Here is a 115,343-nt window from a genome sequence, read left to right as displayed (position 1 = left end):
GAAGAAGGTCATGTCACAACGATTGATCGCTTTGATGTCATGATTAAAAAGGCGAAAGCAACTTATGAAAGATTGGGACTAACTGAAAAAGTCACTTTACTGGAAGGTCAGGCTGCCGATATTTTACCCGAACTTTCGGGACCTTATGATTTTATTTTTATGGATAGCGCCAAATCCAAATACATTGAATTTTTACCAGAATGCTTACGCTTATTAAAAAAAGGTGGCGTATTGATGGTTGATGATATTTTTCAAGGTGGTACGATCCTACTAGCCGATGAAGAAATACCAAGAGGTAAACGTGCGATTCATCGTAAACTAAATGAGTTTTTACAAGTCGTCATGTCTCACCCAGATTTGACATCTACTTTAGTGCCACTAGGTGATGGCGTGATTTTAATTACAAAAGAACAAGAACAGATAATTTTAGAATAATTTTGATCCTAGTGTTGCGACAAAAAGTTTCCTTTTTGTCGTGCACGCATAAAAAACATTCTTTTCGTACGAAAGTTAAAAGATAATCTCTTATCTATTGCAAATTTATCGATAAAATAACTATTTCATATTGACAGAAACAAAATGATTTTATATAATTATTTTTGTTCCGAAAAGCTTGTCATAGTAGCTCAGCTGGATAGAGCATCCGCCTTCTAAGCGGACGGTCGGGGGTTCGAATCCCTCCTGTGACGTAAATAAACCGTTAGAAACGTTTGTTTCTAACGGTTTTTCGTTTGTTTTGTGCCAAAATGTGGGGCAAGAACTTCTTTTTCGTGAGCACGTCAAAAATTATCTCTTCTTCGGACAGAATAAAAAATTTTTGATGCCCAGTGGTTAAAGCAACGATACTCTTTCTTTAGAAATGATAAAATCTACAGTGTCAAACAACTATTTATGTAGATGTTTGGTGGTTCGTTTAAAAAATTGCTCGAGCATTCACTTTAGCATTGTACTAGTCAAATAGAGCTATTTTTTATTTGACATATGGATGGGGACTCTTTAACTAAAAATGGGGCATTTTTCTTCTTGGTTGAATAAGTTCTTATAAAAGTTTAGTATGTTTGATTTTTTATTTTTGATGGATTCAGCTATACTTATTCCAACCGTTAATAGGTGAAAAGAGTAAAGGGGGAAAAAGGGTATGTCATTATTTTCACAATTGATTATTACGTTGGTGGCTGTTGAATTTTTCTACATTATGTATTTAGAGACATTTGCCACGGCATCAAAAACAACGGGGCGAGTATTTAAACTAAATAAACAAGAATTAAATCATCCAACCGTTCAAACTTTGCTTAAAAACCAAGGAGTCTACAATGGGTTACTTGGAGTTGCTCTGTTATATGGGGCTTATTTTTCATCTGCTCCAAAAGAAATTTCAGCTTTGTTATTGATTTATATTTTATTGGTAGCAGCTTACGGAAGTCTGACCAGTGATAAGATGATTTTGCTAAAGCAAGGCGGACTTGCGTTCGTCGGTCTAATTACTCTTTTATTATAAATTAGCCTTATTCTGCCGGAATTTTCATGAAAGATTCTGCAATTTTATAAAAACATGACATAGCTGAAAAAAATATGCTATCCTAGTACTCGTGTGCTTCATAAAAATGATAAAAAAGGAGTCTCTAGGTTGCTAAAAAAATATGTTTTATTATTAAAAGAAGAATTTGACGGATATAATCGTTTAAAATTCCAAAAAGATTTATTAGCAGGGATTACTGTTGCAGCAGTTGCCTTACCTTTAGCATTAGCTTTCGGAGTTTCTAGTGGAGCAGATGCTGCAGCTGGTTTGATTACCGCTGTTATTGCAGGACTGATTATCGGTGGGCTATCGGGTGGCTTTTATCAAATTTCAGGTCCGACTGGTGCAATGGCTGCCATCTTAATGTCCATTGCAGCTTCACAAGGGATGTCCGGTGTATTGCTGGCTACTTTTCTCGCAGGTTTTTTATTATTACTAGCTGGTATTTTTAAATTAGGAACACTTACTTCGTTTATCCCAGCACCTGTTATCACAGGTTTTACTTCAGGAATTGCTATTATTATTGCCTTAGGACAAGTGGATAATTTGTTTGGCGTGCACTCTCAAGGCGCAAACGTTATTGAAAAGTTAAGTAGCTACCAAGCTCTTGGTTTTCCAATCAATCTTTCAGCAATGATTATGGGAATAGTAGTGATTGTTGGTATGCTCTTTTATCCTAAAAAATGGGCGCAAAAAATGCCTAGTTCTTTATTGGCGATTATTCTTGCGACGATGGCGATGTTATTGTTTCAATTACCGATTGCAACAGTTGGAAAAATTCCTCAAACTTTGATTAGTAGCCACCATTTGACACTGGAAGCTTTCCACATGTCTGCTTTAAAAGAAGTTATGATACCAGCAGTGAGTATCGCACTACTTGGAATGGTGGAGAGTTTACTTTGCGGAGCTTCAGCTGGACGAATGGCAAACAAACCATTAGATAGTAACCAAGAACTAGTGGCTCAAGGAATTGGAAACTTAATTTTACCTTTTTTCGGTGGGATTCCAGCGACTGCGGCGATTGCTAGAACGAGCGTAGCAATTAAATCAGGAGCACAAACAAGATTAGCGGGTATGATCCACGCCTTTATTTTATTCTTATCTATGGTTGTTTTGGCTCCGATCATGTCAAGTATTCCTATGCCAGCTTTAGCTGGTGTGTTGATTGTCACCGCTTGGCGTATGAATGAATGGGAAACGATCAAAGAATTATTTACAAAGAAACATTGGTCTGCAATCTTCTTATTTTTGCTTACTATGGGATGTACAGTTGTTTTTGATCTAAGCATTGCTATCATAATCGGCATTATTGGCGGTTGCATTTTCTTTGTTATCAAAAGCGCCGTAATTACTATTGTTGCTGAGAGGATCGATTGGCAACGAATGAATTTACCAGAAACAAAGAAATTAGAAAATTGGACAGTTGTTTATATCAGCGGTCCCCTATTTTTTATGTCAGCAGAAAAGTTAAAGAATACTTTGGAACAGCTAAACCACAAAGATGGGATTATTTTTTCTATGCGTGGAGTGCCTAGTATTGATCTAACTGCTAAAGCAATTTTTGATGAATTTCAAGAAAAAGCGGAAAGTAGAGGGCAAGCAATTATTTATACTTCTATGCAACCAGAAGTTGAGAAGCAATTACAGCACTTATGGAAAAACGAAGGGTTTGAACAACATCCAACTGTGGCTCATGCGCTCTCAGCTTTGTATCAACAATATACTTAATAATAAAAAGCAGAAGACGTCAATTGTCTCTGCTTTTTTAGAATTTTAAAAAATTACCTCTTAAATTTCATCGCTTTTTTTTAACCATTTGGCTAATATTAGCCAATCGTTATGGATGGTTTCTGCTAAGGTCCGATTGTAAAAGATAGCTGCTGGGTGAAAAAGTGGTAAGACTTGATAATTTTTTTGACTCCATTCATAAGCATCCATTTGCTCGTTAAGCCTTAAAATAGGGCCGGTATACAATTGTCCATGATTTTTTGAAATGGTATAAGAATGACCTAATAAGCGTTGCAATCCAATATTCCCTAAAGTAGCGATCAGTTTTGGTTTTATACGTTCAATTTCGTAATCCAAGATAGGAGCGTGAGCGAATACTTCCGCTTTTGACGGCGTACGGTTGGGATAGACAATTTCCATTTGCTGTGTCCGTTTATTCACTCGTTGCACTGTACGATAGGGACGACTTCGAACAGCGCTGGTGATATAAACATCTTCACGAGATAGACCAGCCAGTGAAAGTGCGTGCATTAATTCTTTGCCCGCTTGACCACTAAAGGGAATATGGTTTTCAATTTCTGTTTTCCCAGGCGCTTCACCTACCAACATTAGCTTAGGTTGGCGTGGTCCTTGACCAGCAACAAAACCTTCTACTGGTCGATTTTTCATTCTGGCTGTGGCTTCTTGAACCAATTCCTCAGGGTAATTCATTACTTAACCTCCTTTGACTTTTCTATTCTTTATTATAAATAAGAAAAAAGAAAATGGCGATTGAATCACTTGTTAGAAAGAAGTTTACATTATTTAGAGTTGACGGATATGTTTGTTTTATGGTAATCTAGTACTGTTGTAATTGTGTACTCCACAGCTACAACCGCACAGAACGAGTTTAAGAAGTACAGGTAACTGTCACTCTGGATGGCGAGTCTAAGTCTATTATAAGGAGGTGCTTTATAGCATGTACGCAATTATTAAAACTGGTGGTAAACAAGTAAAAGTTGAAGTTGGACAAACAATCTATGTTGAAAAACTTGACGTTGAAGCAGGCGAAAAAGTTGTATTTGACGAAGTTATTTTAGTAGGTGGCGAATCTACAAAAGTAGGCGCTCCGACAATTTCTGGTGCAACTGTTGAAGGAACTGTTGAAAAACACGGCAAACAAAAGAAAGTCGTTACTTTCAAATACAAACCTAAAAAACATTCACACCGTAAACAAGGTCACCGTCAACCATACACAAAAGTGGTTATCGACGCAATCAACGCTTAATTAGCGCTTGAGAAAGAAGGCCTGAATAATGATCAAAGGAACATTTAAACGTAATGACGCTGGTCAGATCGTTTCATTTACTTTGACAGGGCATGCCGATGCTGGTCCTTATGGCAGTGATATTGTCTGTGCAGGAGTTTCTGCACTAGCAATCAGTACGGTCAATGGGATTGCCGCATTAGCTGGTTTTGAGCCAATTGTCGAAATGAATGAAGAAGAAGGCGGTTATTTATATACCGAAATCACTTCAGGAATGACACAAGAACAAAACAATATTGCCGAAATTCTATTAGAAAATCTCTTATTGGGATTACAATCAATAGAAACTGAAAATTCAGAATATATTCAAATTGAAACAATCAATGATAAATAGGAGGTGCAGACCATGTTGTTATCAATGAATCTACAATTATTTGCCCACAAAAAAGGTGGCGGTTCTACATCTAACGGACGCGATTCAGAATCAAAACGTCTAGGTGCGAAACGTGCGGACGGACAAACTGTTACAGGTGGATCAATTCTTTACCGTCAACGCGGTACAAAAATCTATCCAGGTGTAAACGTGGGTATTGGTGGAGACGACACTTTATTTGCTAAAGTTGATGGTGTAGTACGTTTTGAACGTAAAGGCCGTGACAAAAAGCAGGTATCTGTTTATCCAGTCGCTCAAGAAGCTTAATAAATAATTAGCCTTATTCCTTTTTAATTAAAGGAGTAAGGTTTTTTTGTGCCATTAAAATTGCATGCTATTTTTAAACAGTAGACAAACTTCATTTTCTTGTAAGGATTGTGTATTATTTTGGAGAAGGTGCTTTTAGTTCAACCTGTGTGATAGTTTTCTTTGCTTCCGTGTGTGCCTTTTAGAGAGGTACTCCTTTGTTTTGTTAAAATCAGTGGAAGCAGGTGAAACCTTAACCGTGGTTGAAGAGGAAGCCAAAGCTGTTTTAGTTATTGAAAAAAATACTTTAAAACGATTTTTTCAATAAACTTTTTTTCTGCTCCTAATCTTTTGTCGCAGGGAACTGATGAATCAAAACCCTCATTAATTTTATACAAACCATAATTTTTTGATAGAGGGTAGTGGCAAAATTGGGTATACTTAACCAAGAAAAGGACAAAAATTAGGATGCTAAAGGGGGATTTAAAGTGTTTGTTGAAACATTTTCTTTTGATAAAACTGCTCACGCAAGTTTGACCGTTTATTTGCATGAGGAAAAACCAGAATTTTCACGGGTGGGGAAACGACCGTTTGTATTGGTTATTCCTGGAGGCGGTTACAATTTTTGTAGTGAACGTGAAGGTGAGCCGATTGCGTTACAGTTTCTGGCTCATGGTTATCACGCAGGGGTGTTACGTTATCATGTTGGAGAGCATCGTCATTTTAAAAAAGCATTAGAAGATGGAGAAAAAGCACTAGCTAAAATTGACGCTTTAGCACAAGATTGGGCAATTGATACGGACAAGGTTGCTGTGCTTGGTTTTTCTGCTGGTGGACATTTAGCAGCAGCAATGTCCAATTTATTAGAAAGAAAACCGAGTTTGTGTTTATTGGGTTATCCTGCAATTTTAAAATCCTTTAGTGAGGTCATGCAAATAGATGCCCCTTCTTTGGAAACGACAGTGAGTCATAACACACCACCGACATTTTTGTTTTCTACCTTTGAAGATAATGTTGTTCCGATTGAAAATTCTTTGCGCTATTTAGTTGCATTGGAAGAAAATGAAGTGCCTTTTGAAACGATGATTTTTCAAAAAGGGAAACACGGTCTTTCCTTGGCATCTGAATGGTACGGAGCAAAAGAAGAAATGGTGGATCAGCGTTTTGCTCGGTGGTTCAACAGCTGTACGGAATGGATGGAACTAAATTGGAATCAACCGAAACAAGACAATGAAAATAGAAAGATTTCTGAACGACCGATTAAAGTTTTTTGGAGAAAAGCGACTAGCCGTGAATTAATTTTGGACTATTTTCCACATTGGAAAGACAAAAGTCGTTATAATTTAGTCAAAAATTTGAGTTTTACAGATTTGGCAAATATGTTTCCAGAACGTTTCCAAGAAAAAGAACTAGAACAACTTTTTAAAAAATTAGCCTTGATTAATAATGAGAATGTTTAAAATAAATTGAAATAAATAAACAATATTTGCGTAGCTATAATGTAAGAATAAAATTCTTAATTATAGCTATTTTTATTGTAGCTGGGAAAAAACGTTTAGGAATTAATATAAATAGTTGACGAAATGAATTTTAATAACTAATATTATAGATTAGAGTAAAAAGCTAGAAATGGGATTAGTATAGGGAAGGAGTGGACGTTTTGGCCAAACGAATTGATCGAATCTACGCATATGTCAAAGAAAAAACTGCCAGTTCACTTGAAGGGAATGGGAGTGACGGTGTCACTACTAAAGAAGTCGCTGATGCTCTAGGGATTCAACGTGCCAATGGGAGCAAAGATTTGAATCAGTTAGTGCGAGAAGGTAAGCTGGTAAAGACAGATAGTAGACCTGTTCGCTACACCTATAATTTACAGTCAACGACTTATAAGAAACCGTTATCAAAGCATGTTCCTAGTTATAAAGAAAAATATATAGAAGAAAATGAACAAGAGAGAATACGGTTAGACACGAAAGATATTTTTTCGAAGATTATCGGTGCCAATGGAAGCATGAAAAATTCTGTTGAACAAGCCAAAGCAGCCATTCTCTATCCACCTAAAGGATTGAACTGTTTAATCACAGGACCAACTGGTTCAGGAAAGACGTACTTTGCTCATGCCATGTTTCATTTTGCTAAAGCGAATCATGTTATTACTGATGAAAATGAGTTAATTGTTTTTAATTGTGCGGATTATGCGAATAATCCAGAATTATTGATGAGTCATTTGTTCGGACATGCAAAAGGGGCTTTTACGGGAGCGCTTGAAGAAAAAACTGGAATTATTGATGAAGCGGATGGCGGTATGTTGTTTTTGGACGAAATTCATCGTTTGCCACCGGAAGGACAAGAAATGGTCTTTTACTTTATGGATCATGGTACTTACAGCCGGTTAGGGGAAACATCTAAAACCCATCACGCCAATGTTCGAATTGTAGGAGCGACAACGGAAGATCCTGGTTCTTCTCTTTTGGAGACTTTCGTACGAAGAATCCCAATTAATATCCAACTACCTTCTTTTGAGAAACGTCCAGCAAATGAAAAAATTGATTTAGTTAAAATTATGATTGCTCATGAAGCCAATCGTATTCAGCGAAAAATTTCTCTGACCGAAGACGTAGTGAAAGCCTTGATTGGTAGCGTCACCTATGGAAATATTGGACAATTAAAATCAAATATCCAATTAGTGTGTGCTCGTGGCTTTTTAAATCATATCAATTCATCGAAAATTTCCATTACCGTTGATGATCTGACTGAAGGTATTAGAAGTGGTTTGATACAGTTAGCAAGTAACCGAGGAGAAATGTCAGAACTATCCAAGTTATTGGAACCAAAAATCACGGTTTACCCGAATGATACAATCATGAAAATTCAATCAGATTCCTACGAACTTCCCTATAATCTTTATGATATCATTGGAGATAAAGCGGCTTTGCTAAAGTCTGATGGTTTAGACCAAGAAGCGATCAATCACTTTATTTCAACAGACATTAATATTCATTTAAAGTCATTTTATAAAGATCATGGATTTTCATTTAATGCAGACAATAAACTAGCTGAATTTGTTGATCCGAAAATCATTGAAGTAACGAACCAAATTTATGTTATGGTAAAGGATACTTTGCCTTATGAATTTCAGCAAAATTTTATTTATGCCATGAGCCTTCACATTAGTTCTTTTTTAAAAAGGATTAATATCGGAGAAGAACGACATACCAATGATAATATACGCGAAATGGCGATTGATTTTCCCACAGAATACGAAGTCGCAAAAAAAGTTAGAAAATATATTGAGAACTATTTCCAAGTAACGATTCCTGAGAGTGAAGATTATTATTTAACTGTTTTAATTGTTTCTTTGAGAGCGAATCAAGCGAGTGGACGAATTGGTGTCGTTGTTGCAGCTCATGGAAATAGCACAGCAAGCAGTATGGTTCAAGTTGTTCAACAATTATTAGATGCAGATAATGTTCGGGCTGTTGATATGCCTTTAGATATGGATCCTAAAACAGCTCTTAGTCGAATTGAGCGCACCGTTCAAGAAGTCGATGAAGGCAGTGGAACGATGTTATTAGTAGATATGGGGTCACTTGCTTCATTTAATTCTCAAATTCAACGAGATACTGGGATTCCTGTGAGAACTGTTGACATGGTGACGACTTCTCTTGTGTTAGAAACGGTGCGAAAAGTTTCTGTATTAGGAACAGATTTAGATATGTTGTATGAATCTTTGAAAAATTTTCGCGGGTATGCAGAAATATCAATGGAAGAAAAAAATGAGCCTGTTTCATTTAGAAAAAAAGCAATTGTAGCAATTTGTGCATCAGGTGAAGGCACCGCACAAAGGATTAAAGAGTTAATCGAACGTGCTGTAAGTAAGCGACAAGAGATAGAGTTGACGGTTTTAGCACTTTCTGTGGTCGAATTGGAAAAAGAGTTGCCTAAAATAGAAGAGACTTATCAAATTATTGCTACAACTGGTATCACTGATCCGAATATTTCTGCTCCTTTTATTCCGTTGGAGCGCTTTATTGATCAAAGTATCGAGTTGATCTTGGATCAATTATTATTGGAAGCCGAATTAGATGAGACAGAAGAGGTTCCGTTAAATGAAGAGGCAGCTAAACAAACCTGTTTAAAATTTATCGACCAAAATTTTACATTCATCAATGGGGCTAAATTGATTGATCCGTTATGGACGTTTAGTAATGAAATAACGAAAACAATTGCAATTGAAAATTATGGTTATGGCTTTGAAATCAACTTAGTTTTGCATACAGTAGGTATGATTGAGCGTATTTTACTAAATGAACCACTTAGTGTAGAACAAAATGAATTAGAAGATGCGATGGCTGACCCACTTTTTCAAACGATTCAGCAAGTCTTATCAAAACTAGAAGAAACAATTCGCTTCAAAACGCCGGTTTCAGAAGTGTATTATCTATTAACGTTAATTCGTAATGAATTGTCAAAAAATGAATACACTAATTTATAAACACACAAAAAAGATACACTGTTTTAGTGTATCTTTTTTGTGTGTCGTCTAAAAAAGCTTTAAATTCCTTTAGTGTATCGCTAAAAAGTTGGCACGGTTCTTGCTTTTATATAAGTGTGCCAATAAGTGGTTCTATATACAGAAAATGAGAGGGTTTTCTGTGAAGTAGTTGAACAAAAGGAGATTTGCTAATGGATATTCGGTTAGCACGTATAGATGATCGTTTGATCCATGGACAAGTTGCAACTGTTTGGTCGAAGCTGACCGGAGTTGAACGAATCATTGTTATTAGTGATTTAGTAGCCCAAGATAAATTGAGAAAGTTTCTTTTAAAAGAAGCTGCTCCTCCTGGGATTACAGCAAATGTGATCACAGTGAACAAAATGATCCAAGTTTATCAAAGTGGTTTACTAGAGAAAACAAAAGTGATGCTATTGTTTACTAATCCTCAAGATGTTGAAAAACTTGTCTTAAGTGGTGTACAGTTGAATTCATTGAATATCGGTGGCATGAGTTTTTCAGAAGGAAAGACGATGATCACAAATTTTGTGTCGGTTGACCAAAATGATATCGATTCATTTCATTTCTTGAATCAACAAGGAGTAGAATTAGAAATTCGAAAAGTACCTGCTGATAGGAAAATCCTTTTGATGGAATTACTGGCAAAAACCAAAAAGGCATAACATTGTTGTTGGAAAATGGTCAAATTCATCTGTTGTAATGGTTAGCAATTATTTTTAATTTTTGATTTAGTTACAACAAAAAGAAATAGGAGGTATAAGTATGGTAGGGATTATCCTAGCAAGTCATGGACAGTTTGCTGAAGGAATCTTACAATCTGGTTCAATGATTTTTGGCGAACAAGAAAACGTCAAAGCAGTTATTTTGAAACCAAGTGAAGGTCCAGATGACTTGAGAGCCAAATTAGAAGAGGCTGTTGCTTCTTTTGATAATCAAGAGGAAGTATTGTTCTTAGTTGATTTATGGGGCGGAACGCCGTTTAATCAAGCAAACACATTGTTTGAAGAACACAAAGACAAATGGGCAATCGTTAGTGGTTTGAACTTGCCTATGTTGATAGAAGCTTACGCATCACGTTTTTCAATGGAATCAGCACAAGAAATTGCTGCGCATATCATTGAAACAGCAAAAGAGGGTGTAAAAGTCAAACCTGAAGAGTTGGAACCACAAGAAGCACCAAAAGCTGCAGTTTCTGATGGCCAACCAAAAGGTGCTTTACCTGAAGGAACAGTAGTGGGCGATGGCAAGATCAAATTTGTTTTAGCTCGTGTAGATTCACGTTTGTTGCATGGTCAAGTAGCTACAGCATGGACAAAAGCTGTTCAACCAAATCGAATCATTGTAGTATCTGATGCGGTATCAAAAGATGATTTACGTAAGAAATTGATTGAACAAGCAGCTCCTCCAGGCGTAAAAGCAAATGTTATTCCAATTTCTAAAATGATCGAAGTGGCAAAAGATCCAAGATTTGGGAATACTAAAGCATTACTATTGTTTGAAAATCCTGAAGATGTGCTAACAGTAGTTGAAGCTGGAGTTGATATTAAAGAATTAAATGTAGGCTCAATGGCCCATTCAGTTGGGAAAGTTGTCGTAAGTAAAGTTTTATCAATGGGACCTGAAGATGTAGAGGCCTTTGAAAAACTAGAAAGCAAAGGAGTTAAATTTGACGTACGTAAAGTACCAAATGATTCTCGAGACAATATGAACGAAATTCTTAAAAAAGCGAAGACTGAATTATCAAAAGCATAATTCAAAAATATTAATATTTATAGGAGGCTTATCATGTCTATTATTTCAATGATTTTAGTCGTATTTGTTGCCTTTCTAGCTGGAATGGAAGGGATTCTAGATGAGTTCCAATTCCATCAACCACTAGTGGCATGTACATTAATAGGTTTAGTAACCGGTAACCTTGAAGCAGGTATCGTATTAGGTGGTACACTTCAAATGATCGCTCTTGGTTGGGCAAATATCGGAGCTGCTGTAGCACCCGATGCTGCATTAGCGTCAGTTGCATCTGCAATTATTTTAGTTTTAGGTGGCCAAGGCGTGAAAGGTGTACCATCAGCTATCGCAATTGCTGTACCACTTGCTGTTGCTGGATTATTCTTAACAATGATCGTACGTACAATTGCTGTTCCTATCGTTCATTTAATGGATGCGGCAGCAGAAGAAGGAAATATTCGTAAAGTTGAAATGTGGCACATCATTGCTGTATGTTTACAAGGTATCCGTATTGCAATTCCTGCAGGGGCTCTACTATTTATCCCAGCTGAAACAGTTCGCTCTTTCTTAGAATCAATGCCTGCTTGGTTAACAGACGGTATGGCTATCGGTGGTGGAATGGTCGTTGCTGTAGGTTACGCATTAGTAATCAACATGATGGCAACAAAAGAAGTATGGCCATTCTTTGTTATCGGATTTGTTGTGGCTGCAATTTCTCAATTAACATTGATTGCCCTAGGTGCTCTAGGTGTTGCTTTAGCTCTTATCTACTTGAACCTTTCTAAAATGGGAGGATCTTCAAACGGTGGCGGAAGCAATTCAGGTGACCCTCTAGGCGACATTTTGAATGACTATTAATCTTGAAGGAGGAAAATAAAAATGGCAGAAGAAAAAATTACTTTATCTAAAAAAGACCGTTTAGCTGTTGCATGGCGTTCTACCTTCATTCAAGGTTCATGGAACTATGAACGTATGCAAAATGGTGGTTGGGCATTTTCTATGATCCCAGCAATCAAAAAATTATACAAAACGAAAGAAGAGCGTACCGCAGCTCTAAAACGTCATTTAGAATTTTTCAATACACATCCATATATTGCTTCACCAATCTTAGGTGTTACATTAGCACTAGAAGAAGAACGTGCAAATGGCGCACCAGTGGACGACGTTGCAATCCAAGGGGTTAAAGTTGGTATGATGGGACCTCTAGCCGGTGTCGGTGACCCAGTCTTTTGGTTTACTGTACGTCCAATGTTAGGAGCGCTTGGAGCTTCTCTAGCATTAGGTGGTAATATCCTTGGCCCAATCATTTTCTTCTTAGGTTGGAACATTATTCGTTGGTCATTTATGTGGTACACACAAGAATTTGGTTACAAAGCTGGTTCTAAAATCACTGATGACTTATCTGGTGGTTTACTACAAGACGTAACAAAAGGTGCATCTATTTTAGGGATGTTCGTATTAGCCGCCTTAGTACAACGATGGGTGTCAATCAAATTCTTACCTGTCGTGTCAACAGTTAAGTTGGATAAAGGTGCTTATATTGAGTGGGACAAATTACCTTCTGGTGGAGAAGGAATTAAGAGTGCTTTTGAACAAGTGAATAGTGGTTTGGCGCTTAGTCCTGAAAAAGTAACGACATTACAAGATAACTTGGATCAATTGATTCCAGGATTAGCTGCTCTAGCATTAACATTACTATGCATGTGGTTATTGAAGAAAAAAGTTTCTCCAATTGTCATCATCTTAGGTTTGTTCGTTGTTGGTGTAGTTGGTCACGTAATTGGACTTTTATAATAAAAATATGGCTCGGGCATAGTCCCGAGCCTTTTTTATCAATTAACTGAGAAGATTCGTATCTTTAGTCGTGAAAGGTTCAATAATTCATTGGTCCTACTTGAGATTTTGATATGGAGACGATAGTATACTAAGTAGATAAAATAATAGGAGTGATTAAATGGTTCAATCGATCAATACAAAAGTTGATTTGGTAATTGATGCCACAGCTTTTACTGGGTTGACCGACTACGGTAAAATTATGATTGGAGATCGAGGTTTTGAGTTTTATCATGCAAGAGATACACGTAAATTTATCCAAATCCCTTGGGAAGAGGTTGACTATGTCATTGCTTCAGTCATGTTAAAAGGAAAATGGATCCCACGTTATGCCATTCAAACCAAGAAAAATGGTACATATACATTTTCTTCCAAAGAACCAAAAAAGGTTCTTCGTGCCATTAAAAAATATGTGGAACCTAGTCATATGGTTCAATCATTGAGCTTTTTTGATGTAATAAAACGTGGCGTCAAAAGTATGTTCAAACGGAAATAAAAAAGAAGTTGTGAAAAGGCTGCCCTGCATCAAGCAATAAGCTCAAACAGAAGAAAAAACAGCATCTCGTGTTTTCCTCTGTTTGAGCTTATTGCCGTAAATGCAAGGATTTGAACACCGTTTATCGATTTTGAAATAGACACTTATACACCATCCATCTTTTGCTCTATGAATTATAACTGGTATTGAAGTGTCTTGAGTAGAATGATGAAGCTATCTCTTAAATAACCAAGTGCAGTTCAATCATTTGCTCCTGCTAATTTTCGTATGATAAAATTACAGAGTAAAGAAGGAGGTTATATTATGGGTTGGATATGGACTTTAATCGTTGGTGCAATCATTGGAGCGATTGCTGGAGCTATTACAAGTAAAGGAAACTCCATGGGATGTATCACCAATATTATTGCTGGATTGATTGGGGCAAGTATTGGTCAAGCAATTTTTGGCAATTGGGGACCACACGCAGCAGGTATGGCACTTATTCCATCGATCTTAGGTGCTGTCATTTTAGTAGCGGTTGTTTCATTCTTTTTTGGAAAACGTTCATAATTTAGGGTACTTATTGATCAAGTACACCATTGATTGTAATCATATGGTCAATAGTTAAGACAAATCTCAAACTGGTTTGTCTTAACTATTTTTTGTTTCTACTAAGTTTGTTGAGAAATTTTGTTTTATCTACTTTGAAGGAAAGAAAATTTGCTATAATAGAAAAAAGAGAGCAAAGAAAGAGGGAGTTTCATTTATGATGCTACGAGTAGAAAAATTGCGTAAAGAAATGCAAAAAGAAAATTTAGATTCATTCTTGATCACAAGTCCATACAATCTTCGCTATTTAACAAATTTTACTGGTACGACTGGATTAGCTGTTATTACATTAGAAAAAGCTTTTTTCATTACTGACTTTCGTTATACGGAGCAGGCTGCAGCTCAAGCACAGGGATTTGAAATTATCAAAAATGTCGGTCCGATTTTTGAAGAAGTGGCTGATTTAGTAAGTAAAGAAGGATTACGTGCGCTAGCTTTTGAAGAAACGACTGTCTCATTTTTAGAGTATTCTGTATTAGAAGAAATGATTGAGGCGCAATTGATTCCTGTATCTGGTATGGTTGAAGCACTTCGAGAGGTAAAAGATGAAGAAGAGATTTCAATTATTGAAAAAGCTTGTAACATCGCGGATATGGCTTATGATCATATCTTAAAAATGATTCAACCGGGAATGACCGAAATTGAAGTAGCTAATCAGTTGGATTTTTATATGCGTTCACTTGGCGCTTCTGGTGTCTCTTTTGAAACAATTGTGGCAAGTGGGATACGTTCTGCTATGCCGCATGGTGTGGCAAGTAAAAAAGTGATTGAACAAGGGGATTTAATTACATTGGACTTTGGTTGCTATTATGAAGGATATGTCTCTGATATGACACGGACATTTGCTATTGGCGATCCAGGAGAGCAATTAAAAGAAATTTATCAAATCGTCCTTGAGGCGCAATTAGCTGTTTTGGAAGTAGCTAAACCAGGTGTGACTGGGAAACAATTAGATGCTGTTGCCAGAGACTATATCACTAAGCATGGCTATGGTGAAGCATTTGGGCATTCGACCGGTCATGGCATTGGACTGGAAATTCACGAAGGGCCTAATGTCTCAATAAGAGCGGAGAAACAGTTTGTTCCTGGAAATATTATTACAGACGAACCTGGGATTTATTTGCCTGGAATTGGTGGCGTTCGGATTGAAGATGACTTACTGATCACATCAGAAGGCAACCGTGTTTTAACTCATTCACCCAAAGAATTGATTATTCTATAAAGAGTCTGACAGAAGCATCGAGCATATAGACTTTGTTATAGAAAATCACTTGATTTAATGATACACTATAAAAGAAATCAAGCTTTGAACACAAAGGACGATTGTTTGAGTGGGAAAATGCTCAAATGGATAAGTCAGGAGTTTACCTTTATACGTTTCGATTGAAAAAGTAAACGAAATTTGATCATTCGTAAGCAATACGTATACAGGCAAAAGGAGGAATAAATAAAATGGCAGAGGACAAAAATTTGATTTTGAATGCTACTCAAGATCTAGGTGAAATCGTCATTGCGCCAGAAGTTATTGAAGTAATCATCGGTATTGCTGCTTCAAAAGTAGAAGGTGTTTATGGAATGCGCGGAACATTTGCTAGCAATGTGACTGAGCTATTAGGACGAGCAGCCCATGGTAAAGGTGTCTATTTAGTCAATGATGAAGACGGATTAAAAGTAGATCTTTACTGCTATTTAGAATATGGCGTCTCTGTTCCTAAAGTAGCAATGCAAATGCAAGAACGTGTCAATCAACAAGTACTATTTATGACAGATATTGCCTTGGCAGAAGTAAATGTGCACGTCGTAGCAGTAGTACCTGAAAAATTGGAACAACCAGCGATCGAAGAACTTTTTGAAGACGAAGAGGAAGAAAATGAATAAAGAATTATCAAGACACGAAATCCGTGAAATGGCATTACAAGCATTATTTCCTTTAGATTTTAATGCTGATTTAACTAAAGAAGATGCCATTTATCATGCCATTGAGTTAGATCATAAAGAAATGATTAATGAAGAGGAATCAGAATTTGTTCCTGTTTATTTAGATACTTTAGTGGGTGGTGTTTGCGCGAAAAAAAGTGAATTAGACCAAACCATTGAAAAACATCTTAAAGGGAATTGGCGTATTAATCGTATTTCTAAGATGGATTTGATTATTTTACGTATTGCTATTTTTGAAATGAGATATATGGAAGATGTGCCTTCTGCAGTGGCGCTGAATGAAGCGATCGAATTAGCGAAAACGTTTAGTGATGATCAATCACGTAAATTTGTTAATGGCGTATTATCCAATGTTTTAAAAGAAATCGAAGCTGGGGCCTAGTCCCAGCTTTTTTCTATGAAAGAAATAAAAACAGGTTCTAAAAGATTGTTTATCTATGGTAGAATGAAAGCACAAAAAAATCTGGGAGTGATTGTATGGCGGAATTGATTAATGGAAAAGAATTAGCTGAAAAAATGCAGGCAGAGATTGCTATAAAAGTGAGAGAATTAAAAGAAAAAGCGATCCATCCCGGATTAGTGGTTTTATTAGTAGGCGAAAATCCAGCAAGCCAAGTTTATGTACGAAATAAAGAACGCTCAGCAAAATCAATTGGATTACATTCGAAAGTAGAACGCTACCCAAGTACGATAACTGAAAAAGATTTGTTGGCTGAAATCGAAAAATATAATCAAGATCCAGCATTTCATGGCATTCTCGTTCAATTACCTTTACCAAAGCATATTGATGAAGAGAAAGTTTTACTTGCTATTGATCCTAAAAAAGATGTGGATGGTTTTCATCCAATGAATTTAGGTCGTTTGTTAGCAGGTAATCCAGATAAAATTCCATGTACTCCTTATGGCATTATGAAAATGTTTGAAGCTTATAATATTGAGTTGACTGGGAAACGTGCATTAGTGATTGGACGTAGCAATATTGTTGGAAAACCAATGGCACAATTGATGTTAATGAAAGACGCAACTGTAACCATTGCGCATTCGAAAACAAAAAATCTTCCAGAATTAGCAAGAGAAGCAGATATATTAGTTGTTGCAATTGGGCGTGGTCATTTTGTGACAAAAGAATTTATTAAACCAGGAGCAGTGGTAATTGATGTTGGAATGAATCGTGACGAAAATGGAAAATTGATTGGTGATGTAAAATTCGATGAAGTAGCGCCTTTAGCTAGTTATATTACCCCTGTACCAAAAGGTGTTGGACCAATGACCATTACAATGTTAATGTACCAAACAGTTATGGCGGCTGAAGCAGGTGAATAGATGACACAAGAATATTTAACAGTTACCACTTTGACAAAGTATTTAAAAAGAAAATTTGATGTGGACCCTTATCTCGAAAGGGTCTATTTAACCGGTGAAATCTCTAATTTTCGTTTAAGGGCAAATGCTCATCAATATTTTAGTTTAAAAGACGATCATGCCAAGATATCGGCAATCATGTTCAAAGGTGCCTTTCAAAAATTGCGTTTTCAACCTAAAGAAGGAATGAAGGTTCTTGTAGTTGGGCGAATCTCTTTATATGAAGCTTCTGGCTCCTATCAAATTTACGTTGAACATATGGAACCAGATGGTGTAGGTGCTTTATATCAAGAGCTAGAAGAGCGTAAAGAAAAGTTGAGAAAAGAAGGTCTTTTTCATGCGCCTAAAAAAGTACTTCCTCGTTTTCCAAAAAGAATTGCTGTTTTAACTAGTCCAAGTGGAGCAGTTATCCGCGACATTATCACGACGGTTAAAAGGCGCTATCCGATTGTTCAACTCGTTTTATTTCCTACAGTTGTTCAAGGTAATCAAGCAGCAAATAATATTGTGCAAAACATACAACGAGTAGAAGAGTTGGGTAATTTTGATACAATGATTATTGGACGTGGGGGCGGCTCCATTGAAGATTTATGGCCATTTAATGAAGAGACAGTAGCAAGAGCGATCCACGAAGCAAAGACGCCAGTCATTTCTTCTGTTGGGCATGAAACAGACACAACAATCGCCGATTTAGTGGCTGATGTTCGTGCTGCAACGCCTACAGCAGCAGCAGAACTGGCTGTGCCAGTTTTATCAGAAGTGTTATTAAAAATGAAAGAGCGACAAACTCGACTAGAACAAGCATTTATGCGTCAAATCCAACGAAAACAAGAACGTTTTGAACGAGCAAAACAGTCCTATGTCTTTCGACAACCAGAACGTTTGTATGAAGGACAAACCATTAAATTAGATCAGCTAAAGCAACGTTTATTTCAATCAACACAACATATCTATCATTTAAAAGAAAAGCAAGCTTTACAGTTAAGTCATCAGCTTGAACAAGTAGCGCCGATTTATCGTGTAAAATCTGCCAAACAAGAAACCGACTATTTAGAAAAACGATTAGCAGAGAAGATGGAACAATACATGCAAGCACAACAGCAACGTTTCCAAAAAGCTGTGCAGTCGTTGGATCTACTTAGTCCATTAAAAATTATGGGACGTGGCTACAACTATACAACGTTAGAAGGACAAGTCGTTAAAAGTATAGCGGAGTTAAAACCGAATGACGCAATCAAAATCCATTATCAAGATGGACACGTGATGGCGAAAGTGCAAGAAGTAAAAGAAGGAGAATAATCAAAAATGGAAAATCCAACATTTGAAGAATCTTTACAGGAACTGGAAAAAATTGTTATGCAACTTGAACAAGGTGATGTTCCACTAGAGTCTGCCTTGGATGCTTTTAAACGTGGTATGGAATTAAGTAAACATTGTCAAGAGACACTGACAAAGGCAGAAGAAACATTGACGAAAATGATGACAGAAGCAAATGAAGAAGTTGCTTTTGAGGGGAATGAGGAAGCGTAATGAAATTAGCTGATTTTTCAACGATCCATCTCCCGGCTGTCGAGGAAGAAATGGTTTCTTTTTTAAACCAACATACCTCTGAAGAAAAGTTGAAAGAAAGTATGCTTTATTCGATCCATGCGGGAGGGAAGAGGATTCGTCCTTTACTTTTGCTAAGCACTGTAGCAGCTTTTAACGAATCAATTGATACGACGACTTACCAAGTTGCAGCGGCATTAGAAATGGTTCATACGTACTCGTTGATCCATGATGATCTACCAGCCATGGATGACGATGATTTAAGGCGTGGAAAACCTACGAATCATAAAGTGTACGGGGAAGCTTTGGCAATTTTAGCAGGCGATGGGTTATTAACGGCTGCGTTTCAATTACTAAGCATGACTCATTTAGCCAATTCGCCTAAGCTATTATTATTACAGCAATTAGCAATAAGCGCTGGAACTCAAGGTATGGTCGCAGGACAAGCAGCAGATATTGCAGGTGAATCTCAACAATTGTCGTTAGAAGAATTGAAGTTTATCCATGAAAGAAAAACTGGCCGATTGATACACTATGCTCTCTTAGCTGGAGGTGTATTAGCAAATCAACCTGAAGAAGTTTTAGCTTCATTGCAAAAACTAGCCAATCATTTAGGTTTAGCATTTCAAATTCGGGATGATCTATTAGATATGGTTAGCACAACAGAAGCATTAGGTAAAACAGCGGGGAAAGATGAGAAAATGGAAAAAACGACTTACCCTCGTTTATTAGGAATTGAGGAAACAAAAGAAGCGCTTAAGAAGGAAATGGATGTGGCCAATCGTCTCATTGATCAACTAGAAAAAAATGTTTGTTTATTTAACGGACAACTTCTTCGTCAGTTCATTCAACAATTTAGTGTATAGAAATGGAGAAAACAATGGAAAAAGAACGTGTAGACGTTTTAGCAGTCAAACAAGGGTTATTTGAAACCAGGGAGCAAGCCAAACGTTCTGTAATGGCAGGCCTCATCTATAATGAAAAAAATGAACGTTTTGATAAACCAGGAGAAAAAATTCCAGTCAGCAGTGAGTTGCAAATTAAAGGAAAAAAATTACCATATGTTTCTCGTGGAGGATTGAAATTAGAAAAAGCGCTAAAAGTATTTAATTTATCAGTAACGGATAAAATCTTATTGGATATTGGTGCCTCAACAGGTGGATTTACTGATGCTGCTTTACAAAAAGGAGCGAAGATGAGTTATGCTCTAGATGTTGGCTACAATCAATTGGCTTGGAAAATCAGACAAGATGAACGAGTAGTTGTCATGGAAAGAATGAATTTTCGCTACGCAAAACCTGAAGATTTTAACGAGGGAATACCAGAAATCGCCGTCATTGATGTTTCCTTTATTTCTTTAAGATTGATGTTAGTACCGCTACATGAAATTTTGGTAGAAGGTGGCGAAGTCATTGCATTGATCAAACCACAGTTTGAAGCGGGAAAAGAAGCAGTCGGAAAGAACGGCATTGTCCGCGATCCAAAAACACACATACAAGTGATTGAAGATATCTTACGTTTTTCTACCTCTCACGGTTACGATGTGTTAGACCTAAATTATTCACCAATTACTGGTGGAGAAGGTAACATTGAATTTTTAGCGCATTTGAAAAAAGTTTCTGGTGAAGGATCATTATCTCCTGTCGTTGATCCAGAAATGGTCGTCAACCAAGCCCACAAGCAATTTAACGATAAATAAAGTGTGGATTAGCCGATAAAGAAGAGAGCGGATTCTTCTTTATTAAGTGCATGAAATAAGCTATCATAGTAAAGAAGAATACGCAAAAGGAGCGAAGAACGCATGAGAAAAAAAGATCGTCATCGTTTGATCACCCGGCTAATAAACGAAAATGATATCAGAAAACAAGAAGAGTTCGTCGAAATTTTAAAAAATAAAGGGATCTCAGTCACTCAAGCAACAATTTCAAGAGATATTAAAGAACTGAAACTCATCAAAGTTCCTGCAACAGATGGCGGTTATCGTTATAGTCTGCCTGCACAAACCACTGAAGATGTCAGTACAAAATTAGAAAAATTGCTAAAAGATGCCTTTGTTGCTGTTGATCAAATGGAAAAATTCGTCATTTTAAAAACCTTGCCGGGAAATGCTTCAGCAGCAGCTAATTTAATTGACAAACGTTATAAAAAAGAATTGTTTTCAATCATTAATGATGATGATAATGTATTAATGATCACACGCCTAGAAGAGGATGCAGTGAGATTAAAGATGGATTTTCTACATTACCTTTGAGTTGAGGAGTGGTTGCGTTGCTACAAGAAATCAGTATTACTAATTTTGCGATTATTCCTAAATTGCATTTGTCCTTTTATAAAGGAATGACGGCTCTCACTGGTGAGACAGGGGCAGGAAAATCGATTATTATTGATGCACTTGGTTTGCTAGCTGGTGGAAGAGGTTCAAGTGATTATATCCGACAAGGTGCGGATAAGTGTATTTTAGAAAGCTTATTTGAATGGCCAAGCCAAGAGGGTTTTTCTGAATTGATGGCAGAACTTGGAATCGAATCAGATGGAGATAACCTCATTGTTCGTCGTGACATGGCGCTGACAGGAAAGAATGTTTGCCGGGTAAACGGGCACATCGTCACATTAGCGAATCTTAGAAGAATAGGCAATTACTTGGTCGACATTCAGGGGCAAAACGAACATCAAGAACTTTTACAACCTGAAGCACATCTTACCTTGTTAGATCGTTTTGGGGATACTAATTTTCAAAAGAAGAAGAAGGATTATCAAAAGGCGTATACCGTTTATCGAGAACTAGAAAGAAAAGTTCGGAAAGTTCAAGAAAATGAAAAGTCATATGTTCAGCGAATCGATATGCTTCATTTCCAACAAGAAGAAATCGCTGCTGCTGCATTACAGGTCGGAGAAGAAGAGCAATTAAGTGAAGAACGTGAAAAATTAAGCAATTATCAGAAAATCGTTGATAGTTTTGCAAGTGGCTATAGCGCATTAAGTAATGGGGAACCAAGTAGCATCGACAACGTTGGCTTTGCAGTCTCTGAGCTACAAAGCATCGCACATTTGGACAATGAATACGAGGCAATATTTGAAAATATACAAAGTGCCTATTATTTGTTGCAAGATGCAATTGGTGATATGAGTCGACAAATTGATCTACTAGAGCTAGATGAAAATCGATTAGAAGAAGTCAACCAACGGCTTGAATTGATCCGTCAGTTGAAACGTAAATATGGTGAATCAGTCGAAACGATCATCGAATATTACGAAGAGATCACAAAAGAGTTGGATTCTTCTGATTTTTCAGAAGGGCAACTTGAGAAAATGAAAAATGAATTAGCAGAGCAAGAAGTATCGCTCCAAAATCAGGCTTTAGCATTGCATGAAACACGTAAAAAAATTGCCAAAGAATTAGAAAAATCAATTTTGAACGAACTAAAAAGCTTGTATATGGAAAACACTGAATTTGAAGTACGTTTTTCTACCAAATCATCAGGATACTTAGACGCTAATGGATTTGATCAAGTGGAATTTTACATAACCACCAATCCTGGCGAGCCCTTAAAACCACTAGTAAAAGTTGCTTCCGGTGGAGAACTTTCACGCATGCTACTTGCACTAAAAACGATTTTTTCATCGGAACAAGGAGTGACAAGTATTATTTTTGACGAAGTCGATACCGGTGTAAGTGGAAGAGTCGCACAAGCTATTGCTGATAAAATATCGCAAATATCTCATTATTCTCAGGTGTTATGTATTACCCATCTACCACAAGTAGCAGCAGTAGCGGACTATCAATATTACATCAAAAAAGAAATCATAGATGGAAGGACACAAACATCTGTGACAAAACTGAAACCGACACAAAGAGAAACAGAAATTGCACGAATGTTAGCAGGGAGTGAAATCACCCCTTTAACACTTGAACATGCCAAGGAATTGTTGCGATTAGCAAATAAAAATAGCGTGTAGGGTTAACCCAATTCGTTTATCTTATTCTAAATGAGAAAGCTGTTCTAATGGATGGCTATAACAAAACCACCCGCTTCCAAATTGGGAGCGGGTGGTTTTGTTATTTGTTCTTCAAAATCACTTTTACATGACACTCATAACTGCAGTTAAGATAACTGAGCCAATTGTTAGAATCAACATAGTCCAAACAACGAATTTAGTGATTTTTGAAAAAGTACTTGTTTGCTTATTCTCACGCATCATTTTTACCTCGAAGTTTTATTATTATCTTTAGTTTAACTCCTTTTGTTTTTATTCACAAGAGGGTCTTATAAAAACTTTCCCTTTTTTAAATAATAGGTAGTAACAATACTAATAAAAATCATCAAGATACTCAACCATAAAAATGCGTCATCCCTACCAGCAATAGGAAGTTTAATATTCATTCCATACAAACTGCCAATAATTGTGGGAATCGTTAAAATGATTGTTAGAGAAGTTAAAATTTTCATAATATTATTGAGGTTATTGGAAATGATTGCTGAAAAAGTTTGATTCATCTGTTCAACTAATTTCAATTGAATATGTGCAGTGGTACGGGATTGTTCTGTTTCAATAATCACATCATGAAGATGGTTTTTTAGCGCATGGTTTTCTTGGATTGTTTTATTCTTTATTAAGGTTTTCAACGTCGCTAAGTTAGCGGTGGTGGCTTCTTTAAAGTAAACTAAACTTTTTTGAATATCCATAATTTGATACAATTGACTGTTTTCTGTAGAAACATGGAGTTGCTTTTCCAACACATCACATTGAGATTTTAAAGTGCTTAAATAAGTATTGTAAGAAAAAGTGATCTGCCAAAGTAACTGCATGAAAATATTTAAATTGACGGATAAGTCGTTTTCAGAAAAAGTTTGACTAAATACTTTTTTTAAAAAAAGTGGTTCATGATTGGTAATTGTGATAAGCTTCTTTTTAGGCGTCACGATAATGGAAAAAGGATACGTATCTACTTGAAAATAGCCACTCGGACTTGTTTTCGGAAATGGATATTGTAACAATAATAACGCTGGTTTTGTTAACTTTGTTTGATTAAATTCTTCTTCTCTTGAATTTTCTGCATCATCTAAGATAGAAGTGATATAATCGGATGGAATTTGAAATTGATGGGTAATCTGTTGAATTTCTTCTTCGCTTGGACGTTCCACGCAATACCAGATTGTATCATCTGTTTCTTTTTGTGTATTGATCAATTGACGATCTTCTACAGAAAAATACTTAATCATAATTAGACCTCCTATACGCTCTATTTCTTCTATTATAACGAATATTACGATAGAGCACAGTGATAATGTTTGGCTAAGTTTGATAGAGTGGGATGAAAAACAAATGAAGACTTGAAGAAGATCAGGGATCCAAATAAAGTAGAATAAAACTTTACAAATTTAAAATAAATGAAATAGTTGTGTAAAATACATAAGGTATACTTGAAACAACTATAAAAAGGAGTTTTTGTCAGATGGGCACTTTTACGCCACTTATTTTATTTTGGTACATTTTTCCTGCAATCGTACTATTTGGTTGCAATTTTTTAGTTAAACTGTTTTCTTTGGATCGTCGTTTTAAACTCAAAGCCCCCGATCTTGCAGTTCCCTTTTTGTGGGGAGGAATGCATATTTTATCACGTAATTCGGCAACCCTTTCTTTCTTGCCTTTTTTTATGATTTCTATTTTATTGATGGCGATTTGTATCGCAGTATTCCAAGCTTATTACTATGATGAAATTATTTATTCGCGTTATTTGAAAATGACGTGGCGACTCACGTTTTTACTGACAAGTGCTTTTTATCTTTTATTGATCGTTTTAAATATCCTTGCCTATCTTTGATAAAAAAGAATCGAGCTGTAAAAAGATTTTTTAAAGTTTTTTTACAGCTCGATTCTTAAAAAAGTTTTTACTAACAAAAAAGTTATTCTCGGATTTTCTATAAAAGGTGGTAGAAAGTGGGGGATTGTGGTAGACTAATTTTAGTTAGTGGAGAAACGGGGGTAGTTTCAATGTTCATGGGCGAATATCGGCATAATATTGATACAAAAGGTCGCATGATCGTACCTTCGAAACTTCGTGAAGATTTAGGGGAACAATTCGTTCTTACTCGTGGACTAGATGGCTGTCTTTTTGGTTATCCGATGAGTGAATGGGCGAACTTAGAAACTAAACTAAACGAAATGCCTTTAGCTAAAAAAGATGCTCGGACTTTTGTGCGTTTTTTTTACTCGGCAGCCACTGAATGCGAATTAGACAAACAAGGACGAATCAACATTCCTAGCACATTAAGAAACTATGCTGCTTTAACAAAAGAATGTGTAGTCATCGGTGTGGCAAATCGTATTGAGATTTGGGATGAAACACGTTGGCATGAATTTTCTGAAGTAGCAGAAGAAAACTTTGATGAAATTGCTGAAAATATGATTGATTTTGGACTATAAGAATAGGAAGAGGCTGACTAATGACTGAAACATTTCAACACTATACAGTCATGTTGAAAGAAACGGTGGATGGATTGAACATCAAACCGGATGGCGTTTATGTAGACTGTACACTGGGTGGTGCCGGACATAGTGAATATTTATTGAGCCAGTTAAATTCAAAAGGGCACCTCTATGCATTTGATCAAGATCAAAAGGCGATTGATCATGCAAAAGTACGGTTAGCCCCATACATTGAAAAAGGCATGGTTACTTTTATCAAAGCGAATTTTCGTGAATTAGAAGAAAAAATAAAAGAATATGTTTCCCACGTAGATGGAATTTTATATGATTTAGGGGTGTCTTCACCACAATTGGATGAAGCAGAAAGAGGTTTTAGTTACCATCAAAATGCCCCTTTAGACATGCGTATGGATCAAACAGTCCCTTTGTCAGCTTTTCATGTGATCAATGAATATTCTTATAATGAATTAGTAAAGATTTTCTTTCGTTATGGTGAAGAAAAATTTTCCAAGCAAATTGCTCGAGAAATTGAACGAGTAAGAAAAATTCATCCGATTGAAACGACAGGAGAACTGGTAGAGATCATTAAAGATGTAATTCCTGCGCCTGCTAGAAGAAAAGGTGGACATCCGGCTAAACGAATTTTCCAAGCTGTCAGAATTGCAGTAAACGATGAATTAGGAGCTGAAGAAGCTTCTTTAGAACAAGCGATTCGTCTTTTAAAAATCAATGGAAGAATCAGCGTGATTACTTTCCATTCACTAGAAGATCGTATTGTGAAAAATATGTTCAAAGAATATAGTACAGTTCAAGACTTACCACCAGGCCTTCCGATTGTTCCTGAGGAGTTTCAACCAGAACTTAAATTGATTAATAAAAAACCAATTCTTCCATCTGAAGAAGAATTAGCTGAAAACAACCGATCACGTAGTGCGAAATTACGGATTGCTGAAAAAATACGAGTGAAAGAGGAGTAGAGTAATGGCAGAATTAAGAAAAGTACAAGAATATCCATATGATTTACCAGATTTGGTCGATCAACCTGAACAACAATTGCCAGAACCAGAGCAAGAGGTTCATCTCCCTCAATCGCCTGCAAAACGTTTAAAGCACATTTCTAACTTAGAAAAAATAGCAGTTGTAAGTATTATTTTTTCCGTAGTCGCATTATGTGTGTTAACCGTGATGTTACGAACAAATATAAGCGGTGTAGAAAAATCAATCACAACGATTCAAACAGAAATCAATAATAAAACAAAAGATAAAACAAGTTTAGTACAAGAAAAAAATGAATTATCGCGTACTGAGCGAATCAAAAAAATCGCAGAAGAAAAAGGGTTGTCAATCAATGACGACAATTTAAGGAAAGTGAAGTAAATGAGTCTTAAAAATAAATTCCGGCGGTTTATGGAAAAGAAAAATCTAAATCCGATGAACAATCGCAAAAAAGTAGGTATCATTTTATTTGCTACGAGTATTGGATTGTTCTTTTTATTTGCCGTCCGTTTTTCTTATATCGTAATTGGAGGTCATGTTGCAGGAACCTCTTTGGCAGAAAAGACAGAACAACTATATAAAGGTAGTGAAGTTGTAAAAGCAAAGCGTGGGACGATTTATGATCGTAACGGGGTGGCTTTGGCAGAAGACGCTACTTCCTATTCAATCAAAGCGATTCTTTCAAAAACTTATACATCAGGTGATAAGAAATTGTATGCACAAGAGAAGGACTTTGATAAGCTTGCTGAAATTTTAAATAAAAATCTTTCCATTGAAAAAAGCGAAGCTTTAAAGATTTTGCAAGATGGAATAAAGAATGATTTATACCAAGTAGAATTTGGTAGTTATGGAAAAAATATTAGCCAAGAAACCAAGCAAAATATCGAAAATGATATGAAACATGCAGGTGTCGTTGGTTTGTATTTTGAAAATCATTCTTCTCGTATGTATCCTAACGGGGTGTTTTCTTCTCACTTTATCGGTTATGCCGTACCAGATAAGAGTGAAAATGGCTTAGTGGGTAAACTTGGTTTAGAAGCTGCCTACAATGATGTATTGAGTGGGAAAGATGGAAAAATTGTTTACCAAAAAGACAATTATCAAAATCCTTTACCTGGGACAGTTGCCGAAGAAGAAAAAGCGGTTGACGGACAAGATATCTATACCACTTTAGATAGTCGCTTGCAAAGTTACTTAGAAACTTTGATGGATCAAGTCAATGAAGAATATCAACCAGAAGATTTGACGGCTGTTTTAATGAAAGCCAAAACTGGCGAAATTCTGGCAATGGGTCAACGTCCAACGTTTAATCCAGAAACAATGGAAGGATTAACGGGGAAAGATGCTGTTTGGCGAAATCTCTTAGTTCAAGATAGCTATGAGCCTGGTTCAACGATGAAAGTGTTTACGACAGCAGCAGCCATTGAAGAAGGGAAATTCGATGAAAATGAAACGTACCAATCTGGAAAAATAAAGGTCGCTGATGCTACGATCAATGACCACGACTATGGCGAAAAAGGTGTGCTTACGATGCGTCAAGCTCTTTCATGGTCAAGTAACGTTGGAATGGTTATGTTAGAGCAACGACTAGGTAATACTTGGTATAATTACCTGCAAAAACTAGGATTTGGGCAAAGCACGCATTCAGGATTAGATGATGAAGTAAATGGCGCTTTACCAACTGAAAATATTGTCGATCGTGCTATGAGTTCGTATGGACAAGCAGTCGGTGTAACAAATTTCCAAATGATGAAAGCTTTCACTTCAGTCGCTAATAACGGCACAATGATCCAACCACGTTATATAAGTAAAGTGGTGGACCCAGCAACTGGTGAAGAACGCACGACTCAAACTGAAGTATTAGGACAGCCATTTTCTAAAGAAACGACCGAAAAAGTACGAGAATACATGCGTGACGTTGTTGAAAGCGAAAATTACGGGAGTGCGTATGGCGTTTATAGCGTACCCGGTTATAATGTTTCGGCCAAAACTGGAACGGCACAAATTGCTTCTGATAAAGGTGGATATCAAACTGGTGATACAGCCTATTTATACTCGATCGTAGAGATGGTTCCATCAGAAAATCCAGACTATGTATTATACATTACGATGAAACATCCAAAAACTTATGATCGAACAGCCTTAGCTAAAATAGCTAATCCATTAATGAAACGTGCGATGGATTTCAAAGAAAGTGAAGAAGATACTTCCACAGAAGAAAAAACAGAAAAAGTCACGGTTGCTGATTATCGCAATTTAAGTACTGATGTTGCTGCAGCAGATGCACAAAAAAGTGGTTTACAGCCCATCGTCATTGGTGATGGAAAGAAAGTAAAAAAACAATCTACAGCAAATGGCGATCAATTGATTTCTGGTGAAAAAATTATACTATATACCGGTGGCGAAAAATTGATGCCTGATGTTACAGGTTGGTCTAAAGCTGATATCATGAAGTTAGGGAAAATATTAGGTATTGAAGTCACTTTCCATGGTGATGGCTACTGTAAAGAACAAAGTTTAGCACCATATGAAAAAATCACCGAGGATAAGTTAAGTTTTATCTTAGAAGAATAAAGAAAAGAATTGGGAGAGAAAAGAGCATGGAATGGACACAAGCATTAATTCCTATCGTTAGTAGCTGTGCAATGACTGTTGCAGCAATGCCACTATTTATTGGATATTTTCAAATGAAGAAACAGGGGCAGGCGATTCGTGAAGAAGGACCGCAATGGCATAATGTAAAAGCAGGGACACCTACGATGGGTGGGTTGGTGTTCTTAGTCGCAGCAATCTTAACAGGAATCTGGGTTGGCGCTTGGCAGAAGCAATTAACGCCTACTCTTTTCATCCTATTATTTGTCTTAGCTTTATATGGGGCTATCGGTTTCTTAGATGACTTCATTAAAATCTTTAAAAAACGCAACATGGGATTAAATTCTAAGCAGAAATTAATTGGTCAAATCATCGGTGGAGTTATTTTTTATATCGTTTATCATTTAGAAAGTTCACCTGGTAATTTCCTCTTTGGCCTTCTTTATGGAGGATTTGTTCTTTTTTGGTTAGTTGGTTTTTCAAATGCAGTAAATCTAACAGATGGTATAGATGGTTTGGTTGCAGGGTTAGGAAGTATCTCCTTTTTAACTTATGCGATTATTGCGTGGCATCAGCAACAATATGACGTGTTGATTGTTTGTTTGAGTGTGCTGGGAGGACTAATTGGATTTTTTGCTTATAACCGCAAACCAGCAAAAATTTTCATGGGAGATATTGGTTCGTTAGCCTTAGGTGGTCTATTAGCAGCAATTTCCATTATGCTAAATCAAGAATGGACATTGCTATTGATCGGGTTGATATATGTAATGGAAACTGCAAGTGTCATGTTACAAGTTACTTCTTTCAAGTTAACAGGAAAACGTATCTTTAAAATGTCTCCTATTCATCATCATTTTGAAATGAGTGGCTGGTCAGAATGGAAAATTGATATTGTCTTTTGGTTAGTGAGTATCGCGACTTCTTTAATCACATTATGGTTCATTTGGTAGGAGATGACTGGAAATGAAAAAAATTTCAACATATGAAAATAAAAAAGTCCTTGTTCTTGGATTAGCAAAAAGTGGTTTCAGTGCGGCCAAATTGTTACATGAATTGGGCGCACTTGTCACTGTAAATGATGGAAAACCCTTCAATGAAAATCCTGAAGCGCAAGAACTATTGTCATTAGGGGTAAAAGTTATTGCAGGAAGTCATCCAATCGAATTATTGGATGAAGAATTTTCTTTAATGGTTAAGAATCCAGGTATTCCTTATAACCATCCATTTGTAGTAAAGGCGCAAGAACTGGATATTCCGGTAATTACGGAAGTGGAATTAGCTTACGAGGTAGCGGAATGTCCAATTATTGGGATCACTGGAACAAATGGTAAGACAACAACGACGACTATGACTGGGTTACTATTAAATGCAGGAGATTTTCCTGGAACTGCACGTTTGGCTGGAAACATTGGTTATCCAGCTAGCAGTGTCGCCCAAGAAGCAATGGTAGATGATTTGATGGTGATGGAATTATCTAGTTTTCAACTGATGGGGATCTCCGAATTTCATCCTCATGTGGCAGTGATAACGAATATTTATGAAGCCCATATTGATTATCACAAAACAAGAGAAGAATATGTCAAAGCAAAATGGCATTTACAACAAAATATGACAGAAGCTGATTACTTGATCTTGAATTGGAATCAAGAAGAACTGAAAAAATTAAGTGAAAAAACAAAAGCAACTGTTTTACCTTTTGCAACACAGCAAAAATTAGAAAAAGGTGCCTATTCATTAGATGGCAGCATTTTTTATGACCAAGAAAAAATCATGGAGATTGCTGAACTAGGCGTACCCGGTGCCCATAATGTTGAAAATGCGCTAGCAGCCATTTCAGTGGCAAAGCTCTACGGCGTTTCTAATGAGACGATTAAAGAAACGTTACATCTTTTCCGAGGCGTGCCTCATCGTACACAGTATGTTGGTGAAATAAAAGGACGGAAATTTTATAATGACTCAAAAGCCACAAATATTCTAGCAACAAAAATGGCATTAAGTGGATTTTCACTAGATAAATTGATTTTGATTGCGGGTGGTTTGGATCGAGGCCTCTCATTTGATGAATTAATTCCTTCTTTGAAAGGAATCAAAGCGTTGGTTGCTTTTGGAGAAACGAAAGAAAAATTAGTAGATGTGGCAAATCAAGCAGGAATCCCTGTCGTTACTACAGCAGAAAATGCAGAGTTAGCTGTACCAATCGCATTTGATTTGAGTGAAGAGGGTGACGCCATTTTGTTGTCCCCTGCAAATGCTAGTTGGGACCAATACCCTAATTTTGAAATTAGAGGCGAACGCTTTATGGAAGCTGTGAAAAAATTAAAATAGAAAAACTAGAAACGAGCGATAATGAATGAAAATTTTGGTTACAGGTGGCGGAACTGGAGGACACATCTATCCAGCACTGGCCTTCGTCAATTATGTAAAAACAAAAGAACCTACTACTGAGTTTATGTATGTTGGAGCAAAAAGAGGGCTAGAAAATAAAATTGTACCGGATACGGGAATCCCGTTTCATACTTTAGAAATCCAAGGGTTTCAGCGGAAACTTTCACTATACAATATGAAAACAGTTCAACTTTTTTTTAAAAGCATTCTTGAAGCAAAAAAAATTTTAAAAGAATTTAAACCAGATATTGTGATCGGTACAGGTGGTTATGTTTCTGGCGCTGTGGTATACGCCGCTTCTAAGTTAGCTATCCCTACGATTATTCACGAACAAAATAGCGTACCAGGCATTACAAATAAATTTTTAAGCCGCTATGTGGACCGAATTGCTCTTTCCTTTCAAGATGCTGCGCCATTTTTTCCAGAAGAAAAATCATTCCTCATTGGCAATCCACGAGCACAAGAAGTCGCTGACATGAATAAAACACGAATTTTAGAAAATTTTGGGCTTGATCCGGAGAAAAAAACGGTATTGATTTTTGGTGGAAGTCAAGGTGCGTTAAGAATAAATCAAGCAGTTACTGAATTTTTAGCTACTCTTGATTGTCCTGATTATCAAGTTCTTTATGCTTCAGGAGAGCGCTACTACAATGATATTAAAGGAAAAGTGCCTTCTTCACCTAATATAAGTATTCAACCTTATATTAGCGAAATGGCTGAAGTGATGGCCGCTAGTGATTTATTAGTCGGTAGAGCTGGTGCCACTTCCATTGCAGAATTGACTGCTTTAGGACTGCCAGCTATTTTAATTCCGAGTCCTTACGTAACAAATGATCATCAAACAAAAAATGCGATGAGTTTAGTCAATGTAAATGCGGCAAAAATGATCAAAGATGATGAGTTAGATGGACAATCTTTAAAACTTGCGATTGAAGAAATCATGTCAGATGATACGTTACAAAAACAAATGTCTAATGCTTCTAAAAAGCAAGGGATTCCAGATGCCTCTGAACGAATGTACAAGCTAGTAACAGCATTAATTCAAAAGTAAAGGTAGGTGGTCTTAGTGAGTAAGAAAAAAAAGCCAGACGAGCTGCCAAATTCATCTGAAAATGAAAACAATCTGACTCCTTGGCAAAAGGCCAACCGGAAATATTTAGCAGAACATGGAAAAACTGTTGATAAGAAAGAAGCCAAAGTTCCATCAGAAGAAATGCCTTTTCTTAGTGATGAACAAGCAGAATCGTCTGAAAATGAAACGAAAGAATCGGAAATTCCTGAAATAAAAGAAACGGAGCAATTCGAAAAAATTGAGCAACCAAAAACTGGCAGTCCTTATAATGGTTCTTTTTTAAATCGACTCCCGAATTTAAAAAACCAAAGAAACAAAGTTTTGTACCGAAGACTTGCTTTAATTATTACGGTCTTAAGTATACCGTTAATTTTTTTAGTTTATTATGTCTCTCCTTACAGTAGATTACAGGCGATTAGTGTTTCGGGAAATGAGACGATTTCAAGCCAGACAGCAATTGAAGATACCCGTTTAACAATTGGTGGAAATGTATGGCGTCAATATTGGCACAAAGATCAATACATTGCCACGCTAAAAAAAGAACAACCTAGAATTGAAACGGCTCAATTATCTTTCAAATCCGTTAATACATTCCAACTAGAGATCAAAGAATACAAAGAGATTGCTTTAGTGATGAAAGATGGACAATATTTTCCAGTCATTGAAAATGGAAAAGTATTAAATGAAAAAGTAGCGAATCCGACAAAAAATTTACCTATATTAGAGAACTTTACAGACAACAATAAAATTAGCGCTTTGGTGAAAGAATACAATAAATTATCTTCAGAATTACAAAAAGCAATTTCAGAAATTAAGTATACCCCTAAAAATAGCAATAAGAATTTGATTCAGCTAAATATGAATGATGGCAATCAAGTTATTGTTAATATTCAAAATTTGGCAAGTCAAATGAAATACTATTCACAGGTGGCAAAAGAGATGACGGAAAAAGGTGTTATCGATATGGAAGTCGGAATTTTCTCTTATCCTTATACCGATAGCAGTGAAGAAAACGATTCTTCCACTCAGATGAGCGCACCGGATAACTCATCCGAACAATCAGGGGAAACAAGTAATAACTCAGATTCATCAACTGAAACAAATGAGGCAGACCAATCAGATAATTCAAGTGAGACAAGTCAAATTGATGACAATTCGAGTTCATCATCGTCTATTTCAACGGAAAATTAATAAAACAACTTTAAAAAGTGAGAATCTACTTTCTAAAAACCGGTGATTTATGGTAGAATTGAAAGCAGTGAATATATCTATTAAAGTATATTTAAAAACGGACGTTAGTTGTTCGCTTGTATATGGAATAGTAAGTAGGAGGGAATCCCATTCATGGCAAAAACAGGAATGTATGTAGGCCTTGATATTGGAACGACATCTGTAAAAGTTGTCGTGGCTGAATATATCGACAGCCAAATGAATATTATTGGAGTAGGAAACGCAAAATCAGAAGGGATTAACCGCGGCATTATCGTTGATATCGATAAAACGGTTCAAGCGATACAACGAGCAGTACGACAAGCAGAAGAAAAAGCAGGGATTCAGATCAAAGGAGTAAGTGTTGGTCTACCGGCAAATATGCTTGAAGTGGAAAATTGCCAAGGAATGATTGCAGTGAACGGCGATTCAAAAGAAATCACCGACGAAGATGTCCGAAATGTGGCTTCAGCTGCCCTTGTTCGTTCAATTCCTCCTGAACGTCAAATTGTATCAATATTGCCACAAGATTTTACCGTTGATGGATTCGAAGGAATTAAAGATCCTCGAGGAATGATCGGTGTCAGATTAGAAATGTACGGTTTGTTGTTTACTGGTCCTAAGACCATTGTTCATAATATCCGTAAATGTGTAGAAAAAGCAGGATTGATTGTTAATGAATTAGTGATTACACCTTTAGCTTTAACCGAAACAATCCTTTCAGATGGTGAAAAAGATTTTGGAACGATCGTCATCGATATGGGTGGTGGACAAACCACAACTGCTGTTATGCATGATAAACAGTTGAAGTTTACAAGCCTAGATCAAGAAGGTGGCGAGTTTGTCACAAAAGATATTTCTATTGTATTGAACACTTCTTTCAATAATGCAGAAGCGTTGAAAATCAATTATGGAGATGCTTATCCAGAGCGCACTTCTGAAAATGAAGAATTTCCAGTAGATGTGATCGGACAATCGGAACCGGTAAAAGTAGACGAACGTTATTTATCAGAAGTCATTTCAGCTCGTATGGAGCAAATTTTTAATAAAGCCAAAGATGCTTTAGACCAAATTGAAGCCTTGGAATTACCTGGTGGTGTTGTACTGACAGGTGGAGCTGCAAGTCTTCCAGGCGTAGTAGACTTAGCACAAGAAATTTTTGGTGTGAATGTTAAATTATACGTACCGAATCAAATGGGACTTCGCAATCCAGTCTTCACAAATGTCATCAGCATTGTTGATTATTCAGCAAACTTAAGTGACGTTTATCAATTGGCTAAAATTGCTGTGACAGGCGAAACAACGATTGTACACCATACGACTGTAGAACATGAAGTATCTTCTTACGATAACGAAAGTTATGAAGCTCCGGAAGAAACGGTCTACGATGAACCGGAACAAAAGAAATCTAGTGAAAATGTAACAAATAAAATCAAAGGTTTCTTTACAAATATTTTTGATTAATTCATCCTGGGAGGAATAAAATATGGAATTCTCAATTGATAATAATATCAATGACGGCGCAGTAATCAAAGTCATCGGTGTCGGTGGCGGCGGTGGGAATGCTGTAAACCGCATGATTGAAGAAAATGTAAAAGGTGTGGAGTTCATTACAGCTAATACAGATGTTCAAGCATTGAAAAATTCAAAAGCTGAAACAGTGATCCAATTAGGACCTAAATATACACGCGGACTAGGTGCCGGCTCTCAACCAGAAGTTGGTCAAAAAGCTGCAGAAGAAAGTGAACAAGCTTTACGCGAAGCTTTAGATGGAGCGGATATGATCTTTATTACTGCCGGAATGGGTGGTGGTACTGGTACAGGTGCTGCACCAATCGTAGCAGGAATTGCAAAAGAATTAGGTGCTTTAACTGTCGGTGTCGTGACTCGACCATTTACTTTTGAAGGACCTAAACGTGGAAGATTTGCAGCAGAAGGTATCGCACGTTTGAAAGAAAATGTCGATACATTATTGATCATCTCCAATAATCGCCTGCTTGAAGTAGTTGACAAGAAAACACCGATGTTAGAAGCATTCCGTGAAGCAGACAATGTATTACGCCAAGGTGTTCAAGGTATTTCTGACTTGATCACAGCTCCAGGTTACGTAAACCTTGATTTCGCTGATGTGAAAACAGTGATGGAAAACCAAGGAACAGCCTTAATGGGTATCGGCGTAGCAAGCGGTGAAGAACGTGTGATTGAAGCGACGAAGAAAGCTATTTCTTCACCACTTCTTGAAACTTCAATTGATGGTGCTGAACAAGTATTGTTAAACATTACTGGTGGATTAGATATGACCTTATTTGAAGCACAAGATGCTTCGGATATTGTGGCAAATGCTGCATCAGGCGATGTAAATATCATCTTAGGTACATCAATTAATGAAGAAATGGGCGATGAAATCCGTGTAACGGTTATTGCAACGGGTATCGACGAATCAAAAAAGGAACGCAAGTCTAGTCGTCCAGCTAGACAAACACAAATGCAATCATCTACTCAAAAACCGGTATTAGATATGGATCAAGCTAAACCAGTTTCCGCAGAAGAAGAAAATAGTTTTGGTGACTGGGACATTAGACGTGAACAAAACGTTCGCCCAAGAGTGGACGAATCAAATTTTGATCCTATTGAAAAAAAAGAATTTGATACATTCAATCGTGAAGAAACAAAATCAAATGGTGACGACGAGTTAAGTACACCACCATTTTTCCGTCGTAAGAAATAAAGGAGAGGAAGAGCACATGATTGCTGACAACTTGCTAAAAATTGAGCAAGAGATTCAGGACTCGTGTGCTCTTGTTCATCGTGATCCGAAAGAGGTAACGTTAATCGCTGTAACAAAATCAGTGGATTCTGCTACAGCGGAAAAGTTAATTAAGAGTGGCATTAAAAATTGTGCAGAAAACCGCGTCGATAAATTGTTACAAAAAAAACAAGATTTACTTAAATATCCTGATGTTAAGTGGCATTTAATTGGTAATTTACAGCGTAGAAAGGTAAAATTGATTATAAATGAAATTGATTGCTTTCACGCATTAGATAGTTTGAAATTAGCGGAAGAAATCCAAAAAAGGGTAAACCAATCCCTTGATTGTTTTGTTGAAGTCAATGTTTCTGGAGAAGAGAGCAAACATGGCATCTCGCCAGAAGAGCTGTTGCCCTTTGTGGAATCTTTAGCTGCATTGACGAAAATAAATATTGTCGGATTAATGACAATGGCACCTAAAGATGCTTCTGTTCAACAGATTCGTAAAGTATTTCGTACGCTGAAAGAATTGCGTGATCTTGTACAAATGAAAAAATTTTCGCATGCACCATGTACTGAATTGAGCATGGGAATGAGTCAGGATTTTCAACTTGCAATCGAAGAAGGAGCTACATTCATCCGTGTAGGAACAGCGCTATTCAAAGACGAGGAGGAACAATGATGCCACTTTTAAACAGAGGAGCAATTGCTAATTTTTTCGGATTAGCTGATGAAGAAGAGTACGAAGAGTATCCTGAAGCATCAAAACCGGCTGTTTCTCAGCCAACTAAACAAAGAGTAACACAAACTCAACAGCCACGGACTGTCTCAAAACAGCCGGAACAGCAGACAAAATCTATACGTCCTGCTAAGCCTGAATACGTACAAGCAAACGACACAAAAAAAGTAATTGAATTACACCAATCACCAAATAAAAAAATTAGAAGAGAAGAAGCTAACAAGTCTTCTGTTACGTCAAAAACAAATTTACCAGGGAAGATTACAGTCATGGAGCCAAGAGCCTACTCAGAAGCGATGGCTATTGCAAAACGAATCATTGCTGGTGAAGCTACCTTAGTTAATTTTCATTTAGTTGAAGAAAAACAAGCAAGAAGAATTGTGGACTTTTTAACTGGTACGGTCTATGCGTTGGATGGGGACATTAAGCGTGTGGGAGATGAAATTTTTCTATGCACACCTAAAGGAATGGAGATTGACAGTTCAACAGCACAATCTTTTGCAGACGTGAATATGTTTGACCTATAGGAGGGAACGACTATTACTATTATTTTTTTATTACTTAATCTGCTTGGACGAGCAGTGAATCTTTACACGATTGTGCTGATGGTCTATGCACTTTTATCTTGGTTTCCAGGAGGATATCAATCTAGTCTTGGACGCTTTTTAGCAAAAATTTGTGAACCATATATTCAGTTATTTGATCGCCTTCCTCTACGTTTTGGAGGAATTGATTTTACCATTTTAGCTGCAATCATTATCTTAAATCTAGCAATGCAAGGACTTCAACATATCTTCTTGTGGTTGGCTTTGGCCATTTATTAGAATATGTGATAAATAGGAGGGAGAAAAATGGATGCAAATGTTTATCAGCATTTTCGTGCAGATGAACGTTCTTTCATCGATTCAGTAGGAGATTGGATCGAACAAGTACAAAGTCAATACGCACCTTATCTGACTGATTTTCTTGATCCAAGACAATCCTATATCCTTGAAACGCTTATACGTCAAGACAGCGAGCTAAGCTTTATGTTTTATGGCGGTTATGAGCAAGCTGAGCGAAAAAGATGTTTGATTTTTCCTGACTATTATGAACCAACAGACGAAGATTTTGAAGTCTCCATCTATGAAATTCATTATCCAAGTAAGTTTGCTCAATTGAGCCATGGAAAAATTTTAGGTACATTGGTTGGTACAGGAATTAAGCGTGCTTACTTTGGCGATATTATTTCCGATGGCAATCGTTGGCAAGTGTTTATTGCAAAAGAAGTTGAACACTTTGTCGCAACTCAAGTGACTAAAATTGGTAAAGTGGCTGTACGAATGGAACCCATCAAGTATACAGAATTAATTTTACCAAAAGATGATTGGACGCAAGAAAGAGGTACAGTAACCTCATTGAGGCTGGACAGCGTGATCTCTGAGATTTATAATATTTCCAGACAGCGTTCGAAACAATTGATCGAATCAGGAAAAGTAAAAGTCAATTGGACAGAAAATACACGTCCTGATTTTTTACTTGAATTATTAGATATCGTTTCGATTAGAGGATTTGGACGAATTCAAATCCAAGAGCTTGAAGGAAAAACTAAAAAAGAAAAATGTAGAGTACTATTCGGTGTATTACGTAAATAAAACAAAAAGGTGGTTTACTTATGGCTTTAACTCCATTAGATATCCAAAATAAAACATTCCCAACAAAAATGCGGGGATATAATCAAGATGAAGTAGATGATTTCTTAGATTTAGTTGTTCGTGATTATGAAGAAGTGACACAAAGAAATCGTGAACTTGAAAAAGCAGTGAAACATTCAGAGGAAAAACTAGAATATTTTAATGAATTAAAAGATGCGTTAAACCAATCTATTATTGTCGCACAAGACACAGCAGATAAGGTAAAAACAAGTGCAAGTAAAGAATCAGAAGTAATTGTTACGTCTGCTCAAAATAAAGCAAATGAATTAGTAGCAAACGCTGAAAAACGAGCACATCAATTAACGACTGATGCAGAAGAAAAAGCAAGAAAAATCTTAACAGATGCAACTGAAAAAGCAAAGCAATTAGCTGTTGAAACAGAAGACTTAAAGAAAAAAACGCGTGTCTTCCATCAAAGAATCAGCTTAATGTTAGAATCTCAATTGGAACAAGTGAAAAGTCCAGAGTGGGATGAAATTTTACAGCCATTTTCAAGTTATGTGACAGATAGTCACGAAGTAATTAAAGAAGTTTTAGCAAAACAACTTGACAATGAAATTCAACCTGATGTAAACTCAGACACAGGAATTATTGAAACACCAATGACAGCATTTGATACACAGGCTATCGATATTTCGATTATACCTAGTGAAGACGAAGAAGAGTAGAACAGAAAAGCATCTTGATAAACTTTTCAGCGAGCCGATGATAGTGAAAGTTCGGTAAGACACTGCAAGATGAAAGATCCTCTACTTAAATTGTTTCTGAATTAACAGTAAGAAACAACGGTTAACCTCGTTATTGGTTTTTTAAGAGTTACATCATTTGTAGCTGAATTTTGGGTGGTACCACGGCATGTTCGTCCCTTGGATGAACATGCCTTTTTGCGTTTTCAAAAACGATAAAAAGGAGTGTAACTAGTTTATGAAAATGAAAGAAACCTTACAACTAGGCAAAACAAAATTCCCGATGCGTGGAAATTTGCCTAATCGTGAAGCCGACTGGCAAAAAGAATGGGAAGAAGATAAAATCTATCAAAAAAGACAAGAGTTAAATGAAGGAAAACCGACTTTTATTCTTCATGACGGCCCCCCTTATGCGAATGGAAATATTCATCTAGGGCATTCGTTGAATAAAATTAGTAAAGATATCATTATTCGTTCAAAATCAATGTCAGGTTTTCGTGCACCTTATGTTCCTGGTTGGGATACTCATGGCTTGCCAATTGAGCAAGTGTTAGCAAATAAAGGGATCAAACGTAAAGAAATGTCCATGGTGGAGTATTTAGAAAAATGTCGTGAATACGCACTTTCTCAAGTGGATAAACAACGTGAAGACTTCAAACGTTTAGGTGTTGCTGGTGACTGGGAACATCCTTATGTCACCCTAGATCCTTCTTATGAAGCAGCTCAAATCCGTGTCTTTGGTAAAATGGCTGAAAAAGGCTATATTTATAAAGGATTAAAACCGATTTATTGGTCACCTTCCAGTGAGTCATCTCTTGCGGAAGCAGAAATTGAATATAAAGATGTGAAATCTCCTTCTATTTTTGTTGCATTTAATGTCAAGGATGGAAAAGGTTTGTTGGATGAGGACGCAGCTTTTGTGATCTGGACGACTACACCATGGACGTTACCAGCTAACCAAGGAATTGCTGTTAACCCTGGTTACACTTATGTATTGATAGAAGCAGATGGTCGCAAATTTGTAGTGGCAAAAGATTTACTAGAAAAAGTCCAAACTGAAATTGGCTGGACAGATGTTCAAATCATAAAAGAGATTGCCGGACAAGACATGGAGTTTATGACTGCTAAACATCCATTTTATGATCGTGAATCATTAGTAATCTTGGGCGATCATGTCACTTTAGATGCTGGTACTGGTTTAGTTCATACTGCACCAGGACACGGGGAAGATGACTATATTGCGGGGAATAAATACAAATTACCGGTTGTTTCTCCAGTGGACTCTAAAGGAATATTTACGGAAGAAGCTCCTGGATTTGAAGGTATTTTTTATGATAAAGCTAATCCAATGATCACTGATTTATTAAAAGAAAAAGGCGCATTGCTCAAATTAGATTTCTTTACGCATAGTTATCCTCATGACTGGCGTACGAAAAAACCTGTCATTTATCGCGCAACACCTCAATGGTTTGCTTCCATTGATGACTTCCGTCAAAATATTTTAGAAGAAGTTGAAAAAGTAAATTGGATCATTCCGTGGGGCAAAACACGTCTATATAATATGATTCGTGATAGAGGCGATTGGGTCATTTCACGTCAACGCGCTTGGGGTGTACCATTGCCAATCTTTTACGCTGAAAACGGTGAAGCAATCATCACGCCGGAAACGATTGAGCATGTGGCGAACTTGTTTGCTGAACACGGTTCAATCATTTGGTTTGAAAAAGAAGCAAAAGACCTTCTACCAGACGGATTTACTCATCCTGGATCACCAAATGGTCAATTTACAAAAGAAACAGACATCATGGATGTTTGGTTTGATTCAGGCTCTTCTCATGAAGCAGTCTTGCGTCAGCGTCCAGAATTGTCCTTCCCAGCTGATATGTATCTTGAAGGTTCTGACCAATATCGTGGTTGGTTTAATTCAAGTATTACTACAAGTGTAGCTATCAATGAGGTTGCACCATATAAATCTGTCCTTTCTCAAGGATTCACTTTAGATGGTGAAGGTCGCAAAATGAGCAAGTCACTTGGCAATACGATTTTACCGGAAAAAGTGATCAAGCAATTTGGTGCAGATATTTTACGTTTGTGGGTAGCAAGTGTAGATTACGAAGCCGATGTGCGTGTATCAATGGATATTTTAAGTCAAGTCGCAGAAGTTTATCGTAAGATCAGAAATACAATGCGTTTCTTGATTGCCAATACAGAGGACTTTGATCCGAAAAAAGATACGATTTCATTTGAAGAATTACGTTCTGTGGATAAATATATGACGGTTCGTTTGAATCAAGTCATCAAAGAAATTCGTGAAGAAGGATATGAAAAATATAACTTCATGCATATCTATCGCACAGTAATGAACTTCTTAACGGTTGATTTGTCAGCATTTTATCTTGATTTTGCAAAAGATGTCGTTTATATTGAGGCAGAAAATGACTATCAACGTCGTTGCATGCAAACAGTGTTCTATCAAACTGCTGTTTCGTTGACACAGCTATTAACTCCAATTATTCCGCACACGGCAGAAGAAATTTGGTCTTTCCTTAAAGAAGAGGAAGAATATGTTCAATTGAGTGAACTTCCAGGCTACCAAGAATTTCCTAACCAAGAAGAATTGATGGACACTTGGGCTGCTTTCATGGACTTCCGTGATAAAGTGCTAAAAGCGCTAGAAGAAGCAAGGAATACTAAATTGATCGGTAAATCGTTAGAAGCAAAATTAACCATTTACCCAAGTCAACAAGTACGTGGATTGTTAACAGCTGTAGATGCCGATATCCCTCAGTTATTGATCATTTCGCCTGATTATTATGAAGTGATGTCAGAACAAGCTGAAGTACCAGAAACAGCCATGAAATTTGATGACGTGGCGATTCTAGTAGAAAAAGCAGACGGTAAAACGTGTGACCGTTGTCGTCAAATCCGTAAAGACGTGGGTGTAGATGAAGCATTACCACAGCTATGCGGACGTTGTGCTCATATCGTTAAAGAAAATTATCCAGAAGCTGTTGCAGAAGGATTTGAATAAAAAAACAGCATTTCCACCAATAAACATCGGTGGAAATGCTGTTTTTGATTTTTAAGTAATTTTACTCAGTAAGAAAGTTTCTTAGGAAAAACTCCCCCCTTTTACTATTTCTCCTTTAAAGCAAAGTTACAAGTGTTCTAAAGAACTGTTTGTATATTGCTAGAGGTGAGGGAGAAAACTCAGAACAAATCCAATAGATAAAACATCATTTTTATCGTTGCTTTTTTTACTTTTAGAAAATTCAAGCGAAAGGGAAATAGGGATTTATCTATAGAACGCTTTCTTTTTTTTGTATATATGGACATAAATACAAAAACGGTGCTTAAAGCTTCATATCTTTGGTGTTAATTTTTTTCACAATTTTAAATAAAATGAAAAATTGGAAAAGAAAATAGTTCCGTTGATTGTCATCGAAAAAAATCTACCAAAAAATACGCAGAATGCTATAAATTTAAAAAAAGAAAATGAAACGATTAAATACTGAATTTAGTAAAATTTTTTTTTATCTATAACTAAAAAAAAGAAATAAAATAACACTATAAATGTTTTCTATAATAATAATGTTGTTAGCCTATTGCTAGTAACATCATTATTATTAGGAAGGAAGTGTATATTCTTGAAAAAAAAGGGTATTGTTATTTCTACTCTGACTTTATTTTCAGTTCTTCTTGTCGGTTGTGGTAGTACTAAAACAGAAAAGACAAACAATAGCAAAGAAACTGAAACAAGCATCTCATTAAATGAAGAGGGCAAAAAAGAAATTTTAGATAGTTCAAAGGAAGTTAAAATTAGTGAATAAAAAGTAAATATTCGCAGATTTTAGCTATCTATAATAGTGTTCATATTCTAGAAAAATTGATCATAAAAGAAAGCATATTTTAGGATGTAGACAAGAGTATCAACTTTTTTCTTAGTAAAAAGAGAGGATTCTTTGTCAAAACAGACTGATAGAGTTATTAATGGACATCAAAGTTAGTAAGTATTACTAACTTTGATGTTTTTTGTACTTTTGATATTCATCATTCATTTGATGTTTGAATAGAAATTTTATTTATTTTTTCTATAAAAAAATCTAGAACTGATAGAAAAATCTATCAATCCTAGAAGTTATAATGTGAAAGATCGCTATTATTTTTTATATGCGTTAAAATCTAGCCTCACATGTTTTAGTATTTAAAAGGACTACGATAAAGTACATAAATGGCTTTTGTGGCATCTACAGTTTCTCAAATTGTTCTACTAGAGATTCCAAAGAATAGAGGTATTGGACGTGTGTCTTATCTATTAGATATTTAAAGAAGATAATTAACGAAAATCTTTTTATCCGTGTATCGATTATCGAATGTTACAGATAGAAATTAATCTTCTAATTTTCCACGTTCACGATACCATCCATCTGGTTGCCAAATCCATTCAAAACCATCTTTTTCAAGTAGGGTGAATGCTGCTTCTGGTCCCATCGTTCCAGCTTTATAATTTGGAAATTCAGGTTCGACCTGATCCCAAGCTTTGCGAATCACATCTACAATATGCCAAGATTGAGCCACTTCTTCCCAATGAGAAAAGTTCGTACCATCTCCTTTCAAAGCATCTAAAAGAAGTTTTTCATAAGCTTCAGGACTATTTTCCACCATTTCGGCACTGTTACGGTATTCTAATTTTCTGAACTCAGTATTGAATCCTTGTCCGACTTCTTTGCCATTTAAAGTCAATGAGAAACCTTCTGTAGGTTGAATATAGATCGTTAAAACATTTGGTGGGAGTGTCTTGTCTTCGCATGGTTCATCTTCTACAGAAGTTTTAAAGACATTGACAGGCACTTGTTTAAAGACGATATTGATTCGTGTGCCTTTTTCAGTCAACCGTTTCCCAGTACGAATGTAAAATGGCACTCCAGACCAACGGAAGTTATCAATGATAAATTTCCCTGCAACAAAAGTTTCAGTGGTTGATTCAGGATCTACTTTATCTTCTTCACGATAACCTTTAAATGATTGATCATCTAGTTCACCAGGTGCGTATTGTCCACGAACAAAGTTTTTCAAGACTTCCTCTTTTTCATAAATACGAATCGCTTTTAGTGCTTTAATTTTTTCAGCACGAATTTCTTTTTCCGAAAAGGCAACAGGAGGTTCCATTGCTAATAGAGCAACGACTTGAAGAATGTGGTTTTGGACCATGTCTTTTAAAGCACCACTATGATCATAGTAGCCTCCACGATCTTCTACGCCTAAAGCTTCACCAAAGGTAATCTGAATGTTATCAATATAACGATTGTTCCATTGGGATTCAAAAATATTGTTAGCAAAACGAATCGCTGAAATATTTTGGATCATTTCTTTACCTAGATAATGGTCAATTCTAAAAATATCTTGTTCTGGAAAGGCTTGACGAATCTTTTCATTAAGTTCAAAGGCAGATTGGTAATCTGAGCCAAAAGGTTTTTCGATGATCAAGCGGTTATAGCCATTTTCAGTAATAATATTTTGTGATTTCAAATGAGAGACAATCGTCCCAAAAAATTCAGGAGCCATTGCTAAATAATAAATACGGTTACCATTTAATTGATAAGTAGCATCTAAACGATCAGCAAGTTCTTTTAAAGTATTATAATGCGTTGAATCATTGACATCATGTGATTGGTAGTAAAAATGACTAGCAAACTCTTTTGCTTCTTCTTCAGAGGGATTTAATGATTGAATGGTCGTAGCAACAACTTCACGATAATGTTCATCACTCCAAGGTCTTCGAGCAGTCCCAATCACGGCAAAATGTTTTCCTAAGTTTCCTTTTTTATAAAGGCGAAACAAGGAAGGATACAATTTACGTTGAGCTAAATCACCTGTACCACCAAATATCGTAATTAGAACGTTTTTTTCATTAGACATATGGGTTAAGCTCCTTTATAATTTATCTACAAAAATCGTGCTGGCGGCTTTAAAGCTGACAGGGATTTTTTTTTGTGCATTTTGGATTGTGATTGGACCTTCATAAGCCGCAACATCAACAATCTCATATTCTTCATCAATATTTAAGTCAATCGTCACGAGATAATCCAATAGTTCTTTTTCGTCTAAAACACGAGCAATACGAACCTTGGTGCCGACTGGATAAGACTCTAATGTCTGTCTTCGTGCTTCATGGACTACTTGTTCTTTTTGGGGAATAATTCCACCATGTGGACAATGCATAGGATGATTTAAATAGTCTTCTAAGTGATCAGCAAGTTGCTCTGAAGTCACATGTTCTAATACTTCTGCATCATCATGTACTTCGTTCCAACTATAATTTAAGTGTTCGACTAAAAAAACTTCCCATAAACGATGCTTGCGAATCAAACTACTTGCTTTTTGCAAGCCGCTGTCAGTCAATTGGACTCCTTGATAAGGCGAATGTTCAACGAGTTGTTCTTTCACAAGTTTGGAAATCATTTCACTAACAGAAGCTGGGGAAACGGCGAGACTAGAGACAATTTGTTTGTTATTTACTTTAGCTGTATCTCCGCCTAATTCCAAAATGATTTTCAAATAATCTTCTCGGTTTGGTGTCATGTTCAATCATCCTTTCATGGTATAAAACCATCATACACAGTTTAACAAAAAATACGCTGTTTTACTATTTATCTGAAGAAAATATGTGAAAAGGTCAGTAACGTTCATTGTACCGCTTTTTCTTTGTTTTTTAATATTTCAAGTTTCATTTATTGAATGAGACTCAATAAATGAAACTTGAACGTATTTTTGACCTGTTAATTATATCTAAAGTAGGTAGTCTTGTCTTTTTATTTTTCTGGATCAGGTATGGCAATTATTGGACAAGATGACGGATGAAAGATCATTCGAACTTTTTTGGAAGTTAATGAGTGAGATAAGATGATTTATATTGATGCTTCGTAGTCAAGTAATAATTCTGTTGCTCCTACTACCCCTAATATACCACTATACGGTAATGGGAAAGCTATAGTTGACATTTCTGTCATTTTCTAATAAAAAGCTCAAGCAAATTTTTGCTTGAGCTTTTTATTAGAGACGGGCACTCCAGTAATAACAAAAGTTGCCTTTATTACTTCGCCTTTTTTAATGAAAAATATCGGTCTTCAGCTTCATCATATAAAACAGGTTCGGTTTCCAGTACGATAGAAAGATGGAAGCCATACTGATCCTGCACGATTAATTGTTTTTCTGACAATTCAATCAACACGGTTTCTAGTTTTTTATTGTCGATAATCAAGGCAAAATCAGGGATGACTGTCAGTTTGTGAGTTACCTGGTGCTGGTCCTGGAACGACCAGATGCCACAGTAGGCGGAAAAATCTTCAATGAGTTCTTTTTTCCACTTTGTTTGTTTAGAATTGTAGAGAGCAAAACTTCCAAGAACACCGGTAATCAAAGATAAGCCCAAAAAATAAGATAAACGTTTTTTCATTCAATCACTTCCTTTTAAATGGCATGTGCATAAACCGTTCGTTCTTCTTTTATTCTATAAGAAAAAAACTAAAAAAGCTCTACGACTTTTGACTGGTTTTTCCCCAAGAGTTTTTCATGAAACTGTGGTAGAATAGCCTATGAAACTGATAAAAAAGGCTATTATTTTCAATTAAAAAATTAGTGGTAGTTATGGAACGCTTTTTTGTTTCTATTTTGATTGCCATTAGGCGAAAAATGTTTCTTGCACTCAAAAATGTGACAATTGAGAGGAAGACTATCAGAGATTTTTGAATGCATGGATTGAGACCAAAACAAGTATTGATGGGAGTAGTGAAGTATTCTTTCACAAGGATAGATACTAATAAAAGGCGTGTATAGCCAGGAAGTTTAAGCAAATGAATAAATGGTGAACCAAAGGATATTTTTTGTGTTAGAGAATCTTTTTGAAGTCCCTACTACAACTCTAGAAAGAAGGTAAAAGATATGATTAATTTAGGAATTATTGGAACAAACTGGATTACCCACCAATTTGTACAAGCTGCTTTAAGTACAAAAGAATATCAACTAACAGCTGTTTATTCAAGGCATCTAGAAAAAGCGCAAGCATTTGGGGAAAAATATAAAGGAGATATCGCTTACGCAACAGATTTAGAAACTTTTTTTGGATTTGAACATCTGGATACTGTTTACATTGCTTCGCCAAATAGTCTTCATTTTCAACAAGCAAAACAAGGAATATTAGCTGGTAAAAACGTGATTGTTGAAAAACCGGCTTTTAGCACACCAAAAGAGATGGATGAAATTATTCATTTAGCCAATGAGAATCACGTATACTTTTTTGAAGCAGCACGAAATATTCATGAACAAGGTTATAAAAAAGTAGCTGAATATTTATCTTTAAAAGATGAAATTATTGGTGCTAATTTTAGCTATATGAAATATTCCTCTCGCTATGACCAAGTATTAGATGGCGAAGTGCCTAATATTTTTTCTACACGTTTTTCTGGTGGGGCAATGATGGATTTGGGCGTTTACCTTGTATATGCTGCCATTGGTTGGTTTGGGATGCCTTCAGAAGTACATTATTTCCCACGAAAAATTTCGACTGGCGTTGATGGCTTAGGTTGGGGAATCTTACGGTATGAAACGTTTGACGTAGCGATTCAACCAGGTAAAATAGGGGACTCTTATTTGCCATCAGAAATCTATTTTGATTCTGGAACCTTAATCATGAATGGTGTAAATGCGATTGAAAAAGCCGAGTTTCATGATAGAGAACATCAAGAAATTGACGAGTTAGCGATTACCGTAGCTGAAAATCCAATGGTTGAAGAAGCAAAAGACTTTGCGAAAGTGATCAATCATCCCGCAGATCCAGCTTGGGGACTACTGTATGAAGAATGGATTGAATTGGCTCGTAATGTCAATCAAGTGGTTTATGATTTAAGAAAAAATGGTGGCATCAAATTTGATGCAGACAATGAGGAAGATTTTTAAATGAATGAATTTGTACAAGCTTTTCCGCAAACTTGGCAAGAAAAATGGCAAAATAAAGGATTTTCAGAGCCTTCTTTGATCCAGCAACTTGCGTTTAACGCACTTAAAGAAAAAGAAAGTATGGTCGGTATCTCGCCAACTGGGTCAGGTAAGACATTGGCTTATCTTTTACCCTTATTACTAAATGTTTCTAAAGGAGAAGGTCATTCTTTATTAATTCTTGTCTCTTCACAAGAGCTAGCGATCCAAGTAGCAGAAGTGACTCGTGAATGGGCAAAAGAACTAGAATTAAACGTACAATCGCTCGTTGGTGGTGCAAATGTAAAAAGACAAATCGAAGGATTGAAGAAACATCCTGAAATTTTAGTAGGCACGCCTGGACGAGTATTGGAATTGATGAAGACTAAAAAATTAAAAGCACACCAACTACAAACTATTGTATTTGATGAAGCAGATCAGCTCCTTGATGATGGAAATAGAAAATTGGTGGTACAAATTTTACATCAGGCACCAGTAGATTATCAATTTGTCTTTTTTTCGGCTACGGCGGATCGTTCGATTGATAAAATTAATGAAATAACGAATGCAAAGATACCAATTGTGGATGTCACCAAAGAGGATAATTCGACAAAAGGTCAAAAGCATTATTTCTTGCGGGTGCCCTCTCGTAAAAAAGAAGAATACTTAAGACGTCTTACTTATGTAGATGGCTTTCATGGCTTAGTTTTTTTCAATCAACTTAGTGAACTAGGTATGATGGAAGAAAAATTACAATTTCGAGGTGTTTCGGTTGGGAGTCTAGCTTCAGACCAAAATAAATTAGTACGTAAAGCAGCACTTGAACAATTCAAAAATAAAAAATTAACAGCTTTATTTACGACGGATGTTGCTGCTAGAGGATTAGATATTCACCACCTTCCTTATGTAGTGAATGCAGAAGTACCATTAACCGAAGAATCTTATCTCCATCGTTCTGGAAGAACCGGAAGAATGGGGAAAGACGGAATGGTTATCACTTTTGTCCAAGAGAATACAATCAGAGATTTAAAAAGATTAACACGAAACATGACAGTTGAAATAGAAGAAATTTTTCTTCACAGTGGACAATTGGTCACTGCTCTACCTGAAAAAGAAGAGCTTGCCATTGAAAAAAAACAACACAAAAATGCTCCTTTTGTTCCTTCAAAAAAAGAAAAAAAGACAGCCGAAAAAGACAAATTGCTAAAGAAAAAGTCAAAAAATAAACAAAAAAAGCAGAAAAATAAAGGAGCAAGGCGCAAATAAGCGCCTTTTTGTGTTATGATAATGAAAACGGAAACAACGTTATTTAATTTAAAGTGGGGATTCTATGAACGAAAGACAAGAAGAGATATTGAATCTATTGCATGAAAATCAGCAGGGATTAACCGCAAGTGATGTAGCGAAACATTTAAAAATTGATCGGAGTAATGCAAGTAGATATTTAAGTGATTTATATAAAGATCACTATATTATCAAAAATTCCGGTAGACCAGTCGTCTATTCCATGCCTCCGCAAAAAAATTCATCTGACAAAGTTCATGTTGATGCTTCAACCCAAGTAACATTTGATACATTGGTCGGCGAAAATGATTCTTTGAAAGTAAGTATTCAGCAAGCAAAAGCGGCAATTTTATATCCGCCAAGAGGATTGCATACGATCATTTTTGGGGAAACTGGAACAGGCAAGTCCATGTTTGCGGAATGTATGTATCATTTTGCGATTGATTCAGAAATGCTTTCAAAAGATGCGCCGTTTGTTTCTTTTAATTGCGCAGATTACGCACAAAATCCACAACTTCTTTTTGGTCATATTTTTGGAATCAAAAAGGGGGCTTATACAGGAGCAACGCAAGATAGTCAAGGGTTGATTGCTAAAGCAAATGGTGGGATTTTATTTCTTGATGAAATTCATCGATTGCCACCAGAAGGGCAAGAAATGTTGTTTACCTTCATAGATAAAGGTGTTTATCGTCCGTTAGGGGAGAGTGCGCATGTTCATGAAGCCTCTGTTCAAATTATAGGAGCAACGACTGAATCATCTGAAAGTTTTTTGACGACCTTTAACCGAAGAATCCCAATGGCCATCACTTTGCCAAATCTTGCTTCTCGTTCACTAGATGAACGTTATGAAATTATTTCTTTATTTATCAAACAAGAAGCCAATCGTTTGAATCAACGGATTGATATTGAAAAGGAAGCTATTCTTGCCTTTATGTTATATGATGCAGAAGGAAATATCGGACAAGTCAAACGTGATTTGAAATTAGTATGTGCAAAATCATTCTTACATTATCGTACACATCATGAAGAAAAGTTGATTATTCGCAAAGAAGAACTTTCTCTTCAAGTCCAAAAGGGATTATTAAAAATCAAAGAAGTCCCTGAACGTTTGGATCGATTTATGGATAGCAAAAGTCATTACTTGACGTTTGAGCCAGGGTTTGCGGATGTCGTTTGGTCGCAAGATCCTGAAAGAAATATGCAGGTTTATAATGATATCGAAGAAAAAATGCTTACTTTATCGGAAACAGGTGTTGAAAGTATTGATTTAGAAGCATTGATTTCAAAAGATGTGGATGCCTATTTTCAAACATACGTGAAAGAACTGACGAAAAGTACTTTTCCCAAAGACCTTTTACCAGATGATATTTGGCGTTTAACCAATGAGTTGTACGATGTAGCAGAAAAAAGGTTGGATCGAATATACAATGCAAAAGCACGTTTTGCTTTTGCACTTCATTTACAAAGTACGTTGGACCGAGTAAAGGAGGGGCATATGATTGTTCATCCAGACCTTAATAACGTACGTAAAAACTTTAGAAAAGAATTTCAAGTCGCCATTGATTTATCTACCATTATTGAAGAAGAACAACAAATTGAAATACCATTTGATGAAATTGGTTTTATTAGTATGTTTTTTTCAATCAACCTTGGGGAAAGCGAACCGGTGAAAGAAAATAAAGTAGATGTGCTAGTTTTGATGCACGGGAGACAAACAGCTTCTAGTATGCTAGAAATGGCGCAAGAACTATTGGGGACTAAATTAGGAACGGCCTTTAACATGCCTTTAGCAATGGAAGTCCAAACAATGTATGAAGATGTGTTACATTACGTAAAAAGTCATCAAGAAAATTTGACGAATGGCCTGATTTTACTAACTGATATGGGCTCTTTAAATATATTTGGTGATTTGATTTTTGAAGAAACTGGAATACGCACAAAAGCCATTACGATGAGTAGTACGATGGTTGTTATAGAAGCGCTACGAATGGCGAATGTTGGCAGGAGCCTAGAAGATATTTATCAAAGTATCCAAATTTCTTTTGAAACAATTGTCAGAGAACAATTTAAAGTGGAGCAGCATGAGGTTCTCGAACGTAAAAAAGCGGTGATTGTTACCTGTTTTACAGGAGAAGGTGTGGCTGCGAAGTTGTATCAACGAATTGTCCCGGTGATCGATCAGAAAAAAGTAGAAGTTATCCAGATGCAATTTTTAGAACGGGAATCATTTAAACGACATATTGATGCCTTATTAGAAGAATATGAAATAAAAGCAATTGCTGGCACGGTGGATGTCGACTATCAAAATATTCCTTTCTTTTCTGCCTATGATATCTTTGATGACGAGAAATTGAATACATTAAAACGGATTGCAGATGATGAGGTACCAACAGCAAAAATTGTTGATTCATTAAAGGAATCACTTCATTCGATTTCTTCTGTGGATATTCTCATTCATTCTTTGCAAAAAATTATTCAACAAATTCAAACGGACCTTTCCATTATTGTAGAACCGGGTGTAGATATTGGAATTGTGATCCATTTAGCGTTTTTACTTGATAGTTTAATGAAACATGAAAAAACACGTGAATTTGAGAGTCTAACTACCTTTTCTAAAATTTATCGATTAGAGATGGATATTATTCGTACCAATCTAATTGGTCTAGAAAGAAAATATCGAGTCCATATTCCAGAAAATGAAATTGCCTTTTTGACACAAATGTTTCTTGAAAATAAAATAAAGAAGTAAAGCACACAAATGTATTTTTTTACACACATTCAATTAGTGTGCGCACTGAAAAAGAGAGTTAAAGGCTTTGAAAACGCTATTTTAACTCTTTTTTTATTTGGCATGCTTCTTGCATTATAATTATGTGTAAAACAAATTAAAAGGAGTGGAGAAAATGGCGAAAAAAACAATTATGTTAGTGTGTTCTGCTGGTATGAGCACAAGTCTATTAGTCACAAAAATGCAAAAAGCAGCTGAAGAAAAAGGAATTGAGGCAGATATCTTTGCCGTATCAGCTTCAGATGCAGATAACAACCTTGAAGCAAAGAATGTAGACGTATTGTTACTAGGTCCACAAGTTCGTTTCATGAAAGCACAGTTTGAGCAAAAATTAGCTCCAAAAGGTATTCCGTTGGATGTCATCAATATGCAAGATTATGGCATGATGAATGGCGCCAAGGTATTAGAACAAGCAGAAAAATTAATGCAATAAATCCATAGAAAGTGGAGGAAAGAAAGTGGAAGATCAACAAAATCTTGAAGCCATCATGGGATTAATTATGTTTGGTGGAAACGCTAAGAGCGATGCAATGGAAGCGATTACTGCTGCGAAAAAAGGTGATTTTGAACTAGCGGACCAAAAAATAGTGGACGCAAAAGAGTCTTTGGTTCAAGCGCATCATTCGCAGACGCAAATGCTGACACAAGAAGCACAAGGAAATCATGTACAAGTAACTTTATTGACAGTCCATAGTCAAGATCATTTGATGACTTCAATTGCTTTTACAGATTTAGCAGAAGAGATCATTGAACTTTATCGTCGGATGGATAGCGAATAAATATTGTTAGGGAAAATAAGAACCTTCTTTTTTGAACGGAAGAAGAAAAATTTTGAACGGATTTTTTAATTTGGTATAAGGAGATTAATCTTTATATAAATAACTTATAGGGGGAAAGAAAAAATGAACGGATTAACAAGTTGGATGGAGAAATACATCCTACCCGTTGCCGCAAAAATTGGTGCGCAAAAACATTTAGTTGCTTTGCGTGACGCCTTTATTGGTACCTTGCCTGCAACCATGGCAGGATCAGTTGCGGTAATGATCAATGCAATTATTCGAGATTTGCCACAACAATTTATTAGTACGTATGCGGATAGTTTAGCAGCAGACAAGGGGATTTTCGCAGTATTAAATGTAATTATTGGGATCAATGGATTTGTCTGGAATGGAACATTGGCCATTGCGGGATTGATCTTTGCTTTTTCGTGGGGTTACAATCTTGCAAGAGCGTATGGTGTAAATGATTTAGCTGGCGGAATCGTGGGGCTAGCTACTCTTATCCAAGGTATTGCTTTTGGACCATCGTTGTCAGCAGCACTAAATGTAGATGTACCAAAAAACATTGCCGATGCAATCAATGGAACAGAATTAGGTGCTACGATTGCGGATGGAACCTTGTCAGTAGGACTTTGGGGTTGGTTAAAACTTGATCATTTAAATGGAAATGCTTATTTTACAGTAATGATTATGGGTGCTATTTCTGTTATTATTTTCTGTAAACTAATGTTAGCGAATATTACGATCAAGATGCCAGATTCTGTACCTCCGGCAGTATCAAAAGCTTTTGCAGCTATTTTACCAGCAACAATTGCTTTATATATCATTGCAATTATTAATTATATCGTCGGTCGTATTGCTGATGGTCAACTGATCATTGATTTGGTTCAAAAATACATTGCTGAACCTTTCTTAGGCTTATCACAGGGAATTGGAGCAGTATTGATTGTTACTATTTTTGTGCAGGTTTTCTGGTTCTTTGGTATCCATGGACCAAACGTGTTAGCTCCAGTATTGGAAGGAATTTGGGGACAAGCCCAATTGATCAATATTGATATCTTCCAAAAAGGATACAATGGAAAAACGGGTACACCCGCTGTGTTAGATGCAATTGAAGATGGAAAGGCGTATATGTGGGTTCGTGGTTCATTTGATGCTTTTGCATGGTTTGGTGGATCAGGTGGTACCATTGTTCTGCTAATTGCCATCTTATTGCTTTCTAAACGAGCAGACTATTTAACTGTCGCTAAATTATCAATCGGTCCTGGTATCTTCAACATTAATGAACCAGTCATGTTCGGATTGCCAATTGTTTTAAATGCGATTATGTTTATTCCATTTTTAGTGGCACCTGTTGTAGCAACAGCAATCGGCTGGGTAGCAACTTACCTCGGTTTGGTGGCACCAGTATCGCAACAAGTTACTTGGGTTGTTCCACCATTCTTGCTCTCATTCTTAGCTACTGGAGCTGACTGGCGCGCTCCTATTGTTACATTAGTATGTATGGTTGTGACATTCTTAATCTGGGCACCATTTGTTATTTCAGCGAATAAGATGGATCCCGCAGCCGGCGAACAATAATAAACGAACAGATAGAGCAGAAACATTTTTTATGTTTCTGCTCCATTAAAAATTATGTAGGAGGAAGATTTATGATTTCCATTGCAAGTGCGATGCAACAAGATGCAATTAAAGAGTTACTAGAAGGTTATAACGAAGATGGACTTTCGTATACTTTTAAAGAAAAACAAGGAATTAAGTTGTTCTTTGAAACAAGTGCAGATGATAAAGAAGCAGCTGCCCAAAAAGCAAAAGAGTTAATCAAAGCACAACCATGGGGAACTGTCTTGTATTTTCAAGCAGCAGCAGTTTAGTCAGAAACGTGGTTGAAAGATAGGAAGGGTTCAAAATGATAAAAAACGGCTTATTTTTATGTAGTATTGGTTCATTGATTGTATTATATTCTTTAAATCCTGGTTCACAAAACTATGATTTATATAGTATGGTTACGGGATTATTTCTGGCAGGTTTAGGTATATATTTCTTTTTGAAAGGGAAAAAAAGAGAAGAAGCAAAGGGGAAAAATAGCTGATGGAAATTATAAGAAAATTAAATATTCCGGCATCCTTTTTCTATGATAAAGTGATAGAATCTGTCCTTTTTGATGTACGTAAAGAGACTGGAAAATCGGTGACTCGTAAACAATTAAAAAATCTTGAATACGTCAAACAATTCTCACAAAATAACCGAGCTCGAATCAAAATCGAAGAGGTTATTGAAAATCAGTCGTATAAATTTCGAACGTCTACCACAAAAAATGATTTTGTCGTACACTATCAGATTAAACCACTAGATGACAAGTCCTGCGAAGTACGGTACACGGAAAAAATGGAATCATATGGGATGCTACAAAAATTAAATGATATGATTTTAGGAACTTTATTGATGTATTTTAAAAAAAGACGATTTAAAAAGATGTTAGTAATGATCGAAGAAACTTATTAGCTTTTATAAGGACTGTTTGATTTTGAAACTTAGGAGGCGTCGTTGTTTTGCGCTGACTTCTTATGAAAGAGATAAAGGATATAAAAAAGAAAGTTGTGACAAGTATAAGTAAATTCAAGGAAATAGTGATTGATTGAAATAAACTTTTTATTTTGATAAAGTGACTATGATTGAATCGCTAAACTTGTCACAATTTTTTATTGTTTTTGATGGAAGGGGTAACAAAAAAATGGCAAATGAAGTAAAAGAATTAAAAAATGCTTATAAAGAGGAAATGTTTGAGTTAGCAACCTATGCCTTTAACGCAAAGGATACACCTGAAAGACGCGAACGTTTCCAAATGATTGTTGAAAATTCATGGAATTATGGTTATTTTGATGAAGAAAAACGACTAACAAGTCAAGTAATGGCTACCCCTTTTTCTGTTACCTTTTACGGTAAAAAATACTTAATGGCAGGCATTGGTTATGTGGCGTCTTATCCAGAGGCTAGAGGACAAGGCGGAATTAATCAAATTATGGAAAGAATTTTAAAGGATTGTCGTGAAAGAAAAGTCAGCCTTTCTTACTTAGCCCCTTTTTCTTACCCATTTTACCGTCGATATGGTTATGAACAATTGTTTGATAAAATCCACTATCATTTGGATAGTCGTGACGTACCAAATGTGAAAAAAACTTCTGGGAAAATGAAACGTACGACATTTGAACAGGCGAAAAAAGTAATCGAAATGATCTATAGACAAATACCTGAAAATCAGCGTGGGGGATTGAGCAGAGAAGATTGGTGGTACACTTATAAATTTAAACAAAAAAAAGAAAATCATTATGCTTTATATTATGATGAAATAGGAGAAGTGAAAGGGTATGTTGTTTATCAATTAACTGCTCCTAAATTTGTCGTTGTCGAATGGGGGTATTTAACTCATGAAGCATTCAGTGGAATAGTGAGATTTGTCAGTTCACATAGTGGGGCCTTTGATTCTTTTGAATATTCTTGTGGGTATTCAGGAAGTGACAAAAACTATTTACTAAAAAATCCATTTGCTAAGATGAGTATTACCCCGTACATGATGGGAAGAATCGTTGATGTGGAATTATTTTTAAACGAATATCCTTTCACAGAAAAAAATTTCAGTTTTGCCCTTGAAATAACAGAAGATACTTATGCCAAGTGGAATGAAGGAATATTTGAAATAGCTGTTACGAATGAAAGTATCAATATCAAAAAAGTGGAAGAAACAAGTTTACCAGTTATAAGTGGAACAATTCAGAGCGTCACCCAGTTATTGATGGGGTATCGAAAAATCGAAGAACTTGCATTTTTTAATCAGATTATACTTTCAACAGATTCTCTCTTAGAAATCGGTAAATGCTTCCCAAGTCAACAACCAATCTTAAATGATTATTTCTAAAAGGTTGAGAAACAACTGGTTAGCTTCGAAGAAATAAGAAAGAATTTTTTGAAATAGCATTTCATATTTTGAAAAATTCAGGCTTATTTGAAGAAGCTGGTTGTTGAATACCGTCAAAAAGGTTGAGAAACAACCGGATAACTTCAAAGAAACACTCCAAACTTAAAAAAATGTTTGGAGTGTTTCTGGTTTAATCACATGGGAAAAAATCCTTAATTCTAAGCATTCTTTCGTGAATTGAGAACGAATTTGTACTATAGCAACTCTTCTTTTTTAGTGAACTTGAATTTTCGACTTTCTTTTTGTTGAGGTTTTTCATCTTCATGTTCTTTGACTGCTTCTTTACTTAGCTTTTCACGTTCGTTTTTTGATGCATCAAAACGTTCAGCATATACTTGCTCCTTTGGCTTGTCGTGCATAAATAAAACCTCCTTACTATATAATGTAGATTTATTTTATCATCTGATAGTCGGTTATGGAAAAGTTTTGCTTCTTAACAAAATGATTTTTCACACAGAAGCTTGCAAGTCATTCCTAAACAAGATAAAATAATATCATTGAAATTGTTCCTGTAGCTCAGTAGGATAGAGCAATCGCCTCCTAAGCGATAGGTCGCTGGTTCAATTCCAGTCAGGAACGTAAAAATAACCCCTGTATCCTTTACGGTACAGGGGTTTGTTCTATATTTGTGCCAAAAAGTGCCAAACTAGTTATCATTTTTATATAAACTATCGAATACAGCATTGATTTTTTCTTTATCCTGATCTTCAAGCTCTCGAACAATGCGAAGATAAAAAGCTTCGAAGCGTGGCAATAAAACAGAAGAGTCGATTATCCAGATGATGGATATAGAAGCAGAGAGAGATGATTTTAACAGCTTTAATGGATTAATCGTAAAATAATCTATTGCAGCTTCTGCGTGCTAGATAGATTCATAAATTATAGGATTAGCCTTGCGATGGGCTATTCAGAAAGAAGTATATAGCGGATGAAGTCTGAAGTACTGATAGAGTTTTCAGAAGCATATCTTAATGGGAATCTCATTTCATATAAATAAAAAAAGGCAAACTATTAACATAGTATACATATTGTTAATCTCAGGAGGTCTTTTATGGAAATTTTACAGAATCATTTACGTGATAATTGTGATCCAAGACTATCGGGAATTCTATCTTTAAGTATAAAAGAAGCATATAGATTTTTAGATGATCTTATTTTACGAGAAAAGGGTATTTCAAAGGCCTGAAATGAACAAGGTAAAGGGATATGTTAGACATGGTTTGGTAGATGTAGGCTTGAAACAAGTATTACAGAGTTCGAGTATCTCCCACGAAATTGCAGATAAGTCTAGTAGCAGATACTCAAATGGACATACATATTTACTAGTTGAAGTTAAAGGTGGAATACTAACGCCAGCAAAAGTTTCTAGTCCATATGCAGTTCCTAGAAAAGCAGTTTTTAGGGATCGTGGTAGCCTGTTGAATAAGCAATATAATATATTCACTGATCCTGAAGACTTGAATGCTGAATACAATCAACAAAACCCTCCTTTTTTGTTGTTGACTTATGGAGGGAAAAATCATAAATTAGATTTTGTGAAGTTGGGATTACCTGAAGTTAGTGAAGAGTATGGAACGTTATCATGGATCGATCAAATTGATATCACTAATTCTCCAGTTGTATTAGAAAATCCGAAGGAAATTATTGATGAATTACAACTGACTTTCACGTCCGAAGCCGAAGAGCTCATAAGAAGAGGTGTAGAAAAAGATGAAAGAAAGGACAGCGTTTAATCCTAAGCAATTAACGTCAGCTCGTATCTCTAGAGGGATGACGATGAAAGAGTTGGCAGAAAGAGCAGGTTTGTCCCGACAAATGATATCAAATTATGAGTCTGGCAAAACTATTCCAAAAGCTGAAAGTTTATTAAAAATATTATCAGTCTTGAACTTTCCTAGAAGTTTTTTTTCAAATGAAGTTTCAGAATTTACTACAGGAGCTACTTTTTTCAGAAGTCAAACTGCATCGACTAAACGTGTTAGAGACATGCAAAAAGAAAGATTGAAATATTTGTTTGATATATACGGAAAATTATCATCATATGTGAATTTTCCTAAATTAAATTTGCCAGATATATTAGAGAAAGATATCTACGATATAACCGAAGATGATATCATAAAGAAAGCAAATGAGTTGAGAAAAAAATGGGAGTTAGATTTAAGCTCTCCAATAAATAATTTGATTCAGGTTGCTGAAAAAAATGGTATTGTTATTGCCGAAGCAAATATGTCCAATCAAACTTTAGATGCGGTATCGCGTTGGATTGTTGATAGACCATTTATAATGCTTACTGATAATAGTGAATCAGCAGTTAGACGTCGATTTAATGTAGCACATGAATTAGGTCATATTTTATTGCATAACAGTATTGAAAGCATACATGACTATTCTGCCCAAGACCTTAAAAACGTTATTGAAATGCAAGCTAATTTGTTTGCCTCTCATTTTTTATTACCTTCTCAAGCATTTACTGATTCTCTGTTGTCTACTTCGCTAGATTATTATGTAGATTTAAAAAAATACTGGAAAGTATCAATTCAGGCGATGATTTATAAAACATATTCATTGAATTTAATTAATGATGACCAACGTTTGTATTTGAATAAAAGAATTTCTGCTAATAAATGGAGAACTAAAGAGCCCTACGATGATGCAATGCCTATAGAAAAACCAAAACTATTGAAAATGGTTATCGAAATGATTGTTAACAACAATGTAATTTCTAAAAATGAGTTATTTCAGTTGTTTAAACTGCCAAAAGATGAGGTAGAAAAAGTTACAGGATACAACTTTTCTTATGAAAATAGTCAAAAGGAAATTCCGAATTTAAGGCTACTAAGTTAGCCGCCAATTATTTGGCGGTTTTTAGCCATTTATCACTGATATTATGATAGTGCCGAAAGATTAGGAAACAGGACTTCGACAAAATAAACGATGGGAGGAAATCTTCCACATTGTTTAATTAAGCTTCGATAGACAGCAACGGAAATATTAAGAACAAGGATGTGAAGTCAACTCCTTGTTATTATTATCTATCATCCGTTGCTGTCTATTCATACATATGTAAAATTGCTTTGGTGTTTTTTTGATTAGAAGGAGATGTAAAATGTTTCTTTCATTGATAGAGAGTAGTTGTTTAAAAGAGTGTAATAATTAGTCAGGAACGTAAAAATAGAGAGTGAGAACAATGTTTAGAAAAATCTGTTGATTGTTCCACTCTCTTTCTTATTTCATAAAAGGGAGTAGGATTCTGCCCTTCTGTTGGACGAACTGATTCAATTTTGATTACTTATAGTTGTCGTCATAGTGACTATCAGCCAAAGTTACGTTATAACTTGGATTGTTCAACTAATCTTTGGAAAGTTTATCAATGGGATCTAGAATTTGTAGAAAATTTTTGGATCGTCTGAAAAAAGAGATATTTATTGATTATTTTTAAGATAACTTTTTATAGATTTGCTTTCTTTCTAAAATAAAAAATAATCCTTCTTCTATATTCACTTAATAATATTTTATTCTACTTATTTTTTTAAACATTGTGTAAGCGTTACTCTAGATTAAGGTGTATTTCTATAGAGTGTTATATAATTATATTTAAAAATGACGTATATATTTAAGTGATTCTTTGTGTTTGTTATTCATTTATTGTTTTTATCTATTTATTAAAAAGATATTTGTAATAATATTTTTGTCTAATCTGATTATAAAATAATATTTTTTTATTTATTTATGATATATTTGTAGTGAAAGGAGGAAATGTAAATAGCATATTTTAAAATAAAAATTTAGAAAAAATTGGAGGATAGATAATGAAAAATTTAACGAAATGGTTATTTAGTGCTTTCTTGATTGGTTTATTTGGCGTAGTTTTAGGTAATTCAGTCGTGAGCGCAGCAGAAGTAGAAACAGGTGGATTTTCTGGAAAATTTGTCTCATTCAGAAGTGTCACAGATGAGTCAAAAGCAATAGAATTGGATACTACCAATCGATTAGATGTTCTTTTGTCTTCGTTTGAAAATCGAGACACTCAGAAATGGGCGATGATCTATGCAGGTCCTTATCAAGCTTATATGATCTCACATCTTAGCATATTAGGAGCAGGTTACCTTGGGGAAGTGAGTGAAACAGCTAATGAAAATGGAACAATTAACTTGCTTTCAACTATTGGCGATGACTGTCATTGGCGTTTAATTTCAGCAGGTGAATACGATGGGCAACCAACCTACTATATTGAAAATATGACAAGTGGCAGAGTAATTACTCGATTTGGTGCAGGACATCACTCGTTATTTACTTCTACTTGGCAAGGAACAGAAGATCAAAAATTCTTCGTACAAGTTGAAACAAATTAATTGTTTTATCCGAAAAAAAGAATCAAATCCATTCCATTCTAGTATCCTCTGTATTTTAAACATAAAGTAGAAAGAATAAGCTTGATTGTGTATTGAAAATGATTCTTCAATTTTTTTATAAATAAGCAATTGATACATACCATAAGATAGTTAGAAATAAATGAATGAACTGTATGCTTGTTGTATGCATTCTTGACTTAAAAAAATATATAAGAAACTTACTAAATAGTAAAGAACTCACTATTTAGTAAGTTCTTTTATTGTATTATTATGATGAAAAAACAAGAAATATTTCATATTAGGGATGACTCTATATAAACAATTGGTAACTATTAGAGTTCTTAATGAAACAATGTTTGTCGGAATTTTTTGGATAACGGAAAAGTGAACATACAAATAAGTAACAATAATTGACTTAGACAAATAATACTTAAACCAATTGTTTTGTAAGTGAAAAGTAAGAAAATATGTATCCCTAATTCAACTAGGTTGATAAAACTAAGATATAAATAACTACGTTTATTTAATTTGCAGTTATAAATACAATAAAAACTGAATTTATAATCCCAATAGACCAAAAATAATAAAAAGAGTTTCATCGTCAACGTCATTGTATCATGATGATCTGATAAACGATGAAAAAACAATAAAGCTGTAGGCAAAGGAATGTAAAGAGTCAATAATAAAATAAAAAAATAGACGATAAAAGGCATGTGATCCTCCAGAATATTTTTTATTTAATATTTCAAATACATTTTTTATTAATCTTATCAAATAATAGGAATTATTTTAATAAATTTTATGAATAGCTGGTATAAGTATTTTTTATGATAGGATGAATAGAGCTAACATCTCATTCATCAGCTAGAAGTTCATTACACAAATAACAGATGTTAGATGAAATTTTATTCATGAAAAATATACTAAGTTTAGAGGGTCAACTCATCCGTCAATGAGTTGACCCTCTATTAATTTTTCGGAGTATAGTTATCCATATAAAAACGGAAGAAAATTGATTGAATTCTTCTTTAATTCTTGATTCAGACCGGTCTTTTCAAAATTTCTCATCTATCAAATCAAGCCCAATCTCCATTTCTGAATACTGGTACAGTAGAACCGTCCTCACGGATACCATCAATGTTCATCTGACTAGAACCTACCATGAAATCAACATGGGTTTGGCTACGATTAAGTCCAGCTTCCAAAAGTTCTTCATCAGTCATTTCAGTACCACCTTGAACACTAAAGGCATAGGCAGAACCTAGTGCTAAATGATTTGAGGCATTTTCGTCAAATAGTGTATTGTAAAAAATAATCCCTGATTGAGAAATTGGAGAAGGGTCTGGAACGAGCGCTACTTCACCTAATGAACGAGCGCCTTCATCTGTATCAAGTAACGATTCTAATACTTCTTGTCCTTGTTCTGCAGAAAAATCAATGACTTTTCCATCTTTAAATGTAAATTTCATTCCTGAAATGATCGTGCCGGCATAACTAAGGGGTTTTGTACTAGAAATATAACCATCAATTCGGCGACAATCAGGGGCAGTAAATACTTCTTCGGTTGGCATATTTGCCATAAATTTTTCGCCACGTGCATTGTAGCTTCCAGCCCCCTCCCACAGGTGATTTTTAGGTAATCCAATAATAATATCTGTTCCAGGAGCTGTATAGTGTAATGCTGTGAATTGTTCCTTATTTAATTCGGCTGCTTTTTTCGCTAGTTTTTCATCATGTTGTTTCCAAGCGAGTACAGGATCTTCTTCATAAATACGAGTAGTCTTAAAAATTTGGTCCCATAAAGCATCAAGTTGTTCATTTTCTGGTAAATGAGGGAAAACCTTAGCAGCCCATTCTTTTCCAGCAGCAGCAACGACTGTCCAACTAACCTTGTTTGCTTGGGTTGCTTTTCTTAAGTTTATCATTGCTTTTCCGGCTGCTGTTTGATAAGTAGCTATCCTTTTACCATCTACACCAGCAAATGCATCTGGATTCGCAGAAACGACACTAATCCTACTTGCGCCTTTAGCTATCCAATCATCTACTTGGTCGACTTTATAGTGTGGAACTGTTTCAAGATGGTCTTGATCAGCGTGAGTAAGAAATTCTTTTTGGATAACATCGTCTGTCCACTGTACGATGACTTCTGCCGCACCTAAACGATAAGCTTCTTTTGTAATTAAACGTGCCAAGGGGGCTTGATCCACGTTAATTTGTAGAACGACAGTATGGTTCTTCTCTACATTTACTCCAGTTTCAACAATCAAACGTGCATATTTTTCAAGATTTTCATTAAAATTTTCTAACATATTTCATTTCCTCCTCATTCTTCGTTTAGCAACTATTTGTATGATAACATTTAATGAATAGAGACACAATCGCTCTATTTAGATATAAAAACTAGTTTTTCTTCATAAATAATCAATCTATTATGTAAAATTGACAGTTTTTTTAAGTATTTTTTCAAAAATAAAAAAACAAGTTGTGCATAACAAAATAATCGTGTTACAATTAAATTAATCAATGGTGGAAGCGTTATAAATAATTTCAAGGAGATTAAAAAAATATGGCAAGAAAAAAGACGATCACAAAAGATCAGATTTTGGCAGCTGCTTTTGAAGTAGCTACTACTGAGGGATTTTCAAGGTTTACAGCTAGAAATATTGCAAATAAGATGAATTGTTCAACCCAACCGATTTATCTTGAGTTTAAAAACATGGAGGATTTGAAACAAGCATTATTTGTTCAAATTTATGATTACTTAAAATATGAAGTATTCCCAGTTGTACATACAGGAAATACAATTATTGATTTAGCTATCAATTATATTGATTTTGCGAATCGAGAGAAAAAGTTATATAGTTCCTTGTACTTAGAACAATATGGCGGGGGAAGTGAGATGCAAAACTTCTCTTATCATTATTTTGTTGAGACGGTTAAAAGAGATCCAGAATATGCTGATTTATCTGATGAACAGATCGAGTCTTTGCATAATACAACTTGGATCATTGCTACAGGATTAGCGTCATTGATGTCGTCAAATATCATTCACCCAACACATGAGCAAATTGAAAAAATGATGAAAGATAGCATCGATGCCACTTTAAATCAAAAAAAACCGGTTAAAGTAGACTGATTCATTCATATGACTGTAATAGCTGTATCCCTTTCTCTGATGTTTACACATTGATTTTTTGAAATTGAAAAAATGCTTCTAAAAGATTAAAAAAGACGAGCCATGCTTCCTCTCTCCAGCGTGACTCGTCTTTTTTATGATGTTAGATAAAGTTGTTTCTAGGATAGTTTTCTTAACAAACGCAACTGATTGTATTTGCTAAGTTCGATTATTAAATAAGAAATGAATAGTAATAGAAAGCATTGGGTGATATAAACAGTGACATTGTCTGTACTTAACAAGTCAATCTGGTTCGTCTGTCCAAATTTAAATAAAATGAATTTTATCGGATTTTGTGCTAAGTAAATAATGATACTTGCTTTTCTGAAAAAAGTAGCATATGGTATTTTAATTTGTGGATTATTTATAATGAATAAAAATATACAGACGGCAATAAAAGGCAGAAAGATAAAATTTTGACTATCATAATAGAAATCTAGGGATTGTGCAAATTTGACTTCCAAATAACCTAAAATAGAAAACAATAGCGAAAGGATGATCATGGTAAAGTTAGAAAATGTGCGCCCGAATCGGTTATATTTTACTAAAAAATAACCGATAATGATGTAACAGATTGTAGAAACTAATGAAAAGGGAACAGATGTAGCTAATGGTATCTTGTGGATGAATGTAAGTGCAAAATACCATTTACCATAAGTGGCGGTGGCTAAGCCGATCCCAAAAGATAAGATACCTAGTATAATTAAGAATTTATCACTTAAATACATAGCAACATAATAAGTCACAATGACTCCAAATACGATGGCCATTAAAAACCAGCTAACCCCTATAGACGGTACGTAACCCAAAACTAAGGAATAAAGAAGAATAAGGCCGTTTTTGAAAAGATCAGGCTGATTTATAATGCTTTCTAAACGATTGATAATATAGGGTGAATAAAAGATTAACCAGCATAAATACATAGTTAAAATACGCAAGCTATATCTCTTAATAACAAAGTAATCTTTTTTTTTGTCCGTATAGGTTAATTTAGAAAATAAAAGATAACTTGATATGATAAAAAATAAAGGAACTGAAAATCTAAAAAAAATTCTTATATCATTTCCTGTTCCGTCATGAGGAAATGTATGAATACCAACAACGCATATCGCAGCGATAAATTTAATCAAATCTAGCAACTCATAGGTAATTTTTTTTGTTTTTTTCATTTTTTCACCTGAACGAAAGTTTTTTCCTAAAAAGAAGGAAGTAGTTTGTTTTATAAAAAAAGACAGAAGCGTATAACTAAGTATAGGTACTTCTGCCTAGAAAGATTATAATTTTGCCACAAGTTCTTTTGCAAATGCCTCAAGTTTTTCAATATCTTCTTCTTCTGCGTTTAAATCAACTTTCACATTATCAGTTCCTTTAGTAGCACCAGTTTTTGCAAAAGCTAAATCAAAGTCATCAACTGATTTACAAAATTCATCATAAAAAGTATCTCCGGAACCACAAACGCCATAGATTTTTCCAGATAAGTCAAGTTCTTGTAAATCTTCATATAAATCTACGATCTCAGCTGGTAAATCACCATCATCGTATGTATACGTTGCGACCACACATATATCTGCATCCTCAAATTCATCAGCATCCACTTGGGTGCATTCATTGATTTCAACATCTATATCTAAATTTTCAAATGCTTCTGCTACAATATCGGCAATTTCTTCCGTGTTGCCAGTCATACTTGCATAAACAATTTTTGCTAAAGCCATGGGGGGTACCTCCTGTTTATTATATAGAAAGATTATTAACAGTTATAAATTATACCAAAACCTTTACTAAAAGAAAATAAGCCATGTCTAATTATGAGAATCAGATTTGGCGAAATATCAACCATTATGGTAAAATAGGAGAGATTTGTAAAAAGGAGACGAGAAGATGATTACATTAAAATCAGCACGAGAAATTGAGACGATGGCTGAATCTGGTGCATTGCTAGCGGATGTACATAAGAATCTACGTGATTTTATTAAGCCTGGAGTAACAAGTTGGGATATTGAAGTATTTGTACGTAACTATATTGAAAGCCATGGAGGCATTGCTGCTCAAATTGGATTTGAAGGATACGAATATGCGACATGTATCAGTATCAATGATGAGATTTGTCATGGCTTTCCGCGGAAAAAACCGTTAAAAAATGGCGATTTGGTAAAAGTAGATATGTGTATTGACTTAAAAGGTGGAATTTCAGACTCTTGCTGGGCATACGTTGTTGGGGAATCAACTCCTGAAATTGATCGTTTGATGGAGGTGACAAAAAAAGCATTGTACTTAGGGATCGAACAAGCTCAAGTCGGAAACCGCATTGGTGATATCGGACATGCTATCCAAAGCTATGTCGAAGGAGAAAATTTAGCTGTTGTTCGAGACTTCATTGGCCATGGCGTTGGACCGACCATCCATGAAGAACCAGCAGTACCTCATTATGGCGAAGCTGGAAAAGGGTTACGCCTAAAAGAAGGAATGGTTATTACAATTGAACCAATGGTCAACACTGGAACTTGGAAAATGAAAATGGATCCCAATGGTTGGACCGCTTATACAAGAGATGGTGGCTTATCTTGCCAATATGAACATACATTAGCAATTACAAAGAATGGCCCAAGAATTCTAACTTCTCAAGGCGAAGAAGGTACGTACTGAGGCATTAAATCGACGATATAGGAGAAATTTATGAAACTATTGGGGAAATTAAAGCGAAATGAAAATTTGATGCGTTTTATTGAAACAACACAAAAACGGATGATAGATTCAGAATTGGGAACGACTTCTGTTGTTGTAGCTTATTATTTGTTGCTGTCTTTGTTTCCTCTAATCATCGCATTCGGCAATATTTTACCGTTTCTCCATATCGATCAAGAAACAGTATTGACATATCTTCGTCAAGTGATACCTGAAACTATTTATCAGTTTATTGGTCCTGCAATTAAGAACTTATTAACACAAAGCTCAGGCAGTCTGTTATCATTGTCTGCTTTGGCTGCTTTGTGGTCTGCTAGCCAGAGTATTAATGCATTGCAAATTGCAATGAACAAAGCCTATGGAGTAGAGAATAGAAAAAACTTTTTAGTCGTTCGTTTCTTTTCATTGATTGTCATTCTTCTATTTATGATTGCAATTAGTGGAGTCACCCTCTTTTTAGGGTTAGGACAATTGATCTTAGAAGCGTTACAACCTATTTTTAAATTTTCTGGAAATGTGATCATCCAATTCCAGGCGTTAAAATGGCCGATTACATTAATTGTATTGTTTATCATTATGTTTTTGATTTATTTGATTGTGCCAAATGCACAGTTAAAACTAAAGGCCGTGATTCCAGGAACGATTTTTGCTACTATCGGTTGGATGTTATTGTCTCAAGTGTTTGGGCTCTATGCGAAATATTTTGCAACAAGAGTCAGTGGGTATCAAATCATAGGAAGTTTTATTGTATTAATGCTCTGGCTTAATTTTGCTGCGACGATTATGATCCTTGGCGGAATTATCAATGCTGTTGTGCAAGAATACATAACAGGAAATGAAATAAAAAAGAGGCGAGATCCTACAAATAAGTGGTTGATACGCTTAAAAAATAAAATTTCTCATAAAAAAAAATAAGAAATAAGAGTTCTTGTTGTAAAATAAAGACAGTGTTTTATAATATTTTTATGATTCTTAGATTAAAGTAGGTGCCGATATGTTTGTTTCATTTAGTATGGTCGTTCGTTTTTTTTCAACGATATTGTTATCGTTAATATTAACTCCAATATTTAAAATTATTTCTGTTCAAACTGGAATGGTGGATAAACCAAATGAAAGGCGTATCAATAAGATTCCTATGCCTTCAGCTGGTGGATTACCCATTTTTGTTTCATTTGTTGTATCTACTTTGGTGTTTTTTCAAGAAATTATTCCCAAATTCTATATCTTGCCCATCATATTAGCGGCGCTAGTGATTATCGTGACTGGGGTACTAGATGATAAATTTGAGTTGACACCAAAACAAAAAACGGTGGGTATCTTATTGGCTGCATTGATTGTTTATTTTGTTGCGGATGTCCATATTGATTCAGTCACCATACCATTCTTTGGACATATCGAATTAGGTTGGCTTAGTTTTCCTGTTACTATTTTTTGGATTTTTGGCATTACGAATGCAGTTAATTTAATTGATGGGTTAGATGGATTGGCTACCGGTGTTTCATTAATTGGTTTAATTACTATCGGTATTATCGGCTACTTTTTTTTGCATTCTTCTACAGTTTACATACCGATTGTCATTTTTTGTCTGGTAGCTAGCATTATCGGTTTTTTCCCTTATAACTTTTATCCTGCAAAAATTTATTTAGGTGACACGGGCGCTTTATTTTTAGGGTTTATGATGGCCGTTCTTTCCTTACAGGGATTGAAAAATGTTACGTTCGTTTCTTCTATTTCATTGCTAATTGTGATGGGGGTCCCAGTAACGGATACTTTTTTTGCCATTATTCGCAGAAAAGCCAATCGTGTTTCTTTTTCTACGGCAGATAAAAAACATTTGCATCATCGCTTGCTGAGTTTGGGATTTACGCATAAAGGTGCTGTTTTAACAATTTATGCGATGGCGTTGATGTTTTCATTTACAGCCATGATTATGAACTATACTGGACATTTTGGTTCGATCATTTTGATTATTTCCATGTTATTTGCTGCTATTTTATTATTTGAACTGATTGGTTTAATCAATGAAAAACATCAATATATTCTCAAAACGTTGCGCTTTTTGGGAAATAAAGAATATCGAACGCAGGTTATGCAGAAATATAAGAAGAAATGGACGAAACGGTAATGAAAAAAAATCAAGAACAACCGATTTTAATTAGCATCGTTACAGCAAATAGTCAAAAAATTTTTCAAACATTGGATACGCTGATTGCGAGCATAAAAGACCAACCGACGATTGAAATAATGATCTTTGACAACCATTCATCTCTTGAATACCAAGAAAGTTTGAAAAAATATCTCGTCCATCCCTTTATCAGTATCTACTTCAATCAAGAAAACATGGGTTTTGGCTACGGTCATAATCATAATTTATTAACAAGTGAGTTTTCTTATGCGGTCATTTTCAATCCAGATGTGTTGGTAGAGGAAGAAACAATCATTGAGTTAGTTCAGCTTTTGCAGGAACATCCAGAATGTGCTATGTTAGTGCCTAAAATATTAAATGAAGATGGCACAACGCAACACTTGATTCGCCAAAAATTAGATGTTTTTGACTACATGTTACGTTTTGTCCCAGTTCAATTTGTCAAAAAATTGTTTGCAAAACGGTTAGCAATGTTTGAGTGCCGTGATTTATCAGAGACTACAAATAGTTATGTGCGAATGATTTCTGGTAGCTTTATGGTGATTGATGTAAAAAAATTTCAAAAAATCAATGGCTTTGACCAGCGATATTTTATGTATTTTGAAGACAATGATCTTTGTTTGACGTTTGAAAAAGCAGGAGACAAACTTCTTTATACACCGTTTTACTCAATTGTACATTTATACGGGAAAGGCGCTCACCGTAATTTTAAGCTTTTTCGAATATTCCTGCATTCAATGGTAAAGTTTTTCAATAAGTGGGGGTGGACTTTCTTTTGATGGCACCTAAAATATTAGTAATTATGGTTTTATACCAACAACATTTTAGTCAATCCCCGTCTTTTGAAATTCTGATGAAAGCTATTCATGAGGGAAAAATTCAACTTATCTTGTATGATAATAGTCAAACAGCTCAAGAAGTTCAATCATTTGTAAATGAGTCTATCCATTATTATCATAATTCAGCGAATCCTGGTCTAGCTACTGCATATAATTACGCATTAGCTCGTGCCCAAAAAAGTATTCGCTATTTTGTGACGCTTGATCAAGACAGTCGGTTGCCGACGACGTATTTTGATACCATTTTAAATATCGAGTGGACTGAGGAATTGGTGGCAGCTGTTCCGATGATTTATGACCAAAACAAACAAATATCGCCAGTATACGCCGATCACTACATTAACCGTCAATTCAAAAGTGTTGATCACTCACAAATCGTTTCAAGGCGGATCATGGCGATCAATTCTGGTGCTGTTTTTTCTACCGTGTTTTTAAAAAAGATGGGGGGGTTCAATTTAAATTTCCCCCTTGATTTTTTGGATCATTGGATTTTTTGGACAATTTTTCAGCTAAAAAAGTCCGTATTTGTATTATCTGAACAAATGGAACATGATCTTTCAGTTCTTGATTATAAAAAAGTTTCAGTATCCAGATATCAGTCCATTCTAAAAGCTGAAAATCAATTTTACCAAACTTATGACAAAGAGATGCTGACACAGCATCGTAAACAATTGTTTCTGCGGACGATAAAACAATTTTTAACTGTCAAAAATCGAAAAATATGGCGGTTAACATTACGATCATTTGTTGAAATTTGAAGGATGTGAATTTGTGCGATCGGTTTGTATGGCTACCTTCAATGGAGGTAGATATTTAAGAGAACAATTAGATAGTATTTTAAAACAACTTTCATCGGATGACGAATTAATTATTTCAGATGACGGTTCAAGCGATATGACTTGTAAAATAATAAAAGAATATGTCAAAAAAGATCATCGAATAAAATTTATTGAAGGTCCTAGACAAGGCTTAATTGCGAACTTTAGTCATGCGATCCAACAATCACGTGGAGAAATCATCTTTTTAGCAGACCAAGATGATATTTGGCTCCCAGATAAAGTTACGAAGATAACGAACTATTTTTCCGAGCATCCGGATCAATTAGTTGTAGTTAGTGATTTAGTGATTGTAGATAGTCAGCTCAAAGAGATTCATCCTTCTTATTTTGAATATCGTCATTCGCAGGAAGGTTGGCTTAATAACCTTATTCGGAGTCACTATATTGGTGCAGGTATGGCATTTCGTTCTTCCTTAAAAGAGAAAATCTTGCCTATTCCTGCGAAAGTACCGATGCATGATATGTGGATTGGCATGCTTGGAGGAAGACACGTAAGTTTTCTTCGGGAGCCGCTAACGCTTTATCGTAGGCACGATTTTAATGCCAGTGAAATTAAGACTCAGTCGAAATTAAAACAAAAAATTGCTTGGAGAATCAACTTAATAAAAGCACTCATTGAAAGAAAATGGAAGAATCATTAATAAAAAGATAGTTAAAACGTCAATAATTTCATGACAAATAACAGGTTTGATGAGATAATAACAAAGTAAATTCAAAAAAGGAGACTTTTTATTCATGAAGGGAATTATTCTTGCGGGGGGAAGCGGAACACGCTTGTACCCTTTAACTAAGGCAACTTCAAAACAGTTGATGCCAGTTTATGATAAACCAATGATCTATTATCCAATGTCTACACTAATGTTAGCAGGGATTAAAGAAATTTTAATTATTTCTACACCTCAAGATACACCGCGTTTTAAAGAATTATTTGGTAATGGAAATGAATTGGGATTAAAAATTGAGTACGCCGTGCAAGAAAGCCCAGACGGTTTAGCGCAGGCTTTTATTATTGGTGAAGAATTTATCGGAAATGATAGTGTTTGTCTTGTGTTAGGAGATAACATCTACTACGGCGGTGGACTATCTAAAATGCTACAACGAGCTGCTTCAAAAGAAAGCGGAGCAACTGTTTTTGGCTACCATGTTAATGACCCTGAACGATTTGGTGTAGTAGAATTTGATGAGAATATGCAGGCATTATCAATTGAAGAAAAACCTGCCAATCCAAAATCAAACTATGCTGTAACAGGTTTGTATTTTTACGATAATGATGTGATTTCAATTGCCAAAAGTATCAAACCATCAGAACGTGGAGAATTAGAGATCACTGATGTAAATAAAGCTTATTTAGAAAAAGGGAACCTTTCTGTCGAATTAATGGGGAGAGGATTTGCTTGGCTAGATACCGGTACCCATGAATCACTACTAGAAGCATCCACATTTATCGAAACAATTGAAAAACGACAAAACCTTAAAGTAGCATGTTTAGAAGAGATTGCTTATCGAATGGGATATATTAATAAAGAACAATTATTATCTTTAGCGCAACCATTGAAAAAAAATCAATATGGCCAATATCTTTTAATGTTGGCTGCCGAGTAAGGGAGTCTTAAGGAATGAAAGTAACTGATACAAAATTAACAGATGTTAAAATCATTGAAATGGATGTTTTTGGTGATCATCGTGGCTTTTTTACAGAAAGTTATTCTAAAGAAAAATTTGCTGAACATGGATTGGAATTTGACTTTGTTCAAGACAACCATTCGCTATCTGCAGAAGCTGGTGTAATCCGTGGTTTGCATTTTCAAAAAGGTGAAGCAGCACAGACAAAATTGATTCGTGTTACTTCTGGAGTAGTTTTGGATGTTATTGTTGATATTAGAAAAGGGAGCCCCACTTATGGAAAATGGGAAGGTTTTATCTTATCCGAACATAACCATCGTCAACTTTTAGTTCCAAAAGGCTACGCTCATGGCTTCGTGACGTTGACACCAAATGTCAATTTCCTTTATAAATGCGACAACTATTACAATGCTGAAGCGGATGGTGGGATTGCATTTGATGATCCAGATTTAGCGATTGACTGGCCAATTGATCTTTCAAAAGCAATCATGTCTGAAAAAGACCATAACCATCCGACTTTGAAAGAATTTGAAGCAGAAAATCCATTTGTTTATGGTGAAACTTAACGTTTAAGTAAGGAGAAATTTGGTATGAAAAATATCATTGTTACTGGTGGTGCCGGATTTATTGGCTCAAACTTTGTTCACTATGTTGTGAATCATCATCCAGAGGTTCATGTCACAGTTTTGGATAAATTAACTTATGCAGGAAATAAAGAAAATTTAGCTGGATTACCGAGTGATCGAGTGGAATTAGTTGTCGGTGACATTGCAGATGCAGAACTTGTTGATCGTTTAGTCAAAAATGCTGATGCTGTCGTCCATTATGCGGCTGAATCTCATAATGATAACTCTTTAAAAGATCCTTTTCCGTTTGTCCAAACGAATATTATCGGTACTTATACATTACTAGAAGCATGTCACAAGTACAATGTTCGCTATCATCACGTATCCACAGATGAAGTTTATGGCGATTTGCCTTTGCGTGAAGATTTGCCAGGTCATGGTGAAGGTGAAGGCGAAAAATTTACAGCTGAAACACCGTATAATCCATCAAGTCCTTATTCTTCAACAAAAGCTGGATCTGACTTGCTTGTAAAAGCATGGGTGCGTTCTTTTGGTTTACAAGCAACGATTTCTAATTGCTCTAATAATTATGGACCTTATCAGCACATTGAAAAATTTATTCCACGCCAAGTGACAAATATTCTAAGTGGTATTCGTCCAAAATTATACGGCGAAGGAAAAAATGTTCGTGACTGGATCCATACAAATGATCATTCATCTGCTGTTTGGTTGATTTTAACCAAAGGAAAAATTGGTGAAACGTATTTAATTGGTGCAGATGGTGAAGAAGACAATAAGACAGTAATGGAACTAATTTTGGAATTGATGGGACAACCAAAAGATGCGTATGATCATGTGAATGATCGTGCGGGGCATGATTTAAGATATGCCATTGATTCAACAAAATTACGCGAAGAGCTTGGTTGGAAACCTGAGTTTACTAATTTTCGAGATGGCTTAGCTGATACGATCAAATGGTACGAAGAACACCAAGAGTGGTGGAAGAAAGAAAAAGAAGCGGTAGAAGCAGCTTACGCCCAAAATGGTCAGTAATCAGTCATTTTAGTTCATCTATTTCACCCTAAAGATCAAAAAGTAAAAAGAATCAAGTTCAATACAGTGAGATAGTGACAGAAAGAATAAAAGAAATAGACAACGAAAAAGTGTTTGTTTCATCATGTATTGGCATATATAAGGGGACCTGTGACAGTTGTTGCAGACCCTTTTTTAAAATAAAAATGAGGAGAGATAAGAATGTTTTTATTAACTGGAGGAAATGGACAGCTAGGAACAGAGCTAAGACATTTATTAGATGAAAAAGGGTTATCTTATGTATCCACAGATGCTGCCGAGCTGGATATTACGGATGCCGACAAAACAATGGCCTATATCACTCAATTAAAACCAGAAATTATTTTTCATTGTGCAGCCTATACAGCCGTTGACAAAGCGGAAGAAGAAGGTAAAGAATTAGATGAAAAGATCAATGTAGATGGGACTAAAAATGTCGCACTTGCTGCAAAAGCAGTGAATGCAAAGTTAGTGTATATCAGTACCGACTACGTATTTGATGGCAAAAAGAAAGATGAAGAATACCAAGAAGACGACCCAACCAATCCATTGAATGAGTATGGACGTACAAAATTACTAGGAGAACAAGCAGTACAAGAAATACTTGAGGATTACTATATTATTCGTACTTCATGGGTATTTGGTATTTATGGACATAACTTTGTCTTTACGATGCAACGTTTGGCAAAAACACATGATCGTTTGACAGTTGTAAATGATCAGTTCGGTCGTCCAACTTGGACTCGGACACTGGCTGAATTTATGGTTTACGTCATTGAAAACCAAGCACCATATGGTATTTACCAATTATCGAATGAAAATAGTTGTTCTTGGTATGAGTTTGCAAAGGAAATTTTAAAAGATACAAATGTTGAAGTGGCTCCTGTAACTTCTGAAGAGTACCCTCAAAAAGCAGTTCGTCCACAATATTCCGTGATGAGTCTCAAAAAAGCAGAAGACTTAGGATTTGTGATCCCTACATGGCAAGAAGCATTAGAAAAAATGCTGATAGCTGCGAAAAATTTGAAATAAAAGATGTTTTTCCACGACAAAAAATAAAAAAGAAACAAAGTAGAAATTGGAGAATAGTATGGAAAAACAAACAAGACGTGCCCAACGAAAATCTTTAAAGAATGAGCACACCGGCTATTCTGTACTTGATGTCTTTCTAAAACTTCGTTATCTCATTGGTCTTTTAGTGATTGTGATTATCGTGACGTTTAATTTAAATGGTAGTTCATTAGGAACTTGGGATAAATACGTTTCACAGCGAGATGACGGAAAGAAAACTGATGTGATTTTTGGTCAGAATAGAGAGGTTCGTTCAGATGAATGGTTGGTGCAGACCCCTTTTTATCTTTCACAAGCTGAAAATGATTATCCTTTAGTAAATAAAGATTACTCCTTAAATGGGCAAAACATGATTATTGCATATAATTCTCCGGTAAAAGATATCACGGTTATTGGAAAACCATTTAATTGGGGATTTTTCTTCCTTGGAAGAGATCGAGGACTTTCGTTTTACTGGGCGATGAAATTAGTAGTCATGGTTTTACTGGGATTTGAAGTCTTAATGATTTTGACCAAAAGAAAAAAAGCCTTATCGTTGATAGGGGCTTTTGCTTTGACTTTTTCACCAGCAGTTCAATGGTGGTTCATGCAACACGTAGGTGATTTGATTTTCTTTACATTAGGATTAATGCCTGCTTTTTATCATTATTTTTACCAACATGATAAAAAATGGGTGAGGACATTGATGATGGGACTTATCACTATCTTTGGGTTAGGTTTTATATTAGTCATTTACCCTGCTCATCAGGTTATGTTAGCCTATCTTTTGGTCTTTTATTTTGTTGGATTATTGATTTATTATGGTAAAAAGATTACTTGGGATTGGTTTGACACCGTATTAATCATTGGGGCACTTTTATTTATTGGAGGAGTAATGATTCATTTCTGGGTTACTTCTAAAGATGCACTACTAGCTTCTTTAGACACTTTGTATCCAGGCAAACGTGTGAGTACTGGAGGGAAATGGAAGCTAGGTGAGTTCTTTTACTTTTTAACTAATTGGAAAATTCCTTTTAAAGACATTAACTTTTCCAATAATTCAGAAGTTGCTTTATTCTATCACTTTTTCCCGACTGTTTTTTTAGCGAGTCCATTTGTCTTATTTGGGAGAAAAAATAGTGAACAAAAACTGTTTGGACGAATCCTTATGCTTTTTTGTTTATTTTCGATTTTTTGGATCACGGTTGGATTGCCTAAGGGCTTGGCTGAACTGACACTATTGTCTTATGTACCACCTTTTAGAGCGATATTAACTTTTAGCTTTGCAGCTTGCTTACTAACAATTTGGTTTATTGCTTACATTTGGCAAGAAGATGTGATACCTACTTGGTATAAATTTTTATTATTGATTGCGAATGCAGGCATCTATACTTATGCGTTAATGAACTCGAAAATGACGAAGTATTTTTCTGAATTAGAGATTATGATGATCGTATTAGCTGGAACATTGATACTTGCGTTCATTTTATTTAGACGAAATCGCATGTTTTATCTGTCATTTGGTGTTTTGATCATCGCTTCAGGATTTTTTGTCAATCCTGTTGTCGAAGGGACAGGAGCGATTTTTGAAAAAACATTAGCAAAAGAAATTAAGAAGATCGATCAAAAAGACCCCGATAAAGTATGGTTAACGGAAGATGAACTTTACAACTTTACACCTACTTTAGGGGTAAAAGCCTTCAATACCGTTCGTTTTTATCCAGACATGGAAGCATGGGAAAAGATTGATCCTGATAAAAATAATGAAAAATACTATAACCGCTATGCCCATACTAGAGCATTTATTGCGAAAGAAGAAACTTCTTTTACGTTAGATCGTCCAGATATGTTTTCTGTGACACTTAATTTTGAAGATGCAGAAAAATTGGGGATTAAATATGTGGTCAGCAAGCGACCACTAACGGATTATAATCAGTTGTATCAAGCGCAATTTACACAACTTTATGGACCTGATAAAGATGGTTATATGATTTTTGAAGTCACTTATCCGGAAAATAATAATGTAACCAATCAGACAGTAGATTGGTCGTATACAGGCGGCTAAGAGAAAGCGTTAGGTATTGAGTAATAGTCGTAAGAAATTAAAAAAGAAATATAATTTCTAGCTTACGATGTTGTTCAATACCTGTTTTTTTATGAATGAGTGTCAAATAGTTATTTCTATATGAACAAACACCATTTTAATTGAAGGAAAGAACTTTCTTGTAATTTATTTTTGTAAATAGCATTGCCGTTTGTTTTTAAGTAACAGTATAATAAAACAGAACGAAAGGGGGATGGAAATTATCCAAACAGTTATCGAAAAATTAATCAATAAAATGAGTGCTGGGTTACTCATACTTTTTCTTTCAGCTATTTTTTTCATTTGGACAGCTGGCCTGGGGATAGAACAAGCTACTTTTTTATATGATAACAGTGCGCAATTTGTGACAGTTGGTATTATTATTTTATTTGTTTTAAATCTTTATAAAGTAAGAGGAACCGACTTTCTATATTTAGCAGCCGCAATTGTTATTTATTCAGTATTTGCTTATTTCAGAGAGACCAGGGATAGCTCAGTATACGTAGATTTATTGATTCCGTTGATTATAGCATTTTGTTTAGTGATAAAATGGATTCAGTTTGATAAAATCGATCGAGCTGTGGTTATTATTGTCTGTTATGTGTTTCTCGGCATCACGTTATTTAGAATTTTTACTGAAATAAAAATACCAGCTGGAGAAAGTATTTGGTTTCCTAGCCATAAGGTTTCGGATATTTGGATTAACACGAATACCATTGGAAGTTCGCTCATGACACTGGGCTTATTGATCATGGGATTTGCTAGTTCTTTTGAGCGATGGTATATCCGATTGCTCGGTGTGCCAGCAGTTATTGCTTCTATAGTAGGAATTTTGGTTTGTCAATCTAAAGGCGCATTGGTAGCGATGATTGTTTTTGTGCTACTGGATATTTGGCCTAAAAATTTCTTTAAGTTGATTCGGGCACCATTTCTAGGGTATACATTAGTCACTATTTTTGCATTACCTGTCTCTTATTTTGCTGCTCATGCAGAGAATTTAAACCTATTTACTGGACGAGAAGAAATCTGGTTAAAATTCTATGAAACAATTGCCACAAAAAAAGAACAAGTTTTACTGGGAATGAAACCTTTTATCTTTCAAAGAGGAAAACAATTTTTAGGGAATCACAATAGCTACAATTCATTTCTCAATATCTATGGTTTAATCGGAATCATCATCGTAGCCATTTTAGTGCTGATCTATGTTGGACGCTTGACATTAAGAGCAGAACTAACAAACGGACAATTAACGTTTCTTTGGGCCTTTTTAGCTGTAATGATCCAATCTTTTATGGAAGATACATTAACTTCTTTTCCATGGGTACCGATTGTTTATCTACTATTAGGCATGGCCAGCCATCAGTATGATTTTTCTAAAAAAAGGAAAAATAGACAAAGAACTGAAAAAGATACATCTGGACCATTGTCGCGAGTAGCTCGTCATCAATCTTAAACAATAGAAATACCTAAGTTACTTTTTTATGCTATTTATGAAAGACATTTTGGTGAATATAAAGGAACGAGACTTCTATAGTATCTAAAAGAAATGTAAAAAAAAGATTGAGAGGGCTTCAAGTTCTGTGAACCCTTTTGATTTTATTTAGCTTATTTAAAGGATCTCCTCTCCTCGTTAGTTTTGGCATTACGTCAAGTTTATTTTATACTTTTCAAAAAACTAAAAGAGAAACTTAATTTTTAAAGGTTGTTCATCAAAGCAAACGATGTGAGTTAAATATTTAATTGATAGGCAGTACGATTTTTGTACAGCCTATTTTTTGTGCCTAAATAGGGTAGAATAATTAAAATTTGTAGAAATAGTCTGTTTACTTTCTACTAAGCCTTAAAAAAATATTTATATATTCGTGTATTTGTTTTGTCATCTTGTGTTTCATTGCAATTAAATAGTTTCTTTTGTAAAATAAAAACGTTAGTGTGAAGTTTACTTAATAGAAAATTAAGAAAATAAGAATATCGCAGTCTGCTAGAAAAAATGTGGTAAAATGGCATTTGACTGTAATTAACAGAAATTGCTTGGAGGAACACAAATGTTGAAAGATCTGTTTTTATTTATGAAGGACATTTACCAGAACAGAAAGCTTTTGCTTCAGTTCTCAATAAATGATTTCAAGTCTCGCTATGCGGGCTCTTTTTTGGGAATTTTATGGGCTTTTATCAATCCTGTATTTACCGTATTGATTTATTGGCTGGTCTTTGGTTTTGGATTGAAAGCGACTATGACGGACAACAAATATCCTTTTATCGTTTATTTGATTACTGGAATGGTTCCGTGGTTCTTTTTCTCTGATGCGTTTACGTCAACAACTCTTGTTTTTAGAGAGTATACGTATTTAGTGAAAAAAGTGGTATTTAATATCCGTATTTTACCGACGACTAAAATTTTAGCTAATCTTTATACCCATCTTTTCTTTGTTTTAATTGGATTATTAGTGGCCGCAATTTATGGGATTTTTCCTACGGTGATGACATTGCAATTGATTTATTATTTGTTTTGCATGTGCGCTTTTTTAACGGGATTAACTTGGTTAACAGCCTCTATCCAGCCTTTTTTACCCGATTTGATGCAATTAATTACGATCTTATTGCAGCTGATCATGTGGACGCTACCAATTCTTTGGGGACCTACACAATTTAATCCAACGATTATCAAGGTTCTTAAATTAAATCCACTGTATTATGTAGTTCAAGGTTATCGTGAATCGTTCTTAAGTGAAGCGTGGTTCTTTGAACATGGTATGTATACATTATATTTCTGGGTATTCACTTTAGTTATTTTTGTAATCGGATCTGCAGTGTTCCGTAGATTGAAACCACATTTTTCAGATGTGTTGTAAGGAGTATAGACATGACAGAATATGCGATTAAATTAAAAAACATTACGAAATCTTATAATATGTACGCCAAACCCTCTGATCGTTTTCGTGAGGCATTAAATCCATTTAAAAAATCTTATCATGATGTTTTTAACGCATTAAAAAATATTGATGTTGAAATTAAAAAAGGTGAGATGATTGGTTTTGTGGGTGAAAATGGTTCAGGAAAATCCACGATGCTTAAAATCATTACGGGTGTATTAACCCCGACATCAGGAACAATGGAAATTGAAGGCAAAATATCTGCACTACTGGAATTAGGTTCGGGTTTTAATCCAGAATATTCTGGTTATGAGAACATTTACTTAAATGGGATGGTTTTAGGTTTTTCACGTGAAGAAATCGATGAGATGGTGGATGACATCATTGAGTTTGCTGATATTGGTGAGCATATTTATCAACCAGTTAAAACATATTCCAGCGGGATGTTTGTGCGTTTAGCTTTTGCTGTGGCGATCAACGTGAATCCAGACATTTTGATCGTTGATGAAGCTTTAGCTGTGGGGGACCTTGAATTTCAATTGAAATGCATGGAAAAATTTACGGAGATAAAAAACTCTGGGAAAACTATTCTTTTTGTTTCTCATGATATTAGTTCAATCCGCCGTTTTTGTGATCGTTCTTATTGGTTAAAAAATGGGGAAGTTGTCGAATTTGGCGATACGATGGATGTGACTACGAACTATGAAAACTTTTTAAAGAAAAAATCAGTCAAAACAGTGGACCGTAACAAAAATCAAGTCGAACGATTTGCCGCTCCAGATATCGTTGATGTCTTAAGTGCACAATTGTTGGATAAAGAAAAAAAACCAATTGATGTACTTGATCAGGGTGAGACACTGTACGTAAAAGTAACTTATGAAGTAAAAGATGACACCATTAAAAAACCAGTTTTAGGAATTGCTTTACGTACCGTTGATAATTTCTATGTGTGTGGTTTAAATACGTTGTTAGACGGTATCCAAATTCCTTGGAAAAAAGGAAAAAACATTTTCTATTTAGAATATGAGAAATTGGGACTTTTAGCTGGAGAATATTATTTTGATGTCGCTATTTTTGAAGAAAATGCCACCGTACCTTTAGTTTACAAAACAAAATATATGAATTTATTTGTAAATGGTTCATATATTGGGGAAGGAATCGTGGTCTTAGACCATAAGTGGGAAGAAGGTAATCTAACCGATGAAGTATGATTTTGAGATGGATTTAGATGAACAAAGCAGTGTAGGAAAAATAGCTGCACAAATCAAACCAGGAAGTAAAGTATTGGAATTTGGTCCAGGAAATGGTCGCTTGACCAAACATTTAATTGGTGCTAAAAACTGTCAAGTAAGTATTGTTGAACTAGACAAGGAGCTGTTTGATTTTGTCAGTGAATTTTCACAAGATGGTTTTTACGGCGACATTGAAAGTTTTGAGTGGGCAAACTATTATGCCAACCAGACTTTTGATTACATTCTCTTTGCGGATGTGTTAGAACATTTAGTTCAACCAACAGAAACGTTAAAAAAGGTCAGAGAATTTTTAAATGAAGAAGGTGAGATCTTAATCACTTTCCCAAATTTAGTGCATAATTCAGTGATGATTCACTTGTTTAATAATGAATTACCTTGGGCTTCATATGGCTTGTTAGATGAAACACATAATTCCTTTTACACTCATAGTGGATTTCAAAAAGTTTTCGAAAAAGCAGGGCTGTACGTCAATATTGAAGACTATCTTTATTTAGCTGTCGGCGACACAGAATTGAAATCTACTTATGAAGAACTTCCAAAATCAGTTCGTTATGACTTTAAAATGCGTCCGTTTGGAGAAGTCTATCAATATTTCTTTTCTTTGATGAAGCATCCTGTAGAAAAAAGTAAAGTGGCTAAACCTCAAAATTCGAATTATGTTCGTCTATTGGAAGTGCAACAAACATCAGCTAATCAAGAAACAAGTCAAACCATTCCATTCAACAATCATACAGGTGAAAATCAAGTATTGACTTTTTCTATTAATGAGGACGTAGAGGCTGTCACTTTCTTATTTGAAAAACAACCAAGTACACTTGAATTTCGAGCAGAAGTTTCTGGAGAAAAAGTTGAATATATAAAAACAAATGCAGTGATCCGTACCCAAAATGATTGCTATTTATTTGATGGGCAAGAACGACCAATGTTTCTTTTACAAGAAATGGCCGGTAAAGAAGTGACGATTCATTGCCATTATCGTTTTATTGGAGAGTTAACGAATACGATGGCAGATTTACTTGCCACGGTTAAACCTCTAGCAGGTGAAAAGCAACAGCTTGAAGCCAGAATTGATAGACTTGAAAAAGAAAATCAACAATTAAGTATAGCAAATTCGTCATTAGAACATTCTTTGCAGACTACAACAACAAGGTACTATTCACTATTAGATGAGAAAAAATTTGCCATCAAGTCTCGTGGTAGACGCTTGAAAGAGACACCAAAGAAAATTCAAGCAAAAGAAATCTCTCTTTGTATCGATAACAAATCATGGGACGCTGAAACAAAATTGATGACAATCACAGGCTGGGGAATTGCTAATGCCAATCGTCAACCATTCACGTACCGTTTATCGGAAAACCAATCTCCTTATTTCAATGTAGTACAGTTTGAACGCCAAGAAGTTAACCAAGCAGAACATCTTTCAACAGGAACAAAAGCTGGCTTTGAATTACAAATTTTATGTGAGCAAGAACAACGTTCCTTTTTGATTGAACTGATAGCTGAAAATGGGGAAAACTGGTTCGTTGAAATTTAACACATATTCAATAAAGGTAAAGGAGAACAAAAGATCGTGCAAAAAAAAGAAATTGCCGTATTTATTGATCAAATCACCCGTGAACGAGCGACTGGTGATTTGTTGATCATCGGTTGGGCAGTCGATGAAGTGACAAAAGAAATCCCTCAGATCAAAGTGGCTAAAGAACATGTGATGATAGAAGTGACGAATGTCGTACGTCTTGATATCAATCATTTATATGATTTAGATGTAAAAACGCCAAGCGGTTTTTCGATTCGCTTATCTGGTAAATTAAAAGGTAAGGCCATTTTAGATTTTCAAACAAGAAAACATCAAAATGGAATCGCAGTAAAACTAAATGGTCGTTATCCTTATGATGATGGCTTAGAGACCAATTGGGAAAAGAAAAAGCGATTATTAAAAAAAGGCATCAATTATGCTCGTACGCATGGGGTAAAAAAAGCCATCCGACGAGTAAAGCTAGAATTGAAACCAGGGTCAATTGATTATGCTGAATGGATCACTCGTCATGAAAAATTTGACTTAAAAGAACAACAAGAACAATCTAAAAAATTTGAATACCGTCCACTGATTTCTGTAGTTATGCCTGTTTATAATGTAGAAATTAAATGGTTAGAAAAATGTATTGATTCTGTTTTAGCACAAACTTATGACCATTGGGAATTATGTATCAGCGATGATGCTTCTACTGATCCTAAAATTAGGAAATGCTTAGAGGCTTATCAAGCCAAAGATGAACGCATTAAAGTAGTTTTTAGAAAAGAAAATGGTCATATTAGTTTAGCTACAAATTCAGCATTAGAAATAGCAAAAGGCGAATTTATAGCATTGTTAGATAATGACGATGAACTACCTCCTTATGCTTTGTTTGAAGTGGCAAAAATCTTGAACAAACAGCCAGAACTGGATGTCATCTATAGTGATGAAGATAAAATTGATGCGGATGGCAATCGTTTCGATCCACACTTTAAAGCAGACTGGTCACCCGATACATTAATGGGTAATAACTACATTTCACATTTAGGCGTTTACCGGACAAGCTTAGTCAAAGAAGTAGGTGGCTTTAGAAAAGGATATGAAGGTTCTCAAGACTATGATTTGGTATTACGGATAACCGAACAAATTCCTAAAGAACACATCTATCATATTGATAAAGTTTTATACCATTGGCGAACGATCCCAGGTTCAACCGCTAGCAGTGGTGAAGCGAAGAGTTATATTTATGATTCTGGAGTAAAAGCATTAACAGATGCGTTGAAACGTAGAGGGATTAAAGGAAGTGTACGTCCAGGAAGAATTTCCGGTTTTTATGAAGTGAATTATGATGTATTACAAGAAGATTTAGTAAGTGTGATTATTCCTACTAAAAATGGCTATGATGATTTGAAATTATGTGTAGATTCAATTATAGAAAAAACAACTTATACCAATTATGAGATCATCATTGCTGACAATGACAGTACCGATCCTAAAATGCAAGAACTATTTGCTGCTTACAAAAAGAAATTAAATAATCGATTCCATGTTGAACTGATTGATATTCCTTTCAACTATTCTAGAATCAATAATTTAGCAGCCGAAAAAGCAAGTGGTAAATATTTATTATTCTTAAATAATGATACAGAAGTTATTGAACCTCAATGGATGACGACGATGGTTTCATACGCTCAATTTGATCATATTGGTTGTGTAGGAGCAAAATTGTATTATCCAGATGATACGACACAACATGCTGGCGTGTTAGTGGGAATCGGTGGCGTGGCTGGCCATGCGTTGAATAATTACGATCGGACACATTGCGGTTATTTTGGTCGTTTAGTGATTGATGTTAATTACTTAGCTGTAACGGCTGCTTGTATGATGGTTAAAACAACGGATTTCCAAGCAGTAAACGGTTTTGATGAAACATTAGAAGTGGCATTCAATGATGTCGACCTTTGTTTAAAAATCTATGAATTAGGTAGATTTAACGTTTATGCACATCAAGTGGAACTCTATCATTTTGAATCAAAATCAAGAGGTTATGAAGATACGCCTGAAAAGCAAAAACGGTTTGCTGGTGAGATCAAGAAAATGCAGGATAAGTGGCCAGTTTATATTGCTCATGATCCTTTTTACAACGATAACCTTACAAAAGAAGGAATCGGTGATTTTTCATTGAGACCCGATTAATGAATAAAAGCTATCATGCACTCTACTGGAGGTATGATAGCTTTTATTTGTTAAAAGAGGATTGATGGATGAGAAAGAAGTATGATTTAAGATAATTAGGTTTAACTTTTTAAATTACATTACAATTTTTTTATTCACTAGGTTTTTAAACCTTGCTATGGTAAGATAATAGATGCATTATTTTGTGAGTAGGAGTGTATATATGAATAAAAACGGGGAATGGAGTGCGGCAAGACGCATATTCATCATTTTAATGGATGTTATTGTTTATAATCTAGCGATATACAGTAGTTTCTTACTGAAATTTCATGGGGAGATACCTATAAGAAATTTAGAAACCTTTCAACATTCAGCGATCTTTATTTCTGTTATATTTATTGCCTTGAATATTTTGCTAGGTGGATATGTTTTCTATAATCGAATGATTAGCGATATCATTTTTGTCACAGTCATTGGACAGGTATTGATGACACTAGGGATTATGGTGGTTACTTTTGCAGGGCGTTGGTTTGCTTTCCCACGAATAGTGATTTTGCTCTCCTTTATTATAGGAACGATCTTATTGAGTATTTACCGAATTTTGATTTACAAGTTGTACTTAAAAGTCAGTCGGGATAAAAAAGTGATCATCGTTGGTTTAGAAAAAGATGTCGCACCAGCCATTCAAAATTTCAGCTCAAAAAAAAATAATAAACACAAAGTAGAAGCAGTAGTCATCAATCACTACTATAAAAATGTAAAAAAAATGATTGATCAGATTGATATTGTTTATTTAGCCTCTCATATCGAAGAAGCGGAAAAAGTGAAAATTTATCAATTAGTCACTAAGAAAGAAAAGAAATTATTTTTAAATACGACATTTGAAAATTTAACTATGATTAACCCTAACATCATGAATTTTGAGGATGAAAGTATTATTGAAGCTTCTGGTTTTAGAATTCCACCAGAATATGAACTATTCAAACGCTTGTTTGATATTATTGTTTCATTGGTGTTATTGATTATAGCCTCACCTTTTATGTTACTTACCGCTATTTTAGTAAAAGTGACTTCACCAGGACCGGTTATTTACAAACAAGTTCGAATCACAAAAAATCAAAAAGAATTTTCAATCTATAAATTCCGTTCGATGACCGCTACAGCGGAAGCGAAATCTGGACCTGTTTTAGCTAAAAGTAATGATGCACGTGTCACCCCCGTGGGGAAATTTATTCGTGCTGTCCGTTTTGATGAATTACCACAAATTTTTAATGTCTTAAAAGGCGATATGTCAATTGTAGGACCTCGTCCAGAACGTCCATTTTTTGTCGACCAATTCAATGCAGAAAATCCTTATTACTACTTGAGACATAATGTCCGTGCAGGTATCACAGGTTATGCACAAGTCTATGGAAAATATGTATCTGATTATAATAGTAAACTACGATTTGATTTACTTTACATCAAAAAATATTCTTTGTTGTTAGACTTAAAGATTTTATTACAAACAATCAAAATTCTTTTTGATAAAATGTCCTCTCAAGGATTAGAAGAGGAAAATGCGAATTCTCTTGCAGAAATTGCCTTTCCAAAAGAAAGAATTTTCAGCTGATTTGGAGGCGTGAGAAATGGATAATCCAAAGTTTAGTATAGTCATACCAATATATAATGCTGAAAATACCATTGCTCGAACTATGGAAACATTAAAAAATGTTGATTTTGATGATTATGAAGTTCTATTGATTAATGATGGTTCAACCGATCAGACTGAGGCTATTATCACAGAATTTATTCAAAATAAACCCAATTTTCAGCTCATCACAACTCGTAACCAAGGTCCTGGACTTGCTAGGAATGAAGGCATCAAACATTCAAAAGGATACTATCTGTTGTTTTTTGATGCGGACGATACACCAGCAAAAGATGTCTTAACTAATTACAATCAACTGTTAGATAATTACCCTGAAACAGACTTAATTGTTAGTTCCTTTGTTTTTCGTACAATCGAGGGTGAAAAAATTGTTTCTGAAAAAGAAAATTTAGTAACCAAGCATCAATATACAGACCATAAAAGTTTTATGGATGACATGTATCGCTTGATGAATGATCAATTAATGTATGTCGTTTGGAATAAGTGTTACCGCAGTGAACTTGTGAAAAAACATCATGTTTTTTTTAAGGGATATAGTAGTTGTGAAGACCGAATATTTAATTTGAACTATTATAGACATTGCCAACAAGTGGTGATGAATCCTAAAATAGCTTATATCTATGAATTTGAAGGTGGTAAAGGAATAACAAATCAATACCACCCAAATAAATTTGAGACTTTTAAAGAATTCTATCAATTGGCAAATGAAGTAACAAATGAAGCCAATAAATCTGGTATGGCAGCTCTTCATTTAAAAGGAACGACTTCCGTCTTTTTTTCTATTTATGGTACTTCTATGCGCACGCCAAAAGAAAAAAAGGCAGAGGCTAAACAGATTTTAACAGATCCCACGATTAGGGAAGCCAAAAAAATTGCTTGCACAGATTCAACAGCTAAGAAAGTGACAAAACAGTTATACAATCTCCCAGCTTCGTTATTTTTAACTGCAGTAAAATTGGGTAGTTTTGTAGAAAATAAATTGCCAGGATTAATGGCTATATTGAAACGTGTTTATTAAAAGATGCTAAGGAAATGCCCGTGCATTTCCATAGATTATCAGAAAAATTTTTCTGATAGGTTCTGATATTTAGTAGGAACTTGTATCCGAAGTGTTGTCTAAAACACTAATTGTTCGAGTTTGGGTCTTGAGGTTTTCCTTTTGACCCTTACTCTTTTTTTGCAAAAAAACTATAGGAAATATTTTTTGTTGAAAAAGTATTTATGATAAAATAAAAAAGAGGGGCTGTAGGAATGTATAGTAATGATCCTGAATTAAAAAGTGTCCAACAAATAACGTTAGAAATTGCTCAATATTTTGTTGATTTTTGTAATAAGCATGAATTGCTTTGTTACTTTTGTGGTGGCGGTTGTATTGGATCCATTCGTCATCAAGGATTTATTCCTTGGGATGATGATTTGGATTTTTTTATGCCTAGACCAGACTATGAGAAAATAAAAAAATTGTGGCCTAAATATGCAGACGAACAACGTTATCCTTTATTGGTAGCATCCGAAACCTATAACGATCATAACTCATTTATGACCATTCGTGATGCCCAAACAACGTTTATTAAAACCTATCAAGAAGGAATGGACATTCCTCATGGCGTGCCAATTGATATTTTTCCTTTAGACGGCGCCCCTGTGGGAAATGTCCAACGAAAAATCCAAAAGATATGGGCACTCATTTATGCTCTATTTTGCTCACAAGTTGTTCCTGAAAAACATGGGGGTCTTATGGCAACTGGAAGTAAAATGCTCTTAAGTATTTTTTCTTCACAAAAAATCCGCTACAAAATTTGGCGCTTTGCGGAAAAACAAATGAGTAAATATCCTTTTGGTTCGACTCCATATGTGACGGAATTGTGTGTTGGACCAAAATATATGGGTAATATTTATCATTTGGAAGATTTTCAAACAGCAATGATTGTTCCATTTGAAAGGACAAAAATGCCAATCCCAGTAGGTTATGATCGTTATTTGAAACAAGTGTTCGGTGATTATATGCAGCTACCTCCTAAAGAAGATCAAGCACCTCATCATGAAGCTATACATGTAGATACAAAAAATGCATACAAAAAAATTTAATGTATAAAGGAGAAAAATATGAAAAGAATTTTTTCTGGCACTCTTTTATGTACATTGTTATTAAACAGCTTTGTTTCTGGAGTCTATGCAACTGAGACACTTACTAAAACATCTCAAACGAGTGAAACAATAACGACAAATCCAGCAAATAAATCAGTGATACAAAGTACATCAACAACAGATGCCACTATTGAAGCAGAGACTTCTGAAACTTCGGCAAACACGAGTGAATCTTCTTCGACTGAGACGATGGCAACAATTAGTTCTACCGATTCATCACAAGAAGACTCTGCTACTACTGAAAGTTCAATCGCAAGTAGCGAAACAACTCCCTCAACGACGGATGCTCCATCTAGTGCGATCGATCCAAAAGAAGATGCTGAAATCGGCAAACAAGGAACGAATCACGAAAAAGGGACTTATGCAATGAGGGCTTCTAATAATGGGATCGCAAAAAGATCTGTTGGGATCGCTCAAGTTTATGCCAATGATCCTAATTTACCTAAAAAAGATTTTATCGATGTTTCTAGTTGGAATGGCACGATATCTGTTGCAGAGTATCAAAAAATTAAGAGTTATGGAGTTACTGGTGTTTCTGTCAAATTAACAGAAGGAACTTCTTATACGAATCCATACGCACAAAGTCAAATCAACAATGCCAAAGCAGCTGGCTTGAGTGTTTCAGCCTATCACTATAGCTTGTATACCTCGATTCAAACAGCACAAGCAGAAGCAAAATATTTTGCGCAGGCAGCTACGAATTTAGGATTGTCTAAAAGCACGATTATGTTTAATGATGCAGAAGATCCCACATTGACGAACAATGGGCGGAATGCACAAGCCAATTCATTAGCATTCAATCAACAATTAAAAAGTTTAGGATTTTCAAATGATGCTCTATATGTCGGTAGGTATTGGATCGATAGCGGGTATATCAATCCAACTTCTTTTGGCAAAGAACGAGTGTGGGTTGCGCAATATCCTTATACGCCCGACCAAACAATGCAATGGAATAATGATTACGGTGCTTGGCAATGGTCTTCTTTAATGTATTTTCCAGGATTGGCTAATTATCAAACAAGAGCATTTGATATTTCTATGAGCTACAGTTCATTTTTTGGTACAACAAATACGGGACCAAATTTAAACAATTACTATACGACCAATCCAGGCAGAGTGATTGTCAAAAAAAATGATTGTTTTTATAATGATGTTAACTTTACCAGTCCAGGAATGACAGTTAAAGAAAATACATTAGTGACTGTAAAGAGTGTCCAAACAACGGCTAGTGGTATTCCGCGATTATTTACAGATCACGGTTATTTAACAGCAAATAAAGACTATGTGGTAGCTGCTCAAAGCAATATTGACTCTTATTTTACAACCAATCCGCAAAAAGTTCGCTTGAAAGCAGATGATTATTTTTATGCAGATACTGCTTTTACGCAACGTTTGAACAAAGTTGCAAAAGGAACAGTTGTTGAAGTAGAAGGCTTAGCTTATACAGATTCGGGTATTTTCCGTTTAAAAACAAAATATGGTTATTTGACTGCTAATAAAAGTTTAGTTGAACAATACAAAGAGATTCCAGACATGTATTATATGTCGAATCCAGGACAGGTCATTACGAAAACAAATGATAAATTTTATAAGGACGTAGAATTTACTAAAGCAGGTGAAGCCGTTACAGCAGGGACTGTGTTAAAAGTAACAGGAATAGAAATGACTAAGAGTGGAATCCCACGACTAAAAACGGACAAAGGGTATTATACGGCGAATAAAGATTACGTGGTAGCTACGATAGCATCTATTAATAATTATTACACCAAAAATCCTATGCAAGTTGTTTTGAAGACCAATGACACTTATTATAGAGATACAGATTTTCTTCATAAAGGAATTTCAGTGGCAAAAGGAACATTGGTTGCTGTTACTGGGGTTGTTTATCGTGAGAACGATGTCCCACGATTGCTCACACCTAATGGTTATTTGACAGCGAATAAAGCATACGTGCAAAAAGTAAATTAAAACTAAAGGGCTAGAACATAAATAGATTGCTATTTTATGATTCTAGTCTTTTTTTTGTAAAGCTTATATTTCAGCCAATACCTGAGGGAAAACATTGAAAGTTAACGATAGTTATGAGAAAATGTAAAAGGCTAAATGCAGTTTTATCGAACTGAATGAAGATGCAGCGATGGATAAGGCTAGGTTAATGAACATTAAATTAGTATAAATCTCATGAGGGAAAGGAATTTATATCATATGATTACAGCTATTATTATTGCCGGTGGCGTGGGCAAACGAATGGGCCAGGATATTCCAAAACAATTTATTAATATCGAAGGTAAGCCAATTATTATTTATACATTGGAATCATTTCAAAAACATCCACAAATTGATCGTATCCTAGTGGTATGTAAGTCAGGTTGGGAAGAAACAATGTGGGCTTACGTGAAAGAATTTAATATTAGTAAAGTGCAGTGGGTCATCACTGGAGGATCTAAGGGACAAGAGTCTATTAATAACGGCGTCCAATTTTTGAAAGATTACTCTGAAGATGATGATACGATTATTATTCACGATGGTATTCGACCATTAGTGGATGAGTTAGTCTTGTCTGACGTTATCGTGAAATGTAAAGAGTACGGAAATGGTGTGACATCTTTACCGTATAACGAACAGATTTTCATTAAGAAAACAGAAGAAACCACGGAACAATATGTAGACCGTAACACGTTACGTCGTGTCTCAACCCCACAGGCCTATCAATATGGGAAGTTGTTATCTGCCTATAATCGCGCAGTCAAAGAAAACATTGGTATGACAGATTCATCTTATACCAATACAATGATGGTCGATTTAGGTGAAACATTATATTTTGCTGCTGGCTCTGACAAAAATATTAAATTAACCACAACAGATGATCTAGAATTATTCAAAGCATATTTAAAAATGAAAGATTAGGTGGTAAACATGGCTTTAAATACTATTCCGACATATAAAAATGACTTAAAAAAAGTGATTGAGCACCTACCTGAATTAAAGAAACTAGATGAAAAATCATTACTGATGATTGGAGCGTCAGGAATGATTGGTTCGTTTTTGATCGATACAGTCATGTTAGCTAATCATTTATTAGGTATCAATATAAAAATATACGCGATGGGAAGAAATCGTCGAAATTTAGAAGCTCGTTTTCAAACGTATCTTTCTGATCCTAATTTTGTGATCGTAGAAGGGGATGTGACAAACCCTCTTCCAAGTGACATACATGCGGACTTTATTATTCACGGTGCCAGTAATACTCATCCTAAAGCGTATGCGACTGATCCGATTGGTACAATTATGACCAATCTTGCTGGGACAGAACAAGTGTTAAAACATGCTGTTAAGACAAATGCAGATAGAGTTCTGTTTCTTTCGACTGTCGAAATTTATGGTGAAAATCGTGGAGATGTTGAAAAATTTACCGAAGATTACTGTGGGTATATTGATTGCAATACGTTACGCGCAGGTTATCCTGAAGGAAAACGTGTCAGTGAGTCACTTTGTCAAGCGTATATCGCCAAACATCATTTAGATATCGTTATTCCACGTCTATGCCGAACTTTCGGCCCTACCATGCTCTTATCAGACACTAAAGCTTCTTCTCAATTCATCATGAATGCAGTAAGGGGAGAAAATATTGTATTGAAGAGTGAAGGAAATCAATATTTTTCCTATATCTATGTGGCAGATGCAGTTTCTGCAATTCTTCATTTACTTTTACATGGAAAAAATGGTGAAGCTTATAATATCTCAGAAGAATCATTTGATTTACACCTCAAAGATCTTGCTAAAAAAATAGCGGAGATTGGCGGAAAAGAAGTGATCTTTGAATTACCAGATGAAATTGAACGAAAAGGTTTTTCTAAAGCAAATACGGCTATTTTAGATAATAGGAAAATCAAAGCATGCGGTTGGAAACCACTGTTTACTTTAGAAGAAGCTTTAGCTCATACATTACAGTTGATTAAGGATGAAATGTAAATGTGTGAAATTAGTATAATCGTACCTGTTTACAAAGTAGAAAAATATTTAAAAAAATGTGTAGATTCTATTCTCGCTCAAACTTTTACAGATTTTGAATTAATTTTAGTAGATGACGGTTCCCCAGATGATAGTGGGAAAATCTGTGAGGAATATGCTGAAAAAGATGCTCGTGTGCGTGTCCTCCATAAAGAAAATGGTGGACTAAGTAGTGCTAGAAATGCTGGGATTGAAGTCGCTAAAGGAAAATATTTGGGGTTTATCGATAGTGATGATTACATCGCAGAAGATATGTATGAACTTTTATACAACACTATTATCAAAGAAGATGCTGATTTATCGATTTGTGGCATTTATGATGTTTATGAGGGGAAAGCGCCAATAGTTAAACCTACCATCGAAAAGGTAGTATCAGCTGAAGAAGCGTTATTGTTGATTCTGCAAGGGAATATTATTTCAGTACATGCAGTGAATAAACTTTATAAGCGAGAACTATTTTCATCTATTCGCTATCCCGAAGGAAAGTATCATGAAGACTCCTTTATCATTGTGGATCTACTCAATCAATGCCAGAAAGTAGCAATTAATTCGAAACAAAAATATTATTATTACCATCGTATCGGAAGTATCAACACAGAAAGCTTTTCGGAAAAACAATTTGAATTTATTGAAGCCTGGGAAAAAAATGAAATGAAGCTCAAAGACAGAAGCCAAGAAATAAAAAAGGCAGCACATCAACGTGTTTGTTTTGCTAACTTTTTAGTCCTAGATAAGATTATAGTAGCAAACGCAACCAGTTTACCGGAAACAAAAAAAATCGTAAGTTATTTAAGAAGCAACTTCCGATTTATTATGAAAAATGAGATTTTTACCAAAAGTCGTAAGTTTTCAACTATACTCTTAATGGTTAACTTGCGTTTGTACAAGTTTCCTGTGGAATTTAGAAGGAAACATATAACAAAAAACAAAGATTAATGGATACTATGATTGATCTTTTATACTAACGGAGGATAAAATGTTAAATAATTTTTCAAAGCAACTTCATAGTATAGGACAAAAAATAGCTTTGCCCTATATTGTCTTTTTCGAGCTTGTTTTAATTTGTCGGATGGTTAGTGCCTATTCAACGCTCCCACCGAAAATCGATTCCATATTTACAATGATTATCATGTTATTATCAGGTGTTATTTTTCTTACCCATTTTTTACCGATGATTATAGAAAAAAAGAAAATAAAACTGGAATATTGGCTTATTGCTTTTATAGTCATTCTAGCAATTAGTACCGTACTGAATCATCATTATGCGTTTACAGAAAATATCAAATTGATTATTTGGCAATGTATCTTTTTCTTTTGTGTGTTTGAAATAGGAAGAGAAAATAACAAGAAATTGTTTACTGTCTTTGAAAGTATTCTTTTGGTTGTCTGGTCTGTGTTAGTCCTTTTTTCCCTCTATTTATTTTTCGCACGCGTAAGTTTTTCTATGCCTGTCAAGTCATTGTATTATGGGATGAGAATTGGCTTTTTTGAAAATCGTCTCTATGGTATTTTTGTAGATCCAAATTATGCTTGCACGATTTCCCTTGTTTGTATGATCTTTGCTCTTAGAAAAGTAATCTTTAGTCCAAAAATATGGGTGAAAATTCTTTCAGTTTTTGTTATGTTTATTCAGTTCAGCTATGTTTCATTATCAGGTTCAAGATCAGGTTCAATTCAGTTAGTAGCGATTGTCTTTTTTGGAGCATTCTTTTTCTATCTATTTTATCAATCGAAAAAGTCTCAAGCGATGATTTATAAAATATTGGGTGCTTTAGTAATAGCTATGATCAGTTCGGCAATTGCTTTTGGTGGGATTTCATTATTTAAAACGAGTTATATTCAGGTAGCAAACAAAGTAGAATTTAGTGATCCTAAAATTGTCGAATTTTTTGAAAAAGATTCGGATAAAAAACTATCTGAGGATAAACCATTATCTGCTGAACGACCAGACGTGGTTGAAAACAACGATATTTCTAATAGTCGCTTTGCTTTATGGAAAAGCGCAACGGAACTAATGCGTTTAGAACCAATTTTTGGCACAACACCAAAAGGTTTTGTAGAGATTGCTAAAGCAAAAATTCCAGAGACACATATTGCAAAAACAGGTCAAACACCTCACAGTGCCTTTTTCTATTTGTTAGCAGCAACAGGGATTTCAGGTACAGCCGTTTTTGTTCTATTTTTAGTGTCAAAAATGTGGCAGTCCTTACGTATTCTTTTTTCTACTAAGCAAAAAAATTATTTAGAGTTTTTAATAAATAATCAAATTGTTCTAATCATTTTAGTGTCTAGTTTATTGATTACAGAAATTGTCTTAACCAGACGTTCGGCAACGTTTATTTTTTGGTTATATTTAGGAAAGTTACAGTATGATTTTGATAAAAATAAAAAAGTAAACACAATGGAGAAATAATTGAGGTAATTAGAAAATTCCTTGCAGAAAAATTAAAAATGCAAGGATATTTTCTATTATAATCAATTTTGTTTATCTATTAGAAAAACTTTGATGTTAATTGTTGTTTGTACGGAAATATTAATTATAGGAGATTTTTTATGAGAAAACTAACGATGGCTGAAGTCCAAAAAAAAGCAGTAGATATCTTAGTATACATTGATAAAATCTGCCGAGAAAATAATCTTAAATACACAATCTTTTATGGCAGTTTAATTGGGGTGGAACGTCATCGTGGGTTTATTCCTTGGGATGATGATATTGACATTGTCATGCCTAGACCTGATTATGAAAAATTAATCAAATTATTAAAACATGACTCAAATTATAAGTTGCTATCTTTTGAAACGAGAGAAAAATTTCGTTATCCTTTTGCTAAAGTCGTTGATCCTCAAACGGTAGCAAAGACAAAACAATTCTTTAGTGGAGAAGAGGAAGATTTAGGTGTATTTGTTGATGTTTTTCCAATTGATGGGATACCAGACTCCAAAGAAGAACGTCAAGTTTTAAGAGAAGAAACAGAGACCTATCGATTAAACTTAATGGATACACTTGGATTGTCTTATGCTAGAAGTTTTAATGTTGCAAAAGCAATGATAAAATTAGTCGTACGTTACCCCCACCATAAAAAATTGATGAAAATTGGGAATAATGTCTATTGGCAAAATAAATACCAAGAAGCGGCTAAGAAAATAGCACTCGATGAAACACAGACTTGTGGTTATTTAGAATGGATCCATATTCATTGGGGCGTTTTTCCTACACAATGGTTTGAATCATATGAAGACGTTGAGTTTGAAGGGCATAAAGTGATGGCCATAAAAAATAGAAGGGATTTTTTAACGTTGCGTTATGGCGATTATATGACAATGCCACCGGAAAATGAACGAATTACGCATCATCCTTACGATTTTTATGAAAAGTAATTTATGGCTTTAAATGTTGTAAAAATTTAGTTAAGTGACAAATCATATAAAAATAGGTTTATCATTATATTTGATCAGAAAGAGTGGATATCATGTATGAGCAACTACAAACAACTGTGGTAATGGCTACATATAACGGCGAAAAAAATATAATAGAGCAGTTAAATTCTTTGAAAAACCAAACGCAAAAAATTGACGAGGTCTTAATAAAAGATGATTGTTCTACTGATAATACAGTGGCTATTATCAAAAAATTTATTGAAGAGAATCAGTTACAATCAAACTGGCATCTAATAATCAACAAAGAAAACGTGGGTTGGCGAGAAAACTTTTTTACCCTATTAAATTTAGCAAAAAATGAAATCATTTTTACTTGTGACCAAGATGATATTTGGCATGAAACAAAAATTAAAGAAATGAGTAACATTTTTACGAATAATAAAGTACAAGTTTTAGCCTCTGATTACCAAGAATTGGTTGAGCCTGGAGGATTAGCTGAGGAATTAAAACGCATTGATACAGAAACGATTGATCATAGACCAGAAGAAAGAGTTATTTTTAATGAAAATAATTTATTTCTAAGACGCCCTGGGTGTGTTTACGCTGTTCGAAAAGATTTTATTACAAATGTGAATTTATATGCTTCGCGAATGGAAAATCCTGTCCATGACATGTCCATGTGGGGAAGTGCAGTTTTAAGTAATGGATTGTACTTAATAAGAAAACCTTTAATCGAGTGGCGCAAACATGGTCAAAGTTCATTTAAAAAAGAAATTGATCAATCAAATAAAGAGACTCAGTATTATAAAAGATTAAATACATTGCGCAGAAGATTGCAAAGAGTACATGCAGCGAATAATTACTTATCTAATTTTACTGAGATGAAGGATTATGATAAAAAACAAAAATTGCTTCAAACATTAATCGATGAATTAGAAATGCGTGTTGCGATATTAGAAAAAGAGCGACTATCTGCTGTTGTTTCCTCTTTTTTTCATTACCAGCGTAAATTTTATTTCGGCACTGATATCTATCATCTTATTAAGCATAAGGCAAGAAAGTGAGGGATATCAGAATGAATCACAAAGCAAAAGCTGTCGCAAAAAATCTTTATTATACTGTAGCTGCTAACTTCGCTACATTAGGTATTTCCGTTCTTTTAAACTTATTTGTTCCAAAATTATTAGGGGTCACAGAATATAGTTACTGGCAACTTTATGTGTTTTATTCATCTTATGTCGGTTTTTTACACTTTGGGTGGATCGATGGAATTTATTTAAAAATCGGCGGAGAAGAATACCGAGACATTGATAAGCGTTCTTTAGGATCACAGTTTTGGTATTTAGCAATCTTTGAATTTTTTGTTTCAACTTTAGTTATCTTGTGGGCATATTTCTTTATGCCAAGAGAATACCAAGCATTGATTTTAATGTTAACAGCTGTGGTATCTGTTATAACTATCGTGAAGACATTTATCCTTTATATTTTTCAATCAACGAACAGAATTAAAGAATATGCGCAATTATCGAGAAATGATCGCTATCTTTATGTTGTATTGATTGGCATTTACTTTGCGATGGGCGGACGTGAATTTTATTGGTTGATTATCATGGATATTATCTCAAAATTAGTGATTACTATTTGGGGGATGACACGAATCAAAGATATGCTTCGAGTCAATATGATTGGCTTGAAAGAATTGGTTCCTGAAATCTTAGATAATATCAATATTGGTAGCAAACTGATGTTAAGTAGTATTGCAAGTATGTTGATTATGGGAACGATCCGTTTCTTTGTTCAGCAACAGTGGTCGATCGAAACTTTTGGGAAACTTTCTTTTACTTTAAGTATTTCAAATATGTTTTTAACATTTATCAATGCTGTTGGGATTGTTATGTTTCCACTTTTAAGAAGAACAAATAAAGAACGACTTTCTTCTTTGTTTCAAACATTAAGGGGCGTTTTTGTTCCTTTGACGTATGCCATTTTGATTTTTTATATTCCTGCAAAAATTGTTTTGGGAATGTGGTTACCTGAATATGCTGTTAGTCTAAAATTTATGGGGATTTTATTCCCAATTGTTATTTACGAAGGAAGAATGTCTTTATTGATAAATACGTATTTAAAAACATTACGCAAAGAAAAAACGATTCTTATGGTGAACGTTTTGACTTTAAGCTTGTCTTTGCTTCTTTCTTTGTTTGTCATTTTCATTGTTGGCAATTTAAATTTAACTGTAGGTCTCATACTTGCTAGCTTAGCTTTCCGATGTAATTTAGCTGAGTTTTTCTTATGTAGAGATATGAAGATCAAAATTGGTGCGAAAATCTTTTTAGAAACATGTATTACTTTATTGTTTATTTTTAGTAATATTTGGTTCGGTGGAACTTTTATAAGTATGGGTGCTTATATCGTGGTATATGTGATCTATATGGTGCTTATCCATAAAGGATTTTTAAGTGATTTTAAAGATTTAAAACACTTAGTAAAAGATCATTAATTGCAACAAAAGAGTGAGGACACACTAGAATCTGGAGGATTCATTGTGTTCTTTTTCTTAATTACTTTCTTATTTCTTTTTTATGCATGGCTAAATTTATGACAAACCTGAATAAAGTTTGCCTTATTAAATAAGATAGTCTTCTAAGAATAAACATGTTACACTAAACTTATCATTTATGTATATGTAATTAGTAAATTGGAGTGAAAAGCGTGGAGAAAATATTAATTACTGGCGGAGCCGGCTTCATTGGTTCTACCTTAGCCAATCATCTAGGAAAAGAAAATGTGGTGATTGCTGTTGATGATTTATCAATGGGAAAAGTAGAAAACCTTGATATGGATAAAAATATTACTTTTATTGAAGGAGATGTGGCAGATTCAGTATTAATGGAAGAAGTCATGCGTGCCAATCAGTTTGACTATATCTTCCATTTAGCGGCAGTGGCCAGTGTCGCTGATTCAGTTGCTAGACCTGTAGAAACACATCGCGTAAATTTTGAAAGTGTGTTATTACTTTTAGAACTGATCCGCAAATATCAACCTGACTTAAAACGTATCGTTTTCAGTTCTTCAGCGGCTGTTTATGGCGATGAACCTACTTTACCGAAAAAAGAAGAATCAGTGATCCGTCCATTAACACCATATGCCATTGATAAATTTGCAGCAGAACAATATGTTTTGGATTATTGCCATCTTTATGGTGTTCCTGGAAGTGCTGTGCGATTTTTTAATGTATATGGACCAAATCAAAATCCAAATTCACCATACAGTGGAGTGATTTCTATCTTAGTTGACCGCTATAAGAAACAATTAGCTGGAGAAGCTTCTTCCTTTACATTGTTTGGCGATGGAAGTCAGTCAAGAGATTTTGTTTATGTAGAAGATGTGATACAAGCCTTACTTTTAGTAGCTAAAGAAAAAGCTTCATTAGGACAACAATTTAATGTTGGCACGGGAAAAGCAACAACATTGCTAGAATTAATCCACACGATTGATCAGATTTTAGAGACAGAATTGATTCTTGAATATAAAGAAGAACGTTCAGGAGATATTCATGACTCTTTAGCAGATATTAATAAAATTCAGACAATTGGGTTTCAACCTCGGTACGATATATTAAGCGGAATGACTAGTTATCTGAAAACAGAAATCAACTAAATTATACTAAGATTAGAGGGCAATTTCACCAATGGATGAAATGACCCTCTATTTTCTTTTTAGATTAGAATGAATAGTGAAAGAAATATCGAACAAAACTTATAAAACTGGTCTCTGTGGACCAAGCGAGCCCCTGCTAACCATCATAAATCAAACAAACGTTAAACTGATTAAGCCAAGTTTAATATCAAATTTAGCTCCAACAAAATAGGAAACATTGACCACAAAAAACAAAGTGATAAACTCACTTTGTACAAGTACAACTTTTTGGGAAACAACCTTTCAACAATAAATCCTGATTTTCCCAAATATAGAGAATTACTTTAGAAAATCAGGGTGTATTTGTTCGGAGCTAACTGCTTCTGTCACAACCTTTTTTGTTATCCATGAGCGAGTTGATGGTTTCCTTCAATTAAATCATAAATTTGATTTCTTAGATCAGTAGCAGGAATTTTGACTTTTTTATCTGCTTGGACATTACTTTCCATAACAATTGCATCTTTTAAATTTTTCTTGAAAACAGCCACAGAGTGGAAACGATTGATGTTTCCTTGTGCTAAAACGTAGTCATTTCCACAATAAACCCCACCACGGTAAGGATGCCCTTTTGTACTTGCTTTCCAGAGTGAGAAGAGTAGCTGTTTAGGAATAAGTTTCCCAGATAAAACTTTTGTAAAGAAGGTGTTTAAGTCATACACCGACATACTAATATTGCCTGTTCCTAATTCATTTCGAATGGCTGATTGTGTTTCAGTCAATGGTTTCCAATAATTGTCAGTAGGTGACATTTGATAGGAAACAGCATGACTAGATGAATGCTTGACTTGATCATAAAAAGCTGTATGTTTTAAGCCAAGTGGCACAATAATTTCATTCTTTAATAATGTTTCATACGATTGATGTGTTAATTGTATCAAAATTCCAGCTAATAGAGTAAAGTTTAGTGGTTCATAACGGTAATTAGGATAGTCCACTAATTTTAGATGTTGAACAGCAAATTGAACGACTTTTTCATCTGACAATGGCACACGAGGTGTAGCGGTACGCTTTAATCCAGATTTCATATAAAGCAAATCCTCGATCGAAATGATTTGACTACCAGGTATTTGAGGATAAAAATTAGCTAGTTTAGTTTTTAAAGAGAGGTGACCCAACTCCACTTCTTTTAGAATCAAAAGGGCAGTCATTGCTTTTTGAATGGAACCGATTTGATAATAGAGAGAAGGTCCATTTGGTTGGTCCGTTTTTTTATTTGCATAACCATAACCACGTTTAAAAATAATGTGATTATTTTTTTTTACATAAATGGAACCAATATAATCATTTTTTTTTAACAGTTGATTGATTTGGCTTGCTAGTTGCTGTTCGTTTGGGGAAAGATTCACTTGTTTTTTTAAAGTAATTCGATTTGTAGTAGGGTCATCTTGCACTTTATTAAAAGAATGCCAACCTAAAATAATAGTCGTTGAAAAAATACTGAGACTAAGCAACAACAAGAGGATAGTATAAAAAGAACGGCTTCTTTTTTTTGCGTGTTTCCCATTTTTTATCATGTTTCAAGCGTTCCTTTCTTTTGTGTAATATTTATGTAAAGATAAACATTACATTCTTTCTTAATATTTATTTTAATCTGTTGAAATGGAGATTACCACTTACAATTTTGATAGAATATTTGATAAATTAATTCACGTCAATCAATTTATCATGTATAATAAATGGAGTTACGAAGTTGATAGTAAGGAGGAGTTGTTTTGTCAGAAAACAAACAACGTCCAGGGGAGAAAAAAATCAAGCAGAATCATTCTTCTGAAAAGGATGAAGTGATTACTCAGAGAAAAAATTTACGTAAAAAAGAAGAAAAAATTGTTGGAAAGATCATATTAGTGATTGCTCTTACTTTGCTGATTGTAGGAGGAATTTTAGGGTTTACAGTTTATCGCTATGTGGATAGCGGTCTGAAACCATTAAACCCAAAGGATAAACAGCTTGTTCAAATTGAAATACCAAGTGGTTCATCGAATAAGCAGATTGGTGAAATCTTGGAAAAAGATCAAGTAATAAAAAGCGGGATAGTGTTTAATTACTACACTAAATTTAAAAATATGACTGGCTTTCAAGCGGGGTATTATCAAATGTCGCCAAATATGACTTTGGATGAGATTGGAAAACAACTCCAAGAAGGCGGTACTTCAGAGCCAACCAAAGTGGCGGATGGAAAAATTGTGATTCCTGAGGGGTATGATATTGAACAAATTGCTTCTAGGGTAGCAAAAGTTACAGGGAAAGAAAAACAGGAGTTTTTGGATTTAATGAAAGATGAGTCCTTCTTTAACGAACTCCATAAAAAATTCCCTGAGCTATTAGATAGTGCGAGTCAAGCTGAAAATGTAAAATATCCATTAGAAGGTTATCTATTCCCAGCTACTTATGATTACTATAAACAAATGTCACTAAAAGACTTAGTCATTCAAATGGTCAATAAAACAAATACGGTTTTACAACCTTATTTTTCAACGATCAAACAACAAAATCTTACGGTACAAGAAGTGTTAACATTGGCCTCTTTAGTTGAAAAAGAAGGGGTAAAAGAGAACGATCGTAAAAATATTGCTCAAGTATTTTTCAACCGAATTGAAGCAAATATGCCTTTACAGTCTGATATTTCCGTGTTGTATGCATTAGGAGAACACAAAGAGATGGTTACGTATCAAGATACTGCTGTTGATTCTCCATATAATTTATATATTAATACCGGGTTTGGACCAGGGCCATTTGATAATCCTAGTGAAGCATCGATTCAAGCTGTATTAGAACCAACTAAAAATGATTATTATTATTTCGTAGCAGACATGAAACATGGAGATGTTTATTTTGCAAAAACTTACGAAGAGCATTTAGAATTAGTTGATAAATATGTAAATAATTCGTAGAATAGTATTTGTATCATTAACTATTTATATTAATAGAAAAACATTTACATTTTAGGAAAAGCGTGGTAATCTTTTTGGGATTATATTCCTCAAAAGATTACCTTTTGCGGTATTCCATAGATTAAGAAGGAGACGTTATACATGGTTGAGAAAGTTTACCCTATGACTTTAGAAGGAAAAGCCAAATTAGAAGAAGAATTGGAACAATTAAAAACAGTTAAACGTGGAGAAATTATTGAACGTATCAAAATTGCTCGTGGATTTGGGGATCTATCTGAAAACTCAGAATATGAATCTGCTAAAGATGAACAAGCATTTGTTGAAGGACGTATCACAACGATCGAAAACATGATTCGTTTTGCACAAATCATTGACAATGATGGTGTAGATTCAGATGAAGTATCTATTGGTAAAACAGTTACTTTCATTGAATTACCAGATGGCGAAGAAGAAGAATATACCATCGTAGGAAGTGCAGAAGCAGATCCATTTTCTGGTAAAATTTCAAATGATTCTCCAATTGCACAAGCTTTGATCGGAAAGCTTGTGAACGATGAGGTAACAATTGCGACACCAGGTGGCGATATGTTAGTGAAAATCGTTAAAGTAGAACAAGCATAAATGAAGTTTGCTTGGCGCAGAAATGGGCTGTGACTTTTGTCATAGTCCATTTTCATATTTTCTGCTTTTACATCTCAAGTCCTATAGTATCTTTTCGAAAAAATAGGTATGATGGAATGAGAATGTTTATGGAAGGAGAAAAAAATGAATAGTTCTTGGCGTTTTTTTATTGTTGTCGAAGCTTTATTGTTACTATTTGCAATTTGGCAAATTGTGAACAATGTGGAATTACTTCTTTTGGTCTTGTTTGGTATCATTAATATATATTTTGCTTTAAGAAAAAAAACACGATCAGGTTTTAAAAATTTTCAATTGATGATCGGAAGTTTGATTGTTTTCTTTAGTTTAGTTAACAGCCCAGCTTTATGGTTGATGGCAGTATTTGCTATTTTGTTTGTTGGACTTAAAGGAGTCGAAATTTCGGGGATTGATTTAACTAAAAATACTTTTTGGCGAAAGAAACAGATGATCATGGTAAAGACGGATCAATTGAAGACACATAATAACGAACGAAAAAAACAGCAATTATTTGGTAATCAGCGTATTGGAAATGATATCTATGAGTGGGACGACATAAACATCACGCTTATTTCAGGAGATACGATCATTGATTTAGGCAATACACTTTTACCTAAAGATGACAACATTGTGATTGTGCGTAAAGGAATTGGTCGAACAAGAATTTTAGTGCCTTTAGGGATTGCAATAAGTTTAGAGCATGCGACTTTAGTTGGGAATGTTTTATTTGAAGAGGAACAATTTTCTTTAAAAAATGAATCGATCAAGATTTATAGTAACGATTATGACGAAAATCCAAGACGTTTAAAAATTATTACGAATACTCTTCTTGGAGATGTTGAGGTGATTCGTGTATGATCAGCAAATTATCCAAAGCAATGATGGCTGTTTATGCCTCAGCAGCCTCTTTTCTAATCATCTTGTTTTCACTATTCACCTATTTTTACGCAAATAACCAGAGACATTGGTGGCGAGCGCTTTTAAGTGCTCGATTGTTGTACGTTCCACTTATTTTTCATTTATTTGCTATTGCACTGGGAGTCGGTCTGATGGTTTTTTTTGTTATATCGATTATTCAAAAAGCGAAATATGGAAAAATTGAAGAAAAACTAAGAGCCTTATCAGCTGGAAATTATGAATCAAATCGTTTAAGTGAGCCTATTCCAAGAGCTGTTGATGATATTTATGTCCAAGATATTGATCAAGAGATCACCAAGATCAAAGAAAAAATGGTTGAAGTCTCTAGTGAATTACAAATAGTCACTAGTAGGCCACAATACGTCAATGGACAAACAAAAGAAGAGATTTTAGAATTAGAGAGGCATCGCTTAGCTCGTGAACTCCATGACTCTGTTTCTCAACAATTGTTTGCGGCTATGATGATGATGTCAGCTTTAACCGAGCAAGCTGAAAAAACAGATAGTTCAGAAATGTTTCGAAAACAACTACGTATGGTTACGGATATTATCAATGCTTCTCAATCCGAAATGCGTGCGCTCTTGTTACATCTTCGCCCTGTCAATTTAGAAGGTAAAAGGTTAAAACAAGGAATTGAGCAATTATTAAAAGAATTACAAAATAAAATCCAAATCTCTTTGAAATGGGAGATTGAGGACGTAAAATTGTCAAATTCTATAGAAGATCATCTCTTTCGTATTGTGCAAGAACTATTATCGAATACATTAAGACATGCAAAAGCAAATGAATTAGAAGTCTATTTACACAAAATCAATAATAATTTATTATTACGTGTGATTGATGATGGAACTGGATTTAATATGAATGAAAACAAAACAGGTAGTTATGGATTGAATAATATCAAAGAACGAGTATCAGGAATTGGTGGAACCGTTAAAATTATTAGTTTTAAAGGACAAGGTACAAGTATTGAAATTAAAGTTCCTTTAATCAAGGAGGCATAAAAAATGATAAAAGTTCTACTTGTAGATGACCATGAAATGGTTCGATTAGGCGTATCTTCTTATTTGTCTATCCAAGAAGACATTGAAGTCATAGGTGAAGCAGAAAACGGGCGTGAAGGGTACAAAAAAGCAATGGAATTACGCCCAGATGTCATTTTGATGGATCTAGTCATGGAAGAAATGGATGGCATTGAATCAACCAAAGCGATTTTAAAAGATTGGCCTCAAGCAAAAATTATCATTGTGACTAGTTTTATTGATGATGAAAAAGTCTATCCAGCAATTGAAGCTGGTGCTGCAGGATACTTGTTAAAAACTTCTACTGCACACGAGATTGCGGATGCCATAAGGGCAACACAAAGAGGCGAACGTGTTTTAGAACCAGAAGTAACAACAAAAATGATGGAAATGATGAGCAGACGTAATGAGCCCATTCTTCATGAAGAATTAACGAAACGAGAAAATGAAATTTTGATGCTAATCTCTGAAGGAAAAAGCAATCAAGAAATTGCGGATGAATTATTTATCACACTTAAAACTGTTAAAACTCATGTTTCTAATATATTGGCAAAATTAGAAGTAGAGGATCGTACACAAGCGGCAATCTACGCATTTAAACATGGCTTAGTAAAATAACGTAAATTTTTTTTCAAGCTATTTCATTTCTACAACTTAACTGGGATGATTAATAATAGCCAGTACTTGATTCAGGCATTCATTTCCTATCTTTTATCAATGGGGAGTGAATGCCTTTTTGACAAGATAACTATTAGTTATTCAACTGACAAATAAGCAGTATTTCTTGTTTGTTTTATTCGACATATCTGTCTAACTGGTGAACGAAATAAATATTGAGTTAGAAGAGAACAAATCCTTTCTCTAGTTGGTAAGCGGATGTCTGCATAAAAAAATTAAAGCAAAATCATTTTTCAACTTATTGCATCAGCTGATTTGATTGAATATTTTTATATTAAGAGCTATTGATCAATACATAAAAAGAAAGCTTACTTTCGTTTTTAGAAAGCCTTTGCTATACTTAAATAAAACAGATAAGGGAGGAAGCAAGTGAAACAAAATTATGCAATTGTCGGACTCGGAAGGTTTGGTGGCAGTATTTGTCGTACGTTAGTTGAATCAGGACAAGAAGTATTAGCGATCGATAGTAGTGAAGACCGCGTAAATGAATATATGAATATTGCTACTCATGCTGTGGTAGCAAATGCGCAAGATGAGATGACCTTACGCTCATTGGGAATTAGAAATTTTGATCATGTGATCATCGCAATTGGTGAAGATATCCAAGCAAGTATTCTAGTCACTCTGATGGTGAAAGAAATGGGTGTACCTAATATTTTGGCAAAAGCACAAAATGAATACCATGCTCGAGTATTAGAGAAAATCGGCGCAGATCGAGTTGTTCACCCAGAGCGAGACATGGGTATTCGGATCGCTCATAATTTAGTATCGAAAAATATATTAGATTACTTAGAACTATCCGATCAGTTTTCTCTTGCTGAAATCCGAGTTTCCAACCCAAAATTCTTCAATAAAACATTAGCACAGTTGAATTTTAGACAAAAATATGATTTAACGGTTGTAGCCATTCGCCGATTTGACCAGAAAGTCATCGTTTCGCCTGCTGCCGATGAATACGTTCGGGAAAATGATAATTTATTAGTGATTGGTGAAACAGAAGATGTCGATATTTTAGATGACAAAATGAATCAATAAGGAGATGCTGGAATGGAATTATCAATAACAGAAAATGCACAAAAATGGTTCGAAGAAGAAGTAGAAACACCTGAGCATTATGGTATTCGCTTTTTTGGAAAAGTATATGGAAAAACAGAAGTACACGATGGTTTTTCTATCGGGATGTCCGTGGAGCAACCAGAACATCCGATGAAACAAGTAGTCTTAAATAATAAACTATTTTTTATAGAAGAAGCCGATGATTGGTTTTTCAAGGACTATGATCTTGTTGTTGATTATGATGCATCGTTAAATGAACCTACTTATCATTTCAAAGAACAATAAAAAAGAGGAGCGTTTCTTTAGCTAATAATAGCTTGGAAAACTCCTTTTTTAGATGATGTACAAAAAAGAACACTTGACAGTAGTAGGCTAAGAAAGGTGGAAATAAGAATGGCAGAAAAAATTATTTATCTAGATCGAGAGTTTAGACCGGAATTTATTGATGAGATGAACCAATTGGCTCCTGATTATACTGTAAAAACTGAACTTGAATCAGCTGATATACCTCATGTAGAAATTAGTTTAGGTTGGAATCGGAAATACGAAAAGGATTTATTAGCCTCAGACCATTTAAAATGGGTTCATTCGATTTCCGCAGGTGTTGATGCTTTGCCTTTAACCACTTTTTCTGAAAAAGGAATCTTACTTTCAAATGGTAGTGGTATTCATAGTCAATCAATAGCCGAACATATTATGGGTGTGATTTTAGGCTATTCTCGTGGGTTGTTTCAAGCCCAAAAAGCTCAATTAAATAAAAAGTGGCTAGGTACCGCTGTTCACTATCAAGCGCTAGAAAAACAAAAACTTTTGATTGTTGGTACAGGAAAAATTGGTAAACTGGTTGCACAAAAGGCGGATAATTTTGGGATTTCTTGTTACGGAATCAATACTACAGGTCATCCAGTAGATGGATTTATTCAAACCTATCCATTAAAAGAATTGAAGCAAATTATATCCCAAATGGACATTGTTGTAAATATCTTACCACTGACTGAACAGACAAAAGGTCTTTACAATGAACGTTTATTTGAACATTTTGCAACGCATACTCTATTTATAAATGTCGGTCGTGGAGACTCTGTAAAAACCATAGATTTAATTCAAGCGTTAGATGAAGGAAAATTAGCGTTTGCTGCATTAGATGTATTTGAAGAAGAACCCTTGCCAAAAGAAAGTCCTTTGTGGGAAATGGATAATGTATTATTGACTTCTCATATTGCTGGATTAACCCCAGATTTTCAAAATAAGTTGATGGCTATTTTTTTAAAAATTTAAAAAGCTATATTGAAAATCAAGAGATTACCATCAATAAAGTTGGGTTAACAAAAGGGTATTAATAAATATCGTTAGTTATAGATATGATCAATAAAACGACTTTTTGGTATTCATTTTTCGAATACCAAAAAGTCGTTTTCATTATTTGTTATTCCAATGGTTAGCGCAACTTTATTTTTGGCCAACCCTTTATGGCTTGTCCAAAAATAAAGAGCCCAGCAATGGCAATAAACGCACTTGTATCAAAGCTTGGTAGAAAAATTAATAAGATTGTCGCTAAGACTGTTGGCAATGAAATAGCATAGATCATTGTCTTCAAGCAATCTAGAAAAGTTGCTTTAGTTAAACGTAGACGCGCATAAATATAAGCGGCGAAGTTGGCTAAAAGTAACGTAACAATCAAATTCAAAAAACTAGGATAAATGGAAATCAAGAAAACTGCTGCTTTGATCCAAAAAGGAAGAGAAGTTTCATTTAATGTCTTTCGTAGTTGTTTACCAGTTAAATTCTTTAATGCTTCATTTTTATAGTCCAATTCAAATGGGCTATGAGTTAATAAACCGGCAGAGCCACCTGTATTAGGAAAGGCAACAACAAGTTTGTTTTTAAGTAAACCCACACTAAGAATGTTCCCAATCAAATCAGAAGAAATATCTTTTTCTGAACGTTTACCTTCAGGATCAAAAGTGAAAATGATTGAGTTCGTTTGATAAATGAATCCCTCATGCTCCTTTGTTTGAATTCTCCCATTTTCAATAGAAAAATCTGGGATTTTTTGAGCAATTTGTTGTCCATCGTGCCTTATATTTTCTAAAATTTGAAAAACTTGATAGGATATAGGCAAAGCCATAATGATACTAAGCACTAAAAGATAAAGGATTGATTTAGCGAATGGCGTATTTTTTGCATTTTTGAGCTCTTTAAATTGCGTGAATGAGCTGATAATTAATTGTTTTGTTGTCATAGTTCCTCCTCTTACATATACAGTCATCATTAGCAATTCTAGCGAAGTATTAAGAGAAATACAAGGATAAATAGACCAGTCAAATCGTTTTCTAAAAATGAATGGAGAAAAAATTTTATTCTATGAAAGGAATATACTTTGCTCAATTGGATAAACAAAAAATAAAACTGAACGACATAGATGAAAATTAGACATAAATAAGGTATGATGGATAAGAATGATTAGTAAGGTAGGATGAACAATGAGTCTTTATTATCGATTTAAACATTTATTAGAAGAAAAAGGATATTGGGAAATTTTTATTTATCTTTTTTTTGGTGGATTGGCAACAATCGTGAACATTGTCAGTTATGCTATAGCTTTACAATATTTTAAACTAAGTATGCCAATTTCAAATACAATTTCTTGGATTTGTTCTGCCTTGTTTGCTTTTATAACAAATAAGCTATGGGTATTTCATTCTAAGTCACCCAATATATGGCATTTTATCATTGAATGTCTGACATTTTTATTTTACCGTCTCCTTTCTTATGGGATGGATATGGGATCGATGCTTTTGTTGATTAAAGTCATGCATATAAATAGTTATGTGGCCAAAGTCATCACGCAAATCATCGTTGTGATTGCTAATTATGTTTTCAGTAAATTATTTGTATTTAAGGAAACAGAAGTTATTGAAGAAGACTTTTCTGAAGAACAAAAATAAAAATAAATAGTAGGCATAACTTTTGAAGAATTCCTTTCTCTTTGTTACTCTTTGTAGTGTAAAGACTATGAACAAACACATTGAGGAGGAATTTTTTTATGACTTACACATTACCAGATTTACCTTATGCATTTGATGCGTTAGAACCTTATATTGATGAAGAAACGATGCATTTGCATCATGATAAGCACCATAATACTTATGTCACAAATTTAAATGCAGCGATTGAAAAATATCCAGAGCTAGGAGAAAAAACAGTAGAGGATTTGGTTTCTGATATGGATGCGATTCCTACAGATATCAAAACAGCTGTTCGTAATAATGGTGGAGGACATGCGAACCATTCTTTCTTTTGGAAAATTATGGCACCAAACGCAGGTGGAGAGCCAACTGGTGAAATTAAAGAAGCGATTGACGAAGTTTTTGGTGATTTTGCCACATTCAAAGAAGAGTTTAAAAAGGCCGCTGCTGGTCGCTTTGGATCAGGTTGGGCTTGGTTAGTCCTTGATGGAGAGAAATTAGCGATTACTTCCACAGCTAATCAAGACTCTCCATTAATGGAAGGCAAGACACCAATTTTGGGATTAGATGTTTGGGAACATGCTTATTACTTAAAATATAAAAATGTACGTCCTGAATACATTGAAGCATTTTGGAATGTAGTCAATTGGGATGAAGTAAATAAAGTATTTACTGCTGCAAAATAAGTGTTTCAAATCCTCCAAAAAAGATAAAAAAATAAATCTAGCAAAGCTTGCGAGCGTTTTCTAAATTCGGTATAATATCTATGCAAGGATTCTTGCAAGAACTTTTTTGGAGGCTATACATTTATGGAACATGGAACAGTAAAATGGTTCAACAATGAAAAAGGATTTGGATTTATTACAGTAGACGGTGGAGACGATGTTTTTGTACATTTTTCAGCAATTCAAGGAGATGGCTTCAAGAGCTTAGAAGAAGGTCAAGAAGTTGAATTTACAATTGTTGAAGGCGCACGTGGTCCTCAAGCTGCTGAAGTGACTAAATTATAATAATTTGTTGAAGAAAAAAGACCGCTTAGACGGTCTTTTTTATTTATAAAACTAGAAAAATAATTTTTTACAAACCGATTTAAAAAAAACAAAAACTACGTTCATTTCTTTACGTTTAACTACCAAAATTTTTTTCTAGCTTTTATCTTTTTCACTTCTCATCTGATGGAATAATTAGTTTTTTGATCTGTTGACTCAACGCATAAATTTTCTCACTAGACATTTCTGTTGGTACAATTAAACATGGAATGGTCTCTTCATAAGTCACAACCTTGAACGGCATATCTGTCGTTCGAATGATCAAATCTGGTTCAAATAAAAGATCATTCGTGAAAAGTACATTGATATACATACGTAACTGCTCTTGTAAACTACTCATATAGTTTAGCTCAATACTCAAAGGTAAGTCACTTTCAAATTTTATTTTTATTTCTTTGTCAAAATAGGTAGGAGAACTAACAATCATAAAAGCTTCGATTAAATGCCATGGACTGACCCAATCCAAATTTTGATATTGATTTTTGATCTGTTCAGTCAATTTGGTGATCTCTCGATTAAAAGTTGGATAACGTATTTCTACAATCGAGGTAAAATCTTGCTTGATTGTAGAAAATTGTGGGAATAAAATACCACTCATCCCATTGGCTAAGATTGTACTGTTCAACAATCTTTTCTTTAAGTTGATTTGTGAAGATTTAAATCCGATAGAATAAATATAGGTATAGAAACTATTTTGAAATTGTTTGATAGGAGTTCCATGATGTAAATGGATTTTTATCGCTTTATCTAAATGATTTTCTTTTAGATAAAATGCTGAACGTGTTTGCAACCAAAGAAATAAAAATTTCATTTCCTCTAGGTTTATTTCAGCTTTTTCGCTCATTCTCTGTAATTTCTTAGTAATATCCCCAAAATTTTCCCACAAATCCTCTGTAAATTCTGGTAAATCCGTTTTGTTAATCGAGTTATCTTGTTCTGATCGCAATAAGGTAATGGCGATAATGTAACACCACTCAATCATTTTTATTTTGTTTGGCTTTTGTCTAGTAAGCTGAAATGCATACTCAATTCCTGAAAATAGCTCTTGAAAATCAATCGTAGAAAAAGGCCAGATAACGCCTTGATAACTTTGCCATAAAATTAAATAAATAAGATAGCGTACGTGCAATTCATTGCCTTTGATATAAACGGCACCTTTTGAGGTTTTTAGTTGTAGGTGATACTTTTCAAGTAGTTGATTGACTCGAGTAATATGTCTTCTTAATGAGGGGACACTTACGTTGTTTTCATATGAAAATTCATGTAAATCAACTTTAGGTTGGAAACATACTTTTTTTATTAATTGGAAAATAGCAGAGCACTCTAAAATTTTTAATAGTAAAAGTTGATAATCAACGACCGTTCCTGTAAAGACATAACCTTTGTCTTCTTTTTTTACCTTATGTTTAGATAATTCTTTGATGTATTCACAATAATTTAAAATAGAACGTTTATCACTATTCGTTGATTGAGAAAGTTCTTCCAACGTACAACAGGTTTGTGCATACAAATTTTCTAAGATCATTAGTTGAACTTGAATATTCTTCTCTAGTACACTATAGTAATTCATATTTTTTTCCTCTTCCTACGAATGAACAATAATTCTTCCCTAAAATAAATTATTAAGGTTTGCTCTTTTTTTTTGCAAAAAATGAGAAAAAAATTTGTTATAATCATTGACTTTAGAAATTTAATAAAAAAATATATTTATATTTGCGTTATTTTAATATTTCGTTTTTAGAAAAAGGTGAATAGGTTTATTTTATGTACTTAATTATAGTTTATTCGGTTTTAAAAGCGAAATATTATGCTATATTCTAACAATTTTTTTCTAGTAAATTCAGAATACAAAGGTTATTTAAAAAACATTAGAACTTAATAATAGATTTTTAATTTTGCTCTTGCTAAAATCACAGTAACTTAAGTTAACTGAAGAAACAAAAAAGATATCTTTTTTTAAATAGTAGAGGGGTGTTGCTAGTAGGAATGAATTGGGAACAGTGGTTGGCTTGACGGGGATGGAAATAAATTAAATAAAGAGTAAGCATCTAAGACCTAAGGGGGAAAAAAATGAAAAAGGACTATAAAAAAAGTATGGATCAAAAGGCAAGAGCAAAACGCCGATCCAAAAAATACTTATTCGTTGGAACATCGATTGCTGCAGGCATGCTGCTGGGGACAGCACCTATTTCTATTGCCACTCCTTTGTTTACTGTAGGCTCACAACAAGTTTATGCTGACTTGATTAGTGGACAACTTTTTGACACCTTAAGTGCATCTAATACTAGTGGAACAACGGCTGCAGCTCCTTATCCTTTAGAAGGAGCGACACGTAATGTTGATTTCACCATTAATGCTGATAGTGGTATTGATTTAAGTGTAATAAATGGTTCAAGATATGCCGTTTTAGCCATTCCAGAAGAGATGCAAGGCTTAGTTAATCCAAATGGTAGTGGTACTTTCCAAACAGATATTTTATTACCTACAGACGAACTACAGCCTTTATTAACTATCGTTGATGGGGCAGTTACGACTTTAGTGTCTGCTGTAGAGGATATTGTAAACCTTAACCCATTGGCTTCTGTTAACTTAGATGAAGTGTATGCACAACTTGCTTTGTTGGAAAATTTAAGTACATTGACTTCAGCAGAAGTGCCTCTTGAACTTCAAATGCAAGGTGACGAATATATTTATGGTGAGTTAGATGGCTCTTTAGAAACCGTTATTCGTGAAGGTTTAACTGAAATTTTAACAGGAATCAATGATGCGGTGCAAGCTCTCGAAGCAACTCCTAATGATGGTAGCGGACTGTTGGGAACTACGGCGGCTGCTACAATCAACGGTACATTATCACTCACGATTAAACCAGCTTTTGATGTTACCTTTGCTACGGCAACAGCTTTAGTTGATGTAGGGGCTCCATTAGTTGGTACGTTAGCAGATGCTAGTCTTTTAGGTTCAACAACGGTTACTATCCCTACATTAATCCAGGACCCGAATTATAGTGATTTGGTTGCTGCTGGGGTAGATATGAGTGCGCCGTATGAAGCTGGATTTGTTGCAAATATTGTTAAAGCAGATGTATTATCGATTGCTATCGCTTCAACTGCTGATGGCTATACGCCAGTTTTTTATGAAGGAGAAGAAGTCACAGCACCTTATAATGTGGCAGTAACTGGTAGTTCAACAGATGGTTATGAAGTAACTGGTATGGCAGATCCAAATGCAACAGTTATTATTCGAGATCAAGATGGAAATATCATTGGACAAGGTCAAGCTGATGAAAATGGAAATTTCACTATTCCAGTTTCTTCTGACGATGTGGCACCACTGGATGAGATTCAATTGATTGCTTACGATGAAAATAATAATCCAAGTTTGCCAACAACTGCTATCATACCAGATGATGATGAAGCTGACGCCGATGCTGATGCTGATGCCGACGCTGATGCCGACGCTG

General features: G+C 34.9%; 110 protein-coding genes, 2 tRNA genes, 3 pseudogenes and 2 other annotated features (1 of these 117 running past the window's edge). Of the genes and pseudogenes, 100 read left to right on the top strand and 15 right to left on the bottom strand.

Translation table 11 applies throughout. The annotated features are described in order from the left end of the window. From EVI01_RS02625 to EVI01_RS02610, 4 genes are all read left to right on the top strand, one after another. On the top strand, positions 1 to 435 hold the 3' portion of the coding sequence (locus EVI01_RS02625) for an O-methyltransferase (protein ID WP_010751520.1). It extends 252 nt beyond the left edge of the window; the window shows 435 of its 687 coding nt (coding positions 253-687); the start codon falls outside the window, past its left edge; the stop codon is at positions 433 to 435. Between the two features lie 180 nt (positions 436 to 615). Next, positions 616 to 689, top strand: a tRNA-Arg gene (locus EVI01_RS02620). A gap of 449 nt (positions 690 to 1,138) precedes the next feature. Next, positions 1,139 to 1,498, top strand: coding sequence for a DUF1304 domain-containing protein (locus tag EVI01_RS02615; RefSeq protein WP_010751519.1), 360 nt, complete (start codon positions 1,139 to 1,141; stop codon positions 1,496 to 1,498). A gap of 129 nt (positions 1,499 to 1,627) precedes the next feature. Continuing rightward, entirely contained in the window at positions 1,628 to 3,247 is a 1,620-nt protein-coding gene (locus EVI01_RS02610) for a SulP family inorganic anion transporter (protein WP_010751518.1), read from the top strand. Between the two features lie 60 nt (positions 3,248 to 3,307). Here the strand turns inward: EVI01_RS02610 and EVI01_RS02605 are convergent, their stop codons facing one another. Next, positions 3,308 to 3,958, bottom strand: coding sequence for a uracil-DNA glycosylase (locus tag EVI01_RS02605; RefSeq protein ID WP_010751517.1), 651 nt, complete (start codon positions 3,956 to 3,958; stop codon positions 3,308 to 3,310). Between the two features lie 151 nt (positions 3,959 to 4,109). Further along, positions 4,110 to 4,186: a sequence feature (ribosomal protein L21 leader region), on the top strand. Between the two features lie 19 nt (positions 4,187 to 4,205). Between EVI01_RS02605 and rplU the strand changes: the two genes are divergently transcribed. The 21 genes from rplU to recN all read left to right on the top strand — a co-directional run bounded on the left by rplU (position 4,206) and on the right by recN (position 23,138). Beyond that, on the top strand, positions 4,206 to 4,514 hold the full coding sequence (gene rplU / locus EVI01_RS02600) for a 50S ribosomal protein L21 (RefSeq protein WP_010751516.1): 309 nt from the start codon (positions 4,206 to 4,208) through the stop codon (positions 4,512 to 4,514). A gap of 28 nt (positions 4,515 to 4,542) precedes the next feature. Beyond that, positions 4,543 to 4,887 (top strand): ribosomal-processing cysteine protease Prp, encoded by a 345-nt coding sequence (locus EVI01_RS02595; RefSeq protein ID WP_010751515.1) that lies wholly within the window; start codon positions 4,543 to 4,545, stop codon positions 4,885 to 4,887. A 12-nt stretch (positions 4,888 to 4,899) separates the two neighbouring features. After that, positions 4,900 to 5,193, top strand: a complete 294-nt coding sequence (gene rpmA, locus EVI01_RS02590; RefSeq protein WP_010751514.1) for a 50S ribosomal protein L27 — start codon at positions 4,900 to 4,902, stop codon at positions 5,191 to 5,193. A 467-nt stretch (positions 5,194 to 5,660) separates the two neighbouring features. Then, complete coding sequence (locus tag EVI01_RS02585; RefSeq protein WP_010751513.1) at positions 5,661 to 6,632, top strand: alpha/beta hydrolase; 972 nt, start codon at positions 5,661 to 5,663, stop codon at positions 6,630 to 6,632. Between the two features lie 200 nt (positions 6,633 to 6,832). After that, entirely contained in the window at positions 6,833 to 9,667 is a 2,835-nt protein-coding gene (locus EVI01_RS02580) for a sigma-54-dependent transcriptional regulator (protein WP_010751512.1), read from the top strand. A gap of 191 nt (positions 9,668 to 9,858) precedes the next feature. Continuing rightward, entirely contained in the window at positions 9,859 to 10,350 is a 492-nt protein-coding gene (locus EVI01_RS02575; RefSeq protein WP_010751511.1) for a mannose/fructose/sorbose PTS transporter subunit IIB, read from the top strand. Positions 10,351 to 10,450: 100 nt separating this feature from the next. Further along, complete coding sequence (locus EVI01_RS02570) at positions 10,451 to 11,440, top strand: mannose/fructose/sorbose PTS transporter subunit IIB (RefSeq protein ID WP_010751510.1); 990 nt, start codon at positions 10,451 to 10,453, stop codon at positions 11,438 to 11,440. 33 nt (positions 11,441 to 11,473) lie between these two features. Continuing rightward, a complete protein-coding gene (locus tag EVI01_RS02565) occupies positions 11,474 to 12,274 on the top strand; it encodes a PTS mannose/fructose/sorbose transporter subunit IIC (protein ID WP_010751509.1) in 801 nt (266 codons plus the stop codon). Positions 12,275 to 12,295: 21 nt separating this feature from the next. After that, positions 12,296 to 13,210: a PTS system mannose/fructose/sorbose family transporter subunit IID gene (locus EVI01_RS02560; RefSeq protein WP_010751508.1), complete on the top strand. Its 915-nt coding sequence runs from the start codon at positions 12,296 to 12,298 to the stop codon at positions 13,208 to 13,210. A gap of 160 nt (positions 13,211 to 13,370) precedes the next feature. Next, positions 13,371 to 13,745 (top strand): DUF956 family protein, encoded by a 375-nt coding sequence (locus EVI01_RS02555; protein WP_010751507.1) that lies wholly within the window; start codon positions 13,371 to 13,373, stop codon positions 13,743 to 13,745. Between the two features lie 303 nt (positions 13,746 to 14,048). Beyond that, entirely contained in the window at positions 14,049 to 14,294 is a 246-nt protein-coding gene (locus EVI01_RS02550) for a GlsB/YeaQ/YmgE family stress response membrane protein (RefSeq protein ID WP_010751506.1), read from the top strand. A gap of 196 nt (positions 14,295 to 14,490) precedes the next feature. Then, on the top strand, positions 14,491 to 15,555 hold the full coding sequence (locus EVI01_RS02545; protein ID WP_010751505.1) for a M24 family metallopeptidase: 1,065 nt from the start codon (positions 14,491 to 14,493) through the stop codon (positions 15,553 to 15,555). 230 nt (positions 15,556 to 15,785) lie between these two features. Continuing rightward, a complete protein-coding gene (locus EVI01_RS02540; protein WP_010751504.1) occupies positions 15,786 to 16,211 on the top strand; it encodes an Asp23/Gls24 family envelope stress response protein in 426 nt (141 codons plus the stop codon). Then, positions 16,204 to 16,653 carry a transcription antitermination factor NusB gene (gene nusB / locus EVI01_RS02535; protein ID WP_010751503.1) on the top strand — a complete coding sequence of 150 codons (450 nt, stop codon included), beginning with the start codon at positions 16,204 to 16,206 and terminating at the stop codon, positions 16,651 to 16,653. Before EVI01_RS02540 ends, nusB begins: the two co-directional genes overlap by 8 nt. 95 nt (positions 16,654 to 16,748) lie before the next feature. Then, positions 16,749 to 17,594 carry a bifunctional methylenetetrahydrofolate dehydrogenase/methenyltetrahydrofolate cyclohydrolase gene (locus EVI01_RS02530; protein ID WP_010751502.1) on the top strand — a complete coding sequence of 282 codons (846 nt, stop codon included), beginning with the start codon at positions 16,749 to 16,751 and terminating at the stop codon, positions 17,592 to 17,594. After that, positions 17,595 to 18,932 (top strand): exodeoxyribonuclease VII large subunit, encoded by a 1,338-nt coding sequence (gene xseA / locus EVI01_RS02525; RefSeq protein WP_010751501.1) that lies wholly within the window; start codon positions 17,595 to 17,597, stop codon positions 18,930 to 18,932. It begins immediately after the preceding gene. A gap of 6 nt (positions 18,933 to 18,938) precedes the next feature. Next, the gene (locus EVI01_RS02520; RefSeq protein ID WP_010751500.1) at positions 18,939 to 19,163 is read left to right on the top strand and encodes an exodeoxyribonuclease VII small subunit; all 225 of its coding nucleotides are present in this window, start codon (positions 18,939 to 18,941) and stop codon (positions 19,161 to 19,163) included. Then, positions 19,163 to 20,047 (top strand): polyprenyl synthetase family protein, encoded by an 885-nt coding sequence (locus EVI01_RS02515; RefSeq protein ID WP_010751499.1) that lies wholly within the window; start codon positions 19,163 to 19,165, stop codon positions 20,045 to 20,047. Before EVI01_RS02520 ends, EVI01_RS02515 begins: the two co-directional genes overlap by 1 nt. A 14-nt stretch (positions 20,048 to 20,061) precedes the next feature. Continuing rightward, entirely contained in the window at positions 20,062 to 20,880 is an 819-nt protein-coding gene (locus EVI01_RS02510; protein ID WP_010751498.1) for a TlyA family RNA methyltransferase, read from the top strand. A gap of 102 nt (positions 20,881 to 20,982) precedes the next feature. Beyond that, positions 20,983 to 21,432: an arginine repressor gene (locus EVI01_RS02505; RefSeq protein ID WP_010751497.1), complete on the top strand. Its 450-nt coding sequence runs from the start codon at positions 20,983 to 20,985 to the stop codon at positions 21,430 to 21,432. 17 nt (positions 21,433 to 21,449) lie between these two features. Continuing rightward, positions 21,450 to 23,138: a DNA repair protein RecN gene (gene recN, locus EVI01_RS02500; RefSeq protein WP_010751496.1), complete on the top strand. Its 1,689-nt coding sequence runs from the start codon at positions 21,450 to 21,452 to the stop codon at positions 23,136 to 23,138. 123 nt (positions 23,139 to 23,261) lie between these two features. Here the strand turns inward: recN and EVI01_RS02495 are convergent, their stop codons facing one another. Both EVI01_RS02495 and EVI01_RS02490 read right to left on the bottom strand, forming a co-directional pair. Then, positions 23,262 to 23,378: a DUF4044 domain-containing protein gene (locus tag EVI01_RS02495; protein ID WP_081182379.1), complete on the bottom strand. Its 117-nt coding sequence runs from the start codon at positions 23,376 to 23,378 to the stop codon at positions 23,262 to 23,264. Positions 23,379 to 23,446: 68 nt separating this feature from the next. Beyond that, positions 23,447 to 24,403 (bottom strand): magnesium transporter CorA family protein, encoded by a 957-nt coding sequence (locus EVI01_RS02490; RefSeq protein ID WP_010751494.1) that lies wholly within the window; start codon positions 24,401 to 24,403, stop codon positions 23,447 to 23,449. 233 nt (positions 24,404 to 24,636) lie between these two features. Here EVI01_RS02490 and EVI01_RS02485 point away from each other — a divergent pair, with 233 nt between their 5' ends. The 18 genes from EVI01_RS02485 (at position 24,637) to EVI01_RS02400 (ending at position 43,562) form a co-directional block, all read left to right on the top strand. Then, positions 24,637 to 25,005 (top strand): DUF3397 domain-containing protein, encoded by a 369-nt coding sequence (locus EVI01_RS02485; RefSeq protein WP_010751493.1) that lies wholly within the window; start codon positions 24,637 to 24,639, stop codon positions 25,003 to 25,005. A 170-nt stretch (positions 25,006 to 25,175) separates the two neighbouring features. Beyond that, a complete protein-coding gene (gene mraZ, locus EVI01_RS02480; protein ID WP_025480670.1) occupies positions 25,176 to 25,607 on the top strand; it encodes a division/cell wall cluster transcriptional repressor MraZ in 432 nt (143 codons plus the stop codon). Positions 25,608 to 25,627: 20 nt separating this feature from the next. Beyond that, positions 25,628 to 26,587, top strand: a complete 960-nt coding sequence (rsmH, locus tag EVI01_RS02475; RefSeq protein ID WP_010751491.1) for a 16S rRNA (cytosine(1402)-N(4))-methyltransferase RsmH — start codon at positions 25,628 to 25,630, stop codon at positions 26,585 to 26,587. Positions 26,588 to 26,591: 4 nt separating this feature from the next. After that, positions 26,592 to 26,987, top strand: coding sequence for a cell division protein FtsL (gene ftsL / locus EVI01_RS02470; RefSeq protein ID WP_010751490.1), 396 nt, complete (start codon positions 26,592 to 26,594; stop codon positions 26,985 to 26,987). Then, positions 26,988 to 29,180: a penicillin-binding transpeptidase domain-containing protein gene (locus tag EVI01_RS02465; protein WP_146811512.1), complete on the top strand. Its 2,193-nt coding sequence runs from the start codon at positions 26,988 to 26,990 to the stop codon at positions 29,178 to 29,180. Positions 29,181 to 29,206: 26 nt separating this feature from the next. Further along, the gene (mraY, locus tag EVI01_RS02460) at positions 29,207 to 30,148 is read left to right on the top strand and encodes a phospho-N-acetylmuramoyl-pentapeptide-transferase (protein WP_010751488.1); all 942 of its coding nucleotides are present in this window, start codon (positions 29,207 to 29,209) and stop codon (positions 30,146 to 30,148) included. A gap of 13 nt (positions 30,149 to 30,161) precedes the next feature. After that, positions 30,162 to 31,523, top strand: coding sequence for a UDP-N-acetylmuramoyl-L-alanine--D-glutamate ligase (gene murD, locus EVI01_RS02455; RefSeq protein ID WP_010751487.1), 1,362 nt, complete (start codon positions 30,162 to 30,164; stop codon positions 31,521 to 31,523). A 25-nt stretch (positions 31,524 to 31,548) separates the two neighbouring features. Then, positions 31,549 to 32,634, top strand: a complete 1,086-nt coding sequence (murG, locus tag EVI01_RS02450; RefSeq protein ID WP_010751486.1) for an undecaprenyldiphospho-muramoylpentapeptide beta-N-acetylglucosaminyltransferase — start codon at positions 31,549 to 31,551, stop codon at positions 32,632 to 32,634. Between the two features lie 15 nt (positions 32,635 to 32,649). Then, positions 32,650 to 33,846: a cell division protein FtsQ/DivIB gene (locus EVI01_RS02445; protein WP_010751485.1), complete on the top strand. Its 1,197-nt coding sequence runs from the start codon at positions 32,650 to 32,652 to the stop codon at positions 33,844 to 33,846. Between the two features lie 153 nt (positions 33,847 to 33,999). Beyond that, positions 34,000 to 35,328: a cell division protein FtsA gene (ftsA, locus tag EVI01_RS02440; protein ID WP_010751484.1), complete on the top strand. Its 1,329-nt coding sequence runs from the start codon at positions 34,000 to 34,002 to the stop codon at positions 35,326 to 35,328. 22 nt (positions 35,329 to 35,350) lie between these two features. Continuing rightward, positions 35,351 to 36,592, top strand: a complete 1,242-nt coding sequence (gene ftsZ, locus EVI01_RS02435; RefSeq protein ID WP_010751483.1) for a cell division protein FtsZ — start codon at positions 35,351 to 35,353, stop codon at positions 36,590 to 36,592. Positions 36,593 to 36,608: 16 nt separating this feature from the next. Further along, on the top strand, positions 36,609 to 37,295 hold the full coding sequence (locus EVI01_RS02430) for a YggS family pyridoxal phosphate-dependent enzyme (RefSeq protein WP_010751482.1): 687 nt from the start codon (positions 36,609 to 36,611) through the stop codon (positions 37,293 to 37,295). Then, on the top strand, positions 37,295 to 37,879 hold the full coding sequence (locus EVI01_RS02425) for a cell division protein SepF (protein ID WP_010751481.1): 585 nt from the start codon (positions 37,295 to 37,297) through the stop codon (positions 37,877 to 37,879). The genes EVI01_RS02430 and EVI01_RS02425 overlap by 1 nt, the downstream gene beginning before the upstream one ends. Before the next feature lie 39 nt (positions 37,880 to 37,918). Next, a complete protein-coding gene (locus tag EVI01_RS02420) occupies positions 37,919 to 38,176 on the top strand; it encodes a YggT family protein (protein WP_502361557.1) in 258 nt (85 codons plus the stop codon). A 27-nt stretch (positions 38,177 to 38,203) separates the two neighbouring features. After that, entirely contained in the window at positions 38,204 to 38,986 is a 783-nt protein-coding gene (locus tag EVI01_RS02415; RefSeq protein WP_010751479.1) for a YlmH family RNA-binding protein, read from the top strand. Between the two features lie 20 nt (positions 38,987 to 39,006). Next, a complete protein-coding gene (locus EVI01_RS02410) occupies positions 39,007 to 39,714 on the top strand; it encodes a DivIVA domain-containing protein (RefSeq protein WP_010751478.1) in 708 nt (235 codons plus the stop codon). Beyond that, positions 39,705 to 39,916, top strand: a binding site (T-box leader). (Overlaps the previous gene by 10 nt.) A 54-nt stretch (positions 39,917 to 39,970) precedes the next feature. Then, positions 39,971 to 42,763: an isoleucine--tRNA ligase gene (gene ileS, locus EVI01_RS02405; protein WP_010751477.1), complete on the top strand. Its 2,793-nt coding sequence runs from the start codon at positions 39,971 to 39,973 to the stop codon at positions 42,761 to 42,763. 616 nt (positions 42,764 to 43,379) lie between these two features. Next, the gene (locus tag EVI01_RS02400) at positions 43,380 to 43,562 is read left to right on the top strand and encodes a hypothetical protein (protein WP_010751476.1); all 183 of its coding nucleotides are present in this window, start codon (positions 43,380 to 43,382) and stop codon (positions 43,560 to 43,562) included. 559 nt (positions 43,563 to 44,121) lie between these two features. On the opposite strand, the gene zwf is transcribed toward EVI01_RS02400, so the two are convergent. The 3 genes from zwf to EVI01_RS02385 form a co-directional block, all read right to left on the bottom strand. Then, positions 44,122 to 45,651: a glucose-6-phosphate dehydrogenase gene (gene zwf, locus EVI01_RS02395; protein ID WP_010751475.1), complete on the bottom strand. Its 1,530-nt coding sequence runs from the start codon at positions 45,649 to 45,651 to the stop codon at positions 44,122 to 44,124. A 15-nt stretch (positions 45,652 to 45,666) separates the two neighbouring features. Next, positions 45,667 to 46,314 (bottom strand): transcriptional regulator EfaR, encoded by a 648-nt coding sequence (efaR, locus tag EVI01_RS02390; protein ID WP_010751474.1) that lies wholly within the window; start codon positions 46,312 to 46,314, stop codon positions 45,667 to 45,669. Positions 46,315 to 46,825: 511 nt separating this feature from the next. Beyond that, a complete protein-coding gene (locus EVI01_RS02385; RefSeq protein ID WP_010751473.1) occupies positions 46,826 to 47,188 on the bottom strand; it encodes a DUF4828 domain-containing protein in 363 nt (120 codons plus the stop codon). A 485-nt stretch (positions 47,189 to 47,673) separates the two neighbouring features. Between EVI01_RS02385 and EVI01_RS02380 the strand changes: the two genes are divergently transcribed. From EVI01_RS02380 to EVI01_RS02335, 10 genes are all read left to right on the top strand, one after another. Further along, positions 47,674 to 48,687: a Gfo/Idh/MocA family protein gene (locus EVI01_RS02380; protein WP_010751472.1), complete on the top strand. Its 1,014-nt coding sequence runs from the start codon at positions 47,674 to 47,676 to the stop codon at positions 48,685 to 48,687. Continuing rightward, the gene (locus EVI01_RS02375; RefSeq protein ID WP_010751471.1) at positions 48,688 to 49,971 is read left to right on the top strand and encodes a DEAD/DEAH box helicase; all 1,284 of its coding nucleotides are present in this window, start codon (positions 48,688 to 48,690) and stop codon (positions 49,969 to 49,971) included. A 64-nt stretch (positions 49,972 to 50,035) separates the two neighbouring features. Beyond that, complete coding sequence (locus tag EVI01_RS02370) at positions 50,036 to 52,738, top strand: sigma-54-dependent transcriptional regulator (protein WP_010751470.1); 2,703 nt, start codon at positions 50,036 to 50,038, stop codon at positions 52,736 to 52,738. A gap of 154 nt (positions 52,739 to 52,892) precedes the next feature. Next, the gene (locus EVI01_RS02365; RefSeq protein WP_010751469.1) at positions 52,893 to 53,210 is read left to right on the top strand and encodes a PTS sugar transporter subunit IIB; all 318 of its coding nucleotides are present in this window, start codon (positions 52,893 to 52,895) and stop codon (positions 53,208 to 53,210) included. A gap of 25 nt (positions 53,211 to 53,235) precedes the next feature. Further along, a complete protein-coding gene (locus tag EVI01_RS02360; RefSeq protein ID WP_010751468.1) occupies positions 53,236 to 53,556 on the top strand; it encodes a PTS lactose/cellobiose transporter subunit IIA in 321 nt (106 codons plus the stop codon). A gap of 123 nt (positions 53,557 to 53,679) precedes the next feature. Next, the gene (locus tag EVI01_RS02355) at positions 53,680 to 55,137 is read left to right on the top strand and encodes a PTS sugar transporter subunit IIC (protein ID WP_010751467.1); all 1,458 of its coding nucleotides are present in this window, start codon (positions 53,680 to 53,682) and stop codon (positions 55,135 to 55,137) included. Between the two features lie 71 nt (positions 55,138 to 55,208). Continuing rightward, positions 55,209 to 55,430 (top strand): hypothetical protein, encoded by a 222-nt coding sequence (locus EVI01_RS02350; protein ID WP_010751466.1) that lies wholly within the window; start codon positions 55,209 to 55,211, stop codon positions 55,428 to 55,430. A gap of 35 nt (positions 55,431 to 55,465) precedes the next feature. Next, complete coding sequence (locus EVI01_RS02345) at positions 55,466 to 55,648, top strand: DUF3188 domain-containing protein (RefSeq protein ID WP_010751465.1); 183 nt, start codon at positions 55,466 to 55,468, stop codon at positions 55,646 to 55,648. Continuing rightward, entirely contained in the window at positions 55,648 to 56,061 is a 414-nt protein-coding gene (locus EVI01_RS02340; protein ID WP_010751464.1) for a DUF3284 domain-containing protein, read from the top strand. Before EVI01_RS02345 ends, EVI01_RS02340 begins: the two co-directional genes overlap by 1 nt. A 229-nt stretch (positions 56,062 to 56,290) precedes the next feature. Further along, entirely contained in the window at positions 56,291 to 57,472 is a 1,182-nt protein-coding gene (locus EVI01_RS02335; RefSeq protein ID WP_010751463.1) for a GNAT family N-acetyltransferase, read from the top strand. Positions 57,473 to 57,726: 254 nt separating this feature from the next. Here EVI01_RS02335 and EVI01_RS13595 read toward each other — a convergent pair whose 3' ends face one another. Next, the gene (locus EVI01_RS13595; RefSeq protein WP_010751462.1) at positions 57,727 to 57,891 is read right to left on the bottom strand and encodes a hypothetical protein; all 165 of its coding nucleotides are present in this window, start codon (positions 57,889 to 57,891) and stop codon (positions 57,727 to 57,729) included. 146 nt (positions 57,892 to 58,037) lie between these two features. Here EVI01_RS13595 and EVI01_RS02330 point away from each other — a divergent pair. Next, a tRNA-Arg gene (locus EVI01_RS02330) sits at positions 58,038 to 58,111 on the top strand. Positions 58,112 to 58,178: 67 nt separating this feature from the next. Here EVI01_RS02330 and EVI01_RS13985 read toward each other — a convergent pair. Continuing rightward, positions 58,179 to 58,265 (bottom strand): annotated as a pseudogene (locus tag EVI01_RS13985) (tyrosine-type recombinase/integrase); the annotation flags it as partial. Position 58,266: 1 nt separating this feature from the next. On the opposite strand from EVI01_RS13985, the pseudogene EVI01_RS14215 reads away from it, so the two are divergent. From EVI01_RS14215 to EVI01_RS02310, 5 genes and pseudogenes are all read left to right on the top strand, one after another. Then, a pseudogene (locus tag EVI01_RS14215) lies at positions 58,267 to 58,529 on the top strand (ArpU family phage packaging/lysis transcriptional regulator); the annotation flags it as partial. Between the two features lie 54 nt (positions 58,530 to 58,583). Beyond that, the gene (locus EVI01_RS13980; protein WP_010751461.1) at positions 58,584 to 58,718 is read left to right on the top strand and encodes a hypothetical protein; all 135 of its coding nucleotides are present in this window, start codon (positions 58,584 to 58,586) and stop codon (positions 58,716 to 58,718) included. A 1-nt stretch (position 58,719) separates the two neighbouring features. Then, the gene (locus tag EVI01_RS02320; protein WP_010751460.1) at positions 58,720 to 59,265 is read left to right on the top strand and encodes a hypothetical protein; all 546 of its coding nucleotides are present in this window, start codon (positions 58,720 to 58,722) and stop codon (positions 59,263 to 59,265) included. Beyond that, complete coding sequence (locus EVI01_RS02315; protein ID WP_010751459.1) at positions 59,243 to 60,376, top strand: helix-turn-helix domain-containing protein; 1,134 nt, start codon at positions 59,243 to 59,245, stop codon at positions 60,374 to 60,376. The genes EVI01_RS02320 and EVI01_RS02315 overlap by 23 nt, the downstream gene beginning before the upstream one ends. Positions 60,377 to 61,341: 965 nt before the next feature. Beyond that, positions 61,342 to 61,884, top strand: coding sequence for a ricin-type beta-trefoil lectin domain protein (locus EVI01_RS02310; RefSeq protein ID WP_010751458.1), 543 nt, complete (start codon positions 61,342 to 61,344; stop codon positions 61,882 to 61,884). A 341-nt stretch (positions 61,885 to 62,225) separates the two neighbouring features. Here the strand turns inward: EVI01_RS02310 and EVI01_RS02305 are convergent, their stop codons facing one another. After that, positions 62,226 to 62,597 carry a hypothetical protein gene (locus tag EVI01_RS02305; protein WP_010751457.1) on the bottom strand — a complete coding sequence of 124 codons (372 nt, stop codon included), beginning with the start codon at positions 62,595 to 62,597 and terminating at the stop codon, positions 62,226 to 62,228. Between the two features lie 363 nt (positions 62,598 to 62,960). Next, positions 62,961 to 64,193, bottom strand: a complete 1,233-nt coding sequence (locus EVI01_RS02300; RefSeq protein ID WP_010751456.1) for an aminopeptidase — start codon at positions 64,191 to 64,193, stop codon at positions 62,961 to 62,963. Positions 64,194 to 64,450: 257 nt separating this feature from the next. Between EVI01_RS02300 and EVI01_RS02295 the strand changes: the two genes are divergently transcribed. Then, positions 64,451 to 65,020, top strand: coding sequence for a TetR/AcrR family transcriptional regulator (locus EVI01_RS02295; RefSeq protein WP_010751455.1), 570 nt, complete (start codon positions 64,451 to 64,453; stop codon positions 65,018 to 65,020). 158 nt (positions 65,021 to 65,178) lie between these two features. Here EVI01_RS02295 and EVI01_RS02290 read toward each other — a convergent pair whose 3' ends face one another. Together EVI01_RS02290 and EVI01_RS02285 are read right to left on the bottom strand one after the other, a co-directional pair. Beyond that, positions 65,179 to 66,228 carry an acyltransferase family protein gene (locus EVI01_RS02290; protein WP_146811509.1) on the bottom strand — a complete coding sequence of 350 codons (1,050 nt, stop codon included), beginning with the start codon at positions 66,226 to 66,228 and terminating at the stop codon, positions 65,179 to 65,181. Positions 66,229 to 66,333: 105 nt separating this feature from the next. Then, positions 66,334 to 66,774: a flavodoxin gene (locus EVI01_RS02285; protein ID WP_010751453.1), complete on the bottom strand. Its 441-nt coding sequence runs from the start codon at positions 66,772 to 66,774 to the stop codon at positions 66,334 to 66,336. Positions 66,775 to 66,940: 166 nt separating this feature from the next. Here EVI01_RS02285 and map point away from each other — a divergent pair, with 166 nt between their 5' ends. From map to EVI01_RS02145, 28 genes are all read left to right on the top strand, one after another. Continuing rightward, positions 66,941 to 67,705: a type I methionyl aminopeptidase gene (gene map, locus EVI01_RS02280; RefSeq protein WP_010751452.1), complete on the top strand. Its 765-nt coding sequence runs from the start codon at positions 66,941 to 66,943 to the stop codon at positions 67,703 to 67,705. Positions 67,706 to 67,735: 30 nt separating this feature from the next. Further along, positions 67,736 to 68,659 (top strand): YihY/virulence factor BrkB family protein, encoded by a 924-nt coding sequence (locus EVI01_RS02275; RefSeq protein ID WP_010751451.1) that lies wholly within the window; start codon positions 67,736 to 67,738, stop codon positions 68,657 to 68,659. Between the two features lie 79 nt (positions 68,660 to 68,738). Beyond that, a complete protein-coding gene (locus EVI01_RS02270) occupies positions 68,739 to 69,869 on the top strand; it encodes a glycosyltransferase family 4 protein (protein ID WP_010751450.1) in 1,131 nt (376 codons plus the stop codon). After that, complete coding sequence (locus EVI01_RS02265) at positions 69,869 to 70,669, top strand: glycosyltransferase (protein WP_010751449.1); 801 nt, start codon at positions 69,869 to 69,871, stop codon at positions 70,667 to 70,669. The genes EVI01_RS02270 and EVI01_RS02265 overlap by 1 nt, the downstream gene beginning before the upstream one ends. Further along, a complete protein-coding gene (locus EVI01_RS02260) occupies positions 70,669 to 71,487 on the top strand; it encodes a glycosyltransferase (RefSeq protein ID WP_010751448.1) in 819 nt (272 codons plus the stop codon). The genes EVI01_RS02265 and EVI01_RS02260 overlap by 1 nt, the downstream gene beginning before the upstream one ends. 13 nt (positions 71,488 to 71,500) lie before the next feature. Next, complete coding sequence (locus EVI01_RS02255; protein WP_010751447.1) at positions 71,501 to 72,208, top strand: glycosyltransferase family 2 protein; 708 nt, start codon at positions 71,501 to 71,503, stop codon at positions 72,206 to 72,208. A gap of 94 nt (positions 72,209 to 72,302) precedes the next feature. Then, the gene (gene rfbA, locus EVI01_RS02250) at positions 72,303 to 73,169 is read left to right on the top strand and encodes a glucose-1-phosphate thymidylyltransferase RfbA (RefSeq protein ID WP_010751446.1); all 867 of its coding nucleotides are present in this window, start codon (positions 72,303 to 72,305) and stop codon (positions 73,167 to 73,169) included. Between the two features lie 14 nt (positions 73,170 to 73,183). Next, entirely contained in the window at positions 73,184 to 73,756 is a 573-nt protein-coding gene (gene rfbC / locus EVI01_RS02245; RefSeq protein ID WP_010751445.1) for a dTDP-4-dehydrorhamnose 3,5-epimerase, read from the top strand. A 24-nt stretch (positions 73,757 to 73,780) separates the two neighbouring features. Next, positions 73,781 to 74,809 carry a dTDP-glucose 4,6-dehydratase gene (gene rfbB / locus EVI01_RS02240; RefSeq protein ID WP_010751444.1) on the top strand — a complete coding sequence of 343 codons (1,029 nt, stop codon included), beginning with the start codon at positions 73,781 to 73,783 and terminating at the stop codon, positions 74,807 to 74,809. A gap of 201 nt (positions 74,810 to 75,010) precedes the next feature. Beyond that, on the top strand, positions 75,011 to 75,859 hold the full coding sequence (gene rfbD, locus EVI01_RS02235; RefSeq protein ID WP_010751443.1) for a dTDP-4-dehydrorhamnose reductase: 849 nt from the start codon (positions 75,011 to 75,013) through the stop codon (positions 75,857 to 75,859). A 58-nt stretch (positions 75,860 to 75,917) separates the two neighbouring features. After that, positions 75,918 to 77,942 (top strand): DUF7657 domain-containing protein, encoded by a 2,025-nt coding sequence (locus tag EVI01_RS02230; protein ID WP_010751442.1) that lies wholly within the window; start codon positions 75,918 to 75,920, stop codon positions 77,940 to 77,942. A 232-nt stretch (positions 77,943 to 78,174) separates the two neighbouring features. Continuing rightward, the gene (locus EVI01_RS02225; protein ID WP_010751441.1) at positions 78,175 to 79,413 is read left to right on the top strand and encodes an EpaQ family protein; all 1,239 of its coding nucleotides are present in this window, start codon (positions 78,175 to 78,177) and stop codon (positions 79,411 to 79,413) included. A 592-nt stretch (positions 79,414 to 80,005) separates the two neighbouring features. Continuing rightward, entirely contained in the window at positions 80,006 to 80,812 is an 807-nt protein-coding gene (locus EVI01_RS02220) for an ABC transporter permease (RefSeq protein WP_010751440.1), read from the top strand. 11 nt (positions 80,813 to 80,823) lie between these two features. Continuing rightward, positions 80,824 to 82,044, top strand: a complete 1,221-nt coding sequence (locus EVI01_RS02215) for an ABC transporter ATP-binding protein (protein ID WP_010751439.1) — start codon at positions 80,824 to 80,826, stop codon at positions 82,042 to 82,044. Then, entirely contained in the window at positions 82,034 to 83,620 is a 1,587-nt protein-coding gene (locus EVI01_RS02210; RefSeq protein ID WP_010751438.1) for a class I SAM-dependent methyltransferase, read from the top strand. Before EVI01_RS02215 ends, EVI01_RS02210 begins: the two co-directional genes overlap by 11 nt. A 36-nt stretch (positions 83,621 to 83,656) precedes the next feature. Then, positions 83,657 to 85,795 carry a glycosyltransferase family 2 protein gene (locus EVI01_RS02205; protein ID WP_010751437.1) on the top strand — a complete coding sequence of 713 codons (2,139 nt, stop codon included), beginning with the start codon at positions 83,657 to 83,659 and terminating at the stop codon, positions 85,793 to 85,795. A 202-nt stretch (positions 85,796 to 85,997) separates the two neighbouring features. Continuing rightward, the gene (locus EVI01_RS02200) at positions 85,998 to 87,386 is read left to right on the top strand and encodes a sugar transferase (protein ID WP_010751436.1); all 1,389 of its coding nucleotides are present in this window, start codon (positions 85,998 to 86,000) and stop codon (positions 87,384 to 87,386) included. Positions 87,387 to 87,402: 16 nt separating this feature from the next. Next, positions 87,403 to 88,443, top strand: coding sequence for a glycosyltransferase family 2 protein (locus EVI01_RS02195; protein WP_010751435.1), 1,041 nt, complete (start codon positions 87,403 to 87,405; stop codon positions 88,441 to 88,443). A gap of 233 nt (positions 88,444 to 88,676) precedes the next feature. Then, positions 88,677 to 89,513 (top strand): LicD family protein, encoded by an 837-nt coding sequence (locus EVI01_RS02190; protein WP_010751434.1) that lies wholly within the window; start codon positions 88,677 to 88,679, stop codon positions 89,511 to 89,513. An 18-nt stretch (positions 89,514 to 89,531) separates the two neighbouring features. After that, entirely contained in the window at positions 89,532 to 91,541 is a 2,010-nt protein-coding gene (locus EVI01_RS02185; RefSeq protein WP_010751433.1) for a DUF5776 domain-containing protein, read from the top strand. Positions 91,542 to 91,778: 237 nt separating this feature from the next. Next, a complete protein-coding gene (locus tag EVI01_RS02180; protein WP_010751432.1) occupies positions 91,779 to 92,480 on the top strand; it encodes an IspD/TarI family cytidylyltransferase in 702 nt (233 codons plus the stop codon). Between the two features lie 9 nt (positions 92,481 to 92,489). After that, positions 92,490 to 93,545, top strand: a complete 1,056-nt coding sequence (locus EVI01_RS02175) for an NAD-dependent epimerase/dehydratase family protein (protein WP_010751431.1) — start codon at positions 92,490 to 92,492, stop codon at positions 93,543 to 93,545. After that, entirely contained in the window at positions 93,546 to 94,520 is a 975-nt protein-coding gene (locus EVI01_RS02170) for a glycosyltransferase family 2 protein (protein ID WP_010751430.1), read from the top strand. 40 nt (positions 94,521 to 94,560) lie between these two features. Continuing rightward, on the top strand, positions 94,561 to 95,997 hold the full coding sequence (locus tag EVI01_RS02165; protein WP_010751429.1) for an O-antigen ligase family protein: 1,437 nt from the start codon (positions 94,561 to 94,563) through the stop codon (positions 95,995 to 95,997). 140 nt (positions 95,998 to 96,137) lie between these two features. Beyond that, on the top strand, positions 96,138 to 96,962 hold the full coding sequence (locus EVI01_RS02160; protein WP_010751428.1) for a LicD family protein: 825 nt from the start codon (positions 96,138 to 96,140) through the stop codon (positions 96,960 to 96,962). A 92-nt stretch (positions 96,963 to 97,054) separates the two neighbouring features. Beyond that, positions 97,055 to 98,026, top strand: a complete 972-nt coding sequence (locus tag EVI01_RS02155) for a glycosyltransferase (protein WP_010751427.1) — start codon at positions 97,055 to 97,057, stop codon at positions 98,024 to 98,026. An 11-nt stretch (positions 98,027 to 98,037) separates the two neighbouring features. Continuing rightward, complete coding sequence (locus tag EVI01_RS02150) at positions 98,038 to 99,462, top strand: lipopolysaccharide biosynthesis protein (protein ID WP_010751426.1); 1,425 nt, start codon at positions 98,038 to 98,040, stop codon at positions 99,460 to 99,462. Between the two features lie 212 nt (positions 99,463 to 99,674). Beyond that, the gene (locus tag EVI01_RS02145; protein WP_010751425.1) at positions 99,675 to 100,622 is read left to right on the top strand and encodes an NAD-dependent epimerase/dehydratase family protein; all 948 of its coding nucleotides are present in this window, start codon (positions 99,675 to 99,677) and stop codon (positions 100,620 to 100,622) included. 380 nt (positions 100,623 to 101,002) lie between these two features. On the opposite strand, the gene EVI01_RS02140 is transcribed toward EVI01_RS02145, so the two are convergent. Further along, positions 101,003 to 102,172 (bottom strand): serine hydrolase domain-containing protein, encoded by a 1,170-nt coding sequence (locus EVI01_RS02140; protein ID WP_025480667.1) that lies wholly within the window; start codon positions 102,170 to 102,172, stop codon positions 101,003 to 101,005. 201 nt (positions 102,173 to 102,373) lie between these two features. Here EVI01_RS02140 and mltG point away from each other — a divergent pair, with 201 nt between their 5' ends. The 8 genes and pseudogenes from mltG (at position 102,374) to EVI01_RS02100 (ending at position 109,205) form a co-directional block, all read left to right on the top strand. After that, entirely contained in the window at positions 102,374 to 103,552 is a 1,179-nt protein-coding gene (gene mltG, locus EVI01_RS02135; RefSeq protein WP_010751423.1) for an endolytic transglycosylase MltG, read from the top strand. 141 nt (positions 103,553 to 103,693) lie between these two features. Beyond that, positions 103,694 to 104,173, top strand: a complete 480-nt coding sequence (greA, locus tag EVI01_RS02130; RefSeq protein ID WP_010751422.1) for a transcription elongation factor GreA — start codon at positions 103,694 to 103,696, stop codon at positions 104,171 to 104,173. Between the two features lie 144 nt (positions 104,174 to 104,317). After that, positions 104,318 to 105,049, top strand: a complete 732-nt coding sequence (gene liaF / locus EVI01_RS02125; protein WP_010751421.1) for a cell wall-active antibiotics response protein LiaF — start codon at positions 104,318 to 104,320, stop codon at positions 105,047 to 105,049. After that, positions 105,046 to 106,113 (top strand): two-component system sensor histidine kinase LiaS, encoded by a 1,068-nt coding sequence (gene liaS, locus EVI01_RS02120; protein ID WP_010751420.1) that lies wholly within the window; start codon positions 105,046 to 105,048, stop codon positions 106,111 to 106,113. Before liaF ends, liaS begins: the two co-directional genes overlap by 4 nt. A 3-nt stretch (positions 106,114 to 106,116) precedes the next feature. Beyond that, a complete protein-coding gene (locus tag EVI01_RS02115) occupies positions 106,117 to 106,749 on the top strand; it encodes a response regulator transcription factor (protein ID WP_010751419.1) in 633 nt (210 codons plus the stop codon). A gap of 429 nt (positions 106,750 to 107,178) precedes the next feature. Beyond that, on the top strand, positions 107,179 to 107,844 hold the full coding sequence (locus EVI01_RS02110; RefSeq protein ID WP_010751418.1) for a potassium channel family protein: 666 nt from the start codon (positions 107,179 to 107,181) through the stop codon (positions 107,842 to 107,844). Between the two features lie 12 nt (positions 107,845 to 107,856). Beyond that, positions 107,857 to 108,150, top strand: coding sequence for a HesB/YadR/YfhF family protein (locus tag EVI01_RS02105; protein WP_010751417.1), 294 nt, complete (start codon positions 107,857 to 107,859; stop codon positions 108,148 to 108,150). A gap of 108 nt (positions 108,151 to 108,258) precedes the next feature. Next, a pseudogene (locus tag EVI01_RS02100) lies at positions 108,259 to 109,205 on the top strand (phosphoglycerate dehydrogenase). 98 nt (positions 109,206 to 109,303) lie between these two features. Here EVI01_RS02100 and EVI01_RS02095 read toward each other — a convergent pair. Then, a complete protein-coding gene (locus EVI01_RS02095; protein ID WP_010751415.1) occupies positions 109,304 to 110,107 on the bottom strand; it encodes a DUF1189 domain-containing protein in 804 nt (267 codons plus the stop codon). Between the two features lie 241 nt (positions 110,108 to 110,348). Here EVI01_RS02095 and EVI01_RS02090 point away from each other — a divergent pair, with 241 nt between their 5' ends. The 3 genes from EVI01_RS02090 (at position 110,349) to EVI01_RS02080 (ending at position 111,844) form a co-directional block, all read left to right on the top strand. Beyond that, positions 110,349 to 110,813 (top strand): GtrA family protein, encoded by a 465-nt coding sequence (locus tag EVI01_RS02090; protein ID WP_010751414.1) that lies wholly within the window; start codon positions 110,349 to 110,351, stop codon positions 110,811 to 110,813. A 98-nt stretch (positions 110,814 to 110,911) separates the two neighbouring features. After that, positions 110,912 to 111,520, top strand: coding sequence for a superoxide dismutase (locus EVI01_RS02085; RefSeq protein ID WP_010751413.1), 609 nt, complete (start codon positions 110,912 to 110,914; stop codon positions 111,518 to 111,520). A 123-nt stretch (positions 111,521 to 111,643) separates the two neighbouring features. Next, positions 111,644 to 111,844: a cold-shock protein gene (locus tag EVI01_RS02080; RefSeq protein ID WP_002292860.1), complete on the top strand. Its 201-nt coding sequence runs from the start codon at positions 111,644 to 111,646 to the stop codon at positions 111,842 to 111,844. 151 nt (positions 111,845 to 111,995) lie between these two features. On the opposite strand, the gene EVI01_RS02075 is transcribed toward EVI01_RS02080, so the two are convergent. Beyond that, on the bottom strand, positions 111,996 to 113,453 hold the full coding sequence (locus EVI01_RS02075) for an AcpB/EbpR/MafR family transcriptional regulator (protein WP_010751412.1): 1,458 nt from the start codon (positions 113,451 to 113,453) through the stop codon (positions 111,996 to 111,998). Between the two features lie 500 nt (positions 113,454 to 113,953). On the opposite strand from EVI01_RS02075, the gene EVI01_RS02070 reads away from it, so the two are divergent. Beyond that, a partial coding sequence (locus EVI01_RS02070) for an adhesive domain-containing protein (protein WP_261766386.1) occupies positions 113,954 to 115,343 on the top strand: 1,390 nt, incomplete at its 3' end.

It is taken from the genome of Enterococcus villorum, assembly GCF_007990225.1.
Taxonomy (GTDB): Bacteria; Bacillota; Bacilli; order Lactobacillales; family Enterococcaceae; genus Enterococcus_B; species Enterococcus_B villorum.
This window is presented reverse-complemented; position numbering and strand designations above follow the sequence as displayed.

Excerpts from the sequence above, each read along its gene's own strand:
- EVI01_RS02615 (WP_010751519.1), top strand. The coding sequence starts at position 1,139 with ATGTCATTATTTTCACAATTGATTATTACGTTGGTGGCTGTTGAATTT.
- EVI01_RS02605 (WP_010751517.1), bottom strand. The coding sequence starts at position 3,958 with ATGAATTACCCTGAGGAATTGGTTCAAGAAGCCACAGCCAGAATGAAA.
- rplU (WP_010751516.1), top strand. The coding sequence starts at position 4,206 with ATGTACGCAATTATTAAAACTGGTGGTAAACAAGTAAAAGTTGAAGTT.
- EVI01_RS02595 (WP_010751515.1), top strand. The coding sequence starts at position 4,543 with ATGATCAAAGGAACATTTAAACGTAATGACGCTGGTCAGATCGTTTCA.
- rpmA (WP_010751514.1), top strand. The coding sequence starts at position 4,900 with ATGTTGTTATCAATGAATCTACAATTATTTGCCCACAAAAAAGGTGGC.
- EVI01_RS02575 (WP_010751511.1), top strand. The coding sequence starts at position 9,859 with ATGGATATTCGGTTAGCACGTATAGATGATCGTTTGATCCATGGACAA.
- EVI01_RS02570 (WP_010751510.1), top strand. The coding sequence starts at position 10,451 with ATGGTAGGGATTATCCTAGCAAGTCATGGACAGTTTGCTGAAGGAATC.
- EVI01_RS02565 (WP_010751509.1), top strand. The coding sequence starts at position 11,474 with ATGTCTATTATTTCAATGATTTTAGTCGTATTTGTTGCCTTTCTAGCT.
- EVI01_RS02560 (WP_010751508.1), top strand. The coding sequence starts at position 12,296 with ATGGCAGAAGAAAAAATTACTTTATCTAAAAAAGACCGTTTAGCTGTT.
- EVI01_RS02555 (WP_010751507.1), top strand. The coding sequence starts at position 13,371 with ATGGTTCAATCGATCAATACAAAAGTTGATTTGGTAATTGATGCCACA.
- EVI01_RS02550 (WP_010751506.1), top strand. The coding sequence starts at position 14,049 with ATGGGTTGGATATGGACTTTAATCGTTGGTGCAATCATTGGAGCGATT.
- EVI01_RS02545 (WP_010751505.1), top strand. The coding sequence starts at position 14,491 with ATGATGCTACGAGTAGAAAAATTGCGTAAAGAAATGCAAAAAGAAAAT.
- EVI01_RS02540 (WP_010751504.1), top strand. The coding sequence starts at position 15,786 with ATGGCAGAGGACAAAAATTTGATTTTGAATGCTACTCAAGATCTAGGT.
- nusB (WP_010751503.1), top strand. The coding sequence starts at position 16,204 with ATGAATAAAGAATTATCAAGACACGAAATCCGTGAAATGGCATTACAA.
- EVI01_RS02530 (WP_010751502.1), top strand. The coding sequence starts at position 16,749 with ATGGCGGAATTGATTAATGGAAAAGAATTAGCTGAAAAAATGCAGGCA.
- xseA (WP_010751501.1), top strand. The coding sequence starts at position 17,595 with ATGACACAAGAATATTTAACAGTTACCACTTTGACAAAGTATTTAAAA.
- EVI01_RS02520 (WP_010751500.1), top strand. The coding sequence starts at position 18,939 with ATGGAAAATCCAACATTTGAAGAATCTTTACAGGAACTGGAAAAAATT.
- EVI01_RS02515 (WP_010751499.1), top strand. The coding sequence starts at position 19,163 with ATGAAATTAGCTGATTTTTCAACGATCCATCTCCCGGCTGTCGAGGAA.
- EVI01_RS02510 (WP_010751498.1), top strand. The coding sequence starts at position 20,062 with ATGGAAAAAGAACGTGTAGACGTTTTAGCAGTCAAACAAGGGTTATTT.
- EVI01_RS02505 (WP_010751497.1), top strand. The coding sequence starts at position 20,983 with ATGAGAAAAAAAGATCGTCATCGTTTGATCACCCGGCTAATAAACGAA.
- EVI01_RS02495 (WP_081182379.1), bottom strand. The coding sequence starts at position 23,378 with ATGCGTGAGAATAAGCAAACAAGTACTTTTTCAAAAATCACTAAATTC.
- EVI01_RS02490 (WP_010751494.1), bottom strand. The coding sequence starts at position 24,403 with ATGATTAAGTATTTTTCTGTAGAAGATCGTCAATTGATCAATACACAA.
- EVI01_RS02485 (WP_010751493.1), top strand. The coding sequence starts at position 24,637 with ATGGGCACTTTTACGCCACTTATTTTATTTTGGTACATTTTTCCTGCA.
- mraZ (WP_025480670.1), top strand. The coding sequence starts at position 25,176 with ATGTTCATGGGCGAATATCGGCATAATATTGATACAAAAGGTCGCATG.
- rsmH (WP_010751491.1), top strand. The coding sequence starts at position 25,628 with ATGACTGAAACATTTCAACACTATACAGTCATGTTGAAAGAAACGGTG.
- ftsL (WP_010751490.1), top strand. The coding sequence starts at position 26,592 with ATGGCAGAATTAAGAAAAGTACAAGAATATCCATATGATTTACCAGAT.
- EVI01_RS02465 (WP_146811512.1), top strand. The coding sequence starts at position 26,988 with ATGAGTCTTAAAAATAAATTCCGGCGGTTTATGGAAAAGAAAAATCTA.
- mraY (WP_010751488.1), top strand. The coding sequence starts at position 29,207 with ATGGAATGGACACAAGCATTAATTCCTATCGTTAGTAGCTGTGCAATG.
- murD (WP_010751487.1), top strand. The coding sequence starts at position 30,162 with ATGAAAAAAATTTCAACATATGAAAATAAAAAAGTCCTTGTTCTTGGA.
- murG (WP_010751486.1), top strand. The coding sequence starts at position 31,549 with ATGAAAATTTTGGTTACAGGTGGCGGAACTGGAGGACACATCTATCCA.
- ftsA (WP_010751484.1), top strand. The coding sequence starts at position 34,000 with ATGGCAAAAACAGGAATGTATGTAGGCCTTGATATTGGAACGACATCT.
- ftsZ (WP_010751483.1), top strand. The coding sequence starts at position 35,351 with ATGGAATTCTCAATTGATAATAATATCAATGACGGCGCAGTAATCAAA.
- EVI01_RS02430 (WP_010751482.1), top strand. The coding sequence starts at position 36,609 with ATGATTGCTGACAACTTGCTAAAAATTGAGCAAGAGATTCAGGACTCG.
- EVI01_RS02425 (WP_010751481.1), top strand. The coding sequence starts at position 37,295 with ATGCCACTTTTAAACAGAGGAGCAATTGCTAATTTTTTCGGATTAGCT.
- EVI01_RS02415 (WP_010751479.1), top strand. The coding sequence starts at position 38,204 with ATGGATGCAAATGTTTATCAGCATTTTCGTGCAGATGAACGTTCTTTC.
- EVI01_RS02410 (WP_010751478.1), top strand. The coding sequence starts at position 39,007 with ATGGCTTTAACTCCATTAGATATCCAAAATAAAACATTCCCAACAAAA.
- ileS (WP_010751477.1), top strand. The coding sequence starts at position 39,971 with ATGAAAATGAAAGAAACCTTACAACTAGGCAAAACAAAATTCCCGATG.
- zwf (WP_010751475.1), bottom strand. The coding sequence starts at position 45,651 with ATGTCTAATGAAAAAAACGTTCTAATTACGATATTTGGTGGTACAGGT.
- efaR (WP_010751474.1), bottom strand. The coding sequence starts at position 46,314 with ATGACACCAAACCGAGAAGATTATTTGAAAATCATTTTGGAATTAGGC.
- EVI01_RS02385 (WP_010751473.1), bottom strand. The coding sequence starts at position 47,188 with ATGAAAAAACGTTTATCTTATTTTTTGGGCTTATCTTTGATTACCGGT.
- EVI01_RS02380 (WP_010751472.1), top strand. The coding sequence starts at position 47,674 with ATGATTAATTTAGGAATTATTGGAACAAACTGGATTACCCACCAATTT.
- EVI01_RS02375 (WP_010751471.1), top strand. The coding sequence starts at position 48,688 with ATGAATGAATTTGTACAAGCTTTTCCGCAAACTTGGCAAGAAAAATGG.
- EVI01_RS02370 (WP_010751470.1), top strand. The coding sequence starts at position 50,036 with ATGAACGAAAGACAAGAAGAGATATTGAATCTATTGCATGAAAATCAG.
- EVI01_RS02365 (WP_010751469.1), top strand. The coding sequence starts at position 52,893 with ATGGCGAAAAAAACAATTATGTTAGTGTGTTCTGCTGGTATGAGCACA.
- EVI01_RS02355 (WP_010751467.1), top strand. The coding sequence starts at position 53,680 with ATGAACGGATTAACAAGTTGGATGGAGAAATACATCCTACCCGTTGCC.
- EVI01_RS02350 (WP_010751466.1), top strand. The coding sequence starts at position 55,209 with ATGATTTCCATTGCAAGTGCGATGCAACAAGATGCAATTAAAGAGTTA.
- EVI01_RS02345 (WP_010751465.1), top strand. The coding sequence starts at position 55,466 with ATGATAAAAAACGGCTTATTTTTATGTAGTATTGGTTCATTGATTGTA.
- EVI01_RS02340 (WP_010751464.1), top strand. The coding sequence starts at position 55,648 with ATGGAAATTATAAGAAAATTAAATATTCCGGCATCCTTTTTCTATGAT.
- EVI01_RS02335 (WP_010751463.1), top strand. The coding sequence starts at position 56,291 with ATGGCAAATGAAGTAAAAGAATTAAAAAATGCTTATAAAGAGGAAATG.
- EVI01_RS13595 (WP_010751462.1), bottom strand. The coding sequence starts at position 57,891 with ATGCACGACAAGCCAAAGGAGCAAGTATATGCTGAACGTTTTGATGCA.
- EVI01_RS13980 (WP_010751461.1), top strand. The coding sequence starts at position 58,584 with ATGGAAATTTTACAGAATCATTTACGTGATAATTGTGATCCAAGACTA.
- EVI01_RS02320 (WP_010751460.1), top strand. The coding sequence starts at position 58,720 with ATGAACAAGGTAAAGGGATATGTTAGACATGGTTTGGTAGATGTAGGC.
- EVI01_RS02315 (WP_010751459.1), top strand. The coding sequence starts at position 59,243 with ATGAAAGAAAGGACAGCGTTTAATCCTAAGCAATTAACGTCAGCTCGT.
- EVI01_RS02310 (WP_010751458.1), top strand. The coding sequence starts at position 61,342 with ATGAAAAATTTAACGAAATGGTTATTTAGTGCTTTCTTGATTGGTTTA.
- EVI01_RS02305 (WP_010751457.1), bottom strand. The coding sequence starts at position 62,597 with ATGCCTTTTATCGTCTATTTTTTTATTTTATTATTGACTCTTTACATT.
- EVI01_RS02300 (WP_010751456.1), bottom strand. The coding sequence starts at position 64,193 with ATGTTAGAAAATTTTAATGAAAATCTTGAAAAATATGCACGTTTGATT.
- EVI01_RS02295 (WP_010751455.1), top strand. The coding sequence starts at position 64,451 with ATGGCAAGAAAAAAGACGATCACAAAAGATCAGATTTTGGCAGCTGCT.
- EVI01_RS02290 (WP_146811509.1), bottom strand. The coding sequence starts at position 66,228 with ATGAAAAAAACAAAAAAAATTACCTATGAGTTGCTAGATTTGATTAAA.
- EVI01_RS02285 (WP_010751453.1), bottom strand. The coding sequence starts at position 66,774 with ATGGCTTTAGCAAAAATTGTTTATGCAAGTATGACTGGCAACACGGAA.
- map (WP_010751452.1), top strand. The coding sequence starts at position 66,941 with ATGATTACATTAAAATCAGCACGAGAAATTGAGACGATGGCTGAATCT.
- EVI01_RS02275 (WP_010751451.1), top strand. The coding sequence starts at position 67,736 with ATGAAACTATTGGGGAAATTAAAGCGAAATGAAAATTTGATGCGTTTT.
- EVI01_RS02270 (WP_010751450.1), top strand. The coding sequence starts at position 68,739 with ATGTTTGTTTCATTTAGTATGGTCGTTCGTTTTTTTTCAACGATATTG.
- EVI01_RS02265 (WP_010751449.1), top strand. The coding sequence starts at position 69,869 with ATGAAAAAAAATCAAGAACAACCGATTTTAATTAGCATCGTTACAGCA.
- EVI01_RS02260 (WP_010751448.1), top strand. The coding sequence starts at position 70,669 with ATGGCACCTAAAATATTAGTAATTATGGTTTTATACCAACAACATTTT.
- rfbA (WP_010751446.1), top strand. The coding sequence starts at position 72,303 with ATGAAGGGAATTATTCTTGCGGGGGGAAGCGGAACACGCTTGTACCCT.
- rfbC (WP_010751445.1), top strand. The coding sequence starts at position 73,184 with ATGAAAGTAACTGATACAAAATTAACAGATGTTAAAATCATTGAAATG.
- rfbB (WP_010751444.1), top strand. The coding sequence starts at position 73,781 with ATGAAAAATATCATTGTTACTGGTGGTGCCGGATTTATTGGCTCAAAC.
- rfbD (WP_010751443.1), top strand. The coding sequence starts at position 75,011 with ATGTTTTTATTAACTGGAGGAAATGGACAGCTAGGAACAGAGCTAAGA.
- EVI01_RS02230 (WP_010751442.1), top strand. The coding sequence starts at position 75,918 with ATGGAAAAACAAACAAGACGTGCCCAACGAAAATCTTTAAAGAATGAG.
- EVI01_RS02225 (WP_010751441.1), top strand. The coding sequence starts at position 78,175 with ATGGAAATTATCCAAACAGTTATCGAAAAATTAATCAATAAAATGAGT.
- EVI01_RS02220 (WP_010751440.1), top strand. The coding sequence starts at position 80,006 with ATGTTGAAAGATCTGTTTTTATTTATGAAGGACATTTACCAGAACAGA.
- EVI01_RS02215 (WP_010751439.1), top strand. The coding sequence starts at position 80,824 with ATGACAGAATATGCGATTAAATTAAAAAACATTACGAAATCTTATAAT.
- EVI01_RS02210 (WP_010751438.1), top strand. The coding sequence starts at position 82,034 with ATGAAGTATGATTTTGAGATGGATTTAGATGAACAAAGCAGTGTAGGA.
- EVI01_RS02200 (WP_010751436.1), top strand. The coding sequence starts at position 85,998 with ATGAATAAAAACGGGGAATGGAGTGCGGCAAGACGCATATTCATCATT.
- EVI01_RS02195 (WP_010751435.1), top strand. The coding sequence starts at position 87,403 with ATGGATAATCCAAAGTTTAGTATAGTCATACCAATATATAATGCTGAA.
- EVI01_RS02190 (WP_010751434.1), top strand. The coding sequence starts at position 88,677 with ATGTATAGTAATGATCCTGAATTAAAAAGTGTCCAACAAATAACGTTA.
- EVI01_RS02185 (WP_010751433.1), top strand. The coding sequence starts at position 89,532 with ATGAAAAGAATTTTTTCTGGCACTCTTTTATGTACATTGTTATTAAAC.
- EVI01_RS02180 (WP_010751432.1), top strand. The coding sequence starts at position 91,779 with ATGATTACAGCTATTATTATTGCCGGTGGCGTGGGCAAACGAATGGGC.
- EVI01_RS02175 (WP_010751431.1), top strand. The coding sequence starts at position 92,490 with ATGGCTTTAAATACTATTCCGACATATAAAAATGACTTAAAAAAAGTG.
- EVI01_RS02170 (WP_010751430.1), top strand. The coding sequence starts at position 93,546 with ATGTGTGAAATTAGTATAATCGTACCTGTTTACAAAGTAGAAAAATAT.
- EVI01_RS02165 (WP_010751429.1), top strand. The coding sequence starts at position 94,561 with ATGTTAAATAATTTTTCAAAGCAACTTCATAGTATAGGACAAAAAATA.
- EVI01_RS02160 (WP_010751428.1), top strand. The coding sequence starts at position 96,138 with ATGAGAAAACTAACGATGGCTGAAGTCCAAAAAAAAGCAGTAGATATC.
- EVI01_RS02155 (WP_010751427.1), top strand. The coding sequence starts at position 97,055 with ATGTATGAGCAACTACAAACAACTGTGGTAATGGCTACATATAACGGC.
- EVI01_RS02150 (WP_010751426.1), top strand. The coding sequence starts at position 98,038 with ATGAATCACAAAGCAAAAGCTGTCGCAAAAAATCTTTATTATACTGTA.
- greA (WP_010751422.1), top strand. The coding sequence starts at position 103,694 with ATGGTTGAGAAAGTTTACCCTATGACTTTAGAAGGAAAAGCCAAATTA.
- liaF (WP_010751421.1), top strand. The coding sequence starts at position 104,318 with ATGAATAGTTCTTGGCGTTTTTTTATTGTTGTCGAAGCTTTATTGTTA.
- liaS (WP_010751420.1), top strand. The coding sequence starts at position 105,046 with ATGATCAGCAAATTATCCAAAGCAATGATGGCTGTTTATGCCTCAGCA.
- EVI01_RS02115 (WP_010751419.1), top strand. The coding sequence starts at position 106,117 with ATGATAAAAGTTCTACTTGTAGATGACCATGAAATGGTTCGATTAGGC.
- EVI01_RS02105 (WP_010751417.1), top strand. The coding sequence starts at position 107,857 with ATGGAATTATCAATAACAGAAAATGCACAAAAATGGTTCGAAGAAGAA.
- EVI01_RS02095 (WP_010751415.1), bottom strand. The coding sequence starts at position 110,107 with ATGACAACAAAACAATTAATTATCAGCTCATTCACGCAATTTAAAGAG.
- EVI01_RS02090 (WP_010751414.1), top strand. The coding sequence starts at position 110,349 with ATGAGTCTTTATTATCGATTTAAACATTTATTAGAAGAAAAAGGATAT.
- EVI01_RS02085 (WP_010751413.1), top strand. The coding sequence starts at position 110,912 with ATGACTTACACATTACCAGATTTACCTTATGCATTTGATGCGTTAGAA.
- EVI01_RS02080 (WP_002292860.1), top strand. The coding sequence starts at position 111,644 with ATGGAACATGGAACAGTAAAATGGTTCAACAATGAAAAAGGATTTGGA.
- EVI01_RS02075 (WP_010751412.1), bottom strand. The coding sequence starts at position 113,453 with ATGAATTACTATAGTGTACTAGAGAAGAATATTCAAGTTCAACTAATG.